The sequence below is a fragment of the Klebsiella sp. D-Nf1 genome, from assembly GCF_002810515.1.
Taxonomy (GTDB): Bacteria; Pseudomonadota; Gammaproteobacteria; order Enterobacterales; family Enterobacteriaceae; genus Klebsiella; species Klebsiella variicola.
Genome location: NZ_PIOK01000001.1, coordinates 973,452 through 1,086,033, shown reverse-complemented (window position 1 = coordinate 1,086,033; position 112,582 = coordinate 973,452). Strand labels below are relative to the sequence as shown.

Here is a 112,582-nt window from a genome sequence, read left to right as displayed (position 1 = left end):
CGAATCGGCCGGATTAGTAAACTGCTGCTGTTCACCGTCGATACGAATCGTGCCGCTGGAGGGGATCACCGCGCCAGAGAGCACTTTGGTCAGGGTGGATTTCCCCGCGCCGTTATCGCCCACTAAGCCCAGCACTTCGCCCGGGGCCAGCTCAAGGTTGACTCCGCGCAATGAGCGTATCGACCCGTAGGTCTTGGTGATATTGATCATCTCCACCCTTGGCGGGGTAGTTTGTGGCTGCTGCATCTGATAACTCCCATCGCTGTGGCCGGGAAAATGTTCGCCATCCTGCGGGAGAGACTCTATCCGACACGGTTTACAATCTAGTAAACCGGTTTACCTGCGGAATAGAGCACTCGCCAGTGCAGTCAGGACAAACGCTATGTAAGATATTTGTTCGCCAGTAAGAACATTGCAGCATCCGTGCCAGGGCAGGAACCACACAGCAGCCCTGTAACTTAACCTTATGTAATAAATAGACTTTATTGATTACAATCCGGTAAACCGGTTTACTTATTATAGTGAATAAATTGTTAATTGATCGTTTTTGCGCCAAAAGCGGGCGCTTTTGCGCCATTTTGGGACGGGCTTAACAGATCTTGATCGAGTCGCGGCCAATCCATTCAACCGGCAGGCGGGTTTCCGCGGGAATATCCCGATCGTCGTTTAGCAGGCGCATCATGATGTTCACCGCGGTGCGGCCCAGTTCGCGGGCAGGCTGACGGATAGTGGAGATCCGCGGCTGGGTAAAATCGGCGTAATTGGCGTCATCGAAGCCGACTAACGAAAGCGCTTCCGGCGCCTGGAGCCCGCTGGCGCGCAAGCCGTCGAGCAGACCGAGCACCAGATAGTCGCTGGCGGCGAAGACGGCGGTAGGGCGAACCGGTTGGCTGAACAGGTACCGCAGCGCCTGCTGGCCAAACTCGCGCTGGTAGTCGCCATACATCACCCATTCGGGCGGCCAGCTCAGGCCCGCTTGCTCCATCGCGGTGCAAAAGCCCTGATAGCGCTCGCGGACGCTCATCAGCTTGTCCGGGCCACCGACGAAAGCGATATGGCGATGCCCGGCGGCGATCAGTTTTTCGGTGGCGATCCGCCCGCCCTGGACGTTATCGGCAAACACTTTCGGTACCTTACTGCCGGGAATATCTTCATCCAGCAGGACAATGCGTTCGTGTCGCTGGACCTCCTTACGCAGCAGGCCATTATCGGGGCGGTTGGTGGTGAACAGCAGACCGTCGACCTGGCAGGTATCCAGCCAGCGAATGAACTGGCACTCTTTTTCCGGGTTGTTGCGGGTGATACACAGCACCAGGCTGTAGCCGCTGGCAGAAGCGGCCTCTTCGGCAGCGTCGGCCAGTTCGGCAAAGAAGGGGTTGGTAATATCGGGAAGCACCAGGCCAAGCGTTTCGCTGCCGCCTTTGCTAAGACGGCGTGCCAGGCTATTGCCGCGATAGTCCAGTTCGCGAATGGCGGTTTCGATGCGGTCGATGGTGTCCTGTGGCAGCACAATACTGTTGTTCATATAGCGCGACAGGGTCGCCTTCGACAGCCCGGCCAGCTTTGCCACATCGGATAACAATACGCGTTTTATACTCATTTCCTGCGCCATTTCTGCCAGAATCGGCTATCTGTAACATAGTTAAGCGCGGTGGATACAGCAATTTCTCTGCGAACAATCACCAAAAATAAATGCTTGACAAATTTTAATCAGCAGAGAATTGTATAGGCAGTTTACCGCATCATCCGGGAAGTCATTCCCAACCCCGTTTAATTTATTCCAGTCGCGCACCGACACGGACCGGTTGCCGGGATGACATTAAGCAGGTATCCGCCGAACGTTCAATGATTGTTCTGGCGATATAGACGATATTTGCCCGCCAAAAAAATAATCCTTCTGCGTTCGCATGCGGCGCGGAACTCTGCTGGCTATCAACTATTCCCGACGAGGATACTGATGATGTTATTTCACACCGGAAAACTGCGTTTACTTGCTGTCGCCACGACCATGCTGGCATCAATGAGTTTTATTTCTGCCGCCAGCGCTGCCGGTCCGACTTATGCGCTGGTACAAATCAACCAACAGGCGCTGTTCTTTAATCTGATGAATAAAGGCGCACAGGATGCGGCCAAAGCCAGTGGCAAGGATTTAGTTATTTTTAACTCTAACGATAATCCCGTGGCGCAAAACTACGCGATAGAAAACTATATTCAGCAAGGCGTTAAAGGCATTCTGGTTGCTGCTATCGACGTTAACGGGATCATGCCAGCGGTTAAAGAAGCTGCCGCCGCAAACATTCCGGTGATTGCGATTGATGCCGTATTACCGGCCGGGCCACAGGCAGCTCAGGTCGGCGTTGATAATATTGAAGGCGGCAGAATTATTGGTCAATACTTCGTGGACTACGTGCAGAAAGAGATGGGCGGCCAGGCGCGACTGGGTATTGTCGGTGCGCTGAATTCGGCCATTCAGAACCAGCGGCAGAAAGGGTTCGAAGAGACGCTGAAAAGCAATCCGAAGATTACCATCGCTAACGTGGTCGACGGGCAGAACGTGCAGGATAAAGCGATGACCGCGGCGGAAAACCTGATCACCGGTAACCCGGATCTGACAGCGATTTATGCCACCGGCGAACCCGCGCTGCTCGGCGCTATCGCCGCCGTAGAAAACCAGGGACGGCAGAAGGATATTAAAGTCTTTGGCTGGGATCTGACGGCGAAGGCGATTTCCGGTATTGACGGCGGCTACGTCACCGCCGTACTGCAGCAGGACCCGGAAAAGATGGGCGCCGAAGCCCTGAATGCGCTGAACAGCATCACGTCGGGTAAAACCGTGCCGAAAACCATTCTGGTTCCGGCGACGGTGGTGACCAAAGCGAACGTCGATTCATACCGTCCGCTGTTTAAGTAGGTCAGCGCGCCCCGTCCGTGGTTAACAGGGCGGCGAGCTCACGGCTGCCGGGAAACGCGCTGAGCGTCCCCCGGCGGCTAACGGTAATGGCGGCAGCGCGACTGGCGTGCGCCAGCGCCAGCGCATCCGGCGCGACGCCGCGCAGCAGGGCGGAGGCCAGCATGACGGCGAGGAACGTGTCGCCCGCGCCGGTAGTGTCAAGCGCCTCGGCGGGCACGGCGGGACAAAACTGACGCTGGCCCTCCTGGACCAGCCAGGCGCCTGCGGCGCCCTGGGTAATCACTAAGGTTTTCACCCCGTATGGCTGGAGCAGCTCGGCCTCGGATTCATTGACCACCGCGATGTCGATGAGCGGCCACAGATGGCAAAAGTCAGGATTGACAGGTGAGGGGTTGAATACCGTCGTCATGCCGCGGCTTCTGGCGTACTGGAACAGCGCCCGCGTTTTATCGAGGGAGAAATTGCCCTGCTGTAGCAGAATATCGCCAGCGACGGCATCCGCCATATGCGGAATAATTTCATCCAGGCTGAATGTATCGGCAGCCGCCGTAGTGGTAATAATGGCGTTGTCGCCATCAGCGCTATTTAAAATAATCGAGGTATCGCTATGTTGATTGAAATGGCCGTCGGGTAGTAGCGTCAGTGGTTCATTTTTTATCTGTTGGCGGATCCACGCGCCGTTGCTGTCATTTCCCGTGGCGGCAATTAAACGCGTCTCTATTCCGCAGCGGGATAATATAATCGCCTGGTTCGCGCCTTTACCGCCGATATCCTGCGAAACTTTAACGCCGTGAATGGAAGCCCCTTTTTTCGGTATATCCGGAATGGACCAGGTTTCATCTACGGTAATATTACCAGTAACGTAAACACGCATAGTGCTCCCTTAACAGGATGGATAAGATGGTTGCTATCTCAGCAGAAAAAACGAATGCAATACAAGCTATTTTTTCACGAAGCAAGGCTGTTATTGGCGTTATTCATTGTGACCCATTCCCTGGCGCGCCAAAATATCGAGGAAAATCAGTCTCTGATATTGTTGAACGTGCACTTCGCGATGCTGAAAATTATATTTCAGGTGGTGTTCATGGTCTGATTATTGAAAACCATGGCGATATTCCTTTCTCTAAACCTGAGGACATCGGCCATGAAACCTCAGCGCTGATGGCGGTCATTACCGAGAAAGTTCGTGAGCGTTTTGCTGTGCCGCTGGGTATTAACGTCCTCGCTAACGCGGCGATCCCGGCAATGGCGATCGCCCTGGCGGGAGGCGCCGATTTCGTCCGCGTAAACCAGTGGGCCAACGCCTATATCGCCAACGAAGGATTTATTGAAGGGGCGGCCGCTAAGGCGCTGCGCTACCGCAGTATGCTGCGCGCTGAACATATTCGCGTTTTTGCCGATAGCCACGTTAAGCACGGTAGCCATGCCATTGTCGCCGATCGTTCGATTCAGGAGCTGACGCGCGATGTCGATTTCTTCGAGGCTGACGCGGTGATCGCCACCGGTCAGCGTACGGGCGATAGCGCCACGATGGGGGAAATTGACGAGATACGCGCGGCGACGGAGCTACCACTCCTGGTGGGTTCCGGGGTGACGCCGGCTAACGTGAAGCAGATCCTCGGGCGGACTCAGGGGGTCATTGTGGCCAGTACAATGAAGGTCGATGGCGTCTGGTGGAACGATGTTGAGCTGGCCCGGGTGAAGCATTTTATGTCGGTCGCGCAGGCCGCGCTGGAGGAAGCTTAATGAAAACGTTTAGCGAACGCCTGCTGCGCGAACATCAACCGGCGTGGCAGGCGATGCAGCAGCACCCGTTTGTGACTGATATCGAACAGGATCGTCTGCCGACAGCCGTCTTCAACCGCTATCTGGTGTTTGAGGGCAACTTTGTCGCGACGGCAATCGCGATATTTGCCCTCGGGGTCAGCAAAGCGCCGGGTATTCATCAGCAGCGCTGGCTGATTGGCGTGCTGAATGCCCTGGTTGATATACAGATCGCGTGGTTTGAACAGGTGTTGTCAGCGCGGCAGATCGAACCCGCTGAGTACCCGGATGATTTGCCCGGGGTACGGCGCTTTCGCGATGGTATGCTGCGGACCGCCCGCGAGGGCAGCTATGAGCAGATCGTGACCCTGATGTTCGGTGCGGAGTGGATGTACTCTTGCTGGTGCCGACGGGCGAGCGAACATCATCAGAGCGATGCTGATTTACGACGCTGGGTGGAAATGCACGCGGAGGACGAATTTTATCAGCAGGCTCTCTGGCTAAAGAACGAACTCGACCGCTGCGCCATGGCGCTGAGTGAAGACGAAAAGCAGGCGTTATCGGCGCTTTACGGCGAGGTGCTGCAGTGGGAAATTGATTTCCATCACGCGGCGTACGAGGAGTAGCCGCGAGGTGAATCACAGGGGGCGCCGGAAGCGGCGCCTCCTGAACACGGGTTATATCTCGACGTTCTGCGTCTTGTTGGCGAAACTGACCATCACTGTTAATGCCTATTCTTATTTCACATTTTTATCTTAATAAAGTCGGAGGGTTAATTTAGCTGCCTTCTGACTCTTTTGAGATAAATAATGGCGGAAGAGAGTTTCCATTATTTTATTGGGAGCCTGTAGCTCGGGGTTCTCTTTTTTCTTTTCTTCCCCCTGAAGCAAAAGCTATTTTCAGAAATAGATATAAATTATCCATCGTTACTCGACGGCGGCTCTCCCCCTACAATGGACTTTAATTGCAAGATATTTAACAAAAACCAGGCCAAGGATAAGGGATGAAACGAAGCATTTATTCACAGAACAGTTTATTGCGCATCAGTCTGCTTTCCGCGCTAACGCTTACTGCCAGCTTCACCGCTCTCGCGCAGGATAAACCTGTCGCGGGGGGTGTGCTGACGGTCGCTCTGGGCAGCGATACCCCGATTATTGACCCCTCTATTACCGCTTATTCCGTCACCGCTCTGGTTACGCGTAACGTGGTGGATTCTCTGGTCGGCCAGGCGGAAGATAACAGCTTTACTCCATGGCTGGCGGAACGCTGGGAAATTAAAAACAATAACCGCGAATACACCTTCCATCTTCGTAAGGATGTGACTTTTAGTGATGGCACGAAACTGGATGCTGCGGCGGTAAAATATAACTTTGAACGCATACTCGATCCGAAAACCACCTCCAGTTACTCCAAATCGTTGTTGGGGCCGATTGACGCGATCACTACGCCAGATGAGTACACCGTGGTGATCCGCTATAAAACGCCTTTCGCACCGCTGTTGCAGGGGCTGAGCTTGCCGTATCTCGGTATTCAGTCACCGACTTATCTGCAGAAAACGGCGAATACCAGCAATACCGTGGTCGGTTCCGGTCCCTATATCCTCGAATCGTTTGTCAAAGGCAGCGGGAGTAAACTCAGCAAGCGCGCCGATTACAACTGGGGCCCGGGCTATGCCACCCACAAAGGTCCGGCATGGCTGGATAAGATCGAATTTAAGTACCTGCCGGAGTCAGCGGTGCGGCTTGGCGCGCTGAATAGCGGGCAGGTACAGGTGATCGATGCCATTCCGCCAGTGAATTATGCGCAGGTAAAAAATAACCCGAAGCTGGATGTGATCACCAGGGAAAACCCCGGCGTTCCACGCGTCCTTTATTTGAATAGCGACACAGGGATCTTCAGCGACCTGAAAGTGCGGCAGGCCTTCCAGAGCGCCATCGATCGCACCACTGCCGTTAAAGCCGCGTTCTTTGGCATCCTGAAACCTGCCGACAATATTCTTGGACCCGCTACGCTGGATTACGATCCGGCCATTGCCAGCCAGTGGGGGTTTGATCTGCAAAAAGCCCGCCGTCTTCTGGATGAAGCCGGCTGGCAACAAACCGATAGCGAAGGCTACCGGGTAAAGGAGGGTAAACGCCTTACTGTGCAATTTACCTACTCTTCAAACGATGTCGAAGCCGCTGACGTGACGCTGTTCCAGGCAATTCAATACCAGGTAAAACAAGCCGGTTTTGAACTGAAACTCGATCCGGTGGATTCAGGCATTCTCAGCAGCCGCACGGCGGCTAACCAGTACGACATTATATCGAACTATTTTGTTCGCCCGGAGCCGGATATCCTGCGTACCGTTTTCCACTCCAACTATATTCCGCCGAAGGGGAACAACTTCAGCCGCGTTAAAGCGCTGGATAGCCAACTGGAAACCGCTGTCGGTGCCAGCGAAGCCGAGCGTAAACGCATCTACTATGCCATCCAGCAGCAGATTATCGATCAGGCCTGGGCGGTGCCAATTTACATCCCGGCATATCAGTTAGGGAAAGCCAAACAGGTGCAGGGCATTAGCTGGGCCACGAACGCGAAGCCGAATTTCTATGATGTCTGGATCCAACGCTAAGCTGCTGGCAGCAGGCAAGCGCCTGCTGACCATTTTCGCCGTGCTGTGGGGCGCGGCAACGCTGACGTTTGTTGCGGTAAAACTGATCCCCGGCGATCCTGTGGCGATTCTGATAGGCAGCGCCAACAGCGTTGTGGATGATAGTTTTCGCGAGACGCTGACCCGCCAGTTCGGCCTGGATAAGCCACTGTGGTGGCAATATTTGCGCTACTGTGGCGAGGCGCTGACGGGCAACCTTGGCGTGAGTTACCAGTATCGCCAGCCTGTTGTGCAGGTGATTAGCGCAGCGTTGAAAGAGACGGTGCCGCTGGCCGTCAGCGCCCTGGCACTGGCGCTGGTACTGGCGGTATTTAACGCATTACTGACAGCCGGACGTCATCCGCGTCTGCGGTCTCTGCTTGCCGGGTTGGAGCTGATGCTGCTTAGCACACCGGTGTACTGGATCGGTATCGTGTTGTTGAGCATCTTCAGTTTCAAACTGCAATGGTTTCCGGTGACCGGTAACGATGGCTGGATCGCCCTTGTGCTGCCGGTGGTGACGCTCAGCCTGCCGCTGGCTGCGACACTCAGCCAGGTGCTGCGTGATGGGCTGGAGGAGGCGCTTTCGCAGCCGTTCGCCATGACCGTCCGTACGCGAGGGGTGAGTGAAACTGCGCTGCGCTTACGGCATGCGTTGCGCCATGCCTCGCTGGCGGTGTCGACGCTGACGGGGACGCTGCTGGCCAGCGTATTAGGCGGCTCAATTCTGACCGAAACGGTGTTTGGCCGGGCGGGACTGGGACAAATCACTCTCGGTGCGATTGAGAACCGCGACATGCCCCTGGTGCTGGGGGTGGTGATGTTCTCTGCGCTGTTGTTTGTGGTGATTAACCTGCTGATTGATGCCCTTTATTTACTGATCGATCCCCGTCTACGTCTGCGAGGGCATGCTGATGAGTGATCTTTTACTGCGGGTGGCCCGCCGCGACAGGGGGCGCTATCGTAACCCGTGGCTGGCGCCGGGTACCAGCATTCCGTTGTTACTGGTGCTACTGCTCGTGGTGGCGGTGTTTTTTCCATCGCTATTCACACCGTATACCCCCGAACAGATGGATTTCAGCGCGATTTTGCAACCGCCAGACCTCAGACACTGGTTCGGTACTGACCAGTTGGGGCGTGATGTGTTTACCCGCGTGGTGTATGGCACCTCGCTGTCGCTGAGCATTGGGGTCGGCGCGACCCTGATTGCCAGTGCGGGCGGTATTGTGCTGGGGACACTGGCAGGTCTTGCGCCCAGGGCGGTACGGCAGTTACTCGTGCGGCTACTGGACATTATGCTGGCGTTCCCCGATTTGCTCTTGGCGCTGCTGGCTATCACGGTGTTGGGGCGTGGGCCAGAGAATACCCTGCTGGCGGTCGGACTGGCCGGCATTGCTGGCTATGCCAGGCTGGTGCGCGCGCAAGTGTTGCAGGTCAGGTTATCGGGGTATGTGCAGCATGCGGTGGCGCTGGGTGAGCCGCCAATGGTGATTATTTTGCGCCATATTGTGCCCAATACGCTGCGCCCGCTGCTGGTACTGGCAACGGTGGGGATAGGCTATTCCATATTATCCGCCTCGGCCCTCAGTTTCCTTGGACTTGGGGTGACTCCGCCGACGGCGGAGTGGGGCGCATTGCTCTCTGAGGGACGTAATTTTCTCGATAGCGCCCCGTGGGTCAGCCTGCTGCCCGCCAGCGTTGTCGCGCTGTCGGTGATTGCCATTACGCTGCTGGGCCGACGTGTTCAAACCCTTATTGCCAAAGGCGGGATCGCATGACTACAGAGACCTTCCAGCAACCGCTGTTACAGGTGGCGCAACTGAGCGTCAGCTTCCCCTCGTCGCAGGGGGTGATTGAGGCGGTTAACGCCTTATCGTTTGACGTGCATGCCGGTGAAGTCCTGGCTTTGGTGGGCGAGTCCGGTTCGGGTAAATCCGTCACGGCCCGGACATTAGTCGGGCTGGCGGGGGCCGGAGCGGCTGTTCGCGCCGAGTCCCTGATATTGCAGGGGCACGATGGCCTGTCGCAGAATTTACTGGCGTGCGATGCCCGCCGTTGGCAGCAACTACGCGGGCGCGAAATTGGTTTTGTTTTGCAGGATGCACTGACCTCGCTTGACCCGCTGCGCCGGATTGGTCAGGAAGTCGCGGAGCCGTTGTTGACGCACCGCCTGGAACGGGGGGCGGCAGTTCGCGAACGCGTGGCGGAGCTGTTAACGCAAACCGGCATCCCCGATCCGCATAACCGGATGGCGCAGTACGCACATGAACTCTCCGGTGGCCTGCGCCAACGTGCGCTCATCGCATCGGCGCTGGCGGCGGGGCCGCGATTACTCATTGCCGATGAACCGACTACCGCACTGGATGCCACCGTACAAAAACAAGTTTTGAATGTATTCAGGGCCCTGGCGGATGCCGGGCATGGCGTGCTGCTGATCACCCATGATTTGTCGGTAGTGGCGGATATTGCCGACCGTGTGGTGGTGATGCGGCAGGGCAAAGCGGTGGAGAGCGGCAGCGTGCGGCAGGTGCTGCATGCGCCGCAACACCCTTATACCCGCCGTCTGCTGGCGGCCATTCCCTCTGCCGGTACGCGTGGGAAGTGGTTAACAGGAAACGATCCGTTGGGTCAAACGGTAGTGCGGGAGAACATCAGTACCGACAGCACCACACCCGTGCTGGCTGCCGATAACGTATCACTGGCGTATGTTCTGCCGGATGGCCGTCGCTTGCAGGCCGTCAATCAGGTGACGTTAGAGGTCGCGCAGGGCGAAACGCTGGGCATTGTGGGCGAATCCGGTAGCGGCAAGACCACGCTAGGCAAACTGGCGCTGGCGCTGCAGGCACCGCAACAGGGAGAGATCCTTCTCGCAGGGCAACCATGGAGCAGGCTGACAGAACGTCAGCGTCAGCCGTTGCGGGCACGAATCCAGACGATTGTGCAGGATCCGCTGGGTTCATTTAATCCGCAATATAACGTGGCGCAATTGCTGCAACAGCCTCTGCGCCTGCATACGACGCTCACAGCCGCGGACCGGTTGTCACGTGCGCAGGCGTTGCTGGCGCTGGTTGGTTTAAGTCCCGATCTGCTGACACGACGTCCGGCCACGCTTTCCGGTGGGCAGCTGCAACGTATCGCCATTGCCCAGGCCCTGGCCTGCGAGCCGGATATTCTGATTTGCGACGAGCCGGTGTCGGCGCTGGATGTCACCACCCAGGCGCAAGTATTGGATTTGCTGGTAGCGCTGCAACGCCGTTTGCATCTGTCAATGCTGTTTATCTCTCATGATCTGGGCGTGGTGCAGCATATGAGTCATCGTATTGCGGTGATGAAAGATGGCGAGGTAGTCGAAAGCGGCAGTGTGGATCAAATTTTTCGAGCGCCACGCCACCCGTGGACTCGACAATTGTTATCAGCTGTTGGGCAGACGCCGCTGCGAAATAACTGAGCAGTAAACGTCAAACACCGTTATCAGAAATGGGGTCAATGTTATTCAACACTCTTATCATCTCCAGAGCCCGTTCCAGGCGGTCTTACGTGATAAAGGGCAGGGAAGAGGCACTGGCCCGGCGCTCGATAGTGCCATCCGTACGCAGTGCTCGTTCAGCGAAGTTTGCCTGTGTGAATTTCAGTTTAGTGACCTGTTGCGGGGGCGCCTGGCATACCCGATTTCACGAACGGCGGGCGGGTGAACCAGATGATGATAATCAGCGCCATAAAGCCCCAGCCGAGCACCCAAAAATAGTCGATTGTCGACATCATGTAGGCCTGCTGGGTAACCACCTGGTCAATCATCGCAAGATGCTGCTGCGTCGGGCCACCCATCTTATTGACGTAATCCATAGCCGCCGGGTTGTACTGTGTCACGCTCTCGGTCAGATTCGCGTGGTGGAAAACTTCACGGCGCTGCCAGATCCATGTGGTTAACGATGAGGCAAAGGAGCCGCCGAGTACGCGAAAGAACGTGGCCAGTCCTGAACCTTCCGCCACTTCGTTACCGTGCAGATTCGACAGCACAATGGTGGTCAGCGGCATGAAGAAGAAGGCCACGCCAATCCCCATAAACATCTGCACGCTGGCGATGGTGCGGAAATCCACGTCAGTATTGAACTGCGCGCGCATCAGACAGGATGCCCCCATTGTCAGGAATGACACTGAGCATAAAATTCGCAAATCCACTTTGGTGGCGTAACGTCCGATGACCGGCGTCAGCACCAGTGGTAAGAAGCCCATCGGCGCAGCGGCGAGACCGGCCCAGATAGCCGTGTAGCCCATCTGGGTCTGCAACCACTGCGGCAGAATAATATTGATGGCAAAGAACGCGGCATAGCCCAGCATCAGCGCCAACGTGCCGATGGCGAAGTTGCGGTCTTTGAACAGACGCAGGTTCACAATCGGGTGACGTTCGTCCAGCTCCCACATCACAAAGCAAATCAGGCTGATCGCCGAGACAATAGACATCACGATAATGGGCGTAGAAGAGAACCAGTCTTCGTCGTTGCCCTTATCCAGCACCACCTGCAGCAGGCCCACACCAAGCACCAACAGCGCGATGCCAATATAGTCGACAGGCGATGACTGCGTTGTTTCTTCACGCATGCGCAGCTGCGACCAGACCACGATGGAGGCGAAAATCCCAATCGGCACGTTGATGTAGAAGATCCACGGCCAGGAGTAGTTATCGGTAAGCCAGCCGCCGGTGATAGGTCCCACGATAGGCGCCACCACGGTCACCATCGACAGCAGCGCCAGCGCCATGCTGCGTTTCATCGGCGGGAAGATAACCAGCAACAGCGTCTGACACATCGGGAACATCGGCCCGGCGAAAAAACCCTGCAGCGCACGGAAGATGATGAGCTCCGTCATGCTGTGGGCGAAGCCGCACAGAAACGACGTCAGGGTAAAGAACATCACCGAGGCGATAAACAACCGCAGCTGCCCGAATCGGCGGGTAAACCAGCCTGTCAACGGTAGAGCAATAGCGTTACACACCGCAAAAGAGGTGATAACCCATGTCCCCTGATCGGCGCTAACGCCCAGGTTGCCGGAGATAGTCGGCAGCGCCACGTTGGCGATGGTGGAGTCCAGTACCTGCATAAAGGTCGCCAGCGACAGGGCAAGCGTCGCCAGGAACAGGCTGGGGGGCGTAAAGGCTGCCTTCGGCTCTGACATAGATTCTCTCTTAGCGCTGGGCTACAGTGCTGGTGTTGTCATGAAGGATTTTCGCCACCAGTTTATCGGCTGCTTCCATTGGCGTTTCATACACATCGGTACGGAATCGCGGCTGTTCGACGGTTTTTTGTGGCAGAAGATGACCACCCTGATTGCGGATATCCACCTCAGCGTTCATCGACAGACCCACACGCAGCGGATGCTTCTGCATGTCATGTGGATCAAGCGTGATGCGTACCGGCAGGCGTTGGACGATTTTGATCCAGTTGCCGCTGGCGTTCTGGGCTGGCAACAGTGAGAATGCGCTACCGGTACCAATGCCGAGACTTTCGATGGTGCCGTGATATTTCACGTTATCGCCATAGAGATCCGCATTCAGCTCCACCTTTTGCCCAATGCGCATGTCCTGCATTTGGCTCTCTTTAAAGTTGGCATCCACCCACACTTCATTCAGCGGCACGATGGCAAGCAGCGTGGTGCCGGAGGTGACACGCATCCCGAGCTGCACAGCACGTTTAGCGACGTAACCACTGACGGGCGCAACAATGGTGCTGCGGGAGTTATCGAGATAGCGTTGGCGCAGCGTCGCAATGGCGGTTTTGACTTCAGGATGGTTATCCACCACGGTGTCATCAACCATCGCCTGATTGGTTTTGAGCGCTTGCTCGGCAGCCAGTAAATCGCTTTGCGCGCTGGTCACGGCATCACGGTAGTGCGCCAGATCTTCCACCGCAATGGCGCCGGAACTGACAATTTTTTCCCGGCGCACGTAGTCACTTTTCGCTGTTTGCAGGGCTACTTTTTTGGCAGCAACTTGTGCACGGTAGTTGTCGGCAGTGCTGTAGAGACCACGCACCTGACGCACTGTGCTGGCGAGATTGGCTTCAGCCTGCTGCAGGGCGATGGCGGTATCGCTTGGGTCCAGCAGAACCAGGGGCTGGCCTTTTTCGACATAATCGCCTTCATCCACGGTCACCTGAGTCACGGTACCGGTGATTTGCGGTGTCAGGGCGACCTGATTTCCGTTGACGTAAGCATCGTCGGTGCTCTCGTAATAGCGGGCGTAAAGCAAATACCAGGCCAGACAGCCTCCTGCCGCGAGGATCAGGATCAGTAATAAAATGGCGAAGTTTCTTGTACGCTTGCCTGGGCGCTTGTCCGAGGGAGGCGCGTTATTTTCCATAGACATAACCGGTGACCTTAATTAGCGATGGGGGGCCGTGAATTCATCGGGCAGCATTTTGATAAGAATATCTGCGAGCTGCCGGGATTCTTCGGGCGTCAGACGCGCCGTTAAGTCCGCGAGGATGGTATTCAGTGCTTCATTCTGAAACGTATTGCACAGCGTCTGACCTTTTGCCGTCAGGGCCAGGATCACCTGGCGCTTGTCGTGCGGATTCGGGCGGCGCTCGACCAGGTCGTTCTTCACCATACGTGCAACCATACGGCTCATTGCCCCGGTATCCATCTGCAGGCTCTTGCAGATTTCTGCCGGGCTGGTGTTACCTTTAAAGATATTAATCAATACCTTAAATTGCGGTGCGGTAATGCCGCTGTCGGCAAAGTAATGGCCGATAAGCAGGTCCTTAAACTGGTTTGCCAGATGGAACAGCAAACCCAGATGCAGGTTTTTATGGGAAGAGTCGATTGGGGTATTCATGATAGCTGCCTGGTCAGTAATTAACATGATAATTACTGCCTGGTCACCAATTGTCAAATTAGGTCAACAGAAAGCACACATATTGACAAATGGAGGAGGGCGATGAGCGTATTACGATCACTCGAACCCGTGATGCCCGCAGACATCAATCTGGATGCGCTCTGTGGTACAGGCCCGACGCAGGCGTGGTTGATGTACGCGCGGCCGTAACTTGCCAGGGATCCATAAACCAGTCTGCGTCATCAGCTGGCGTACTGTCGGACCAAAATCAGCGTAATTTTGGTCAGAGACGGACATCTCAATTTAACTACTACATGTCAAAGCTAAGTTCAGATGTCCGGGGCAGGGCAAAGTTAAAATGTCCGTGATATTTAAAATGATATCCTCAGCATTGTTTAACATTATGCAGTATTTGATTTTAATCCACAATTTCCCCAGACTGTGTTTGCAGAGTCTTCAACGCTTCCAGCATATCGTCGCCGTTTAGTGAACGCTGAGATTTTTTTCGGTAGGTTTTCTGCGCCGCCGTGAGGGGCCATCTCCGGCAGGGAGAGCCTGCGACCGGTTGTTGTCGCGTTTGTCCTGAACCAGTTTGATAAATTCAAGTGTGCGTCCGAGTCGTTTGTTGTCCACTATAGCCCCCTGGTCTATTTCCTGAAGTCGATCATAGGTGGAGTAGGGAAGAACAGCGCCATTAAAGCGAAGCTCTTTACGACCATCCGGGTAATGCCAGACCTCGATATATTTTCCGATAGCCCTGCGGCTTAACTCACTATCTTCACAGCGTCGGCCCGAAGTCGGTATAGCGTTCGCGGATAATACTGAGTGCGTACCTGGCAAGACCATCTGGGAGCTGATGGTTGCTGGGTTTTCCGCGACGACGGTTAGCCATACCAAGCGGGCCAGATTCACGGTAACGCGAAAGAAGGCGTCTGCACTGGCGATCGGAAATACCCAGGCGCTGCGCGGCCATCTGAGTGGTCAGACGCCGGTCGACAACGTCCTGAATGATTTTGAGTCGGTTAACTTCATCCAAAGTGAAAAACTCCGCTGCGTGTGCCGTCATGGGAATCTTCCTGTTGATTATACACGACACTTAGCCCAGAGCGGACATTACAACTTTGCTGCTACAATCTAAGTGCGCATAATGTATATTATGTTAAATTTAGTCCGTCGTTCATTTAGTTCATAACCGCCCACAGAATACGATTAATCATACATTTACCTATCACTCTATCTTCTTCTTGCAAAACGTTATAACGCATTGGGTAGAACCGCTGGCAGTACCGCTGGTCGAGAGTATATTCAGTACCGTTAAAATGTTGACCGCACCAATACGCAGCCATCTTACCTATCTACGGGCAAAATCTTTTGATGATTACCTGCCACAGGCCATCAGCAACATGCCCGGTGAACGAGTCGAACTGGATGATGTGGTGAAGTACATCACCCAAACTACCTCAAGTTTTCGGGGCCGGGCAGGACAACGGGACAAAACATCCAAAGCCCTTAGCAAAAGAGAAAGGTATGGTCGCATACCACGAAGGGGGAATCGCAATGGCTGAGGACGCGTTTGATGAGGGGAGTTTTACTGTTAGCTCATTAAGTTACCGTGGCAAGCAGCCAGCTCGCAGCTTTCATACACAGACAGGAGGCACTCAAATTCGCCCCTACACCCGGGACGTCACCGCCCTCCTCCTGCCCCCCCCCTCAATTTCCCGTGTCGCCAGCAGTCCCGGAAGTCTCGCCTCGAGGGCGGCCAGCAGCATCAGCCCCCCATATCCGCAGCGGTGAAGGGCAACGAAAGTTTTACTCAGTTACGCTCCGCCGACGTTAGATCTTATGAAACCAATGCTATGGTTCATAACCATACATGAGCTTCACCTCAGGAGATGCCGCCGCTCGCCCTAATAACTTCCCCTGTAACCCATCGAGCTTCTTCAGAAGCCAAAAAGGCAACGACTTCAGCTACATCATCGGGCTGACCGGGACGACCAAGTGGAGTTTGAGCAACAAAACTCGATTCAATCTCAGAGCCAGTGATCCCAGCCGTGCACGTTCCCTCCGTGACTATGTAGCCAGGGCTGACAGCATTCACCCTGATTCCCCGGGGAGCGAGTTCTCTGGCCAGAACGCCAGTGATGGCGTTCACCGCACCTTTTGTACCCGTATAGACAGCACTGTTTGGCCCGCGTACGTCTGTGGCCGTTGATGAGATGTTGATGATGCTTGCTCCAGCGCCAAGGTGTGGCACAGCGGCATTCGTCGATAATAGCGTACCCAGCACGTTAACGTCGAAGAGCCGGCGATAATGCTCCTCTGTGACGTCCTCGATTGCGGCAAAAGCATAGACTCCAGAGTTGTTAACGAGGATGTCGAGACGTCCGAATGCGGTAATTGCCGCATCGACAAGTTCCCGGGACTGATCAGAGCTGGTGACATCACTACGTACAGCAATGGCCTTACCCCCATGGGCGACGATGAGATTGACGATGGCTTCGGCGCCAGCTTTATCCGAGACGTAATTGACGACTACAGCAGCACCTTCCTCAGCCAGTTTCCTGGCGATACCGGCGCCAATACCTTTGGATGCGCCGGTCACGATGGCGACTTTGTTTGCTAGTTTCGGCATTTTAATTTTTCTCCTAATTCGAAAGAGAATCGAGGTGAGCACGACAGCCACAAAGAGCCTAAAATCGCGTCGCCCCGATTCTGCAAAAACCTGTATACTCTGGCGGCTAGTTATTTGGTGCTTATTGAAAATCAATATGGCACAGCTAAATAACACCAGTTCGACTGATTCAGTATGAACGATCCGCAGCAATAAACTGCTTTTTGGTTATTGTGACAGACAGAGGGTTTCTATCATGACCCGAAGCAATCAGTCAGATGTTTTTTGAATCGTATCATGTCATTTTCGATATCAGGACTTTTCACAACATCATTTGCAATAAATGTTGGCATAGCTTGCAGACCAATGAATTCATTCGCCTTATGAAAATGCAGATAAACACCATCTACGCCAACACCACCAAAGAACTGTTCTGGATCATTAAAAGCCTCCAGAGGTGCATTCCAGGTAAGTGAGAGCATATATTTTTTATTCTTCAACAACCCACCTGAGCCATATTTTTTAGAGAGGTCATGACGTGTTCGCCCGTCGTTTTCATAAAACACACCATGACCACCTGTAAAAACCTCATCCATGTAGCGTTTTACCGTCCACGGAGCACCCATCCACCATCCCGGCATTTGCCAAATGATAGTGTCGCTGCTGATAAATTTATCAATTTCGGTTTCGACGTTATATTCACTATCAGCCAGTGTGACTGATACATGGTGGCCCATTTTCGTGAGATGCTCCTTAGCGAGAGAAGTCATGGAATGGTTTAATTCCCCTCCTGAGTGCGAAAAACTCTTGCCACCATCTATAATTAATACGTTACACATAGAACTATTCTCATTTGATATAAAAACGATATGTTACCTCTTTTTTTTATCTTTATTTAACATCGCGTGCCATAAAATGAATAACCTAATCCTTGGTTGTTAACCTTAACTCACAGGCCTATCTGTATAATAACTTTATTTATCATGGAGTTAGGCGCATACTTATACTTAATTACAGTCGGGATTACATTCTTTATTAAAAGCTAAAAGAGTTTTAATAATTAATAAATTTCGTTTTGCATAATACCCCCTAACACAAAATGATATCTTTGCCTAAAATGTAGTCGATATTTTGTACTTACCAGAAAATCATTATCAGGATGGTTAACGTTGCATCCTGATATCCCGGAAAGAATAAAACTGACTATCTGAGATAATGCGCACAGTCATCTGCGCTTTTAGTTAAAAACTCTGTCAGTTCCTCAATACAGGCTTTCACCTTAAGAGGCATATTGTCGCGTGATGTGTGGAGTGCAAAAATTGACCTACTCTCTGTCCTGAAATCGCTGAACAGGACCTCAACGTTACCTTGAGCGATATCTTTTATGACCCAGATCATCGGCACGAAGGCGATTCCCCGACCAGCGCGCAGCCAGTCGATTAGTGCCAGCGAATCATTTGTTATGTAGCGACCTCTGGCACGGATGCGTATCTGACTGCCATCCCGCGAAGTCAGGTTACAGGTATTATCCGGCTGGATGTCATACTCAAGCCAGTCAAACTTCTCAATATCATCTGGATGAACAGGTCTGCCCATTTTATTCAGATAACTTACGGCCGCGCACACAACCATCGGCATACTGCCAACCTTGCGAGTATAAAGTCCTGAGTCCTCTATTTCTCCAAACCGGAGTATCAGGTCTAGCCCATGGGAAATAAGGTCGGGCGCGGGGCTCGCTGTTACCAGGTTTACACTAAGACCGGGAAACCTTTCCAGTAACTGAGCGCTGATGTGCGTAATGACATAGTGTGCCATGCTGGGTGAACACCCTATTCGCAGCACTCCCGAGGGACGTTCATTGAAGGCAAACATATTTTCATGAGTCTGCCTTGCCTCATCAAGCGTTCTACAGCATCCCCGGTAGAACACTTTCCCTGCTTCTGTGAGTGCGAGACTGCGAGTCGACCTGTTGAGTAACTTAACACGCAATTCCTCTTCCAGTTTGGATACAACCACACTTACTGAAGGCACGCTAAGGTCAAGCTGTTGGGCGGCCTTTGTAAACGAACCTGATTCGGCTACCTGTACAAATATCATCATGCTTCGGAGTGTCTGCATTGTTTACTCTTTTTTAAAACTCTATTAGGCGGAGCCCTGTGTGACTCATTCACTGCACAGGTTATTATTAATGTCTTCATTTATATGTCTAAATTACTTTCTGTACAACTTAGCGGAAGAACAGTCACTGTGCATTTCTGCTTGCTCTCGATGTTAGTCGTCTTGCAAGAAAAGAGCAGACGCCATCTATGAAGTCAACACCATGTTGGTCATTGTTGTAAAGTACTGAGTGCATTATCTTTCCAGGAAAAAGCATGTTTGAATATCTACGTTTCCCCGTGAAACTGGCATTTGCATTGGTTTCAGCGCTGGTCATTGGTTTTTATTTTAATCTCGAAATGCCTCGATGGGCGATCATGACCGCCGGCATCGTTGCCGGCGGCTCGGCGTTTTCAGCTGGCGGGGATCCTTATGCCGGAGCCCTTCGTCTCCGGGGAATTCTGCGTATCATTGGCACTTTTATAGGAAGCAGTGCAGCGCTAATATTGATCATCCTTTTTGCCCGCACACCATCCCTGCTTTTGCTTACGGCATGCGCCTGGGCCGGATTCTGTGTCTGGGTGTCCACGCTGGTGCGAATTGAAAATACCAGCGCAATGGCCACTGCAAGCTATACAGCGCTAACCGTACTCGTCACTGTTTATGCCAGTAATAACATGACACTGGCTCCGGTATACGCAATTGAAAGATGCAGTGAAATTGTGCTGGGAATTTTCTGTGCCCTTCTGGCTGACGTCATTTTTTCACCTAAATCTATTAAACATATTGTTGAACACGAGGCTGAGACCCTTATTACGCTTCAGTGCCAGCTTATGGCGCTTGCAGCAACATCTACGGATCAAAAAGCGCTCGACAAAAAAATGCTCGAGATCCTTCGCAGATCTGCAGCCCTAAAGTCAATGGTGGTTAACCTGAAAATGGAAGCCGGGCATTGGGAACTTGCCTCGCGGCGTCTAACCGCTATCCACATACGTTCTCTGACGTTGCTCACCCTTTCTCTGGATATTTTTCTGGCCCGCAAAATGAACACCGGTAATATCAATACAGATATTGACTCACTGCTTCAGGACGCACCTGGCGATGTTGAATCCTCTTTGCGCTACCTGCGAGATTTCCGCTACAGACTTGCCATGCTTTCGGTTAACAGTCGATTATCCTCCCAGGCTGAATGGAGCAGAAATGCTGGAGAGTTTTTTTTACTGCTGAAGTGTTTTAAGGGCAATTTAAGACCATCATCCATCGAAGAAAAAATCCTCTCAGCAGTCCAACCGTCGCCGGAACGTTCTCTGGAATCACATTCTGCCCGCGTGAACGGTCTGCGAACCTTCATTGCGACGGGGACAGCCGCATTTTTATGGCTGTATAGCGGCTGGACGTCAGGTAGCAGTTGCATGATTTTACTTGGGGTCGTGACGGCTCTTGCAATGCGTTCGCCTAACCCCATTGCCGTAGCCAAAGATTTTGTCTACGGCATGACGGTTGCCGCGCCAATATCTTTTCTACTTTATACGGTCGTTATCCCCTCGACGCAGCAGAGTCTGATTCTGCTTTGCATTATGCTTGGACTGGTTGCTTTCATAAGCGGAATTTTTCTTCAGCGCAGACAGCTAGGAACCATGGGAGCCTTTGCAGGCATTCTGAATGCGGTAACAATAGCGAATCCAATGGTTTTCAACATTAATACATTCACTGATAATGTGTTAGGACAGATAGTGGGTAGTCTCTTCGCGTTCGCGGTTATTCTGCTGATCCCCGATCGGTCTCAGTCCCGAACCACCCAAAAAATTATGAATACATTGATTTATTCAATAACCACATCACTAAACCCTGCAAACCGCAGGCAAAGTAAAACACACCTGCCTGCCCTTTATCAGCATTTGAGCCTGCTGCAGTCTCTTCATCCGGGAGATTTAGACAAGCTCAGAATGTCGCTTGGGTTGATTGTCGGCCACAATCACCTTGCCAATGCACAACTCCCGGATAATCCCGCTCTAAATATGCCTTATCGAGAGCTCCGAAGCGCAGCCGATGAGGTGAAATACGCCAGTAATAATGAAAAAAGAAAAGAGAAGCTTAATATGTATTTGGCGAGGCTTCGTACATATCAGCAAATGCTCGTGAAGGTTAAGGCTTCCCGGGAAGTATCCGAAAGCGTAGACAGACTCGTTTATCTTACAGAAACCTACCATCATGCTTTTGTGAAGCCGGGATCATAAAGCAGCCGAAAGAATCCCTACGTCGGGAAGTCACAACTAAGCATATGTAGATAGAGCATTAATGAAATAGTTTGGGTGGAAGATTATGGAAGAAACGGGCAAAACAGCCGCAGGGAAGTCGCCATTAAGCAGTAAAAATGAAATACTAAGTGGATGCCAGGCCCAGACTATTTTTAACCATATCACCAGTAAATGGGGGGTTAAAACAATTATTGTACTCATGCAAGGTGAACTACGGTTTTCTCAGTTAAAAAGGCATCTTCACAACATTACGGACCGGATGTTGATAAAGACGCTACATGAGCTCGAAGAAGATGGACTTATCTGTAGAGAATTTAATGAAACGGAACGTAATAAGGCTTTTTACAGCTTGTCTTCAGAGGGGAATGAGCTCGCGGTTATTCTAAAATCGGTAACAGAATGGGTACAAAGTTTCAGCACTCGCTCATCCTGAACAGAGTATTTTTTAATTACTATGCCACCATCAGAGGAGTTATGCAGGTGACAATATTTAATCATGTCAGGTTAGGTTAAAGCCCGCCTGAAACCCATCATTTCCAGCGATGTGTCTGGCGCACTGGCGCGGTTTGCCGATCTACGTAATGAACACACTGATAGACGTCGTCAGGGAAGCGCGTCTTTCGTTATCGTAGCCCACCAGGCGCCTGGTCCGCTCCGGCAGAAATGGCAGTGTGCCGGGCCAAAAACCAGGCCACCGAGCACGGGGCGGCGTGGCAACCGCTGGGATAACAGGGTGGCCAAATCGTTCTTTAGTACACTGAGAAATGAACGTACAAGGAAGATTACTGTCAGCTAAAGCTAACTACATAGTTTTAGTTCATGAAGTGAATTACTCATAGAAAATTAAAACTTTTGACAAAACAATAAAGTAGTCACAGAATTTTCCATGAACCAAGTTTTTACTCAACATAAGTTAAATCGTGTTGATTGTTAACTTACTTCATGGTCTTAGATATTACCCCGCGTCCGATCATGCTGGTTGCAGGTGAAAATGCGCACTCGCTTTATAATTCTCAGGACGTTTACGAAGCCGCCAGTAATCCTAAAGAGCTGCTCATTGTACCTGATGCCGAACATGTTGACCTGCACGATAATCCGGAAAAAATCCCGTTTGATAAACTGGAAGCTTTTTTCAAAGCTAACCTGTAATCCATCTACCGCCTCTGCAGGAGACATATGGTTGCAACCGGCCACATCCTGTATCAGGGAAAGGAATTTCTTGTTCAACACGCTCATTTCCTTATAGAGGTTCAGTACTCCGCTGAGCGAGCATGGACGCTTTGCATCGGGAGTACATATGCCCTCCCCTACAAATGATTCACATAGTTCGCCCGTAAACCTGTGTGCTGGGCCATGTCGACGTCGCCGGGCTCAGCACTCACGGTCAAAGCGTTGCAGATGGCCTGGGAGCTTCGGGGTAAGCCAACAGGAGTGTTGCTCCATAGCGTCAAAGACAGCCACTATACCAGTCTCCAGTATAAGAGCCGCCTTCTGTGAAGGCGGATTCCTACTTTGTCAGGCGTTCAATCAGCTGGCGCTGGTATTCAGGCAGTTGGCTGGTTCTCACCCCCTGAAAAACAAGTGGCGGGAGCCATGTCATGCCCGCATGTAATGCACTGGCTTTCATGGGGGTGAAAACATCGGCAAGCTCGGTACCTGTTCTGCCATTTTTTCCGTATGTTGAGTCATCACCGGCAGCAGTTGTAACAATAAGCATTTCCTTACCCTTCCATAAATCCGGGCCAACGCTACCCCATGTGTCATTCATATACGCTTTCATCATTGGGGTGATATTGAACCAGTGAGTGGGAAAGATAAACACTATCCTGTCATTCTGGCGTGTGATACGCCTCTCCTCATCACCGTTTATCTTGCGCGTATCGAAACCATAGAGCGTTTCAAGGTTACGAACAGTGACTCCATCTACGCTCTCAGCCGCCTGCTGTAGCCCTTTAATCATAACGGACCGCTCCGGATACGGATGAGAAACGATTACAAGCGTCCTTATATGGCTTTTCTCTTTACTGATGGCAGCTTTTAGGGGGATCACTAAGACCAGCAGAAAAAGCGCCAGCATTTTAACAGGCAGGCCCGGAAAGAGTGGTTTCATACTTGCCTCCAGTTTCAGGGAAATTAAAGTTAAACAGGCAGATTTTGCCTCACAGAACACGCAGTATCACTTTGACAGGAAATCACGAAGGTAAAATCTCAATCGTGGCCGCTCTGGCGCGTGTCCCTGTCATTGCGGAAACATAGCTGCTGCCGGAGTACTTTTTCTGGTAAGCCTGATCTATTTTACTTTCAAGCTCAGGGTCTGATGGTTTTGCGAACAGGACGTCGAACTCCTGTCCAATAGCCAGTATCTTACCCGCCTGCTGGGACAATGCAGCCTGATACCATTTTGAACGGGTACCACTATAGGCTCGGACGAAAAGTCGGTTATCCACCTTCACTTCCCAAATCCATGTCGGCGTACCGGTCGTATTCATATCGGGATGATACGGAGCGATTTTAAGGTCATCGGCCGCATCTATTCTTGTTAATACTTCAGAGTTCCAGAACATAAACCTCTCCTCTTTCATATCGGCTGTTTTTTCTCTTGCACCATTAACACGATAAATTAATGTTGCATGAGAAATTAGAGCCTGCTTCACCAGTAACAGCAGAGTGGCTGTTATTTGAATTAGGATTAATGCATCTCAGCGACGGTATTACCGGCTATCAACTGAATAATATATTGGCGGTCCATAATAAAACTGAGTTGGCATGCCTTTCCTGCGGTTGCCAGTCGACTCCAGAGTGCCAGCACTGCCCGTATTTTTGCCTGTTCGAGCGCAAAACCAATACCATCAAGACTGTCTGCGTTTATCTGAAGTTCTTTTATCATCTTCACGCATTCGCCGATCAGGTCATCATAGCTAAGTGAAAACGTTTGTTTAGTATCCATTCGGCACGCTCTTTAGGGGGAATACCCAACACCCCATGCTAAGAGAGCAGTGTCTGTCGTTTGTCGCACAGACACTGCATCTGAAAACACCGGACGATGCTATGGCTTACTTATTAAGATTTTTGTTGAAAAATGCAGTGATGTTATCGAATGGGATCTTATCCATACGATCATATAAATCGACATGTGTGGCATCTTTAACAATCAGAAGCTCTTTTGGTTGATTTGCCGCTTCATAAGCCGTTTTGGAGAAGTAAAGCGAATGCGCTTTTTCACCATGGATGAACAGGATCGGGCGCGGAGAAATTTCCTTAATATAGGTCATGAGCGGGAAATTCATGAAGGCCATCGGCGTTGTCACAGACCATGAGTTACCAGAGTTGACGGCTCGGGGATGATAGCCGCGTTTGGTCATGTAATAGTCCGCATAGTCCACGAGGAACTGTGCTTCACCGCCCTTCAGTTTATTATAGGCTGGCTGGTATGCAGGTTTACCGTTTGCTGCATCTTCCCAGCGCTGGAGGCTCATCTTCTCCAGCGCCTGCTCGCGTTGCTCCGGCGTTACGCTGTCATTGTATCCTTTCGACATCACGCGGCTCATATCATACATGGTGCTGGCAACGACCGCTTTTACGCGTTTATCCACGGCAACAGCGTTCAGGGCAATCCCACCCATGCCGCAGATACCGATGACACCGATACGTTCACGATCCACATAAGGTTGCAGTCCAATGAAATCGACTGCGGCCATAAAGTCTTCGGTATTGATATCAGGTGAAGCAATATTGCGGGGTTCACCACTGCTTTCACCGGTATAAGACGGATCAAATGCCAGCGTCACGAATCCGCGCTCTGCCAGGGTCTGAGCATAAAGACCTGAAGCCTGCTCTTTTACCGCGCCAAATGGCCCGGAAATCACAAGCGCAGCAAGCTTCTTGTTCCCGCGATCTTTAGGAAGATATACATCAGCGGCCAGCGTAATGCCGTAACGGTTCTTAAAAGTAACTTTTTGATGATCCACTTTTTCGCTCCTTGGGAAAGTTTTATCCCACGTCTGAACCAGACGGACTGAAGAATCTGCTGTGCCTGGTGCAGGCTGGGCGACTGCAGCTTCTGTTGAAATCAGAGCCATCGCCCCGGCAAGGAGTGCGCCATTAAAAAAGCGCGTTGAAGATTTTAGCGTCATGATATTAAAACCTTTCATTGGATATTGAGGGATATGTTTCAGACAGCATGCATGAGTATTTCAGTTACAACTTCCGGCGGGTAATCACTGGCGATACCAAACGCTTTGACATTGATCTGGACGTTCTCAACGATAGCGGGCAGATCTGCTTCCCTGATGTTCAGCTGTTCAAGACGTGTTGGCGTACCAATTTCTTCGAACCACTTCTCAAGCGCTGCGATGCCGTCGTCTGCCGAACTGAGTCCGAACACATATTTTGCGAAACGCTCAAACTGCGGTGTACTTCGGTTTTTGTACCACTTCATCCAGGCGGGCATAACAACGGACAACCCTGCCCCATGCGGAACGTTGAAAAGTGCGGATAAAGAGTGCTCGATTGCATGATTCGGATAACTAAATCCGGCACAGCCTGACAGGATCAAACCGTTTTGAGCAAGGGTTGCAGCCCAGGCAAATTCCCCACGCGCAGCCTCATCATCCGGACTGGCGATGAGCGTTTGTGTGGTTTCAATTACCGTATTTAGGAGTGCTTCAACCAGTCGCGACTGAATTGCAGGCTGAACGGTTGCGGTGAAGTACACTTCGATAAGGTGTGAAATGATATCAGCGGCAGAATAGACGAGGTAATCGCGGGAGACGCCCGCCATCAGTGCCGGACTCAGTACGGATACCACCGGACGCGTGTAGTCGTTACCGATCGATAATTTTTCATGTGTTTCTTCATTGGTGACAACGGCATACGGGTTCATTTCGCTTCCCGTTGCGGCCAGGGTCAGAATGGCAAACAAAGGTAAAGCAGAGGAAAGCTCGCCTTTACCAGCGAATAAATCCCAGACGTCACCATTATAATGTGCACCGGCCGCAATAGCCTTAGCACTGTCAAGTACGGAGCCGCCGCCAACGCTCAGGATAGCGTCCACGTTATGGTGTTTCGCCAGTTCCACCCCTTCACGGACTTTGGATATCACCGGGTTACTTACGATACCGCCAAGTTCTATATACTCGATGCCGTTATCGGCAAGATTCTGGCTGACCGTAGCGAACAGGCCCTCTCGTTTAATACGTTCGCTTCCGTAACACAGCAGGACTTTACGTGCGCCAGCACTGGCAATGTGTGCACCGATAGTATCTTCTTTTCCGGAACCGAATTCGATTCGGGTTGGGGTGTAGAAAGTAAACTCTTTCACGTATGTCTCCTCCGGATAACCTGTCTGGCAGTTAAAAATGGCTTTAACCTGAACGGTTTAAATTTGCTCGCGGTGAACCCTGACTTACAGGACACTGCCTCATTTCAGTGTTGTTATTTTGAGTGTCTTTAATGAAAGGTGTTATTAAAATACTCTGCATTATTTGCCTGATCCTCTGAACCTGATCTCAAAGCGTGTATTTCAATTTTCATAGCTGCTAAGTTGTTAACGTCAAAAGACGTAACAAATGTGAGGCATTACAGAATGATTTCTGACAAGTCGGTTGAAAAACTACTGGGTGAACTTTCGGTCGATATAGCTCAGCGCACACCCGGTACCGGTGATTTCCCTACAGCCGTAGAAGGTCTCGAATTGTTCCGCCGAAACGAACCCGCTCCTCCGGTAAGCTGCCTGGTCCCTCCCAGTATCGTTCTGGTAGCCGATGGCGCGAAGATCATGTGGGTTGGTGGTGAACCTTACGAATACAATGCGGAAAAATTCCTGATCACCTCTCTTGACCTGCCAGCCAGCTCGGAAGTATTACAGGCTTCGACATCCCGTCCCTGCGTGGGCGTAGCCTATAAACTTGACCAGCGCGTGCTGATGGAATTAATTGCACAGGGAAGCCTGCCGCCGGTTAAAAAACGAGACGCGGGAACGGGTGTCGGTATAGGAACTATTACTGATGTTTTGCTGGAGCCTTTCTGCCGTCTGCTTTCTTTGCTTGACGAGCCTGAAGCCATTCCTGTTCTCGGGCCGCTGATTCAAAGGGAGATACATTACCGGCTTTTGATGAGCGATCAGTCAGATCATCTCAGACAGATTGCAGCAGTAGACGGCCATGGCTACCGTATCGGTAAAGCTATTGACTGGTTAAAGACCAATATTGCATCACCTTTACGCGTAGAAGAACTGGCAAGTCGGGTGCAAATGAGCACACCCTCTTTCCACCAACACTTCAGGCAGCTTGCGGGAATGAGCCCACTACGGTATCAGAAATGGCTGCGCCTTAATGAAGCCAGGCGACTGATGCTGAATGAACATTACGATGTCACCACAGCAGCCTATGCTGTCGGTTACGAAAGCCTGTCCCATTTCAGCCGGGAATATACGCGGATGTTCGGGGAATCACCCAAGAGGGATATAACCGTGCTGAGAAAGTCAGCTGGTAAGCTTTAGTATTATCGTCATGTATTTTACCTTATCCTGTTATTGTACCGGTTGCGCAAAACTTGCAGGAAAGCCATAAAGGCGGGAGAATCCTGTCGGCGGTGAGGATAAAAGATGTGGTAGCCCTCAAACCAGGGGCACCACTCGGTCAGGACCGCCATCAACCTGCCGTTTCTGATATATTCATCCGCAACATATTCTGGAAGGCAGGCTACGCCCAGGCCATCAAGAGCGGCATCAAGCTGATGTACCGTGCTGTTCGCAATATATTGCCCCTTCACCTTCAGGCTGAACTTCTGGTCTTCCTTCTCGAATTCCCAGGCATACAAACCACTCGTGTCGGAATACCGGACATTGATGCAGTTGTGATTCAAAAGATCCTGCGGTTTTTTAGGCTTCCCATAGCGTTGAAAATAATCCGGTGCTGCAACAATCAATTGCCGCCAGTCCTGGCTGATTTTAACGGCAATCATATCATTATTCAGCGCATCTCCGGGGCGGATCCCCGCGTCAAAACGCTGATCAACGATGTCGGTAAATCCATAATCAATTCCGATTTCAATCTGAATGTCAGGGTAGCGGCTCAGGAAGTCAGGCAGCACCGGGCGGATCAGGTACTGGATAACATCATCTGAACCCGTAAGGCGAATGATGCCAGTGGGCTTTTCACGAAGCTCACTCAGCCGACTAATTGCGTCATCAACCTGCTCCATCAAGGGGCCAATTTCGTTGCTCAGCCTTTCACCCGCTTCTGTGGTGGAGATACTGCGGGTGGTTCTGGCCAGCAACCTGATCCCAAGCCTTTCTTCCAGGGATTTTACTGTATGGCTGACAGCTGAGGGCGTCACACCGATCTCTGCTGCCGCTTTAGTAAAGCTCTTGAGTCTGGCCACGCTTAAAAAAACTTTCAGTTCATCCACACTCGCCTCCTCCAAGGGAGAAGCCAGCGTACCAGCCAATGATTAATTATCAAATATTTTTCACAAGTAAGTGAAATAAATGCTGATTAATAAATTTTATATCAAATGTTACCTTCACATCATCAATAGTGAGCGTGTCATCACACTGATAACGCGTTTGTGGCTCTGATCCTGAGGTAACAGTTATGCAAGATTTCATCTATCACAACCCGGTAAAAATTCTGTTTGGGCATGACCAAATCCCTGCACTTGCGCAGGAAGTCCCGCAGGATAAAAAGGTCATGATCGTCTATGGCGGAGGCAGCGTAATAAAACACGGCATTCTGCAACGCGTAAAAGGATCCCTTAAAAACACCCTTGTTTTTGAATTTGGTGGGGTTGAACCCAATCCACATTACGAAACCCTGATGAAAGCGGTCGAGATTGTCAAAGTGGAAAAAATTGATTTTCTCCTGGCCGTTGGCGGTGGTTCAGTCATCGATGGTACAAAATTCATCGCCGCGGCCGCTCTTTATGAAAATGATCCGTGGGAAATTATCACCAGCTATGGCAGCGTAGTGAAACAGGCTTTGCCTTTTGGATGCGTACTGACGCTTGCAGCGACGGGGTCCGAGATGAATAACACGGCTGTGATTAATCGTGCCACCACGCAGGATAAACTTTTTTTTGCATCTCCGTGCGTTATGCCGCAGTTCTCCGTGCTTGAACCGGAAATTACCTACACTCTGCCTGAGAGACAAACCGCAAACGGGGTTGTGGATGCCTTTGTCCATATACTTGAACAATATATCACTTACCCGGTAAACGCGAAGGTGCAGGACCGCCTGGCGGAAGGATTGCTCAATACGCTGAAAGAAGAAGGCCCGACAGCCCTTAAAAATCCTCAAGACTACGACGCCAGAGCGAATATCATGTGGGCGGCTACAATGGCCCTGAATGGGATGTTAAGTGCCGGTGTACCGACAGACTGGGCTTCTCACTTGATTGGTCAGGAAATTACAGCCTTGTATGGCATTGACCACGCCCGCACTCTGGCGATTGTGATGCCTGCCCTGTGGCGCTACTGCAAAAATGAAAAATCTGAGAAGCTGGCTCAGTACGGTGCTCGGGTCTGGAATATTCCCGCATCTGATACCGAAAAAATGGCCGATGAGGCTATCAATGCCACGGTCGCTTTTTTTGAACAACTGGGGGTTAAAACCAGACTCTCTGATTATGATTTAGGGGATGAAGCCATTGCAGAAGTTATTCGTAAGTTAAAAGAACATGGTCACATTGCCTTGGGTGAGCATGGAAAAATTACGGCCAGAGAGGCTGAGGCCTTATTGAATATGGCGCTTTAATAAGTATAGCCTGCGATTTTCGCAGGCTAAATCTATGACGGTGGTGAGCTGGAATACCGCAATATCATAATAATCAATTTATTATCTGCATTGAGAAGAGAAGTAGTGTCAGATGCCGGACTCATTTCCGTATTAGCGAAAGACTGTACCTTCATTGTCACCGCACCACAGACTTGATCTACCAATGCAACCCTCAGAGGATCAGGCAAGTAATTTGAAGTATTTGTGTATTTTATGTTACCTCAAGCCTGTAAATTGTTATCTGCTCACTTAACAGATGAATTTATCTGAAAGTACGCTGGCGTTTTCCTGGCCTCCAGGAAAATTTAACTTGCCGGGATTAACCATTATTAGCATACATTCGGCTTCCTTTCAGAAGCGGAAAGCAAACCCGGTCAAAAATATGAGCAGGAGTGTAATGATGGATGAAGAAAAAAATCTGACTCGTCGCGAATTTGTTGTTCGTTCTGGGGTTGTCATAGGAGCCGGTGTGTTGCTGAGCAGTCCAATTGGTTCACTTGCCGCTGATGTAAATGGTTCCAGAGTGAGAACTCGCGGTTATGCAGCGTTTGACACTTCCGGAAAACTCTCGCCCTGGTCCTTTGAACGCAGAGCAGTTGGTGACAACGATATTTTGATTGAGACTAAATATGCAAGTATTTGCCACTCTGATATCCATCAGATGAAAGGACACTGGGGGGTCCAAAAATATCCTCAGGTTCCAGGGCATGAAATCGTAGGCATTGTGGCGGCGGTTGGAAAGAATGTCACCCGGTTCAAGATCGGTGATCGAGCAGGCGTTGGATGTATGGTCAACAGCACTCTTCCAGACTCAGAGCTGATGCAGCTTGAGAACACGGAGCAATACAGTCCAGCTACTGTCTTCACTTATGGTTTCCCTGAAAGCGATTCTCCCACGGGAATTTCACAGGGAGGGTATTCCACAAACATCGTGGTGCGCGATCATTTTGCTGTTCATATTCCTGAAAACATTACCTTCCAGGAAGCTGCACCCTTGCTTTGTGCAGGCATTACCACTTATTCACCGCTCATGAAGGCTGGTATCGTCAAGGGAATGAAAGTTGGAGTGGCCGGAATTGGTGGTCTGGGCCATATGGCCATAAAGCTTGCCGTGTCTAAAGGAGCGGAGGTATATGCATTCACAACTACGCCATCGAAAGTTGACGATATTCTTTCCTTCGGGGCCAAAGAAGTAATTGTGGTCGATAGTTCTGACAAATTGAAGGCTTATCAGGGAAGTCTGGATTATATGATTTCCACGATCCCTTATCAGTTCGACGTCGCAGCCTACGCATCAGTTGTGAAGCCATACGGAACTTTCACCCAGATCGGCATGCCAGAAGGTTTTCAGATTACACTCAATGCGCTTGGTCTTGCAGCATCAAGAGTTAATTTCAATGCGTCAATGATTGGCGGCATGAAAGAAACTCAGGAAGTTGTAAATTACTGTTCTGAAAATAAAATATTACCCACCATCCAGATAATCAAGGCAGAGCAAATTAATGAAGCATGGGATAACGTGTTTAATAAGAAAGCCCGATATCGCTATGTTATAGATGCGTCGACGATGTGATATCAGGAATATGTAACACTTTCCAGATTCATAAGTCCATTGACGTTGTGATGTTCATATTAATCCTCTCTTTTTAATTTTAACCCTCTTTTTGGGGCCGGTGGCCCCGTTTTTTTCAATGCCCGTTTTAAAGGTACTGACGATGACAAAAAAGCATTCAAAAATAGAACAAACATCTTTGAATGATACTTCAGATAATTCTAACTGGAATGGTGTATTCGCTATTTCACTCTGCGTGTTTGCTCTGATCGCTTCAGAGTTCATGCCTGTCAGTCTGTTAACTCCACTTGCCCATGATTTAGGGATAACGGAAGGTACAGCTGGTCAGGGAATGACAATCTCAGGTGTTTTTGCCGTATTTACAAGTCTTAGCATACGCAGACTAGCCGGAACACTGAACAGAAAGTTTCTTTTACTGGCGTTGACAGCTCTGATGGGATTATCTGCCGTGTTAGTCGCACTCGCCCCCAATTATCTTATCTATATGCTGGGGAGAGCTATGATTGGTGTTGTCATTGGAGGATTCTGGTCAATGTCAGTCGCTACAGCAGTAAGACTGGTGCACATTAGTAAGGTACCGCGTGCCCTAGCCGTGTTCAATGGAGGAAACGCCCTGGCAACCGTAGTGGCAGCCCCACTTGGAAGTTATCTTACGGCTGCCATAAGCTGGCGTGGAGCTTTTCTGTGTTTAGTACCTGTCGCAATAATTACGTTTGTATGGCAATGGATAAGCCTTCCTTCTATGGAGCCCGGCAAATCTGGTAAAACCGGGTCATCTGCTACCTCGCTTTTACGAAAAAAGAATGTCGCGGTTGGTATGTGTGCCGCCGGTATCTTTTTCATGGGGCAGTTTACTCTGTTTACCTACATCCGACCGTTTCTGGAGAATGTCACGAAAGTTAATTCTGATGCAGTAACGCTAATATTGTTACTGATTGGGGTAGCTGGACTTGCCGGAACGACAGCGATTGGTTTTGTGATCAAAAATCGCCTTTATCAGACACTGGTTGGGATACCACTTGTCATGGCTTCAGTCGCTGTAATCCTGATCCCTATGGGTAACAATATTCCTACCGTCTGTGTTTTGTTGGGACTTTGGGGCGTGTTATCAACAGCTGCACCGGTAGGATGGTGGAGCTGGGTTGCCAGTGCCACTGCGTCAGATACAGAATCAGGGGGCGGTCTTATGGTAGCAACAGTTCAGTTTTCAATCGCACTGGGGTCTACAGTGGGCGGGATTTTGTTTGATCAGTTTGGTTTTCAAAGTACATTTGCGTTGAGTGCAGGAATACTTATTTTCTCAGCGATATTGACTCTGTGGACCTCAAAGCTAAGAACAGTACCTGTATGAATCGTCGCTTAGCCTCCTAGGGAGCACCTGGCCACAACATATCGCAACTCCGTTCTTCACCGAAAGCATAAATGCTCTCTCGGGCATTTATGCTTTTATATCGCGGTCAAATAGATTTGTTATGTTTAATCTATGAATATTAGCTTTCACGCTTTGCCATCATCAATGCCAGGTCAACGAGACGATTAGAGAATCCCCATTCATTGTCGTACCACGCCAGAATTTTGACCATATTACCGCCAATCACCAGCGTTGATAGGCCGTCGATAATCGACGAGCGTGGGTCTCCCTGGTAATCGCTGGAGACGAGCGGTTCATCGCTATAACCCAGGATCCCTTTCAAAGGTCCCGTTGCGGCAGCTTCGCGAAAAGCATTGTTCACCTCTTCGACCGTCACATCTCGCTCAAGCGTGACGGTCAGGTCAACAATGGACACCACCGGCACAGGGACGCGTAGCGAGTAGCCCGTTAAACGGCCATCCAGCTCAGGAATAACTTTACCCAGAGCCTTCGCTGCGCCGCTGGAGTAAGGAACAATCGACAATGCTGCGGCGCGAGCCCCGCGCAGATCTTTTTCCGGCTGATCGTGCAGCGCCTGGCTGTTGGTGTAGGCATGGGTGGTGTTCATCAGACCATGTTTAATACCGAAATGCTGGTGCAGGACCTGCGCAGCAGGTGCAAGACCATTGGTGGTGCAGCTTCCGTTGCTTATCACGTAGTGTTTATCCGGGGAGTAGAGACTCTCATTAACGCCCATCACAATGGTTAAATCATCGTTTTTACCAGGGGCAGAGATAATCACGCGCTTCGCACCACCGCTGTGGATATGTACAGCCGCCTTTTCACGGTCAGTGAATAATCCTGTAGCCTCAATAACAATGTCGACTTCACGCTGACGCCACGGAATACTCGCCGGGTTGCGTTCACTGAATACGGTAATGGGTTTACCATCAACAACAAGCCCCCCTTCACCAGCGGTGACCTCTGCATCCAGCTTACCGAGCAGCGAGTCATATTTCAGCAGATGCGCCAGCGTTTTGCTGTCCGTCAAATCGTTGATTGCCACAATTTGAATATCCGGATTATCCAGTGCTGCGCGCAGTACATTGCGTCCGATACGGCCAAAACCGTTAATACCGACCTTTACCATAATTGACTCCTTATCTATATCTCTGGAGTCAGATTAGGACGGATAGGTTGTGGCGTAAATGACAAAAAAGGATCACTTTACGCCATTTTACGGCAGTGAAATCGTTGACGATATTCACCTGGAGTGAGGTTAAGCTGTTTTTCAAACAATCGTCGCAGGTTAATGCTGCTGCCAAATCCCGTTTGCTCGGCGATACGATCCAGCGTCTCGTTAGTCTGCTCCAAACGCTGCCGTGCGGCGGCCAGGCGGGCTTCCGCGACGTAGCGCGCCGGGGAAGCGCCGGTTTCCCGGGTAAAGACGCGGGTGAAATTTCGCGGACTCATGGCGACTTTTTCCGCCAGCTTATCTACGCTGAGGTCGGCGGTGAGGTTTTCGAGCAACCACGCCAGCAGATCGTTAATCGGGCCCTGTGAGGTGGTCTGCTGCAGGTTATAGCGGCTAAACTGTAGCTGGCCTCCGGGGCGACGCAGATACATGACGAAGTCCTGGGCAATATCGCGCGCCAGGCTGAAGCCGTAATCTTCTTCAACCAGCGCCAGCGTAAGATCAAAGCCGGAACTGACCCCGCCAGAGGTCCAGATATGTTCGTCCTGAATATAGAGCGGCCCGCCCTCGACGCGGACCTGCGGGAATTCCGCCTGCATGGTTTCCAGCAGTTTCCAGTGGGTAGTGGCCCGTCTGCCGTCCAGCAGTCCGGTTTGCGCCAGCAGCATCGCACCGCCGCAAATGGAGGCTATGCGGCGGGCATGGGGAGCGGCAAGGCGCAGCCAGTCAACCACCGCCATCCCTTCCTGCGGGTTTTGACCTCTGCCGGTAATCATGATGGTATCGCGGGGTTCACGCGGGTCAATCTCATGCAGGCGATGATCGGCCAGAAGATTTAAACCGGACTGACCATGGATAACCTGATGCGGTTGAGTTGTCGCTAGCTTGACCTGGTAGCAGATTTCCCGGGCACCTTCCGGGTGCAGGCGGTTGGCCTGCATCAAAATGTCAGCAATACCGGCGGATTCAAACAGCATGCCGCCATCGGGTACAATAATAAGTATCTTTTTCATGTCATGAAAAGTAATCTTTTTACAGAATAAGTCAACACGACAAACTCAAAGAATAAATTTTACTGTCGAAAGCACTGGGTTCTGATGGATGTAAAAATCTGAAGGCTCGGAAAGAGTGGTTTGGATATGGCTCCTTCCATCACCTGCCGCTCTCAATGTGATCCTTTCCCGACAAACCGCACGCCGCGCTTTCTCCGCCCTAAAATGTCCAGATGACAGCTGCTGTCAGTGCCGCCTCGTTACGTCGTAACACGATCGGGCTCTCATTTGCATGCTCCCCAAGCCAGGTATAGTCAGCGCTCAGGAGCGTGCCCCAGTGGGCATCAAACTGGTGACTCCAGGTCAGACTGTTGTCTATGCCATAAAATCCCCCCGGTGCTGAATAGCGGCTATAACCTGAGTGCTGGCTCTGCTGCGGATCCACCCCATACCAGGTATTCAGGTAACGGTTGTCGCCAAACAGGGCCGCCGTCTGAAAGGCGACCGTGTCATGGTCAGTTTGTACAGGGAGCAACGTCAAGGATGCCCGGTAGCTTACCCCCTGGCTGTCCGTTAAAGGCAGCGTCGCTTTACCTTCAACGCTGAGCCACGAAAGCGCCTGCCAGCCGACGGCAAGGGCCGTGTTCAGGGAGACGTCAATGTCTCCCATCCCTTTCAGATTATTTGCCCCTGCCCGCCAGCTGGCGTTTTTATCCGCCCTTCCCAGATCGTATCCCAGCGTATGTTCGAAGTACCAGCCGCTGGCGTTCTGCAGGTCATATCCCACCCCTTTCTGCGTATCAATAAAAAATGCGCCGTTACGCCCCTGAAGTACAGGAACCACCTGCCATACCTGCTTGTCTGAACCTGAATATCGCGGAGTGTAGTGGCCTCCCAGCCCAATGGTGAAGGTGCCGGAGAAAGTGTCATCATTTGCTTGTACGCAGGATGTCATGGCCGTCAAAAGCGGTACGGTCATATACAGGGCTTTTTTTATCGCTATCATACTGTTCTCCTCACAGACGCCGGCTTCTCCTGAGGCAGGAGCCGCCACAAAATGTTGGCGCAGTATGATTTGGCAAAATCAATGAATCGTCGGGATAGTGTTAAGAAACGGTCAAGGTGAATGGATGTTGTCCAGAAGAGTGCTGATTATTGAAGATGACGCCGATGCGGCTGGCGTGCTCGAAGCCTACTTACGCCGTGAAAATTACGATGTCGTCATTACCGGAGACGGTCTTTCCGGGCTGGATATGGCGCACCGGTGGAAACCCGATCTGATCCTGCTGGATGTGATGCTTCCGGGGCTTAACGGCACCGAAGTCCTGGCTGGCCTGCGCCGTAAAAATGATGTTCCGGTGATCATGGTCACCGCCATGGGAGATACACCCGATCGTATTGGCGCCTTGCGCTATGGCGCTGATGATTATGTTGTTAAGCCTTACCATCCGGGAGAAGTTGTGGCTCGGGTGCAGGCGGTACTGCGCCGCAGCAATCAAACAGAAACAAAGGAAGAGATCCTTCGCTGGCAATCGCTTGAAGTGAATGTTACGGCCATCGTGGCGAGCATTGTCGACGGGGACACCACACCGCGCACGTTGGATCTGACCCCAACCGAATTTTCACTACTGACCACGCTTATGCGCTCTCCTTCACGTCCTTTTTCCCGCCAGCATTTACTTGAGCACTGTTTGCCGGAAAGTGAAGCCCTGGAGCGCGTGGTGGATACCCATATTTATAACCTGCGTAAAAAACTCGAGGCGGCGGGTATTTCCGGCGTGCTGGTTAACGTTCGCGGCGTAGGCTACAGGTTCAGACAACCATGACAAAAACCCGCTACTCCTCCCTGTGGCGCTGGATTTGCGCACGTATATTAGCGCTGGCCATCGGAAGCGTAATTGTCATTGCGACCTGTATGTGGCTACGTTATGCGGTGCAGAATTACTGGAACATAGGCAGAATGCCGGCATCGGTCCGACAAGAGTTTCTTGCGCTCAGCCAGAACCCGCAGGCGAACCCGGCGCGCTTCCATCAAATCGTCGATACCTGGTGGGGGTTGAGTTATTCAACCCCATCCATCGCCTCGGCGGACTGGGTCACCGTGGCGTTACTGGTCCTGGTCATGATCCCTTTTATTGTGGTGATGGGATTGCGATATGCCAGGCCACTGGCGCTGCAATTCAGCCGACTGCGTGATGCGGCAAAGGACGTCGCCGAAGGGCAATTTGGCCGCCAGGCTGAGCTCATCAGGAATGCGCCGGCTGAAATGGTCAGCTTTGCGAGTGACTTTAATACCATGACGGGGAAACTGGCCCGCTATGAAAAAGAGTTACGTACCTCTCATGTGGCCATGGCGCATGAGCTTCGCTCCCCCCTGACTGCCGCTATCGGACGTTTGCAGGGCATGCTGGATGGTGTGTTTGATGCCAGCCCGGAACAACTGGCAATGGTAATGAAACAGCTTCAGCACCTGAATCGCCTGACCGATGAACTTCATCTGCTCTCGCTGTCTGATGCCGGGAATTTGGTGCTGGAAAACGAACCCTTTCGTCTGGATGAGCTGCTTAAGGAACGGGCGACATGGATCATGCCCCAGGCTGATGCACATCGTTTTACAATCAGGCTTCATCATTCTCAGGCGTGTCCCTTCAAAGGCGATACGTTCCGTATGGGCCAGGTTTTCACCATTCTTATGGAAAATGCCCTCCGTTACGGGCGTGATGGCGGCCATCTTGATGTCACGCTGCACTACGCCAGCGGGCAATATTGCCTCGAATTTCGCGATGACGGCCCGGGGGTATCCTCCCAGTTCCTGCCGGAAATGTTCAACCGTTTTAGCCGGGAGGAGCAGTCGCGTGCCCGCCACTCCGGCGGCAGCGGTCTCGGTTTGTCGATCGCTCGCGCGATTTGTCAGGCCCATGGTGGCAGTATCAGCGCGTCGTTACCTGAAACCGGCGGACTCGCAGTCACCCTTTTGTTACCCTGGACGTCGTCTGAGATGGAAAATAGCGGCTCTTGATAATACCTTGACGAAACGTCGAATCTTTCTCGACTAAGCGCGCATTTAATAACGCCATCACCTTTATGGAGCGGCGTTATGTCAGATGAATTTTTACTCTCCCTCCGCCACAGTCTGCACCATTTGTACGACGTGGCGCGCACCCTTTCCTGGCTGCACTTTCTCCCCCTGACCATTCTTTCGGTAGTGATTTTTCTGCTGCCTGGATGCGGGGACAACCAGGGTAATACGACTGATCCTGTGCGAACGGTGCGCTACGTTGTTGTTGGCTCAGCGCAAACCCTTCCCGCGCTGGAAAGAACCGGAGAGATCCATGCGCACGATGAAACGATTCTGAGCTTTCGTACCGGCGGCCGGATAGTGACGCGTAGCGTCGATATTGGCGATCGGGTCAATGCAGGGCAACTGCTGGCCACGCTTGAAAATACAACCAGTCAGAATCAGCTCGATGGCGCACAGGCTGATTATGAAGGAGCCAAAGCCTCTGCTCAGGTTGCTGCACTTAACGTCAACCGAATGCAAAAGCTCATGCCAACAGGCGCGATTGCCCGCACGCAGCTCGATACCGCCCGCGCAGACTGGCTTGTCGCCCGCGCGCGTTTAAAAAACAGCGAGTCCGCGTTGCGTAATGCCCGGGAAAGCCTTGGCTGGACGCGTCTGATTGCGCCGCAAAGCGGCGTGATCACCGAAGTAAGCGCCTCTGCGGGTCAGGTGGTCAATGGTGGTCAGTCGGTGTTGACGCTGGCGACCGGTGAAGCCCGCGATGTGGTGTTTGATATCGCTAAACCCGAGGCGATCCCGCCACAGGAACAGGCTGGCTTGCGAGTTTCCCTGCTCAGCGACCCGTCGGTGCAAGCGTCCGCCGCGGTAAGAGATATTAGCCCGCAGGCCGATCCTCAGACCCGCACATGGCGCGTCAGGGCTACCCTGCAAAACCCACCGCTGGCAATGGCGCTGGGCGCCAGCGTCACCGTCACGTTACCCGCAACGGGTCCGCATGGATACGCCCTTCCCGCTTCAGCGCTGAGCCGCGTCGACGACAAACCGGCGGTTTATGTGATTAACCCACAGTCGCAGGCGCAGCTTCGCGTGGTGGTACCAGCATACTATACCGCCACCACGGTCATTATCTCCGGCGGACTTGAACCAGGCGACCGGGTGATTACCGCCGGCGTGAGTAAATTACGCTCCGGCGAGCCGGTGATTGCCGGGGAGTGCGAATCATGAAACCCGTATTGAATGAGAAATTTAACCTGTCCTCCTGGGCGCTAAATCATCAGCAGATGGTCAGTTTCTTCATGCTGCTGATCATTGCTATGGGCGCGTTCTGTTATGAGAACCTGCCACGTAACGAAGATCCGGCGTTTACGATTAAAACGGCCGTTGTTTCTGCGCAATGGCCCGGGGCATCCGTAACGGATACCACCCGACTGCTGACCGATACGCTGGAAAAAAAGCTGCAGGAAACTCCCTGGCTTGATTATCTCGAAAGTGAAACCCGTGCCGGGAGCTCCGTTATTAATGTCAATCTTCGTGACGATACCCCGCCGCAAAAGGTGCCGGATATCTGGTATCAGGTACGTAAGAAAATGCAGGATATTGCCCCCTCTTTGCCAGAAGGCGTTCAGGGCCCCGCCGTCGACGATGAGTTTGATGACACGTACGGTACGATCTATGGCTTTATACCTGAGGGCTATACCCTGCGGGAGGTCCGGGACCGTGTTGAGACAATCCGCCGGGAGCTCATGTCGTTACCGGATATCGGAAAAACCAGCCTGCTGGGTGAGCAGCAGGAACAGATAGTTCTCTCTTTTTCTCCAGCGCGTCTGGCAGGTATGGGGTTGAACATCCAGCAGGTAGCGGATGCCCTCAGAGTACAAAATGCGGTTGTCCCGGCAGGTATGATCCGCACCGGACAGGAAAATATGGTGATAAAGGTCAGCGGGGAACTGACTTCTGAAGCGAGCTTACGTGCCGTCACGCTGCATATTAACGATCGTTACCTTCCTCTGACGGATATTGCCACCGTTAGTCGGGAAAACGCCGAGCCTCCCCAGCCGGTTTACCGGGTCAACGGCAAACCCGCCATCGGGCTGGCTATCTCGATGGCGCCGACCGGTAATATGCTGCGTTTCGGCGCCGCGCTGAATGCAAAAATGCATGCCATCAGCGTCACGCTGCCGCACGGTATTGAGATGGTCAAGGTTGCCGATCAATCAGCGGTGGTCAGCGACGCCGTAAGCGGGTTTATCCGGGTGCTTATCGAAGCCGTGGCGATCGTCCTGGCCGTTTCGTTTGTCTCGCTGGGTTTACGAGCCGGACTGGTAGTGGCTGCGGCCATTCCACTGGTTCTGGCCATGACCTTTACGGGAATGATGCTGGCAGGAATAGGTCTGCAGCGTATTTCTCTCGGCGCATTGATTATCGCGCTGGGTCTGCTGGTCGATGACGCCATGATCACCGTGGAAACCATGGTCTCTGGTCTGGAAGCCGGGGATTCCCGCCGGCAGGCGGCGACCCGGGCTTTTAAAACGACCGCATTTCCGATGCTGACGGGCACCCTTGTGATGATTGCCGGGTTTATTCCTGTGGGATTTGCTGCGTCCAGCGCCGGTGAATATTGCTTTTCCCTGTTTGCCGTGGTGCTCATCGCCCTGCTGTGCTCATGGGTTGTCGCGATCCTGTTTTCACCGTTAACCGGGACGTGGCTGTTATCTGACAACATCAGACAGAAGGCGAAAGGTCCTGGACGGATGGCCCGCGGATACCAGTGGCTACTGCGCAAGGCGTTGCGTCACCGCTTCGCCACCGTGTGTCTTGCTCTCATTGCGCTTGGTCTGTCCGTTTACGGAACAACCTTTATGCAGGGGGAGTTTTTCCCCGCCTCCGACAGGCCAGAATTGCTGGTAAGCCTGACGCTACCGGCAAATGCCTCGCAGTCGGAAACGCAAAATACGGCTGAAAAGCTGGAGAAGGCCCTGGCAGGCAACCGCAACGTTGAGCGCTTTTCGACATACGTTGGGTCGGGAGCGATCCGTTTTTACCTGCCTATGGATGTGCTTCTGGCAAATGAAAATATCGCCCAGATAGTGGTGGTGGCTAAAGATCTTAAAGCGCGGGATCGTCTTCATCGACAGTTAAACAGGATACTGGCTATGGGCTTTAGCGACATCATCACGCGCGTATCGCCCCTGGAACTTGGGCCCCCCGTCGGCTGGCCAGTGAAATACCGGGTGAGTGGGCCAGATTATCTGAAAGTCAGGTCGATCGCGAACCGCCTGAGCGATGTCATTGGCCGGTCCCCCTCCTCTCGCGAGGTTAATCAGACGGCAGGCGAACCGGAGAGAGTCATTACCCTCAAGGTCAATCAGACCGCAGCCCGGGCTGCGGGCGTGTCGTCAGAAAGTCTGGCCCGGATGCTCAATACCGTCTGGTCCGGCAGTATAGTCACGTCGGTTCGCGATAATGACCGCCTTGTCGATGTGGTGCTCCGGGCCAGGGACAATGAGCGTCTTAACCTTGCCACCTTCTCTTCGCTGACTATTCAGGGGAATGACGGTAAACAAATCCCCCTCAGCGCCTTTGCCACGCCAGTCTGGGGCGTGGATGATCCGGTTATCTGGCGTCGACAGCGTTTGCCTTTCATTACCGTGCAAACTGACCTCGCCCCGGGACTTCGCGCCGAAGCAGTATCCGCAGCGATGCGACCTGCGGTAGACAGGTTGCGCGCGGAACTGCCTGAAGGCTACAGCATTGAAGAAGGGGGCGCGGTTGCTGAGTCTGAAAAAGGTAATAGTTCGGTCTATGCGATTCTGCCGGTGACACTGGTCATCATGCTCTTGCTGTTGATGCTCCAGTTGCGCAACTATTCCCGTATGGCGTTGGCTATACTGATGGCCCCGTTTGGTTTACCGGGTATCGTGCTGGCTATGTTACCTGGCGGAACACCAATGGGATTTGTCGCTCTGCTTGGCGTGATTGCGCTCGCTGGCATGATCATTCGTAACGCCGTCATACTGATTAGCGAGGTTGACAGCAACCTTGCTCAGGGGATGGCAAGCGATGCCGCCATTATTGCGGCCGCAGAGCATCGTGCGCGCCCCATCTGCCTGACTGCCTGTGCCGCCATTCTGGGAATGATCCCCATCTCTCATCAGGTATTCTGGGGACCGATGGCCTATGCGATTATCGGGGGACTACTGGTTGCCACGCTGGTTACACTGACCGTTTTACCGGCATCGTTTAGCCTGTTGTTACACCTGAGAATGACGTCCTCAGGCGAGACTCGTGAAAAATGAGTAGCGTGCCGTCGTATCCTCGCCTCAGGGGTCTGCCAGGTTATTCGCTGCAAGACAAAGAACTTGCTCCATCGTGTCATCCACCTGCTGGCGCAACGCGTGGATAACAGGAGACCTAATTTTACTGCTTCTTCGGCAGCAGAGAACGAGGAGAAATGCCGAAGGCTTTGCGGAAGGCATGGCTGAAATGAGAGAAATCAGAGAAGCCGAAATCCAGCGCCGCCTGGGACACGCTACTGACTCGTCCGCGTTCGATAGCCTCTCGGCTCGCCTGCAGCCTCTCCTGCCAAATCACTGCCATCGGCGTTTTTTTATGGCGGGCGAAAGCACGCGTGACGGTGCGAACGGAAACGTGGTGCGCCCGTGCCAGGCTTTCGATGTTCAAATCGGGATCGACAAGTTGCCGCCGGATGTAGTTCATCATCCGGGAATACAGATCGCGCTCAACACCAACGTTGTTCAGGTCCTGTAGCTCCAGGCTCAGTACCAGTAGATCCAGCAACGTCTGGGAGAAGCGGCCGGAGATATCCGCTGTGTTCAGACAGGCGGGCATCGCTGCCGCCTGACGCAGCATTTCGCGCAATGGGATCACGCCCGGGCGGCGGTCGTCGAGCACCATCGCGGTGAGGTGTTCGACCCCAGGTAAATGACAGCTCAGCAAATGGCGGGGGATCCGCACCAGATGATTATCGCGCCCGCCAAGACTGAAGCGGAATGTCTGGGCGGCATCGTAGAGCACCAGACTGTCCGCTGCCAGCGTCGCCTTGCGTCCCCCCTGTTCAAGCTGACCGTATCCATCCTGCATATACCCCAACCACAGATCGTCGTCGGGGCCCTGGCGCAAATAACGGGCCGTGCGATCCCAACTGTGTAGCGGCGCGGACAGTGAACACATATCCACCAGACCCACTCCACGTACCGTCAGCCGTGCATCAAAGTCGACCCCAGCCAGAGGGGCGCTGGCCGCTGGAATACAGTGGCGTAACACTACGTCGTTCCAGTACTCGAAGCGGCGCGACTCGGTAACGCCAACGGTTGAATAGTGGAGACTGCCCGCAGACTGCATGCTATTCATCATCATTCACCTCGCGCCGGGAATTCCGCCAAAACGACAGAAACGTTTCCGCAGACAGCAACTATCATGCCAACGAGCTAATACACCCTCTTTCAGTTACGCCGATCGGCGCTAAGTTACCGGGAACTATCACTGAAAATCCGCGCCCCCCCTTTTCTGCTGGCATATAGGGCGTCGAATAGCGGAACGACAAAACGTGGAACCGCACCCTAAACGTGCGGCGTCTGCACTATGGCGGACCATCACACGACGAGGGGTAGGCCCGCAACCGAATGTCCCTTCCAGCCAAACGACTGTCCTGCTGAAGCAAGTACGCCGCAAATTTCTCCCTAGTATCAGTAAGCGTAAGGTCTTCCGGCCACACCGTGCTCCGGACATAACACGACATCAGACAAGAGGGGGAACGTCATGACTTTCAGTAACGCTACGTTTCGCATCAGCCTGGCCGCCTGCACACTGTGGCTGGCAACCGGCCCGGCCCATGCGGTCGATCTCAATTCGCAGGACCTCATTCCCGCCCCCGCCGGCACCGATGCCGTTCTGGGATATTTCACCTACGCGACGAGAGATAGCTTCACCCCCACCGGGGGCGGTGAACTTAAGCAAGAGACCGGGCTCGACTCCTTCGTCAGCATCTTTCGTTACGTTCACTACATGGACGTCGGTGGCTTTACGGTTGCGCCGCAAGTGCTGCTGCCTTACGGACGCCTTTACAATGGCTCACTAAACGGCGTTCGACTTGATTCAGCCAGCGGCCTGGGCGATCCCATCCTTGCCGCGCCGGTCTGGCTGGTCAACAACCCCAGCACAACCTTTGCCATTGTGCCTTACCTGTACCTCCCCGCGGGCTCCTACGACGCCGGACGCACGCTAAACGTCGGTGAAAATCGCTGGAAGTTCGACCTTCAGCTCGGCGGCGTGCAGCAGCTGGGTAACGGTTTCGCCACCCAACTTTCCACGGACGTGATGTGGTATGGCGTCAACGACGACGCCTCTGGCATCGGCACCGGTCGACTCAAGCAGGACAACACCTATCAGTTTCAGGGCTGGGTGACCTGGACGCCGCCCGCCGATAAGAGCTGGACCCTGGCCGCCGGTTATTCCCAATACTGGGGCGGCAAACAGCAGCTTGACGGTATCGAGAACGGACAGGCGACGCGCGTCGATCAGGTCCGGCTGGAATTATCGAAATTCGTCACCCCCACGGTGCAGGTACAGGGTCTGCTCCAGCGCGACCTCAACGTCGATGGCGGTTTTAAGGAAGATCTACATACCACCCTGCGCGTGATGAAACTGTTCTGATGCGAATCGGCACAGAGACATCCCCAGACTCACTACTCACCCGCAACGGAGAAATCCATCATGACCGATCAGCAGCAAAAACCCACACTTTATGAACGTCTCGGTGGTTATGACGCCGTTTACGCTTTCGCAGGAGAGGTGTTGAAGACCTGTATGAAGCATCCCGATATCGGCCATATCTGGGCGCACGTATCCGAATCGTCGTTCCAGAAAGAGCATATCAACTTTGTCGATTTTCTGTGCAAGCACTGGGGCGGCAACACGGTCTACCGGGGACGAGATATGGTGACCGCGCACCGCGGAATGGGGCTGACCGAAGTGCACTGGAAAGCCGTATTCGAGGCTATTGATGAATGCTACGAGAACTTCAACGTTCCGCAGGATATCCGTGAAGAGGTTACCGCATTCCTGACCCAGTTCAAACCCGCCGTCATCGGCAGCCCTTCATACCGGGATGTGGTACTCGCGCACCCTGACATGGACGTCACCAAAGGGATGAAAAGCGTCGGCATTCACTGGCCGAAAACAGATAAACCGTCTTAACCGAGGAAGGACATCCGCGCAACAGGCGGGTGTCCGTCTCAGCCAAATGACTGACCTGCACAACCATGTAGTGATGACATTTCGGGCTTATGTTGAAGGCAGGTTGCATTGGCAAACACCATACAAAGGGAACTCCATGGCTATTGAACGTCCTACCATTGAACAGCTGCAAGCGCTCGCCAGTCGGCTAAACATACGATTGACGCCTGCACAAGCCGAAGAATATCTGGCGCTGATGCAGGCCAATTTCGACGCCTATGATCTCATTGACGCCCTGCCCGACGAGATCCCCGCGGTGCACTACCCACGCGCCGCCGGCTATCGTCCTGAAGGCGACGAAAACCAGCTTAATGCCTGGTATTACAAGACCGAGGTGACAGGTGCAGCAACCGGTAAACTGGCCGGCCGCACCGTGGTGCTCAAGGACAACATCGCGCTGGCTGGCGTACCGATGATGAACGGCGCCTCGACGCTGGAAGGTTTCGTCCCCCTCTACGACGCCACCGTTGCCACCCGACTGCTGGATGCCGGCGCGACTATTCTCGGCAAAGCCACCTGCGAGCACTTCTGCTTGTCGGGAGGCAGCCATACCTCCGATCCGGCGCCCGTGCATAACCCGTTGCGCCGCGGCTACTCGGCCGGTGGCTCATCTTCTGGCAGCGCCGCTTTGGTCGCTTCCGGGGAAGTCGATTTGGCCATGGGTGGCGATCAAGGGGGCTCTGCGCGTATTCCCGCCGCATGGTGTGGCCTCTATGGCCTGAAACCGACCCACGGTCTGGTGCCTTATACCGGCATCATGCCGATCGAAGCCACTTTCGACCATACCGGGCCGATGACCCGCAGCGTAAAAGACAATGCCTTAGTCCTTGAGGTCATTGCCGGCGCGGACGGATTGGACCCACGTCAGTATGCTCCCAAAGTGGAAGCCTATACCGAGGCGCTCGGTAAGGGAGTCCGTGGCTTAAAGATCGGCATTATGGCCGAAGGTTTTCAGTTGCCGAACCTGGATGCGCGAGTCGCGGAGAAAGTTCGCGCTGCCGTCGCCCGTCTGCAGGAATTGGGCGCGACGGTCGGCGAGATTTCGGTACCGGAGCATAGCCTGGCGGGGGCGCTCTGGTCCCCTATCGGCTGCGAGGGGCTGACCGCGCAGATGATGCATGGCAACGGCATGGGCTTTAACTGGAAAGGACAATATGACGTAGCGCTGCTGGACAAGCACGCCCAGTGGCGTGACAACGCCGATGCGCTTTCCCCATCGCTGAAGATATGCATGTTCGTCGGCCAGTACGGGCTGGAACGCTACCATGGCCGCTACTATGCCAAGGCGCAGAATATCGCGCGTCGCGCGCGTGCGGGCTATGACCGGGCGCTGGCGGACTTCGACCTGCTGGTGATGCCCACTGTACCGCTTGTCGCTCAGCCATTACCGGAACCTGACTGCTCCATTACCGAATACATCTCCCGCGCATTTGAAATGATCGGCAATACCGCGCCGCAGGATATTACCGGCCATCCGGCAATGACTCTCCCTTGTGGGCTGGTCGACGGCTTACCGGTAGGAATGATGTTGGTAGGACGCCACTTCGCCGAAAGCACCCTTTATCAGGCCGCCGCCGCATTTGAAGCTTCCGGCGACTGGCGGATGTTTTAACCCTTAACCATCGGGAACCATAAAATGAGCCATCAACACGACCACGACCATACTGAACCGCCGGCGGACATCGAGCTACGCGTCCGGGCGCTGGAATCCCTGCTACAGGAGAAAGGACTGATTGACCCGGCGGCACTGGATGAACTGATTGACACTTATGAACACAAGGTCGGCCCCCGTAACGGCGCGCAGGTGGTCGCTAAAGCGTGGAGTGATCCGGAGTATAAACGTCGGCTACTGGAGGACGCCACAGCCGCCATCGCCGAGCTGGGTTTCTCCGGTGTACAGGGTGAAGACATGCAGGTAGTGGAGAACACGCCGGACGTGCACAACGTGACCGTCTGTACATTATGTTCCTGCTACCCCTGGCCGGTGCTGGGTCTTCCGCCGGTGTGGTACAAATCGGCCCCCTATCGCTCGCGTATCGTTATCGACCCGCGCGGCGTTCTGGCCGAATTCGGGGTAAACATTCCAGAAAGTAAAGAGGTGCGCGTCTGGGACAGCAGCGCGGAACTGCGCTATCTGGTCCTGCCAGAACGTCCGGCGGGTACCGACGGCTGGAGCGAAGCGCAGCTGATCGAACTGGTCACCCGTGATTCCATGATCGGCACCGGCCTGGTCGCCGCGCCATAATAAGAGGAGAAAACCATGAACGGGATACATGATCTGGGCGGTATGCACGGCCTCGGCCCGATCCTCAATGAGGAAAATGAGCCGTATTTCCACCATGAATGGGAGCGCCGGGTATTTCCGCTGTTCGCCTCGCTGTTCGTCGGCGGACATTTCAATGTGGATGAATTCCGCCACGCCATTGAACGCATGGATCCAGCCCACTACCTGGAGGCGAGCTACTACGAGCACTGGTTGCACGCATTTGAAACGCTGCTGCTGGAAAAAGGCGTGATCACCGCCGAAGAACTCTGGGGTGGCTCGACCCCTGCCCCCTGCGCGCCGGGCACGCCGGTGCTGACGCAGGACATCGTGGCGATGGTTGTCAGTACCGGCGCCTCCGCGCGCGTCAGTCACGATATTGCTCCCCGCTTTAAGGCCGGAGACCGGGTTCGGGCAAAAAACATCAACCCAACCACCCACACCCGCCTGCCGCGTTACGTGCGCGGGAAAATCGGCCGTATTGAGACCGATCACGGCGTGTTCATCACGCCGGACACTGCCGCGCACGGTCTGGGCGAACATCCTCAGCACGTCTACAGCGTCAGCTTCACCGCGCTGGAACTGTGGGGCACGCCGCGCCCGGACAACGTGTACATCGATCTGTGGGACGACTATCTGGAGGAAGCATGAGCATTGCGACACAGCATGATTACGCCGCCGTCGGGTTACCCCGCGACGAGGAGGGGCCGGTTTTTGATAAGCCCTGGCAGGCGAAAGCCTTCTCCCTGATCGTCCATCTGCACCGGGCGGGGCTGTTCCCGTGGGCAGAATGGGTACGGACGTTCAGCGAAGCGATCAAGGCGGCTCCGGCGCAGCCCGGCGAAAGCGTGAACGATGCCTACTATCGCCAGTGGGCGACAGCAATGGAGAACATGATCACCGCCCTCCACCTGACCGCACCGGATGACATTGCCCGACGGACCCAGGAATGGCGACTGGCGTATATCAACACGCCGCATGGTCAGCCGATCGTCCTGGCCAATGCCAGCTGTCCGCCGGCGCATAACCACCACTCGCTTCCACTCGGCGTTCCGGTCACGGTGAGCCCGGCACAATCTTCCATCAGCCAAATTAACAACGGAGTCACATCATGAGCGATATCACCCTTACCACCAACACCCCGGCCACTCCGATACCGGTCGCGGCGCTGTTGCCCTGGGCACTGTTTACCACCCTGCTGGCACTGTTAGCGATCTATTTCGTCGGTGCGGAACAAGGTGCGACGTCGATGTTTTCCGGCACCCAGGTGCATGAATTCTTCCACGACGCACGCCATCTACTGGGTTTTCCCTGCCACTGAGGAGGCGGACATGATTGGGAAACTATTATTCAAGGGGATGATAGCAGGCATTCTGGCTGGACTGGTGGCATTTGCCTTTGCACACCATTTCGGCGAGCCGCAGGTCGATCGCGCTATCGGGATTGAAGAAAGTCTGGCCGCTCATTCACACCAACACAGCGCGTCGGCTGACGGCGGTGAAGAAGAGGTGTTTAGCCGTCAAACCCAGTCCGGGATCGGGCTAATGGCCGGCATGGTGCTGTTCGGCGCAGCGCTGGGCGGCGGTCTGGCGCTGAGTTGGGCCTTTAGCTATCAGCGCTTCGGACCATCGAACCCGCGTCTGTTAGCGTTAGGCCTGGCGCTGGTCGGCTTTCTGGTCATGAGCCTGATGCCTGGTCTGAAATACCCACCCAATCCGCCCGCGGTTGGTAACCCGGAGACCATCGGCTATCGTACCGAACTGTACTTCGTCATGATGTTGCTTTCCATCGGCATCGTCATCGCGGCCGCGTGGTTATCACATCAGCTAATACCGCGCCTCGGTAGAGGAAATGCGATGATGTGGGCAACGCTGTTCGCGGTGGCGCTGATGCTCGTGGTTTGTGCCCTGATGCCGACAGTGAACGAAGTGCCCGAACACTTCCCGGCGGACCTGCTATGGCGTTTCCGTATCAGCTCCTTCGGCACGCACCTGGTGCTCTGGAGCGTCATCGGTGTGGCGTTCGGTGCCTTAGCCGAACGCACGCCGGCGACAGGTGTGCAGCGCCCAGCCTTCCGCCGCGGTTAACACATTATGAGAGCGTCGCTAACGTTGATTTGTCAGGGAGAAACGGCAGCGTCCCGAGGTTCACATTTCCCCTGTGATGACCCTCTGGAGGCGCGGGAATGGCAGCGGGCGCGTCAGTTACAAAGCCGTGTCGCCCGTTGTCACCGCGTCTGGATCTCCCCGGAGACCGCCGCCCGACAAACTGCCGCAGCGCTCTCTTTACAGGGTACCCCGGTGATGGAGCTGGCGGAACCCGACTACGGCATCTGGGCCGGTCGGCCAGTACGTGAGGTGATGACGCAAGACGCCGACGCTTTCCTGGCCTGGCTGGAGGGCGATCCGCCGCCGGGCGGAGAGTCACGTGCTCAGTTGCTGGCGCGCTGTGGCCGTTGGCTGGCAAAACACGTCGATATTCCAGGCCGACACGGTGTAATTGCGTCTGCCTCCACTATCCGTGCCATGATCCTCAACGTTCTCGGCGCCCCACTTCACTCATTTGCACGTATCGACGTCCACCCGCTCAGCATCACCGAGTTGCGCAGTGACGGACGGCGCTGGAATTTTTGTTTATTAAGAGATGACATAAAGGGCGAATGTTCGACGGTGTCCCGCTGAAGCCGTCAGCCAGTAAGCGCTTGGCCATTGATGGATCCGTCCACTGGTCTTGCGTCGCTAACCCCAATGCCATAGGACCGCTCAGCGCGCTTCACGACCGGTCCTGCGTAAAAAAGTAAATATCCCTGACCATGTTTATTTATACTCAGAAAACATGTCATTAAGAAAGGAAGCAACGCGTTGAAATGGGTAACGTGGTTAAAACGTATCGGGTTATCCCTGCTGCTGTTGATCGTTGGCGCTCTGGGACTACGCCTTTATGACATTCAGCGCGGACCCGAGCTGCAGCTCTGGCATACCTGGGTTCCGCATGAGATGGACGCGGATGAAATCGACAATGCTGACTGGAACGATTACATCAACAAAGAGAATGCGCTCTTCAGTGAGGTAAAACGCCAGGTTACCGATAAGCTGGACGCTGAGCAGCAAACCGAACTGAATCGTTACTATCGTCACAGCCCCATCTATCCGGACTCGTTTCCAACCAACTGGAATCGGTCATATATCATGATGCCGGATGGCAAACCGAAAGGCGCCGTGGTGTTGCTGCATGGTCTGACAGATACCCCCTACAGCCTGCGGCATATCGCTGAAAATTACCGGCAACAGGGGTATGTCGCCATCGGTATCAGATTACCAGGCCATGGGACGGTTCCCGCCGGGCTGACCGATGTGGACTGGCAGGACTGGCTTGCCGCCACGCGCCTTGCGGTGAGAGAAGCGAAACGACTGACGGGTAATGATGCGCCCCTGCATATCGTCGGATTTTCCAACGGCGGCGCGCTGGCAATGAAATATTCGCTGGACGCGCTGGATAATGCCGAACTGGCAAAACCCCAGCGGGTGATCCTGATTTCTCCGATGATCGGTATTACCAGCTTCGCGCGGTTTTCCGGCCTCGCCGGCTGGCCCGCGTTTCTTCCCGCCTTCTCGAAAGCCGCATGGTTAAACATCATGCCCGAGTTTAATCCGTTCAAATATAACTCCTTCCCGACGAACGCCGCCCGGCAGTCCTTCCTGCTGACCAAAGCGCTGCAAAAGCAGATAGTGACTGACTCGAGAAATCACAGACTTAACAGCTTACCGCCGGTATTGACCTTTCAGTCCGTTGTGGATTCAACGGTCAGTACGCGGGCGATCGTGACGGCGCTTTATAACCGTTTGCCGGAAAATGGCAGTGAAATTGTCCTCTTCGATTTGAATCATGCCGTCAGGTTTAATTCATTATTACGCCGGACGTCTTACACCGCGCTGGCGCGGTTGCTGCCCGCGCCGCCACGCGCTTATCAGACCACGATCATCACTAACGCGAATTCGGCCAGTACCGATATGGAAATCCGCACAACACCTGCCGGGAAAACAGACACCACAGTGGAAAAGCTGCAGGGAATGCGCTACCTGCCGGACGTATACTCCCTTTCTCATGTCGCGCTCCCCTTCCCGTTAAGCGATTCGCTGTACGGGCGCTATCCCCATCCGCTGAATCAATATGGGATCAGCCTCGGCACGTTTGCAGCTCGCGGCGAGCGTTCGGTGCTGGTTGTGGGTCTGGACTCGCTGATGCGTCAGTCTTCCAATCCGTTCTTTCCCTATATGATTAAACGAATTGACGAAGGGATCGACACTCGCACGGATGTCTCCGGGAAGTAGCACCTCAGGATAAGTGGCCGTAATGGCCACTTTTTTGCCAACACGAGTGCGTAAAAACTACGCTTTTGACGACGTCGACAGCCACTGATACACCGCTGACAAATCCTGTCCGGCATATCCCGCGTCCGCCGCCTGCTGCCACAGTTCGGCAATGTTATCCAGCCCCGGCATGGTGTGCGGCTCGGCCAGGGATAGCGCCAGCCGGGCATCTTTCAGCGCATGCGCCAGCTGCATTTGCGGCGCGAATTGCTCGCTGGCGATGGCATCCAGTTTCACTTTGACATACGGCGCGGCCAGCGGGCCGCCTTCCAGGGCGCTCCATAGCTGGTCGGGGGTAAAGCCCAGCGTCTTCGCCAGCTGGGCGCTTTCCGCGATGCCCTGCATCATCGAAATCAGCCAGGCATTGAGGACCAGCTTCATTTTCTGGCTGTTGCCCGCCTCGCCAAACCACTGCGTCCCACGGGAGATAGCCGCAAACACCTGTTCGGCAGCAGCACACTTTTCACGATCTCCGCTGGCGAGCACCAGGATCTGCGCCTTCTCCGCCGGGGCTTTGGTCCCTGAAACCGGGGCATCGACGAAGGTCATCGCCGGCTGAAGCGCCCGCAGCAAGGCGATAGCCTCCTGCGTCTCCGGCAGGCCGATGGTGCCCATCTGGCAATAGATCGCCTGCGGCTGACAGGCAGGCGCTATTTGCGACAGTACCTCAAGGGTGGCCTGCCCATCAGCGAGCATACTGATGATCACCTCGGCATCAGCGACCGCCTGCTGCGGTGTGGTATGTATGATCAATCCCTGCGCCTGTAAATCTTCACCGCGCGCTGGCGAACGGTTCCAGCCAGCGACGGTAAAACCTTTCTTCAGCAGATTGCTGGCAAAAGCATGTCCCATGGCGCCGAGTCCCAGCACCGCGACCTTTGGTAATGTACTCATCTTGTCTGTCCTGATTAGCGTCTGAATAAAAGCGGACCTCTACTATCGCATCTCTGACACGAATGTCAGTAGCCATAGCGGGCATGAAAAGTGACACTGTCACCCATGTTCTCACGGCTGTCGGAGCCACGCCAGCAAACGGCGCATCGCTGGCGTCAGCCGGGCATCATCCTGATAACACAGACACAGGCGGCGCTGTGCCCAGCGATCCTGCAGTGCGATGACGGCAAACCGGTAGCGCTGCTGGTAGCGTTCGGCAATGACGCGGGGCAGGATCGCCCCGCCGGCGCCGTGAGCCACCATCTCGCAAAGCCCTTCAAAATGGCTCATCCGGACCCGGACGTTTAGCGCCTGGCCGAGCCCGGCGGCATGTTGTTCAATATGCTGCTGCAGCGCACTGGTCTGGTAGAGGGCGACCAGCGGCTCATTGATGACCGCCGCAAACGCCACTTCATTCGCTCCGACCAGAGCGTGAATCGGCGGCACAATCAGCACCAGGGGATCATCGGCGACAGGATCCAGATGCAGCGGCCCGGGGTCGACGGCATCAGAGACCACTCCAGCCTGCGCCACACCCGCCAGAATGCTGCTGACGATATCCGCGCTGGTGCGCTCTTCGGTGTCGATCTGCACCGCCGGATGCGCTGCCATCCAGGCGGCGAGCTTGCCCGGCAGAAAGGCCGACATCGCCGAGGTGTTGGCGAACAGCCGCAGCGTCCCCTGCTGACCGCGGGCGAAGGCGCTCATCGCCTGGCGCAGACGCTGCTGCTGCGCAAGAAGCGGACGTGCATGGCGCGCCAGTACCTCCCCGGCCTCAGTCAGCGTTACGCCGCGGGCATGACGCTGCAACAGGGGAACACCGACCTCTGCCTCCAGCTTGCGCACTCTTTCGCTGGCGGAGGCCAGGGCCAGATGAGCCATGGCTGCCCCACCGGTAATACTGCCGGTATCCACGATGGCGATAAACAGTCGCAGATCGGCCAGATCCATCCGCATCACACCCTCCCCACCCTTCGGTTTTCCCGTAGTCTTAGGGCAACATACCGCATTGTGGCTTCAGCGACCAGTGGTTTCAATGTCCCTTTCTACCCTGAAAAGTGAGCCATGATGTTCGATCTCCACATCTTTTATTTACTGCTGATCTTTATCGCCGCCGGACTGGTCAAAGGGGTGACCGGCATGGGATTACCCACCGTGGCGATGGGCCTGCTTGGTCTGCTGATGCCGCCGCAGGCCGCAGTGGCGTTGCTGGTGCTTCCCTCGCTGTTAACCAATCTCTGGCAGTTGCTGGCTGGCCCCGCACTGGTGCAGATTGTGCGCCGCCTTTGGCTTATGATGACCGGGATTATTATGGGAACGCTGGCGGGGTCGTCACTGCTGATCAGCCTCAACCCTCGGTGCTCAGCGCTGGCGCTTGGCACCGTATTGATAGCCTATGCCGGGTATGCGCTCTGTGGCCCGGCGTTGCAGGTTTCCGCCCGCGTGGAGAAGTGGCTGTCGCCGCTCATGGGTGGGCTAACCGGCGTTATTACCGGGGCGACCGGGGTATTTGTTATTCCGGCCGTTCCCTGGCTGCAGACGCTGGGTTTTCGTCGAGACGAGCTGGTGCAGGCCCTGGGGTTGTCGTTCACCCTCTCCACCCTGGCGATGGCGACCGGCCTCTCCCTGCACGATGGCTGGCATGCTGATTCGCTGCTGCTGTCGGGGCTGGCGCTGTTGCCCGCGCTACTCGGCATGTGGCTGGGACAGTGGATCCGCTCGCGTCTCAGCCCGCGACGCTTTCGTCAGGGCTTTCTGCTGTTCCTGCTGGCGCTGGGAATGGAGCTGATCGCCAGGGGATGGCTGACCTGAATCCGCTAGCGGCGGGTAATGTGCTTCACGTTGTACTTACTGGTGTTCTGGTAGATCTCTGAGAAATCGACGATCGCCCGGTTTTGCGCATAACTCACCGACTGCACCCGCAGCAGGAGGCTGTTTGGCGCCACCTGCAGCAGCTCGGCCTGCTCGCGGGTCGCCAGCACCGGCGTATAGCTGCGGTGGCTCTCGATGATGGTGATATGACACTCTTTTTTGAAATAGTTGAATTTAGACTGCTCAAGGTTACCCACGCTGAGCCAGGGAAAGGTGGCGAATGGAATATAGCTGTTTTCCACGAGGATCGGGACCTCATCAATCAGCCGCAGCCGCCTGACGTAGTAGACTTTTTCCCCCGGCTGGATCTTTAACTGCTGGGCGATGGCCGGAGGAGCATCAAGCAGCGTGAATTCAATGACCTTGTTACGGTAGTTGGTGACGCCTACCACCTGCATCTGGTAGTTAAAGCCCTCCAGTTCTCCGCCGTGATAGTTACTTTTACGCACAATGCAGGTTCCGCTGCCGTGCCGCCGCGCGATCAGCTTTTCCTCCTCCAGTTGCGCCAGCGCTTTGCGCAGCGTCATCACCGAGACCTGCAGCTCCGCAGCGAGCGCTTTTTCGCTGGGCAGCATATCGCCCACGGCATAGTCGTCGCTGTTGATGCGGGCCTTCAGTTCAGTGGCAATCTTTTTATAAATCACTTTTAGATGTCTCGCTAAGGTGGCGCTCGTCAAACAGATAAGTGAATAACTTAATGTAAATAAAAGATTATTTTTACATTTCAGCGAAAATTTCAACACTAACTCATCTATAAATTTCGCCATATTTATATATCTGTCCGACAACAATATATATGACTTTCATCACAGATGGCCCTTTTCCTGCTCGGGATCCCGGTGGTCTGCTCCTAGTCTGATAAGCCTATTCATCAGGTCTGCGAAGACGAGAGGACAACCATGATTGGCGTGAAAAAGCTTCAGGACTTTTCCAGGGCAATGATCGGGCCGGTGCTATATCTGCCGGCTATCGGCCTGTTGATCGCCCTGTTCAGCATGACCACCAACCGGCTGTGGGTGGATGAAAGCAGCGCGCTCTACCTGTTGGGGAAATTCGTCTCCAGCATGCTCTGGGCGCTGATGAACCATCTCGGCTTTCTGTTCTGCCTTGGGCTGGCCAGCGGCCTGGCGAAAACCCGCAAAGCCGAAGCGGCCTTCGTGGCGGCGATGACCTGGCTGGTGTATCTGGCGGCGAACAATAGCTGGCTGACCCTGACCCATCGCCTGGCGTCCGGGGCCACCAACGCGCAACTGTACGGCAGTGGACAAACCTTTATCTTTGGCTTTCAGGTCATTGATATGGGCGTGTTCCTTGGGATCATCCTTGGCTGCGCCGTCGCCTTTGTCCACAACCGCGTGGTCGGCATTGAGTTTCGCGGCGCGCTGTCGATCTACGGCAACAGTAAGCTGGTGCTGATCGTGATGCTACCGCTGGTTGGCCTGTTTGCTATCGCCACCGTCTATCTCTGGCCGGTGGTTGAGCTGGGCATTTCGGCGCTGACCGGCTTTATGAAATCCTTTGGCGCCATCGGGGTCTTCCTGTACGGTTTTCTCAACCGGTTCCTGATCCCGACCGGGCTGCATCATCTTATCTGGTCGCCGTTTGTCTTTACCTCCATCGGCGGACAGCTGCTGATTGATGGTCAAACGGTTATTGGCGCCAAGCCTATTTTCCTTGCCGAAATCGCCCGTCATCCCATCGGGGCGCTGAGTGATTCCGCCCGGTTTTTAACCTACGGGATGGTGAAGATTTTTGGCACCGCCGGTATGGCGCTCGCCTTCTACCGTACGGCGAAACCGGAGAATAAGCAGCGGCTTAAAGTCACGCTGATCCCCTTAATTGTGACCTCCGTTCTGGTGGGGATCACCGAACCTTTTGAGTTCCTCTTTATCTTCACCGCTCCGCTGCTGTGGCTTATCTACTCCCTGTTGGACGGCGTTTTCCAGATGCTGGCCTGGCTGCTGAACGTCCGGGTCTGCGCCACCAATGGTCTTATCGATTTTGTCGTCTATAACCTCCCTGCCGGCGCCAGCGTGACGCGCTGGCCGGTGTTTGTCGCCCTCGGCCTGCTGGAAACCGCCACCATGTACCTGGTCGGCACCTTCTGTATTACCCGTCTGCGGATGCTCACCCCGGGCCGTGAAGCGGCTGCCGATGCGGAGCCTTCCGAGCAGACGGGCCAGGCAAGCGAGAGTGCCGATAAAGGTACGCTGGTGATTGCGGGACTGGGCGGAAAAGAGAATGTCTGCGTAGTGGAAAACTGTTTTACCCGTCTGCGGGTCAATGTGCGGGACCCCGCCCTCATCCAGCCGTCGCTGTTGAAAGAGAGCGGCGGGAGCAGCGTGCTGATCAAAGGCAACCATGTGCAGGTGATCTATGGCCTGGGGGTTAACAAAATTCGAACGGCGGTCAACGCCAGTCTGGGTGTTACTGAATAACGAGGTGGTAAATGAAAGATAATTTTGTGGTCACGATTGCCGGCGGCGGCAGCACTTATACTCCTGGGATTGTGATGATGTTGCTGGAAAATATGTCGCGCTTTCCCCTGCGGGAGATCCGCCTGTACGATAACCATCACCAGCGTCAGAAAACGATCGGCGACGCCTGCGCTATTCTGGTGGCAGAACGCTTCCCGCAGGTGACGTTCAGCTATACCACCGATCCGCAGGCGGCCTTCACTGACGTCGATTTTGTGATGGCGCATATTCGTGTCGGCCTGTATGAGATGCGGGAAAAGGATGAAAAGATCCCGTTAAAATATGGCGTGCCGGGCCAGGAGACCTGCGGTCCGGGTGGGATTGCCTACGGCATGCGCTCCATTGCCGGGGTGCTGGAGCTGGTCGATTATATGCAGCAATACGCCCCGAACGCCTGGATGCTCAACTATTCCAATCCGGCGGCTATTGTGGCGGAAGCCACCCGTCGCCTGCGACCCGACGCGCGCATCATCAACATCTGCGATATGCCGGTGGCTATCGAGGGGCTGTTTGCCGACATCCTCGGCCTGCCGTCGCGCAAGGCGCTGAACGTCCGCTACTATGGCCTGAACCATTTCGGCTGGTGGACCCGCATCACCGATGAAGCCGGTAACGATCTGATGCCGGCGCTGAAGCGTCACGTGGCGGACCAGGGATACAGCAGTCCAAAAGAAGATTTTCAGCATAAAGCGCCAAGCTGGATCGAAACCTTTAAAAAGGTGAAGGATGTGTTTGCCCTCGATCCGTCGACGCTGCCTAACACCTATCTGAAATACTATCTCTATCCTGACTATGAGGTGGCGCACGCCGATCCAGACTTTACGCGGGCGAACGAGGTGATGGCCGGGCGTGAAAAAGAGGTCTTCGATATGGCCCGGGAGATTACCCGTCGCGGCACGGCGGAAGGCGCGCATTTTCATGCCGGGGCCCATGCCACCTTTATCGTCGACCTCGCCTGCGCCATCGCCTTTAACACCCAGGAGCGGATGCTGTTGATCGTGGAGAACAACGGGGCGATCGCCAACTTTGATGAGACGGCGATGGTGGAAGTCCCCTGCCTGGTGGGCGTCAATGGCCCGGAACCGCTGGCGATGGGGAAAATCCCGTCGTTCCAGAAAGGGTTGATGGAGCAGCAGGTGGCGGTCGAAAAACTGGTGGTTGACGCCTGGGTTGAAGGCAGTTACCAGAAACTGTGGCAGGCCATCACGCTGTCGAAAACGGTGCCCAGCGCCGCGGTGGCGAAAGCCATCCTCGATGAACTGATCGTCGCCAACGAAGGCTACTGGCCCGCACTGCACTGATCTTTTTCGTGATGGGTAAAATGCAGAGGATCCCCCTTCTCTGCATTTTTACCCAGCGTTCCCGCCGGCCACACATTCATCCTATAACCTCCCCCACGGGCTTTCTTCCCCTCCAGACCGATGCCAGAAGGCCGCCCATCCTCGTTTTACCCTGATCACAGTAATGAAATATAAATTCTATTCTAAGATATTATGGCGTAAAAATGTGATCTGCGTTGTATTCTTTGATTTACATTAACCCACTGAAAACAACATCATTATTACCAGGATGTAAATTTAACCTGGTTTTCATGGGGATATGCGCCCTGTATCCTTTGTGATTGGCTTCATGCATTTACCATTCTGCAACACCAATTTGAAATTAAATTTTCATAATGTGATCTTGTTGCATGTTCATTCCATTTCTTTGTGCCATATTCATGTCACGCTAAAACACCGGAATGACAGCAACGAGCCACACCAGGGCGCTGTCCACCGGCAGACGTCGGTGCATCCGGCGCAATTAAGACCGCTAATAACCCGAAAGGAGAACGGATATCGACTACATCCATGTCAACACCAAGCCGTAAACCTCTTTGACCGCCATTGCTGAGCGTACCCTGCCATGTGCTGAGCAATTACACAAAGAAGAAAAATCATTTAGTTCAGTTAGATACGACAACACAGGTGTAATAAATCCTGACTGGGGAGATGTATTTTTATCTTGTGTCGTTCAATAAAATAAAGGGACTACCATGTCATTTATAACAAACCTGAACCAGCAACAGAGAAAACGACTTCATCAGATTACCTTAGTGGCCACCTTCGGCGGCCTGCTTTTCGGTTACGACACCGGCGTAATTAACGGCGCCTTTTCCTCACTGAAGCAGTACATGGCGCTGACCCCGACTACCGAAGGGCTGGTGATGAGCGTCCTGCTGATCGGCGCCGCGCTGGGCAGCGTGTTTGGCGGCAAGTTTGCCGACTTCTTCGGCCGGCGCAAATATTTACTCTTCCTCTCTTTTATTTTTCTTATCGGCGCCCTGCTTTCCGCCGCAGCTCCCGATATCACCACCCTGCTGATTGCCCGCGCCCTGCTGGGCTACGCCGTCGGCGGCGCGTCGGTCACTGCCCCCACTTTTATTTCGGAAGTGGCGCCTACCGAGATGCGCGGTAAGCTGACCGGCCTGAATGAAGTCGCCATCGTCATTGGCCAGTTGGCGGCGTTTGCCATCAACGCGATCATTGGCATCATCTGGGGCCATCTGCCGGACGTCTGGCGCTATATGCTGCTGGTACAGGCCATTCCCGCTGTCTGCCTCTTTGTTGGCATGTGCCGCGCGCCGGAAAGCCCGCGCTGGCTGATCAGCAAAAATCGCCACGAGGAAGCGCTGCATATTCTCAAACAGATCCGCCCGGCGGAACGCGCGCAGAAGGAGTATGATGACATCTCCACCCTGATCAAAATTGAAGCCGGCAATAAGTACAGCGCTCAGGGCACCTTCACGACTATCCTCAAAACGCCATGGATCCTCAAAATTTTGCTGGTCGGTATTACCTGGGCCGCGTTGCAGCAAACTACTGGGGTTAACGTCATTATGTACTACGGCACGGAAATTCTGAATGCTGCCGGCTTCTCAGAGCGTACCTCGCTGATCTGTAACGTGCTGAACGGTGTCTTCTCCGTCGGCGGTATGCTGATTGGCGTGCTGTTCCTTGTCGACCGTTTCAAACGTAAGACGATCATTATCTACGGCTTTGCCATTATGGCCACGCTGCACCTGATTATCGCCGCTGTCGATTACACCCTGGTGGGCGATCTGAAAGCCACCGCCATCTGGCTGCTGGGCGCGCTATTCGTCGGTGTGATGCAGGGTTCCATGGGCTTTATTACCTGGGTAGTATTAGCCGAGCTGTTCCCGTTGAAATTCCGCGGGCTGTCGATGGGGATCTCGGTATTTTTCATGTGGATCATGAACGCGGTGGTCAGCTACCTGTTCCCGCTGCTGCAGGCGAAACTGGGCCTTGGGCCGGTCTTCTTCATCTTCGCAGCCATCAACTACTTAGCGATTCTGTTCGTGGTTTTCGCCCTACCGGAGACCTCCAATAAATCGCTCGAGCAGTTAGAAGAAGAGCTGTCAGCGAATCATGAGGGTAAAAAATCTACGCGTCTCACCAGGGAGGTTGGCTATGATCGATAACATCACGCTGGATAATCTGCACATCGGCTGCAAGGCCAGTAATAAAGCGGAAGTGATCGCCATGATTGGCGCGGAGTGTAAAGCCAAAGGGTATGTGAATCAGGAGTGCGTTCACTTTCTGCTGGAGCGTGAACATCAGGTCTCCACTTTTTTGGGGAATGGCATCACCCTGCCGCATCTGCCGAAATCCGCGACGGATATCATTCTCAAAACCGGCATTGAGATCTTTCAGTTTCCTGATGGCGTAATCTGGGATCGCAGCAACGTCATGTTTATTGCCATCGGCGTCATCGCGAAAGAAAAAGAGCATATTGATGTGCTCAAAGAAATTGCCTCTATATTTAGCGATGAGTTGATCGCTAACGCGCTGTCATTAATTTCAGACAAAAATGACTTCCTGAAAATTCTGCAACATAACGCCTTGCCTCATTAGGTATGACGCCAGCCGGAGCTGAGGCTCCGGCTGGCGTCATACCACTCCCGCAAGCGGCCAGCGGTTAATAGTGAATAGGTTTTAATTTAGCTGGTGATAGAGCCAGATAAAATAATAACAATGGAAATTAATGCCATTTTCTTAAATTGATTGATGAGGATATTTCACCGCATCAGGAAATTAAAAAATACAATAAAAACAGCTAGTTTTGTGTTTTTATTCGCTTATTCTCTCTCCTTTCTATTGCCATCCCGCGATCGCTGCATACCAGTGATTAGTGCGCTATCCCATTAATATTGATTTATATCAATACCTCATCGGGCGTTAAACTGCATTTTACAGCGCGATTATTTTGGCAAGGTGTATACGACATTGGTTTTACGACTTGGATATTTCTTTAGCCGTCCCTCAAGCCTGTGGGGATGGTTGATGTGTAACGCGCTTAACGGTATCGCGATTGTGCTCTGCTTTCGTGCGATAAGCATCGTGACGGGCTTTAGCGAAGTGGTCTGGCAGGTCATCATCACGCTGGCTATTATTATATCAACCTGGTACAGCGCTAATTATTTCGCTGCGCTGGAAGCTCGACGCGATAAACGACGCTTTCTGCTGCTGGCCTGGGTGGTCATCACCATTCTGTTAAATTTCATTCACCTCGGCGGTGGTTAACGCTGTTAATGCAAGGATCATCTCATGACGCTGGCGATGCTGTTGGTGCTTATCAGTCATCATAAAGGGCTGACGCTGTTACTGATCGTGGTTATTGCGCTGGTGCTTATTGCGCTCATCCCACTGGTAAAAAGGCTGTTGCGTAGCATCAACGGCGATCCCTGACCGTGCTCTGATGGCCGCCGGCAGGCGGCCATGTATTCTCCGTTTTGACGTCTTCCGCCACCAGCCCTGCCCGGCATTCCACACTGACCCAAATCCACAAAAGAAATGAGAACCATTATCAAACAAGCTGTGTTACCGTGTCTGCCCAACAACAATGACAGCTCAAAGAATACAGGGGGTTAGACAAGGTGAAGCGGAATTCAGGGAGCATCCGGGCACGCGGGCTGCTGACGCTGGCGGTTGGCATGCTCTTCTACAGTAGCAGTAGCGCCGCCCGGCCGGACCTTCAGCCGCTGGGGCCAAACATCGCCGATAAAGGGTCAGCGTTCTATCATTTTACGCAACGTCAGTATGACTCCGCCGATGGCGAACGCCACTATCGGGTGTGGACTGCCGTGCCGGACAAAGCCCCGCCCGCCGCCGGCTATCCTGTGCTGTATATGCTGGATGGTAACGCGGTGATGGATAAGCTTAACGACGCCCTTTTGCAGCAGCTCTCCGCCGGCTCCCCGCCGGTGATCGTCGCTATCGGTTACCAGACAACGCTGCCCTTCGATACCGCCGCCCGGGCCTGGGATTACACTCCTCCGCTAAAGGCCTTCAAACCGCAAGTCGGGAAACCCGCGCTGCCGCCGCGAAAAACCGGAGGTAATGACCTGTTTCGTCAGTTGCTGACCGAAACAATGGTGCCGCAAACGGAAGCTCACCTGAAAATAGATCCCCACCAGCGCGCGATCTGGGGCCACTCCTACGGCGGGCTGTTTGTGCTCGACGCGTGGCGGAAGACCTCGCTGTTTCATCTCTATTATTCGGCCAGCCCGTCACTGGGCCAGACGCAGGAATCTCCGCTGAAGGGCAGCGAAGCCTTAAGCGCCACCGCCTTCTCCGGGAAATCGCTGTATCTGCTGGAAGGTGATGGCAAAGCTGCCCGAGAACCGACCGGCCACGTGGCTTCCCTGAGTGTTTTGCGACAAACCCAGCAGCAGCTGGCCGACAAAGGCCTGACGGTGGCTTTCTGGCGCTACCCTGGCATGACGCACGGTCAGATGTTTGACGTCTCGCTGCAGTCGGCTCTGCTGCATCTTTCCGGGCAGGCTCCGCTGGCGCATCAGTAATGACGCTGCGCCCACCCGCAGCCGGTGGGCGTATCAGGACGACGGAGGCAGGTGTTTAATATCCACCGGCTCGCCGAACAGAAAGCCTTGCATCTCGTCACACCCCTCCTCTTCGAGGATCTGCAGTTGCCCGGCGGTTTCCACACCCTCGGCGATAAGCGGCGTATTAATTGAATTTCCCAGCGAAATGATGGCCCGCACGAATGAGCGGACCTGGGGATTACTCTCCACATCAAGCATAAAACTGCGGTCGAGTTTAATCACGTCGAAATGGAAATCGCGCAGCATGCTCAGGGAGGAGTAGCCGGTACCGAAGTCATCGAGTGCGATACTGATCCCCATTTTTTGCAGATGATGCAGGACGCTAAAAGCCAGCTGCTTATTGATGATGAACGCCGTCTCCGTCACTTCAAACTCAAGGAGGCTGACCGGATAGGCGGTACGCATCAGGATCTCGCGGACTTTTTCAATAAAACTGCGGTGGCGCAGTTGCACCGGCGAGATATTGACCGAAATTTTTTTATTCAGCCGATTTTCCAGCGATTCGCTACATACCTGCTCCAGCACCCAGTAGCCTAAGGGCACAATAGCGCCGCTCTCTTCGGCAACAGGAATAAACACATCGGGCGGGATCGACCCCTGCTGGGGATGCTGCCAGCGCAACAGCGCTTCGTAACCCGTGATCCGGCGATCTTTAATATTGCGGATCGCCTGATAGTGAAGCGAAAATTCTCCTGCATGAATACCGCGCCGGATGTCGGCGGCCATCATATTGCGCTGCCGCGTCTTGTCATCCATCTCGCGCTCGTACCAGCAAATCTTGGTGTCGAGACTGCTTTTCGCCCGGTACATGGCCAGGTCGGAATTGCTCAGTACCGTATTAATATCCGTGCCGTCCTCCGGGTAGACCGAGATGCCAATGCTGGCGGAGAGAACCACTTCCGTTGCGGCAAACGTCTGCTTACCGCTGAAGCAGTGCCAGAGTCGGGTGGCAAAGGCATCTACCTCACTCTCATCGGCGAAAGGTATAACGGCCACAAACTCATCGCCGCCAAAGCGCGCGACCATCTCCTCCTTCTGCAGCGTTTTCAGCACTGCGCCTGCCACACGCTGCAGCAGCTGGTCGCCAATAAGGTGTCCTTCAAGATCGTTAATCTCTTTAAACTTGTCTAAATCGATGGTGAAAATGGCAAAGCGGCGGGCATCATTACCGGTGATCAGCTTTTCCACCCGCTCAAAGAACTCCACCCGGTTAGGTAAACCAGTCAGCGCATCGTAGCGCGCCATCCACGCGATGCGGTCGTTAATCGCTTTTTGTTCACTGATGTCACGAGTGATTTTGGCAAAACCCAGCAGGGTGTTCTGCTCATCGCGGATGGTGTCGATCATGACATGCGCCCAGAATCGGGAGCCGTCTTTGCGGTAACGCCAGCCTTCCCCTTCGAACTGCCCGCTACGCAGGGCGATTTCCAGGTTTTTCGCGGGTACACCGGAGAGTTGCTCAGCTTCGCTATAGAAGAGACCGAAGTAGCAACCGATGATCTCGTCGCTCAGGTACCCTTTTGCCCGGCGAGCGCCCTCATTCCAGCTGATGACCGTACCGTCGGTGCTCAACATGTATATGGCATAATCTTTAACACTTTCAATAAAGTGACGATAGGCAATGTCCGTCAGGTGTTCATTACTCATGGTACAGCGCTCTCTGTGGCTCGGTCGTGGCAAAACGCACTAGATATAGCAGAACAACGTCCATGATGAATACAAGGTGAAGCGTTTTGTTGCCGCCTTTCTGGCCCTGGCAATCGCAGATAGCGCGGCGGACAGCTCTGTTAAGCGTAGTGGAATCCACTGCGCCGGGTGATGACAATCTGACGATTTTTGCACTTAGGTCGCCCACTAATAGTTACTATTATTGATTAAAAAGTTTGATTGAAAGAATAAATAAAAGGAGTAATGTTAATAATACTTTCTATGGAGGTTAAATATGTTGCGTGATTATTTAAAAGTGGAAAAAGAAGATCAGCTTGTTGAACAACAGAGCCGTCATGACAATAGCCAGCATTATTCTGCGGTGACTGAATGGGTTATTTTGAGTAAAGATGGTCAGCGTAAAGGTCGGGTATCCCTGTTCGACCGTTTCACCACCCGCCGCTCCTGGAGCGACAGCTTTCGCATTACGCAGTTCGATAATGCGGGTAAAGTGGTAGTGGATAAACTCACTGACGCGCTATAAATCCCCCGGATTCCCGGTCTGACGGGAGAATATTCATACGCAAAATTAACACCTGCATAAAATATAGTGATGCGCCGCGCTTCGCCGCCGTCATGTTATTTTCATTCTGCATACCGATAATCTAATGGGTATTTTCGCCATGGTGAATGGCGCGAATGATTAACCCAAAAAAATGCTGAAAATAAGCCCGCTGGTCGGGCTTTTTTGCGTGGGCCTCTCGCCTCCTGCCCAGTCTCGACACAAAATGCCCATGACATCCCGTGCCGGTCTGTATACGATACATATACGAATCATATATGGACTGTCTCTATGGGAATCGTCAAAATCTCCGATCTGCTGCACGATGATATTCGTGATGCCAGCAAAGCTATGTCCCGTTCCGTCAATGCCCAGGCGGAATACTGGATCCGTCTGGGCATGATGAGCGAGCTCTACCCCGAGCTTAACCACCAGCAGATCAAACTGCTGATGCTGAAATCCGGCTCTGACCGTCTGCTGGAGGTAATCAATGCCATCAATAATCATTAAAACCGCAGATGAACTCGCGCGTCAGCGCCATGCCGGCCAGCTGCTGGCGTCGGTGTTTGATATGCTGGATACCTTTATCGTTCCCGGCGTAACGACGATGGCGATTAACGATCGAGTGGAAGATTTTATCGTCAACCAGCTGCAGGCCCGCCCGGCCAGCAAGGGGCAATACGATTTTCCCTATGTGTTGAACACCTCCATTAACGATGTGGTGTGCCACGGGATCCCCAAAGCGACCGAACATCTGCGCTCCGGGATGATTGTTAACGTCGATATCACCCTGGAGAAAGCGGGCATGATTGCCGACTCCAGCAAGATGTACCTGATAGGCGACGTCTCCCCGCTGGCCCGCCGGCTGGTAAAGACCACCTATGAAGCGATGTGGAAAGGCATTGAGGTGGTAAAACCTGGCGCGACGCTGGGCGATATTGGCCACGCTATTCAGCGCTGGGTCGAGGACCATGGCTACAGCGTGGTCAGGGAATACTGCGGTCACGGCGTCGGTCAGGAAATGCATGAGGAACCGCAGGTGCTGCATTACGGCCGCCCCGGGGAAGGCGCCGTGTTGCGCGAAGGAATGGTGTTCACCATTGAGCCGATGGTGAACCAGGGCGACAGCCGCATCAAAACCAAAAAAGATGGCTGGACGGTCGTCACCCGCGATAAAAAACTCTCCGCGCAATGGGAGCACACCGTGGCCGTCACCGCCAACGGTTTTGAGGTGCTGACGCTACGCGACGACGAGCAGTCGCGGATCCGCTGAGTTTTCTTCTCCCGGTATACCGGCATAGCCGATATTTCTCGCTGGCGAGTACCGCCCTTCGCCAGCGCATTTTTTATTTATGCTCGCCCTGATCGTGCCGCAGTGGATCGTCTTTACCGGCGAACGTTAAACAGAACCTGTCGCTGCTCAAGTCGGGAAAGGTCAAAGGCATCCGCTTTGATACTCTGTCCCGCCTCTGCGAGGCGCTGGAATGTCAGCCCGGTGATATCCTCGCTGGGAACCCGACTAAGGAATTGCTCTGACCAGCGAATCGTAAGAGAATAGCGGCTCTACGCGACGATCTGAGTACACGGGAGTTCATCATCAGCCATTCTCGTCGATTCCCCTTAGCCAGCAAAGTGGCGCTGGCCGGTGCGGCCGTCATTGCCGCGGGCATGCTGTTCAGCTGCACCAGTAAGGCCCCGAAATCCCTTGTCACGGCGCCGAACACTACCGCCGTCAAAGCCAGCCAGACGCACCGGGAGCCGGTACGCGGCGTGTGGCTCACCACCGTGTCGCGCCTTGACTGGCCGCCGGTCGGATCGATTATCGCCAGCACGCCGGAAAGCCGCATCACGCAGCAGAAGCTGGCGCTGATCGCCAAACTCGATAACCTGCAGCGCCTCGGTATCAACACCGTCTTTTTCCAGGTGAAACCCGACGGCACGGCGCTCTGGCGGTCGGACATTCTGCCGTGGTCCGATATGCTGACCGGCAAAATCGGCGAATACCCCGGCTACGATCCGCTGCAGTTTATGCTGGATGAAGCGCACAAGCGCGGTATGAAGGTTCACGCGTGGTTTAACCCCTATCGTGTCTCGGTCAACACCAAACCGTCGACCATTGCCGAGCTGAATAACACCCTCACGCAGGTGCCGGCCAGCGTGTTCGTCCTGCACCGTAACTGGATCCGCACCGCCAGCGATCGCTTTGTCCTCGACCCGGGGATTCCCGAAGCACGGGACTGGATCACCAGCATCGTCGCTGAAGTGGTGCAGAACTACCCGATTGACGGCGTGCAGTTCGACGACTATTTCTACACCGAAACCGCCTCTTCACCGCTTAACGACAATGAAACCTTCCGCCGTTACGGGCAGGGTTACGCCTCGAAGGGAGACTGGCGTCGGCATAACACCCAGCAGCTCATTGCCCAGGTTTCCACCACCATCAAAAAGCTCAATCCGAACGTCGAGTTTGGCGTGAGCCCGGCCGGGGTGTGGCGCAACCGCTCGCACGATCCGGCGGGGTCGGATACCCGTGGCGCGGCCGCGTATGATGAGTCCTATGCCGATACCCGCAGCTGGGTGCAGCAGGGACTGCTCGACTACATCGCGCCGCAGATCTACTGGCCGTTTGCTCGCGATGCCGCGCGCTATGATGTGCTGGCCAACTGGTGGGCCGAGGTGGTTAAGCCGACGCATACCCGGCTGTATATCGGCGTGGCGCTGTACAAAGTGGGTGAGCCGTCCAAAAATGAGCCTGACTGGACGGTGGATGGCGGCGTGCCGGAGCTGAAAAAGCAGCTCGACCTCAATGAAACTCTACCGCAGATCCAGGGCACGATCCTGTTCCGCGAAAACAATCTCAATCAGCCGCAAACCCGACAGGCGGTCAACTATCTGCGCAGCCGCTGGGGGCAGCCGCAGAGCTAACCGCCTGCCGGCTTCGCTATAACGCCTGCAGCCCTTGCTGCAGTCGGGCATGCAGCTTCAGCATATTTTCCGTAATGGCCCGCCAGACGTGGGCGGAAAAGTCCGCCGGCAGCGTCCGGCGAGCGCTTTCGATAGCCTGCGGCACGCGCTCGGCAAACTCATGAAGGATCGCCAGCATCTGCTCCCGGGGAAAGTTCACCGCTTTGGCGGTTGCCAGAAAATGACGCGGATAGATAGCGTTAATCTCCGTTTTCCGCCCTTTTGTGGCATTGAGCCCCATCGACAGCTTCAGATCGCGCAGATGCAGTCCCGTGCCGCCCAGCACCGGAAACGCCGAAATGATGTCGTAGAACGGCGTTAGCCGGTAGCTGCCGCCGGGCAGCAAAAAGAGCGAGAAGTTCTTCGCATGCCCGTCAGTTGCCCCAACCAGCCACTGAAAGACCATGAATTTCATAAAAGCATCGCGGTCTTTCAGGGCTTCACTGGAGCCCAGCAGAAAGGCCATGATTGCCGCAATACCCGGCCCGCCGTCAGATTCATATTTCATCGACGACGGTATGCCAAAGGCCTGACACAGATCCTCCTGCGGCAGACGCAGCAGCACCCGTCCCTCCTGCGCCCAGCGCCGGTCAAAGCGGGTCACCGCCAGCGCGCGGATCCGCGGCGTGGTGATAATCTCTGCCTCCGGCACCGCCAGGCCCAGTTCCCTGGCCAGCGCCAGGCACAGAAACTCGTTATCCACGCTTTCACGCAGATCCAGCGTCGCATTAGGCTGCTTTATCTCGCCGATGGGCAGTTTAATAATATGCGTGGTCGGCGTGGTGCCCTGCGGAATACACCAGTGCTCGCCCATCCGCAGCAGCGCCGTTTTCTCCTGGGCGCCGGCCACCGAGATACGAAAATCATCCTGGCCGGTAATCATCCCGAGGGGGATATCCGACTGGTAGGCGGTCAGCAAAGCGGTCAGCTGGGCCTCGTCCAGCGTCTGCCAGCGCAACCCCTCGAGGTGTGCCTCTTCCCCTGGCGGTAGCAGGGTCACCGCCCCTACGCTATCCCGTCCCACTTCGGCCAGCAGATCGAACGGCTGCTTCGAGCGCGCCTGATAGCGCCTGACGATCCGATCGCGAACCTGCGGGCTGTCGGGCAGCAGATTATCAAAATAGTGATACACCGCGTCGGCGGTGATATTGCCATACTGCAGCGGCAGCGAGAGGGAGAGCGGTCTGGCGCGCGGGCTGCGCAGCCACTCTTCGTCATAGCGAAAACTGTGCGCCCCGTTAGCCTGGCGGGTTAAGGTTCCCACGCGCACATTGTTCATCCAGGAGGTAAGCGTCGCCATTACCAGTCAAGGTCCGTGTTGTTATCGGGAGCCGGCGCCGTCTCTGTGGCTTTGGCGTTCAGCGTCATCACCACCCCAAGCGACTGGAGGATCTTAAACAGCGTGGTTAAGGTGGTTTTGTCGGGGTGATTTTCAAAATTGGACAGCGTCGCCTGCTTAATACCGATCCGCCTGGCCAGCGCATCCTGGGTCCAGTGGTTCTGCTGGCGCAGTAGCTTCAGATAATTGGCCAGCTGCACGGGACTGTATATCTGCGGGGAAGTCATCGCCTTGTTCCTCACTATCATTTATCCCCCTATCGGGATAAGTCTGGTTTTATACCCGATAGGGGATAATGTCAAGCTTATCCCCTGGTGGGGATAGCAGGATGATTATCCTTGTGTGGGGATAAAACAGGAAGGATGATAGCCGGAGACAGCTGTACATGCCCGGTGGCGGCTACGCCTTACCGGGCCTACGAGCTGTCTCTGCCCGCGCCGTAACGATCCAGGCCGGGCAAGCGCAGCGCCGCCCGGCAACGGGCATCCGGGTTTAGCTGCCGCGGTAGGTCGACCACCCGCCCGGGGCGATGAGAAACGGCAGATGGAAATGGTCATCTGCCGCCTCGCCAATGACAAAATCAATCTGCGCCCGGGTAAAGACGCTCTCGCGCCCGGCGCGGGCAAACCACGCCCCGGTTTCCGCCGTTAAGCAATAGCTCCCCGCCGGCAGCGGTGCGGCGCTAAAGGTGGCGATACGTCCCTGGGCGTTGGTCAACAGGGTCACCAGCGTCTCGCCCTCCCGGCTCAGGCTGACCGTCACGCCTTCCGCCGGCCTGCCGGTGGAAATATCCAGAATATGGGTGCTCAGGGTACTCATTCGCCAATCACTCCTTCCAGTCTTAACATCGTAATCTCTCGCAGCTGGGCAAGCGCCTCAGCCACTTCTTCGTCGGCGGTATGCTGCAGCCGGCGCGTCAGCGCCTGTAAAATCGCTTCGCCGCTGCGCCCTTTGGCGCGGATTAAAAACACCCGGCCAAAACGGGCCTCGTAGCGGGCATTGCCCTCCTGCAGGGCCTGCGCGAGCCGCTCATTGTCGCTGTCCACCGCCGACTGTTCCTGGCGCGACAGCGCCGCGTGCGCCTGGCCGCCGGTCGGCTTTTCACCGATCCGCGGATGGGCGCTGAGCGCCGCGTTCAGCTCGTCCTCTCCCCAGTAATCCATCGCCTCACGGGCGGTCTGCAGTAGCGCATGGCGGCTGGGGAAAGGTCGCAAGCTCACCAGCGTCTCGCCCCAGGCCGGGATCGCCACGCAGGGGGCCAGCAGCCCCACTGCCTCATCTATACTCAGGCCGTTAAACTGACTCAGCGCGATCATCCTGACTCCTTATCGTTTTCGTCGCCGCCTGCTCCTTCGGCAGAATAAGGTTCAGCGCTATCGCTACCAGCCCACCGCTGGTGGCCGCCGAACCGAACAGATCGCCAACCATCGGCGGAAAATGGCTGAGAAACGCCGGTACTGACTCGACGCCAAGGCCAGCACCAAACGCCAGCCCCACAATCAGCACATCGCGACGGCTCAGCGGGGTCTGGGTAATAATCCGGATCCCGGCCGCCACCACACAGCCAAACATCACCATCGTGGCGCCCCCCAGTACCGGCGCCGGGATCTGCCGCAGCAGTTCGCCCACCGGGGGAAACAGTCCAAGCAGGATCAGAATCACGCCAATGTAGCGTCCGACATAGCGGCTGGCCACCCCGGTCATCTGGATCACGCCGTTGTTCTGTGCGAAGGTGGTGTTGGGAAAAGCACAGAGCATGGCGGCCACCATACAGCTGACGCCGTCCGCCAGGATACCGCCCTTCAGCCGATTACGAAAAGCGTGATCGTCAATAGACTGTTGCGAAATCAGCGAGTTGGCCGTCAGATCGCCGACCGCCTCCAGAATACAGACCAGCGACACCAGGGCGACCGGCAGAAATATCGCGCTGTTAAACTGAAAGCCGAACGGAAACAGCGTCGGCAGGCGAAACAGAGTGTCGCCCAGGGAGTGAAGATGGAACTGACCGCTCAGCCCTGCCGCGACGCAGCCCACGGCAATGCCCACCACCACCGAGGAGAGCCGCAGCCAGCGGTTTTTGGCGCAGCTCAGCAGGACGATAACCCCGAGGGTGCCCGCCCCGAGCGCGATATTGCTCATGCTGGCGAAATCCTCTGCCTTTTCCCCACCGCACCAGTTGATGACGCTGACCTTGATCAGGCTGATGCCGATCAGCGCAATCACGCTGCCGGTAATAATGGGGGTAAAGATTTTCTTCAGCGGTTCGATAAAGCGGCTGACAATCACCGGCACCAGAGCGGCGACAAAGTTAACGCCAAACAGCATCGCCATCATATCCTGCGGCCCGCCGCCCTGCGCTTTTACCCACATCCCTCCGGCCACCGTCACGCCGAGGAAGGCGAAGCTGGTGCCCTGCATGCAGATCATCCCGGCGCCAACGCCCCATACCCGACTGGACTGCAGAAAGGTGCCTATGCCCGAGGCCAGCAGCGACATACTGATGAGATACGGCAGCCAGTCGCCAAGCCCGAGGGTAGCGCCGATGATCAGCGGCGGCGTGATGATCCCCACCAGGCCCGCCAGCACATGCTGGAGAGCACTGAAAAAGGCCGGAAGCGGTGGGATCCGCTGTTCAAGGCCGTAAAGCAAGCCACTGTGATGTTCGTCAGACATGGTGTAATCCCATAGCAAAGAGAAGTGCATGGGCTAGTGCACAAAGCAGGCCAGAGACGACAAAAGCAACCAGAAAATTTCATTAATTCTTCAAAATCATTAACTTAAATTACTCTGTTTACGTATACCTCCCCACCGTTGCTGAACCAGAGTGATGAAACGATAGATTCTCAATGCGACATTGAGAAACTTTTGATTCATAAAAAGGCAACCAATATGTCACATTGCACCGATGCGGTGCGTCATGACCTATCTCTGTGCCTCTGGCAGGCGGTTTTCCTCCCTCCGGCGAACTGGTACGCAAATTGCTGTAGTCAGTCACAACATCGGGAGAAGGAGAAAAAAATGAAAGCAATCGTGATTGGCGCCGGCATCGGCGGTTTAAGTGCGGCAGTGGCGCTCAAACAGTCGGGGATCGACTGCGACGTCTATGAAGCGGTGAAAGAGATCAAACCGGTCGGCGCGGCGATTTCCGTGTGGCCCAACGGCGTGAAGTGCATGGCCCACCTCGGCATGGGCGACATCATGGAGACCTTCGGCGGGCCGCTGCGCCGGATGGCGTATCGCGATTTCCGCAGCGGCGAGAACATGACCCAGTTCAGTCTCGCGCCGCTGATCGAACGCACCGGCAGCCGGCCCTGCCCGGTCTCCCGGGCAGAGTTGCAGCGGGAAATGCTGGATTTCTGGGGACGGGAAAGCGTGCAGTTCGGCAAACGCGTCACCCGCTGTGAGGAAGACGCCGACGGCGTGACGGTGTGGTTTACCGATGGCAGCAGCGCCAGCGGCGATCTGCTGATTGCCGCCGACGGCAGCCATTCCGCACTGCGTCCGTGGGTGCTGGGCTTTACCCCGCAGCGCCGCTACGCCGGCTACGTCAACTGGAACGGTCTGGTGGAGATAGATGAAGCGCTGGCGCCCGGCGACCAGTGGACCACCTTTGTCGGCGAAGGTAAGCGCGTCTCGCTGATGCCGGTCTCCGACGGCCGGTTCTATTTTTTCTTTGATGTGCCGCTGCCGGCGGGGCTGGCGGAGGATCGCGACACTCTGCGCGCCGACCTCAGCCGCTACTTTGCCGGTTGGGCGTCGCCGGTGCAGCAGCTTATCGCCACCCTCGATCCGCAGACCACCAACCGTATTGAAATCCATGATATCGAGCCGTTCAGCCGCCTGGTGCGCGGCCGCGTCGCGCTGCTCGGCGACGCCGGACACAGCACCACCCCGGATATTGGCCAGGGGGGCTGCGCGGCGATGGAAGATGCGGTGGTGCTGGGCGCCGTTTTCCGCCAGACCCACGATATTGCGGCCGCCCTGCGCGAGTACGAGGCCCAGCGCTGCGACCGGGTTCGTGACCTGGTGCTGAAGGCGCGCAAGCGCTGCGATATTACCCACGGGAAGGATATGCAGCTCACCGAAGCCTGGTACCAGGAGCTGCGCGAGGAGACCGGGGAGCGCATTATCAACGGCATGTGCGACACTATCCTCAGCGGGCCGCTGGGCTGACCGTCGCCATGGATTCAATCACCGCACTCAGCGTCTGAATGGCCATTTGCGCGGGCCGCGAAAGCTGACGCGAGGGCGCGGTGCACAGCGCCAGAGTCAGCGGTCGCAGCAGCGTACTGCGCAGCGGGATAAAGGCCAGCTGTCCGCGCTGGACTTCGTCCAGCACGTCGAGCAGGCTGAGGAGCGTCACGCCGCTGCCGCGCAGCACCAGCGACTTGATGAGCCGGATATCATTGCAGCTGATGGTATTCTCCGGCGCAAAGTCATGGTGGCGATAGAGGAGCGCCACCCGCTCATGGACGATCAGCGGCGCGCCGGGCACGATATGCCGCTCCAGGCTGAGCTCGCCCAAAGACAGCGCTTTCGCCCCGGCCAGAGGATGGTCCGGACGCATCACAATCCCCACCTCCAGTTCGGCAAAGGCCAGCACGCTGAGTCCGGCCTGCCCCTGCGGATCGAGGATCAGGCCGACGTCCAGGTCCGCCTGACGCACTTTCTGGCTGACGGTGTGGCTGTCGGCCACCTGCAGATCCAGTTCCAGCCACGGCCAGCTGGCGATGATCTCCGCCAGCGCGGCGGCGAAGCCCCCTTCCGCCAGCGCCTGCACCATCCCAACGCTGACGCTCCCGCGCTTCATCCCCTGCAGCTCATCAAATTTCTGCCGGGTCTGGCGAAACTCCTTTTGCCAGCGCAGCAGATTGTCATACAGCAGTTCACCGGCGGTGGTCATCCGCAGCCCCTCCGGCAGGCGCTCGAACAGCGGGGTGCCGAAGGCCTCTTCGGCCTGCAGGATCTGGCGGTTAATTGCCGAGGCGGAGATATGCAGCTGCTCGGCGGCCCGGCGCAAGCTGCCGCAGCGGGCCACGGCGATAAAATAGTGCGCGAAACGGGAAAATGGACTCATGGCACTCCTGTACTCTTTTTTGCAACAGCAGAGTGAATTAATGGTGATGGATGTGAACACCCTAATATGACAACAATAATCTCACAACAATAAAACAATCACCGATGTGAGCAGGAAGAGAAATCATGAAGACAATCACCCCCACGCCCCCCGCCCATTGCACCTTTGATCCAGAGGACTGGCTGCGGCTGGCCCGCTGCTGGCACCCGGTGGCCCGCGCCTGCGATATTACCGGCGCCCCGGTGAAAGCCACCCTGTTGGACGAACAGCTGGTTATTTATCGTATTAAAGGCCAGGTGGTGGTCGCCCGCGACGTCTGCCCGCACCGCGGGGTGCCGCTGACCCTGGGGTTTCATGAAGAGGAAGGCATCGTCTGCCCCTATCATGGCCTGCGCTTTGGCGAGGATGGCCGCTGCAACCGTATCCCCTCCAGTCCGGGGCAACCCATTCCGGGCAAACTGCATCTCACCAGCTTCGCTGTGGAGGAGCGCTACGGGCTGATCTGGACCTGCCTGGCCTGCGATCCGGACAATCCGCCGCCGTTACCGACCATGCCGCACTGGGACGACGCGGGATTTCAGCAAATCAACTGCCCGGCCTTCGAGGTGAAGGGGTTTGCCGGCCGCCAGGTCGAAGGCTTTCTCGATGTCGCCCACTTCGCGTGGATCCACACCGACACCTTCGCCGATCCGGACAACCAGCAGGTGCCGGACTACACCCCACAGGAGACGCCGTTCGGCTTTGTTGCCGACTACTGGAGCTCGGTGGGCAATTACCCGGCCAGCTCCGATTTCCGCGCGCCGGAAGGGTTCCAGTGGCTGCGTCACTTTGAAATGCATCTGCCGTTCACCGCTACGCTGACCATCCATTTTCCCGCCGACGCCAGGCTGGTGATCATGAACGCCGCCTCGCCGGTGTCGTCACGGGTGACGCGGATGTTTGCCCCTATTGCCCGCAATTTCGACCTGCACGTGCCGGTGGAAGACGTACATGCGTTCAATCTGCGGGTGTTCGAGGAGGACCGCCTGATGGTAGAGACCCAGCGTCCGGAGCGGCTGCCGCTGGATCTGACCCTTGAGGCGCATATTCCGGCAGACCGCAGCTCCATCGCCTACCGGCGCGGGCTGAAGAAGATGGGTTTTGGCGATTTCTTTCTGGTATGAGTGGAGGTCATATGCGCGACATATTCCCCGTGGTGGTCGATGGCCTGTGGCGCCAGGGCGCGAAAAATCTGGCCGTTCGTCTGGTGAGCGCCGAGGGGCAACCGCTGCCGGCGTGGACGCCCGGCGCCCATATCGATCTCCATCTTCCCTGCGGGTTGATCCGTCAGTACTCCCTGACCGGCAGCCCGGCCGAACGGGATCACTATCTGCTTTGCATCGCCCGCGAGGCGCAGTCCCGCGGTGGCTCAGGCTATGTCCACGACACCCTGCGCCCGGGACAGCCGCTGATGATCTCTGCCCCGCGCAACCACTTTCCGCTGCACGAGGGCGGCCATGTGGTGCTTCTCGCCGCCGGGATCGGCATTACGCCCCTGCTGGCGATGGCCCACGCCCGGGCGGCGTCCGGCGCCAGCTTTACGCTGCACTATTACGTTAGCCGTGCGCAGGAGGCTGCCTTCACCACTGAGATCGCCCGCCAGCTAACCGGTGGAATCTGCCAGATCCACTGCTCAGACGAGGGGCAGAGTCCGCGCCAGCGGCTGGCACAGGATCTGGGGGCTCCGGACGCCGACACCCGGGTCTACTTCTGCGGTCCGGCCGGATTTATGGCCCGGGTTCGCGATACCGCGCTGGCGACCGGATGGGGAGAGGCGCAATTGCACAGCGAAGCGTTCCAGCCACCCGCCACGACGGCACCATCGGCGGCGGACGGAACCTTCACCATCACCCTCGCCTCCACCGGGGAGCGCTGGCCGGTCCCGGGGGACAAAACCATCGCCCAGGTGCTACAGGAGCATGGCGTCGCGGTGCCGCTCTCCTGTGAGATGGGGATCTGCGGCGCCTGCCTGACGCCGGTGCGGGAGGGAACCGTCGACCACCGGGATACCGTGCAGTCGGAGGCGGAAAAACAGGCCGCAGAGCAGCATATTGCGCTGTGCTGCTCCCGCAGTCTGTCGGCCAATTTAGTTATCGATCTCGCGGGATAGGCGGCCCGTCTCCGGCTGGTCAGCGCTGGCGACCGGTTTCACCCGCACGGCGGCGAAGACAATCACCATCGCGCTCAACAGCAGCAGACCGCTGCCGGTGAAGACGCCGCTGGCGCCGTGCAAATCAAACACCGCCCCGCCGGCGGCGGCCCCGGCGCTGATGGCCAGTTGAATAGAGGCGACCAGCAGACCGCCCGCGCTTTCTGCTTCATCCGGCACGGTGGTGGCAAGCCAGGTGGACCAGGCCACCGGCACCAGACCGAAGGCAAATCCCCACAGGGCGACCAGCAGCCCGTCCAGCACGGTCAGATGGCCAAACGTCACCATCAGCAGCGCCAGAACGCTCATCATCAACGGCACCAGCGCCAGGGTCAGACGCAGACTACGGCTCAGCAGATAGCTCGCTACCGAGGTGCCGATAAAGTTAGCGATACCGAAGCCGAGCAATATCAGCGAGACGCCTTCGACACTGGCCTGCGCCACGGTCTCAAGGAACGGCCGCAGGTAGGTAAAGAAGGCGAAATGGCCGCTAAAAATCAGGATCGTCGCCAGCATGCCGCCCAGCATACCGGGACGGCGCAGCACCCTGAACAGCGTGGAGAAGGTCCCGACGCTCTCCGGGCGCATGGAGGGCAGCACCCACAGTTGCCAGAGCAGCGCCAGCAGGCTGGGTATCGCACAGAGAATAAACACGTTGCGCCAGCCGATCAGCTCGCCAAGATAGCTGCCGAGCGGCGCGGCCACCACCGTGGCGACAGACACCGCGGAAAAGATGATCGCCAGCGCCTTCGGCACATGGGCCGCCGGCACCAGACGCATCGCCGTAGCCGTGGACATCGCCCAGAAGCCGCCGATGGCGACCCCCAGCAGCAGACGGCCCAGCAGAAGAAACGCCAGCGAATCGGCAAAAGCGACCATCAGGCTGGAGACTATCTGCAGCACGGAAAAAAACATCAGCACCCAGCGGCGATCGATATTGCGGGTAGCGGTGGCGATCAGCAGGCCGGTGACTAACGCCACCAGCGCCGTCGCGGTGACCGCCTGTCCGGCCATCCCTTCACTGACGCCAAGGCTGCTGGCCATCGGCGTTAACAGGCTGGCGGGCAGAAACTCGGCCACGATCAGGCCGAATACCCCGAGGGCCAGGGCATAGACGGCACGCCAGGCAGGCTTGGCGGGAGACAGGCTCGCGTCAGCAGCTATGCAGGAACTCATATACAACTCTCCAGTTTTATTAACATCCTGGTCATCTTAGGGACTTACCTTTGGACGATATATGATGCATACTCTCCAGTTATTGATTATTCGTCCGGAATTGCCATGAGCCAGCCTGGCATCGACCTGACCAGCGAACTGTTGCGCGGGATGCGCCTCTCCGGCGTTAACTACCGGCGCATCGAAACCGCACGCCCGTTCGGTGTCGGCTTTAGCGCCGTGGCGGGCAAAGCCCAGTTCCATTTCATCAGCCGCGGGCCGGTGCTGCTGCGCATGGCCAGAGGAGAACAGTTCACCCTCGAGAGCGGCGATGCGCTGTTTATTCCCAACGGCGACGGGCACGCCCTGCTCTCTGATCCGCAGGCCACGGTGGTCAATGTGGCCCAGTTGCCCAGCGAAACCGTGTGCAGCACAGTGAGCTGTATCAACGCCGGCGGCCGCCCTGACTGCCCGGAGCGCGCCGTTATTTTCAGCGGTTGTATGGATTTTGAGCTCGGCGGTATGCAGCCGCTGGTAAAGGCCATGCCCGAGGTGATGCGGGTCAGCAGCCTGCTTAACACCTGGCCGGAGATCCAGCCGCTGCTGGTGGCGATGGAGCGGGAATCCCTCACCCGCCAGGTAGGCTATGCCGGGATCCTCGCCCGGCTGGCGGACGTGGTGGCCGCGCTGATTGTCCGTGGCTGGGTAGAGTGCGGATGTGGCAACGCCACCGGTTGGGTACAGGTCCTGCGCGATCCCCGGCTGGCAAAAGCGATCTATGCCATGCATCAGCGCCCGGGGGTCAACTGGAAAGTGGAAGATCTGGCGCGGGAGGCGGGGCTTTCACGCTCGCTGTTCGCGGAACGTTTTCTCGCCGCGACAGACACCACCCCCGCCCGCTATCTGACCGAGCTGCGTATGCGGCTGGCGGTGCAGTACATCACCCACGAAGGCCAGGCGCTGGAAACGGTCGCCTTCAGCCTCGGGTATCAATCGCTGGCGGCCTTCAGCCGGGCCTTCAAACGCATCACCGGCCAGCCGCCGGGGGCCCTGCGCGCCACGGCACGCTAGATTCAGCTTTTATGTAAAGCGATACACGCCGTTGCCGACGCGAAAGCGCTGCCCCTTAAGCGCCGGGTTGGCGACGCGAAACACCAGTTCGGTCAGCTGGTTAGCGGGTCCTTCGCGGAAAGTAAACCACTGGCCGCCCACGTCCAGTCCCTGCTCCCCCTGTGGCGGGAAGCCCAGCAGCGCCTGCCAGCGATCGCGTACCGCCTGCGGATTGACCACCTCGAACACCGCCTGCTCAAGCGCAATGTCGCCCAGCGGGTGCGGCACGTCCAGTTCCTGAGCGCGCAGCCGCGCCAGCCGGGTGGTATCGTCTTCTCCCCACTGCAGCACAAATGGATAGACCAGCCCGTCAGTGTCGCCATCGATGGTGAAGATCCGCCAGCGGATGACATTGCCCTGCGGATCGTTGCGCTGACCATCGACAATCGGTGATACCGCCAACCCCTTGCGACGCAACTGGTCATGGGTGGCGTCGATGTCGTCGCTGCGCAGCGCTACCCGAAACAGCGCTTCGTTCTCCGGCAGCAACCGCTCGGCATCCCGCGAAAGCAAGAACCTGTCCGTCGCGGCGCGCAGTTCGTCCGGGTCGGAAATGGCGAGGAATTCGATATAGGTCAGGCCAAAATAGCTCAGCGCATTGCGGGTTCCCCACCCCGGATGTCGCCCTCCGGCCACCGCCCGCAGCTGCTGGTCGGCAAAGGTCTGAATGGCCGCTTCCGGCTGATTCACAAACTGTACTGCGTGGTCCCACTGCAAGGTTGCCATGATCTCTCCCGCGATTGTGCCTGTTCAGGCGCCTGCGGCAAAAGATAGTGCTGGGGTGAAGGGAATGGCAAACAAGAATTAAATATATCGAAAGCTGGATAAGTGATTTATATCAACGCGGTATGTTGAGTCTAACCGGTGATGAAACGGCGGGCTAAGAACCGCCCGCCGGAGGGATCAGACCGACCCTTCTTTCTCGATCACCAGAATACGCGCCGCCCCCTGCGGATGGGCGACATGCTCGCATCCCACCCCAGCGTAGAAGATATCGCCGGCGTTCAGCATGATGACCTGCTCCTCGCCGTCGACTTTCACATGCATCGCCACCTGACCATCCATCACGGCAAACACCTCCTGACCATCGTTGATATGCCAGATATAGGGTTGGTCGGTCCAGTGCAGACGCACGGTGGTCCCGGAAAAATTGGCGATATCCAGCGCGCCCCACGCGCGGTCGGCGGTGAAATCTTTACTGCTCCAGCTCTGCATGATGGTGTCCTGTGGTAAGGGTTATTTTTTCTGCCAGTTTGCCCAGGGATCCGCTTTCTCCACCGGCGCGTCATCATCAAGGGAGGCGAGATACATGGCCTCCACCTCTTTGCGCGCCCACGGCGTCCGGCGGAGAAATTTGAGGCTGGACTTAATGCTGGGATCGCTTTTAAAGCAGTTAATGTTGACCTGGCGGGCCATTTCCGCCCAGCCATAGCGCGCCACCAGGGCATTGAGCAGCGCTTCCAGCGTCACGCCGTGCAGGGGATCTTTCGAGCTGTGCATTACGATACGTCCGTTCCGCATTAAAAAAGTGCGCCTACCTTACTGGCTCTGACCGACGGGCGCAACCGGCTTCATTACGCGCTTCGCGCCTATATCTATTTAACGCAAAAGCACTGAACCCCGCGCGGTCATAAATTAGAAAATAACGTTATTGGTTGCTTATTTGGCCTTGAGGCAAGCTGTGTTCAGCCCCGGACAGAGGAAATCACCATGCGCTGCTGTTGTGCCCGAACCCTGAACCTGAATCAACCCATAACTTATTACCCCGTTTTCGGAGAACACAATGAACGCGACCACCCTGCCGATTCTCGACCTGGCCCGCTACTCGGACCCCGCGGATAAAGCGGCCTTCCTGGCCGACCTGCGTCACGCCGCCCGCGACATCGGCTTCTTCTATTTGATCAACCACGGTGTGGACGACGCGCTTCAATATGAAGTTCAGCGCCAGTCCCAACGCTTTTTTGCTCTCGATGAGGCGCAAAAGCAGCAGGTGGCGATGATCCACTCCCCCCATTTTCGCGGCTATAACCGCGCGGCCTCGGAGCTAACGCGCGGCCAGCCTGACTGGCGAGAGCAGTTTGATATCGGCGCCGAACGTCCGGCGCTGACCCTCAGCGACGACGCCCCGCGCTGGCAGCGCCTGCAGGGTCCGAATCTGTGGCCTGCCGCCCTGCCGTCGCTTAAACCAGTATTACTTCACTGGCAACAGCAGATGACCCAGGTGGGCATCCGCCTACTGCGCGCTTTTGCCGAAGCCCTGCAGCTCCCGGAGAATGCCTTTGACCGGCTCTACGGCGAGAAACCCAACGAGCATATCAAACTGATCCGCTATCCCGGCCAGCAGGAGACCCAAAGCAGCCAGGGCGTCGGCGCCCATAAAGATTCGGGTTTTCTCAGCTTCCTGCTGCAGGACAAGCAAAAAGGACTGCAGGTAGAGGTCGCGCCTGGACAATGGATCGACGCCGTGCCGCTGGCCGGCAGCTTTGTGGTCAATATTGGCGAACTGCTGGAGCTGGCGACCAACGGGTATTTGCGCGCCACCGTCCATCGCGTGGTGTCGCCACCGGCGCAGCAGCAGCGCCTCTCCATCGCTTTCTTCCTCGGCGCCCAGCTTGACGCGGTGGTGCCGGTTTACACCCTGCCGCCCGAGCTGGCGCGTGAAGCGCGAGGTCCGGACAGCGACCCGCACAATCCGCTGCTGCGCGATGTCGGCTGGAATTATCTCAAGGGCCGTCTGCGTTCCCATCCGGACGTGGCGGAACGCTACTATCAGGACGTGTTTCGCGAACGCGCCGAGCAATTGATCGTTTAACCATAACTAAAAAGGAAAACACCATGAAATATGCCGCTTTTAAACTGGCAGGGGTCGCACTGTCTCTTTCTCTGGCATGGACGTCTGCCCAGGCTGCCGCGCTGCGCGTCGCCGCGGACCCGGTTCCCCACGCCGAGATCCTCAACTACATCAAAAAAATCGATCCCAGCCTCGATCTGAAGGTGGTGGAGCTGACCAGCGGGGTCAACGCCAATGAACTGCTGGCCAGTGGTGATGTGGATGCCAACTACTTCCAGCATGTCCCCTATCTGAAGGATCAGGAAAAAGCACTGGGTAAAACCTTTGCCGTCGCGGCCACCGTTCATATTGAGCCGCTGGGGATCTACTCGCACAAGCATAAAGATTTCTCATCACTGCCGGAAAACGCCACGGTGGCGGTGCCGAATAACACCACTAACCTGAGCCGGGCGCTGTTCCTGCTGCAGGCGCAGAAGCTTATCAAGCTGGATCCCAAATTTACCGACCCGGCCACCACCCTGGCGACGCCGAAGGATATTGTCGAGAACCCGAAACACCTGAAGATTCTGGAGATTGAATCGCCGCAGATCCCGCGTTCCCTCGACGATGTCGACCTGGCGGTGATTAACGGCAACTACGCCCTGGAAGCCGGCCTGGTGCCAGCAAAAGATGCCCTGGGGCTGGAAAGCGCCGAGCATAACCCGTACGCCAATATTCTGGTGACCACCCCAGCCCTGGCGAATGACCCGCGCATTAAGGCGCTGGCGAAAGATCTGACGTCACCGCAGGTGGCGGAGTTTATCCGTAAAACCTACAACGGCTCGGTGATCCCGGTGGCCCCTCAGTCATGATAACCATCGAAGGGCTGAGCAAAACCTACGCCGGAACCGGCCGACCGGCGCTGAACGATATCGCGTTGCAGATACCGAAAGGGGCAATATACGGCATTCTCGGGCGCAGTGGCGCCGGCAAAAGTACGCTCATCCGCTGTCTCAATTTACTGGAGCGGCCCACCTCGGGCCGCATTCTGGTGAACGGACAGGATATTACCCAGTTGAACAAGGCGGCGCTGCGGGATTATCGTCTGCGTACCGGGATGATTTTCCAGCACTTCAATCTGCTGCATGCCCGCACCGTCGCCGACAACGTCGCGGTGCCGCTGGAGATTGCCGGGATGCCGAGGGCCGCTCGCGAGGCTCGGGTGCGTGAACTGCTGGAACTGGTGGATCTCAGCGAAAAGGCCGCCGCCTTCCCGTCGCAGCTTTCCGGCGGGCAAAAACAGCGCGTCGGCATCGCCCGGGCCCTGGCCGCCCGGCCAGAAGTGCTGCTGTGCGATGAGGCGACCAGTGCGCTGGATCCCGAGACCACCGCCTCGGTGCTGGCCCTGCTGGCGGATATTAACCAGCGCCTCAATCTGACCATCGTGCTGATTACGCATCAGCTGGAGGTGGTGAAAACCATCTGTGACCACGCGGCACTTCTGGAACAGGGCGAGATTGTCGAGAGCGGTAAACTCGCCGACCTGCTGGTGACCCCATGGTCGCGGCTGCGCCAGTCGCTGCTGCACGACCCGCAGGCTGAACAAGATTTTCTTACCCGTCACGGCGTTCAGGGGAGGCCATTATGCGGAGTAGCATGAGCTGGGAAGATTTGTGGCCGTTATTACTCGACGGCACGCTGGATACGCTTTATATGGTGGGCCTGGCGGCCCTGTTTACCGTGCTGATCGGGCTGCCCACCGGCGTGCTGTTATTTATTTCCCGCGCCAACGGACTGGCGCCGATGCCGAAACTGAACGCGCTGTTAGGCGCGGTGATCAACATCGGCAGGTCGCTGCCGTTTATCGTGCTGCTGATCGCCCTGATCCCCTTTACCCGCCTGATCGTCGGCACCACGCTGGGCAGCACCGCCGCCATCGTGCCGGTGACCATCGGCGCCTTTCCGTTCTTTGCCCGTCTGACGGAAAACGCGCTCGACGAGGTGGACTACGGGAGAATCGAAGCCATTCTGTCGATGGGCGGCAACGTCTGGCACGTGATTTTTAAATCTCTGCTGCCGGAAGCCCTGCCAACGCTGCTGGCCGGGATCACACTGACCATCGTGATGCTGATTGGTTTCTCCTCCATGGCCGGCGTGATCGGCGGCGGTGGACTTGGCGACCTCGCCATCCGCTACGGCTATCAGCGGTTTAATAATGAAGTCATGTTTGGCACGGTGCTGATCCTGGTGGCGATGGTCCAGGGCGTGCAAATGGCCGGCGATCGGCTGGTGCGCAGCCTGGCCCACCGACGCTAAGTTTCAAACCTCAACGCCAGCCGCACTCTTCAGCCAGCTGGCGCACCAGACCGGCGGCGTCACCCTCGCGGATCAACCCCACACCCTGCCCGGCCCAGTGGGCGCCATACTCATGGACGCCCTGGGCTTTCGCGGCAGCGGCCAGCGCTTTGCCGATATCATACGCCAGCGGATAATCCGGCACGGCGCTCGCCGGACAGGCTTCCCCCAGCGCACAGAAGGCATTCGCCAGACAGCGTGCCGGACGCCCGGATATCGCGGAGGTCAGCACCGTACGTCCGTCAATGCTGTTGTTGATCGCCGCGCGATAACCGGCGTCGGCGGCCGATTCCGGACACAGTAAAAACGCCGTACCGAGCTGAACGCCCTGCGCCCCCAACTGCATTACGCTGGTGATCCCCGCCCCGTCCATGATGCCCCCGGCGGCTACCACCGGGATGGTTAGCCGACGCCGCAGAAGTTGCACCAGGGTGAAGGTGCTCAGCTGAGCATCAGGCTCCTGCGGAGCGAAGATCCCCCGGTGCCCGCCCGCCTCATAGCCCTGAGCGACCACCACGTCGATCCCCTGCTGCTCAATCAGCAGCGCCTCCTGGAGCGAGGTTGCCGTCGCCAGGGTGACAATCCCCTGCTGTCGCAGACGCTGGATCGTCTCACGTTCAGGAAGACCAAAATGAAAACTCACCACCGCCGGCGACAGGTCGAGAAGCAGCTCCAGCATCGGCGCATGACCGATAAATGTCTGGTAGATCTCGCTTAACGAATCCGGTGGCGTACTGCCATAGCGGGCAAAATGGGGGCGCAACGTCTCTGCCCAGTCGGCTTCCCGCCGGGCGTCGCGCCGGGGCGGCGCATGGCAGAACAGATTGACATTGAACGGACGGTCCGTCAGCTGGCGGGTGGCGACTATCATCGCTTCCGCCTGGGCAACGGTTGAAGCGCCCAGCCCCAGCGAGCCCAGCGCGCCGGCATGACTTACCGCGGCAGCCAGCGCGGGGGTGGAGACGCCCGCCATCGGGGCCTGAATCAGGGGATAATCAATATCAAGAAGCGAAAGCAGTGGGTTGCTCATGGTGTCCTCATGCATTAGCGATACCGGAGGCTTACCATCTCCTTTAAAGATGATAAGATCAATATCATTTTCATATTGAGAATAAAAATATGAACCACAGCACACTGCAGATCTTTATCCAGGTGGCAGAAACGCAAAGCGTGACGCAGGCAGCGAAACGGCTCGGCCGCGCGCAGTCCAATATCACCACCCGTATTCAGCAGCTGGAAGAGGAACTTGGCGTGGAACTCTTCGTCCGTAGCAACAAAAAGATGGTGCCATCCCCGGCAGGCGTGCAGTTTCTCAGCTATGCCCGGCGGATCCTGAGTCTCGCGGAGGAAGCAAAGCAGGCTCTGCATCCAGCGACGCCCGGCGGTACCCTGCGGCTGGGCGCGATGGAGGCAACCGCCGCCAGCCGTCTGCCGCCGCTGCTGACTCGCTTTCAACAGCGGTGCCCGCAGGTAGAGGTGTTGCTGATCACCCAGCCTACCTGCCAGCTAATCGAGCAGGTGGTCAACGCCAGCCTCGATGCCGCGCTGGTCTGCCTGCCGCCGGGGGCCGATGGTCAACCCGCGTGTCCGCCCGAACTGGAATCAGCCCCGGTGTTTTATGAAACTCTGATGGTGGTCCGTCCGCAGACCCCGGGCCCGCTGCGGTTCGCGGCATTTGCCAGCGGCTGCAGCTACCGCGCGCTGGGCGAACGCTGGCTGGCGGCGCAGCAGATGACCGTCGAGGTACATGAGGTGAACTCCTATCACAGCATGCTCGCCTGCGTGGCTTCCGGACGCTACGCCTGCCTGCTGCCGCAGAGCGTGCTGGCGCTGATGACGCTTCCAGAAAACTGCCTTAGCGAACCGCTGTGCGAGGCGACCACCCAGCTTATCTGGCGCACCGGGTTCAGCGTCCCCGCCCTTAGCGAGTGGCGCAAGCTGTTGCAAAGCGTGGCGAACGACTAAGCTGAAAAAGGAAACCGCGATGCACTCGTATGAGGTGCACAAGGGCTCTTCCAGACAAACGCAGGGGCGTTTTGCCGGTACAGTATCAACTCGCGAAAGAATCGCTTTTTTGCCGGGTGGCGGCTGCGCCTGACCCGGCCTACAGGGCTGCGCTTTCAGGCTAAAGCGGTTCTTCGGTCCGTAGGCCCGCGCAAGCGCAGCGCCGCCGGGCGCCAGGTCGCGGCTATGATGCCGCTTTTTTGCCGGGTGGCGGCTGCGCCTGACCCGGCCTACAGGGCTACGCTGTCAGGCTAAAGCGATTCTTCGGTCCGTAGGCCCGCGCAAGCGCAGCGCCACCGGGCGCCAGGTCGCGGCTACGATGCCGCTTTTTTGCCGGGTGGCGGCTACGCCTGACCCGGCCTACGCCTTACGGGAGTCATTATGTCGTTCTGTCATATGCGCATCGCCAGACCGGTCAGTGAACTGGACGCCGCCGCCAGCATGTATTGCGCCGGGCTGGGGCTTCAGCAGCTCGGCAGTTTTACCGATCATGAAGGATTCAGCGGGATAATGCTCGGCGCGCCCGCCGCGGACTGGCATCTGGAATTCACCCACTGTCGCCACCATCCCGTCACTCCCTCGCCAGGAGATGAAGATTTGCTGGTGCTGTATTACCCACTGCAGGCGGAATGGGAAGCACAGTGCGCCGCCATGGATGCCGCCGGATTTCTGCGCGTCACGGCGTTTAACCCTTACTGGGAGGTCAATGGCGTCACTTTCGTCGACCGGGACGGCTATCGCACCGTATTGCAAAACCGCGCCTGGGGAGAAGTGCGAAGCGCTTCCGATCACGAGGAGAGTCAATAACCTCTCCTGTGTGTCCTGCGCAGTGCCCGGCGTAGGCGTTAAGGCTCTTCCGCCCGCAGCCACGGCGTCACCGTGAGCCCGGCCAGCAGCCCTTCCGGACTGAGCAATCGGGTGACCGTCTGTCCCCACGGTTCGTCGCGCGCAGCGACGAGCAGGCGGTATCCTTGCTGCTGTAGCCGCGCCGTCGCCGCAGCAAGGTCGCGGACCTCAAACTCAATCCATGCCTGCGGCACCGGCTCCGTCTCCGGCCACTGGTCCTGACCAAAGCAGGACTGCGCCGCCTGCGCCAGCGGCCACAGCGCGAAATGTTTCACCCCACCGATGGCATCCTGCTCGCTGAGCAGATACGCCTCGTTACCCGGCATCGGCTTTAGCGGCAACCCCAACGCCTGACAATAGAAGTCACGGCTTTGCGACGTGCTGCGGGTGATGGGACCGAAGCCCGCAATGAACAAAACGTCAATATCAGCGAAATCGTGGGACATGTTCTCTCCTGAATGCGGCGGTAAGATAACGCCATCATGCCCGTACGCAGGCGCCAGCGGCAAACCCGATTAATGGCGGGCGCATGCACAACATCATCGACGGTACAGACCGTTGCGCCCCTTCGGACAGACGGCGACTTCATCGGTGACAGATAAAACGCCCTCGCGACTCGCCAGCGTCCTCGCGGCGCGCTATGCTAAACATCCCTTGTATTAAACACTTATCCCTATGAGCACTTCCGTCAGCACCACGCAACTCAATTTGCGCATCATTTCGATCGTTGTCTTCACCTGTATCTGCTATCTCTCCATCGGCCTGCCGCTGGCCGTACTGCCGGGGTACATTCACTATCAGCTGGGCTACAGCACCTTTGTCGCCGGGATTGTGATCAGCCTGCAATACATTTCAACGCTGATCAGTCGACCGCACGCCGGGCGCTATACCGATATCTGGGGCCCGAAAAAAGTGGTCAGTCTCGGGATCATCTGCTGTCTGCTGAGCGGCGCATTTACCCTGCTGGCGGTGCTGCTGCAGGCGACGCCAATGCTGGCCATCGCCGCGCTGCTGGCGGGCCGGGTGTTTCTTGGCGTCGGGGAGAGCTTTACCGCGACCGGCGCCACGCTCTGGGGGATCAAAACCGTCGGCGCGATCCATACCTCGCGGGTGATCTCCTGGAATGGCGTGGCAACCTATGTCGCCATGGCGATCGGGGCGCCGCTGGGGGTCACCCTTAACCACTATTTCGGCATTAGCGGATTTGCCACGGTGGTGGTGCTGGTGGCCGCCATCGGCCTGCTGTTCGCCCGCACCCGCCAGGATGTCAGCGTGACCGCCGGCGTCAGAGCGCCCTTTCACGCGGTGGTACGAAAAATTTGGCCTTATGGCCTGGGACTGGCCTTTGGTACCGTTGGCTTCGGCGTTATCGCCACCTTCATCACCCTCTATTTTGCGGCGCACAGCTGGCAGGGCGCGGCGTTTACCCTCTCCCTGTTCAGCGTCGGTTTTATCTGCGTCCGCCTGGTGCTGGGAAATACCATTACCCGCTATGGCGGGGTCCCGGTCTCGCTGGTCTGCTTTGTGATCGAGTGTCTTGGCCTGCTGCTGATCTGGCTGGCGCCGTCAGCCTGGGTGGCCGGCGTCGGCGCCTTTCTCACCGGTTCGGGTTTTTCCCTGGTCTTCCCGGCGTTAGGGGTCGAGGCAGTCAAACAGGTGGAAGAGCAAAACCAGGGAACCGCCCTCGGCACCTACTCGGCGTTTCTTGACCTGGCGCTGGGACTCACCGGGCCGCTGGCCGGATGGGTCGCCGGGTTCTACGACCTCGCCACGCTATATCTGTTGGCGGCGATCGTCGTGGTGTTCGCTTTCCTGCTCATTTTACGCGTCCAGCGACAACAGCGAGCCGTCTCAAGGACGTAGTCAGGCCTGGCCCGCGGGTCGTCGCGGGCAAAAAACGAATCGGCAATTGACGACGATTCGGCTTCCATGCCAACATCCTCCTCAGCATCTGACAACAGATGCAAGGACGGTAGCGGAGAACAACAGAGATCGCACAACGATCCAGCCCGGCGCCGTAGTCCAATCCGAATCACTGACCCACACGGTGAATTCCTGATTCTGGCGGGAAACACAGACATGCACCAAAGTTTTAATCAGCGCGTTCATTTCTATTACTGCGTCCTGGTCGCGCTGAAGATGCACGGAAAGTCGAAAAAATCGGGCGGTATCAGAGGAAAGAATAACTTTCTGCTGAAATGGCTACGCCGGGCGCAGGATAACAACATTTTCCCGCCCGATATCACCAGCGAAATCGAATGGCTGCGGGGAAAAATCATTCAGGCCGGTTACGACACCGATCTCGAACCGATGCTGGATTTTGTTTACGCCACCGCCAGCCGCGCTGAAGCGCTCAAGAACGCCGAATAAGACACTGCGCCCGTAGCGGGCGCAGTGTCTGTCCATCCCACCGCTTCCCTGAGCGTACCGACCAGACGCGAAAACCCCACTGATGTTTATTCTTTTTGTGACACTGTCACGAAGTGGGTTACCGCTGGTAACATTCGGCGGCTGACAGGCTGCCTGTGGCGTTCTATGCTTTGCCCAGTCTTCCCTCACACAGGACCGCGCTATGGCTGACTGGAACCCTTCTTTGTATTTGCAATTTGACGCTGAACGTACCCGCCCCGCGGCCGATCTGCTCTCGCGTATTGCCCATCTGCAGGTTGAGAATGTCGTCGACCTTGGCTGCGGGCCGGGAAACAGCACCCGCCTGCTGCGCGCCGCCTGGCCGCTGGCGGCAATCACCGGTATCGATAACTCCCCGGCCATGCTGGCTCAGGCGGCACAGGCCTTACCAGACTGTGAGTTCATCGACGCCGATATTGCCCGCTGGCGGCCTGCGCAACCGGTAGACGTGATCTATGCGAACGCCTCTCTACAGTGGCTGGCGGATCATGAGACGCTGTTTCCGCATCTGGTGGCGCAGCTGGCAGACAACGGGACGCTGGCCGTACAAATGCCGGATAACTGGCAGGAGCCCTCGCATACCCTGATGCGCCAGGTCGCCAACGAACAAGGATTACCGGACCGCGGACGCCAGCCCTTACTCCCGCCGGACGCCTGGTACGATATGCTGACCCGCCAGGGTTGCGAAGTTGATATCTGGCGCACCACCTATTTTCATCCCCTCGCTTCCCATCAGGCGATAAGCGACTGGCTGCAGGGGACCGGATTGCGTCCCTATCTGGCCGGCCTGGACGAGCAGTCCAGAAACGCATTTCTGACACGCTATGTCGAATTGCTGACCGCCCACTATCCGTTACGGTGTAACGGAAAGGTACTCCTGCGATTCCCCAGACTGTTTATCGTGGCGCGAAAAATCGACGTCTAACCGGAATGAGCGCGTAAGCGTGGTAATGGGTATGGAAAACAGGGCGAAAAATCGTCCTGCTTATCAGGATGAAACATCCTGAACATTGCGATATTCAACCTCTTTCCCGGCATGCGACAGTGATTGCCATCTCAACACCCAATAACGGGAGTCACTGTGGAAAATAACGCTGTTAATCGCAACACCCTGGCCGCCATTGCGCCAAAACTGGCCGAACTGACCGAAACGGTACTGTTTGGTGATATCTGGGCACGCCGCGATCTGTCGCCCCGCGAACGGAGCCTGATCACCCTTTCTGCCCTGACGGCGTTGGGTAAAACCCAGCAGCTGCCGTGGCATATCGCTCTCGGCTATCAAAATGGCCTGAGCCAGGCCGAAATCGTCGAGCTGTTTACCCATCTGGCGTTCTATGCCGGCTGGCCGGCGGCGGCCAGCGCCCTGACCTGTCTGAATGAGCAGGAGACATCATGCCCCTGACTCGCATATCGCTTGGCACGGCCTGGCGTCCCACGGAGTTTGCTCAATTGTCGGCGCTCTTTCATGAGTGTCTGGTGGCGGAGTTCGACGTGCCGTCAGCAGATAAATTTCAATTTATCGAACAGGCCGCCGACGAGCAGCGCATTTATGACCGGTACTACCTCAGCGACGGACGCAGCGCCCGCTTCGTGCTGTTTCATATTTTCGCCGGGAAACCGCGCAGCCGGGCGCAGAAACAGGGGCTTTATCGTCGGCTCTGTGCGCGGTTAGACGATGAGATGGCGGTCAGCCCGCAGGACGTGATGGTGGTTATCCAGTTTAACCAGCAGGAGGACTGGAGTTTTAGCGCAGGGAAGATGGCGGATGAATAATGCCAGCGGCGCCGCAAGAGGCGCCGCGTTTCAGCACTATATCATTTGCTACCAGGCACAACAGCGATCGTTCCATGAATCACAATACATGATGTTCCCTTCTGTGTATCTCCAGGTGATCGTATCATAACGGAAATCAATGTCTTCAAGGTGAGAACTTGTCATTCCGGCCGGATGTAAATTTGGTGTGATTGCCGTAATCTTAATATTCGCCATTGCTATGTTAAAATATTCAATTTCCAGTCCCGCCTCATTTATTCTGTACATTTTTAGCGTTGCCGATTTTAATGTTCGACCTTCACAAAGAGCCCTAAATAACAAAGGTGTTGTTCTGTCAAACTCTTTTTGAATTTTAACCGGTGTATGAAGACGGGTTCCCGTCAGCTTTCCTGTATTATTATCGGTAGGTAACCAAACATGATGATTCACTGCACGCAATTCGATGGAACCCGTGCGCGTGGGCATCAGGCAAGAACCTATAATAGGCGAATCATTCTCATCAGTTAACCATAAATATGCTGGATTTGACATTACCCCTCCTCTTTCATATCAGTTTTTAACTTTAAACCAAACAACAACGTGAAACCCAATGATTAATAAAACAAAAAGTCCTATTAAGTTAATGGCAATGTCAGGAAAAAGAGAGACTGCAATCATGCTAAATACAATGATTAATAATACAATGCCCCATCCCCATAAAAAAAGAATGAATTCTTCCTTTAACCATCTTTTCAAGAAATCCATCCATTCACCTCATTAATTTAATAAGTAATTCAGCAAGTTCATCATCAGAAATAATCATCGGATTTAAATAAGGAACTCCTGCGATGACAGGTTCGATGAGAAAGTACATCATCTCCAGATGGCTGGCATATAAGCTATTGTAATAAAATGGATTGGTGGTTATCCAGTTTAACCAGCGGAAGGACTGGAGTTTTAGCGCAGGGAAGATGACGGATGAATAATGCCAGCGGCGCCGCAAGAGGCGCCGCGTTTCAGGCTACCAGGCGAGATGATGCACCAGTGAGAGATCCCAGGCCGTAGCCAATAGTGAAAGAAACATAATCAGATTGACCACTGTGTCGAGACGTTTTTCCATCGTTGCTTCTCCTGAGCCGGTTTCCCCTGTTATAGCGGGAAAAGCTTAACAACCTCTTACCGCTTCAGGACCCAAGCGTGATCCTGTAGCGCACATAATCGTCAGCCGGGGTAAACTCATCATACAGATGACGGGCTGGATTATCATGGCGCGTATGCCAGTACAACCGCGACCAGCCTTTGTCTGCCCCTTCGGTTTGCAGCGACTTAATGATTGTTCTGGCAATGCCTTGTCCACGGAAGACAGGATCGACAAACAAATCCTCCAGATAGCAGATTGGCGTGGTGACCCAGGTTCCCTCGTGAAGAATGCAGATGGCGAACCCCACTACCGTATCATCGACCACAGCCACCCTGCCCAGCACCGGGGAGTTCATGTCCAGCATTCGCTGCCAGGTGTATTCGGTCACCTCTTCCGGCTGCAGACTGCCGTAGAAGCGGGTATAGCCTTCCCAGAGATTAAGCCATTCGGCTTTGTCGTGCGGCCGTATTTCCCGGATATCGATGACCATGCGAGTTTCCTTACAGATGAATGAATTAGCCTGCGAACATTGGCAGGGAAAATGGGTTCAAACCATTATTTTCCTGTGTAGCCACATGTTCAAGCGGCATAGCGGCAATTCTCTCCTTGAAGGGGGCTATTTGGCACTAAAAGGCTTTTTTGCAGCGGAGTGACCGACCGGCTTGATAACTGCAATAAAATGTATGTTGTAACTAATCAAGGGGCTTTAAAACCCGGCCGCAGCCGGGTCAATGACGTCCGCTATCAGCACAAAGGCTGTACAGCATCGCGCATACCGCGGGACAGGATAGCATCGAGGTCGGCAGTCACCTGCTCCACCAGTCCCGGGATCTGGCTCAAGTCCTGTTCCCAGTGAGCCTCTACGCTGAGTACCGCAGTCACCAGCTCGCGGGTGCTCATCTGGCGATCCCGATGCCGGGCCCACAGCGTCTGATATCGCGTCAACCATTCGGCATCATCCTGTACCGGATAGCGTTCACCCTCCCGCTCTCCCCGGTAAAAGGCGATCAGCGCTGCCAGGGCAAAAGTCAGCCGCGGCGGCAGTTGCCCACTCTTTTGCTGCCCTGCCAGCAGCTGCGGCAGAATGCGGGTGCGGTATTTGGTCATGCCGTTGAGCGCAATCGAGAGCAGCTGATGTTTAATATACGGGTTACGGAAGCGCCCGGTCACGGCGCTGGCAAATGATTCAAACTCATCGCGCGACAGATCCAGCACCGGAATAATCTCGTCATAAATCGCTTTTTCGACAAACGCACAAATCTCCGCATCGTTCATCGCCTCACCCACGGTGTCGATCCCTGCCTGGAAGGCCACCGGCACCAGCGCGGTGTGCGCCCCGTTGAGGATCGCCACTTTGCGCTCTTTATACGGCTTGATATCGTCCACAATGCGCACATTCAGCGGCAGTTTATCGAGACGCAGCTCGGCCGCCAGCGAGGCAGGCCCCTGGATCACAAACAGGTAGAAATGCTCGGCGGTATCAAGGAAGGCATCTTTATAGCCAGTCTGTGCCTCAAGGGCCGCCACTTCATCACGCGGATAGCCGGTTACGATGCGATCCACCAGCGTCGAACAGAAGGTGTTCGCTGAGGTCAGCCAGCGGATAAACGCCTGCGGCAGCTGCCACTCGGCAGCATAGCGCAGCACCAGCGCCTGCAGCGCCTCGCCGTTATAATCGATCAGTTCGCAGGGAATAATCACCCATCCCTTGTCGGCCGCACCGGCGAAATGCTGGTAGCGCTCAAACAACAGGCGCGTCAGTTTCGCCGGATAGCTGACCGGCGGCGCGTCGTCAAAACGATCCCCGGCATGGTAGCTGATGCCCGCCTCAGTGGTATTGGAGAAGACAAACCGCATCTCCGGGTTATGCGCCAGACGTAAGAAAGCGTCGAAGTCAGCGTAAGCGCTGATCTCCCGGTTGACCGAGCGGATCAGGCGCGCGTCGCTCACCGCCTCACCCTTCTCGTTCAGACCGCGAATAATAGTGGTGTAAAGGCCGTCCTGGGTGCTCAGTGAAGGCGGGAAATCCGTCGCAATAGGACGGACGACCACGATGCCCGCATTCAGGTCGGTATGCTCGTTGAGGAGATCTATCTGCCAGTCAACGAATGCGCGCAGGAAGTTGCCTTCACCAAACTGGATGATACGGTCAGGGTACTGCGCGCCGGGGAAATCACGACGGTTTAATGTTTTCACAATGGGTTCCCTCTAATAGTAGTCATACAACCTGAGTAATTGGTCCAATAAGTTATCAGGTTTTTCTACCAGTGAAACCCCGTTTTGATCAAAGCATTCTGCAATAGCGGCCGTCAGGGCAGAAACTTATAGAACAGTGAGGTGGCGGTCATCTCCCCGTCAGGCATCAGCGCATAGCGCGGAATTTCCCCCACTTTTTCCCAGCCACAGCGGACATAGAACTGTTCCGCCCCACTACCGGTCGCCGTGTCCAGCACCAGCACCGTCTTCCCTTGCCGCCGGGCGGTTTGCTCCAGCTCGGCCATCAGCGCGTTGGCAATCCCCTGGCGGCGGGCATTTTGGTGAACCAAAAGTTTGGCGACATCCGCACGATGGGGCTGGTTTTCCGGTTGGCGGGTAATAAGTTGCACGGTACCGATGGGTTGCTCGCTGGCGTCGAGGGCCACCAGTACGATGCGCTCCCCGGCCGCCACGCTGTCGGCGGTGTGTTGCCAGAAAGTGGTCGCCGTCTGCGCGCTAAAGGGCAGCATAAAACTTACCGAGGCGCCGCCGTTGACGCAGCTTGCCAGGATATCGCTTAATGCCGGGAGGTGGTGCAGAATATCGTCACGCGACAGCGTGCGCAGTGAAAAGGATGTGGTCATGGAAGCTCCCTGTAATTGACCACATCACTATGTTTTTAACCAAAAATTAACACAAGTGGATTCCGTATAGGATTTTCTTATGGTGCGCTTTCGGTTAGCGCTGGCATACAGATGCGATTGCGACCGGTCTGTTTGGCTTTGACCATCTCCTCGTCTGCCGCCATCAGTAATTGGTTAAACAGCTCGGTGATCCGAGCGGGCCCCACCTCGCGCGTCTCCAGCCCCATACTGATGGTCAGATGGATTGGATTCTGCCCCAGGCCGAAGGGTTGCGACTCCACCCCGTGGCGGATTTTTTCCGCCAGTAAATAGCCCTGCTGGGTACTGTCGACGACCGCCGCCACCGCAAACTCTTCACCGCCAATGCGGGCAACCATCCCCTGCTCTCCCACCAGCTGCCGAACCTGCTGGGCAAACTGAGTCAATACGCAATCGCCACCTTCATGGCCCAGAGCATCATTCACCCGTTTGAAGCCATCGATATCCAGCACCATCACCGTCAGCAGCTTATCGGCGGGCAACGCCTGACGCTTCAGCGCCTCGCTCAGTCCGGAACGGGAATACACCCGGGTCTGAAAATCAAAATCAGCGCGCAGGGCCAGCTGTTTCACCAGCGTGTTAATCGCTTCGACACTGGAAGCGACAATCACCGGGCTAATCAGCATAGCGGCAATGCCGAGGCGGGTGGAGAACAGCTGCCACGGCTGCATTCGCGCATCCGGCGAAAAGTGAATTAACGAGTTGGCGACCAGCAATATCTCGCTGATGCCGGTGAGAAAGGTTAACAGGCAGGTCAGCGGCAGCGGATAACGAACGGCGCACCAGATCAGGGCCGGCAACGGGAAGGTAATGCTGCCGGCGCCGCCCACCGCCACGCCGAGGGCTATCGACAGCACCAGCGCCAGCGCGGGCAGCAGCTGGCGAAAACGAAAACCGCTTAATGCCGAAGGCAACGTCAGGGTCAGAATAAACGGCAGGATCAGCACCGCTGTCGAGAACTGTTCGCTAAACCAGTCTGCCAGTTGGGGAATAAAGGTGGCGCGTTCAACATCCACCGACCCCAGGGCGCCGACGGCGGCGCACAGTAAGGCGGCAAACAGGCAAAAACAGAATAAATTAAGCGCATTAATCGGGCCGGGCATGGAGTCGGCGCGTCGTTTATCCCACAGCACCAGCTGCGCCAGCACCACAATAAAGACAATATTGGAGAAATTAATCAGCAATGAGGCAAAGCCCATTCCCCAGCGCGAGGTGAGTCCGTCATAAACCAGCATTGCCGCAAAACAGACGGCATAAAAATAGCTGCGATTAAGCCAGACATAGCGCGCAAAGATCCCGGCCATGACGGCATTGAGCGGCCAGAAGAATGAGAGCTCCTGCACCAGGCGCAGCATGGCCCCCAGAAAATGCAGTAGTAGCGTTAACGTGAATAATACCAGTGCGTCGCGCACGGGCTGCTCTTCACGAAACAGCGTAAATGACCGAATCGACAGTGAAGACATTCAGTAATTATCCGTCTAATTGTTTCAGGCAATTATTATGTTAATAATTAGTTAGCGGATTATCATAACATGAGAATATTTATCAGGCATACTCCGGCGCCGATCAAATGCAGATTACCGCACAGACGGGCCATTCATCTGCAGCACCAGCCAGTGATGGATCACCTGCACCACATAGCGCTGCTCCTGCTCGCTCAACGCGCGGCCGTGGGGAATGGCGTGCCATTTTTCCAGACAGCCGCGACAGCAGGTGGCGGTCGCATGCTGGGCGATAAATACCGGATGGCCGCGCATCGGCGTCTGCTTGCCGTCGTTCACCGGTTCGGCGGGCGCCAGCCGCTGGCGGATAAAATCCGCAGCGTGCTGGTCGATGATCTCCGGCCCCTTATCGAGACAGTATTGCCGCTCTTTGACCCCGAGTCGAAAGCGTGAACGAAACGTCGAGCGCGCCAGACGGGCAAACAACCGATCCTGCTCAACCATCAGAACACCGACCTCCCCATCCGCTGAGTGAGTTTTTCCAGCAGCGCCACGCCGGCCAGCGAGTTCCCGGCGTCGTCAAGCTCCGGGCTCCACACGGCGATCGCCATCTCCTGCGGCACAATCGCCACAATTCCGCCGCCGACGCCCGATTTCGCCGGCAGACCAACGCGCCAGGCGAATTCGCCGGCGTTCTGGTACATGCCGCTGGTCATCATCAGGGCATTCACCTGACGGGACTGAATGGGCGCGATAACCGGTGCCTCCAGGTGCGGGGCGATACCGCGATCGGCGAGGAACAGGAAGGTCCGCGCCAGCTCAACGCAGCTCATCTCCAGCGAACAGTAGTGGAAATAGTTCTGCAACACAGTGGCGACGTCGTTATGGAAGTTACCGAAGGATTTCATCAGCCAGGCGATGGCGGCGTTGCGCGCCGAATGCTCGAACTCAGAACGGGCCACCACCGGATCGTAGGCGATATCGGGCACGCCGCTCAGGCGGCGGACAATCTCCAGCATCCGCTGACGCGGGGCGCTAAGCCGGCTCTGCAGCATGTCGCAGACCACCAGCGCCCCGGCGTTGATAAACGGGTTACGCGGTTTGCCCTGCTCGATCTCCAGCTGCAGAAGGGAGTTAAAGGGCTGGCCAGAGGGATCTTTCCCCACCCGCTGCCAGATCTCCTCTTCCTGATAGTGGTTCATGGCCACCACCAGGCTCAAAACCTTGGAGATAGACTGGATGGAAAAACGTTCATGCGCATCGCCGGCGGCAAAATGCTGCCCGTCCACCGTGCTGATCGCGATGCCAAGCTTATCGCCGCTGACGCTGGCCAGCGCCGGAATGTAATCCGCCACTTTACCGCGGCCAATCAGCGGCCTGATTTCTGCCAGAATGGCTTCCAGCATTGCGTTATTGATCACCGCCGCCACATGCAGCTCCTTGCCCACCATCGAAATTTGGTGGGCGAGTATAGCAGAGGTGGGCGACGGTCGTCAGGGGCTAACGTTGATTAGCGACGGTCTTTCCAGACAGTCTGCGCATTACAGAACTCGTGCAGACCAAAATGCGACAGCTCGCGACCAAAACCGCTCTTCTTCACGCCGCCGAAGGCCACGCGGGCGTCGCTGGCGCAGTAGCCGTTGAGGAAGACGCCGCCGCACTCCAGCTCGCGGGCGAAGCGCTGGGCCTGCGCCTCGTCGGTGGTATAGACCGTTGCCGACAGGCCAAACTCGCTGTCGTTGGCGAGGGCCAGCGCATGGTCAGCGTCGCGAGCGGTGGTGAGGGTCGCTACCGGACCAAACAGCTCCTGACGAAAACCAGTCATCCCGGCGGTGACGTTGCCCAGCACCGTTGGCGCATAGTAGTTGCCCGCCCCTTCGATTTTTTCCGCGCCCAGCAGCAGAGTCGCCCCTTCATCAAGGGTCGCCGTTACCTGCTGGTGCAGTTCATCGCGCAGGTCGAAACGCGCCATCGGCCCGACGTAGTTTTGCTCATCGCGCGGGTCGCCCATCTTCAGCGCCGCGACGGCGTCGACGAATTTGCGGGTGAACGCGTCGGCAATACCGGCTTCGAGGATAAAGCGTTTCGACGCGGCGCACACCTGGCCGCTGTTCTGATAGCGGCCGGTGACGGCGGCCTTCACCGCCTCATCCAGGTCGGCATCGTTGAGTACGATAAAGGGATCGGAGCCACCCAGCTCAAGCACGCATTTCTTCAGCGCCGCGCCCGCCTGGGCGCCAATCGCCTTCCCGGCACGGACGCTGCCGGTGACGGTCACCGCCGCGATGCGGTCGTCATTGATGATCTGCGAAACGCCGTCATTGGTGGCGTTCACCCAACCGAACACGCCATCAGGCAGGCCGGCGGCGGCAAAAATCTCGCCCAGCAGGCGGGCGCTGCCCATCACGTTCGGGGCATGCTTAAGCAGGTAGCTGTTGCCGGCCAGCAGGATCGGCACCGCGCCGCGCAGCACCTGCCAGACCGGGAAGTTCCACGGCATGACCGCCAGAATGGCGCCCAGGGGACGATACTCAATCACCGCCTGATTATTTTCCACCTGGGTGGCTTCCGTCGCCAGCATCGCCGGGCCGTGCTCGGCGTACCAGTCGCAGAGATTGGCGGATTTCGTCACCTCGCCGCGCGCCTGAGCAATCGGTTTGCCCATCTCGAGGGTGATCATCTGGGCCACCTGTTCACCGCGGGCGCGCAGCGCGGCCCCGATGCGGCGCAGCGCATCAGCGCGCTCGGCGAGCGGCGTTTGACGCCACTGGCGATAGCCTGCCGCGGCGAGAGCGATAGCCGCATCAACCTCACGTTCGCTGGCCCAGGGCAGCGAGGAGACCACCTCACCGGTAGTCGGGTTGACGGAAACCGCGTGCGTTGCAGATAAATTCATCGTTATTCTCTCTCTCGTTGCTTGCGAAGTAACCGTATTCTGGCTTACCTTTCCATTCATTGAAAATGAATAATATTAAGCAACGCATTCACAAAAGAAGAATAGAATGGACCTGACTCAGCTAGAGATGTTTAACGCTGTCGCCACCACCGGCAGCATTACCCAGGCGGCGCAGAAAGTGCATCGCGTGCCGTCCAACCTCACCACCCGCATCCGCCAGCTGGAAGCAGACCTCGGCGTAGAGCTGTTTATCCGCGAGAACCAGCGCCTGCGCCTCTCGCCTGCGGGACACAGCTTTTTGCGCTACAGCCAGCAGATCCTCGCCCTGGTGGACGAGGCGCGGATGGTGGTGGCAGGCGATGAACCCCAGGGACTGTTTTCTCTTGGTTCGCTGGAGAGCACCGCGGCGGTACGGATTCCCACCACCCTGGCCCACTTTAATCAGCGCTACCCGAAAATTCACCTGGCGCTCTCCACCGGCCCTTCCGGAACGATGATCGACGGCGTGCTGGAGGGCGCCCTGAGCGCCGCGTTCGTTGACGGCCCGCTGGTGCATCCGGGTCTGGAGGGGCTGCCGGTGTTCCCGGAAGAGATGATGATCGTCGCCCCGTACGGCCACGCGCCCATCGCCCGCGCCAGCGAAGTGAACGGGGCCAACGTTTACGCCTTTCGCGCCAACTGCTCCTACCGCCGGCATTTTGAGAGCTGGTTCCATGCCGACAGAGCAACCCCGGGCAGGATCCACGAGATGGAGTCTTACCATGGGATGCTGGCCTGCGTGATCGCCGGCGCGGGCCTGGCGTTGATCCCGCGCAGTATGCTGGAGAGTATGCCCGGTCATCAGCAGGTTTCCGCCTGGCCGCTGGCCGAAGAGTGGCGCTGGTTAACCACCTGGCTGGTGTGGCGCCGGGGCGCCAAAACCCGCCAGCTGGAGGCGTTTATAGCGCTGCTGAACGAAGATCGGCAAACAGCGGTTTCTCCATAAACACGCTGAGCGGATCGGGCTGATACGGCGCAAACGCGCAGCGAGTCTGGTAGCCGTTGCGCGTGTAGAGGGTGATGGCCGCATGCTGATGGATACCGGTTTCAAGCCGCAGCGTATGACAGTCGCGCTGGCGCGCTTTCGCTTCCAGCGCCGCCAGCAGCTTTTCTCCCAGCTGCTGTCCGCGGTGCTGCGGATCGATATAGACCCGCTTCATCTCGCCAAAACCTTCCTCACTGAGGACGATAGCCCCGCAGCCAACGGCCTCGCCCTGCGGGCTGCGGATGACCAGGGCGATCACCGTCTGCGGCGGCAGCTGGCTGAGGTCCAGCAAATGGTTGCTCTCTGCCGGATAGAGTGTCTCCTGCCAGGCATCTAGAGCGGCAATCAGGGCGGTAAATTCAGCGTCGGTGGGGGCGATGTCGGTAACGGTATACATAGGTGAACTCCTTTTTTTACGCCACTGTAGCGCGCCCTCGGCCCGTTTCCGCCATAGCATTAACTTATATTGCTGCCCACCTCTTGCGCTAACTCGCTGAAACACAGTAATTTTATCCCCTGCCGTTCGTACTTGAGATCTGAATATGCACACCAAAGCCCGTAAAGTGATGATTATTGGCGCCGGCAATGTCGGCGCGTCGGCGGCCTACGCCCTGCTCAACCAGAGCATTTGCGAGGAGCTGATCCTCGTCGACCTTAACCAACAGCGTGCCGAGGCCCATGCCCAGGATCTCAGCGATGCCGCGGCCTATCTGCCGGGGATGATGACCATCGCCACCCGGGAAGCCAGCGACTGCGCTGATGTCGATATCGCGGTGATCACCGTTTCCGGCGGTGCGCTGCGCCCCGGTCAGAGTCGGCTGGATGAACTGACCACGACGGCGAAGATTGTGAAAAGTATTGTGCCGACGATGATGGCCAACGGGTTTAACGGCATCTTTCTGGTGGCCACCAACCCCTGCGACATCATCACCTGGCAGGTATGGCAGCTCTCTGGCCTGCCGCGCAGTCAGGTGCTGGGCACCGGCGTCTGGCTGGATACCACCCGCCTGCGTCGCCTGCTGGCGCAGGAGCTGGATATTGGCGCCCAGAGCATCGACGCCTTTATCCTCGGCGAGCATGGCGATACCCAGTTTCCGGTATGGTCACACTCCTCGGTGTATGGCTCGCCGATCGCCGACCTTTACCAGCAGCGCACTGGCCACCCGCTCGACCGCGAGGCAATGGCCGAAAAAGTGCGCAAGCTGGGGTTTGAGATCTACGCGGGTAAAGGCTGCACCGAATATGGCGTGGCAGGCACCATCGCCGAGATTTGCCGCAATATCTTCACCGGCAGCCACCGTGCGCTGGCGGTCTCCTGCATTCTTGACGGTGAATACGGGGTCAGCGGCGCGGCGGCTGGGGTGCCGGCGGTGCTGGCCCAGGGTGGCGTGGAGCAGATTATTGAACTGCAGCTGGCCGCCGAGGAGCAGGCGAAGTTCAGTCAGTCGATAGCGGTGATCAAGGCCAATATCGCCCGTCTGCCCTGACGGCAGCCTGCAAGTCAGTCGGCAATGATCAGCTGCGGGGAAAGGGTCACCAGCGCCTCGCGGGTCGCCTCCGGCAGATGGGCGTCGGTGACGATATCGGTCAACGACTCCAGCGGGGCAATATTGAACAGTGACCAGGCGCCGTATTTGGAGCTGTCCGCCAGCAGGATGCGCCGCCGGGCATTAGCCATCAGATCACGTTTCAGGGCAGCCTTCTCCTCCGTCGGGGCGGTGATCCCCTTCTCGAGGTCCCAGCCGTTGCAACTGACGAAGGCAAGGTCCGGCCAGATGGTCTGCAGAAGGCGGCGGCCGTGATCGCCGATGCACGACTGGCTGCTGTCATCGATGCGCCCACCGATAATCGTCACTTCTATCTGCTTAAATTCCGACAAAAACAGCGCGATATGTAAATCGCTGGTGATCACCCGCAGCGGCAGATGGGTGATCTGCCGCGCCAGCTCAATCATGGTGGTGCCGGCGTCAAGCACAATCGCGTCGCCGGCTTTCACCAGCGCGGCCGCCGCGCTGGCGATAGCCTGCTTTTCCAGCGGACTGCGCTGGGCTTTCTCCAGCGTCGTCGGCTGGGAAGGAATAAACCGGTTCAGCGTCACCCCGCCGTGCGTGCGGCTGATCACCCCTTCCTGATCGAGTTTGATCAGGTCGCGACGAATGGTGGCCGGCGAGGCGTTGGTCGCCGCCACCAGCTGGTCGACTGTCACCAGATTATGGCTTTTCAGGAAGTCCATAATCTGCTCTAACCGGTTATATCCCTTCATGTTATTCCTGCGCGATGTGCATGGCGAGCTCAATGGAGGTTGCCATGCTCTCAGACTTCGCTTTACCTGTCCAGGCAATATCAAACGCGGTGCCATGATCCGCTGAGGTGCGGATAAACGGCAGCCCGGCGGTAATATTCACCCCATCATAGAACCCGAGCAGCTTCAGCGGAATATGCCCCTGATCGTGGTACATCGCCACCACCATGTCGTACATGCCTTCATGACACTGCATAAACACCGTGTCCGGTGGACAGGGGCCGGTGACCTCTATCCCCTGCGCCTGCATGGCGGCGACCGCCGGGGCGACGATGCGGATCTCTTCATCGCCAAACAGGCCGTTCTCCCCGGCGTGCGGGTTAACGCCGGCAACCGCTATGCGCGGACGCTGATAGCCAACCCGGCGCAAAAACCGATCCGCCACGCCAATCACCGTCTCGATCCTAGGCTGGTTGAGGGTATCGAGGAACTGGCGCAGGGCGATATGGGTGGTGATATGGATAACCTTGAGCTTCTCGGTATAGAGCACCATGGCGTAATCGGTGGTCTGCGTCAGGTGGGCCAGCAGTTCGGTATGGCCGGGGAAAGCGTGCCCGGCGAGATGCAGCGCCTCTTTATTTAGCGGCGCGGTCGCGATGGCCGCGACCGCGCCGTCCAGCGCCAGCGCGGTCGCCCGCCTGATGCAGCGAAACGCGAGGTCCCCTGCCTGGGCCTGGACTTCGCCAGGGCGCAGCCCCTGCGGGTCGCTGAGCGGTTCATCAATGACGTTGATGGTCGCTGGGGAAAAACGCGCCTCGGCGGGATGGTCAATGATGCGCAGCTCCACCCGCGGCGTAATATTCAGCGACAGGATCCGCCGCAGCGTCTGCGCGCAGCCCACCACCACCACCGGCGCGCCGCTCAGCGCCCCTTCGGCGAGGGATTTGATAATAATCTCCGGACCAATCCCTGCCGGGTCGCCCATTGTCACTGCAATCATGTTAGACACTCAGTTTCTCCTCAATAAAATTCACAACATTTAACAGCGTAGTGTCGGTGCCGAATCCCCCTGCTTTGGTCATCACCGGCCGCGACCAGCGACCGCCGAGAAAGTGCCCGTAAGGCACACACTGCGCCACCCGCCCACGGATCTGAAATCCGGTGGCGCCGAGCGCGTGCGCGACGGCGATGGCCACATCGCCGCCAGAGAGGTACAGGGCGCCCGGTGGGCACAGCGCCACCGCCTGCGCCGTGACGTCAGCAAGCCAGGCGCAGATGTGCTCCCCGTAGGCCGCGCGGCTGAGGCCATGTTCGCGACACTGGGCTTCAATCCCGTGCCGGGCGGCGTTATTCGGACGGGTGGTCACCACGCAGTGATGACCCTCACGCAGCACCTCGGCGATCCGCGAGGCTTCCTCCTTCGGCGATCCGCTAAAGGCCTGTTCGACATCAATTTCAATCTTCCTCACCCGGGAATGAGCCTGCAGCGCAGCGACCTGGCGCTGCGCCATCTCGCTCATCGACCCGACCAGCGCCAGCAGAGGCCCCTGCTCGCTGCGGCGAAGGCGGCGCGCCAGCGCCTCGCAAAGTCCCGCCGAGCCGACCAGCAGCGTCTCCCGCGCATGGGGCGCGACGGCGTCGATCACCTGGCCCAGATGGCGGTCTTCCCAGGCGTCGACAATCAACACTCGCTTCTCCTCGCCCGCCGTCGCTAATGTCGCCGGAAGCTGGGTAGCGTTCAGGGTCAGACAGGGAAGACGGCTCTGCATGGCGATAATTTCGCTAATCTCCGCCCGGCTCACGGGCGTTTTCGGATCGCTGGCAAATTCGGTCTGATCGAGGGCCACCCCATGCACATAGCAGCGCCCGTCCCGGGTATGCCTTCCTGCCGCCGGATACGCCGGGGCCACCACCGCCAGCCGGCAACCTTGCGCCGCCATCATTGCCTCCAGTTCGCCGCCGGGGTTGCCGCGCAGCGTGGAGTCAATCTTCTTTACCTGCCAGTGCGGGACGAATCTTGCCGCGCCGCGCAGCAGAGTGGTGACCTTGTCCGCGGCGGCGGCGGCGCTCATTGCCCGGCTGTCGCTATTGAGAATTAACGCCCGGGCGGTTGATGGTTGCCCGGCGCTGAAGGCCACTTCCACCGACATGCCCGCCTCAGCGAGGCTGACACCGGCGTCATTGGCTCCCGTAAAGTCATCTGCCAGCACCAGCACCTGGTCATTACCGTCGTTCATTGTTCTGCCTTGTGGTCGATGAAAATCTGAAATTGATTATATTCAATCATATTTGATTAAATGTGAGCAAGCTCAAGTTATTAAACTGCCGTATAAATTATAACTTTTCCCCACCAGACGAGTGACAAGATTCATGAATGATTGAATTCAATCAATTACTACCAAGGAGAAACGTGTGGCGACGATACACAGCACAATCATCAGCGGAGCGGGCGCCTCAACGGCCCTGCTCCCGCTGTTGTCAGGTAAAACCCGCATCCTGCTGGTGACCGACCAGAACGTTGGCGCGCTGGAAGCGACCCAGGCGATCCATCGCCTGCTGGCAGCCGAAGGGCGTAAGGTTGAGGTCATTGACACGGTACCGGCAGAGCCCAGCCATCACGATGTGGCACAGATTGTCAGCCAGCTGGGTGCCAGCCAGCCCCAGATGATCGTGGGCATCGGCGGGGGAAGCGTGCTGGATGTGGCGAAACTGCTCTCGGTGCTCCTGCATCCTGAGGCGCCCTCTCTGACGGCCCTGCTGGCAGGCGAGTTGCCGCAACGACGGATTAGCTCATTGTTGATCCCGGCCACCGCCGGCACCGGCTCCGAAGCAACGCCAAACGCCATTCTGGCGATCCCCGAGCAGCAGACCAAAGTAGGGATCATCTCCCCGGTGCTGCTGCCGGACTATGTCGCCCTGCTGCCGGAGCTGACCACCAGCATGCCGGCCAGCATCGCGGCGTCGACCGGCATCGATGCCCTGTGTCATTTGCTGGAGTGCTTTACCTCCACCGTCGCCAACCCGGTAAGCGACAACGCCGCGTTAATCGGTTTACACAAGCTGGTGCGGCATATCGAACGTTCGGTGGATCAGCCGCAGGATCTGACGGCGAAGCTGGAGATGCTCTGGGCCTCGTGGTACGGCGGCGCGGCGATCAACCATGCCGGCACCCATCTGGTGCATGCGCTCTCCTATCCGCTTGGCGGTACCTGGCACCTGCCGCACGGGGTGGCTAACGCCATTCTGCTGGCGCCCTGCATGCGGGTGGTCCGCCCCCACGCGGTGGCAAAATTCGCTCAGGTCTGGGATCTGATCCCCGATGCAGATCGCACGCTCGGCGAGGAAGAGAAATCCCATGCGCTGGTCGCGTGGCTGGCGGCGCTGGTGAAACGACTGCCCCTGCCGGACAACCTTGCCGCGCTCGGCGTGCCCAGGGAGAGCATTCCTGCTCTCAGCGCAGCGGCGCAAAACGTCAAGCGCCTGATGAACAACGCCCCCTGCAGCGTCAGCCGCGAAGAGATTGCGGCTATCTATCAAACGCTGTTTCCAGAACATGCCTAACAGGAGAAAGAAAATGAGGAGAGCTATTAGCGGCGTACTCACCGCCATCGTCACCCCCTTTACCGCCGAGGGAGCCCTTGACCTGCCAGCGCTACGCCAACAGGTACAGCGCCAGCTCGCCGCGGGCAACGGTATTTTCTGCGGCGGCACCAACGGCGAGTTTTTTGTCCTCAATGAGGAGGAGAAGATCGCCGTCGCCAGAACCTGCGTGGAAGAAGCCGCCGGACGCGCGCCGGTGGTGGCGCATATCGGGGAGATTTCCACCCGCGAGACTCGCCGGCTGGGCCAGCAGATCGCCCGCCTCGGGGTTGACGCAGTATCGGCCATTACCCCGTGGTTCGTGCCCTTGAAGCAGGAGGAGTTGATAAACCACTATACGGCGATCGCCGACGCGCTGAGCGTCCCGCTCTTTCTTTACAACATTCCCGCCCGCACCGGGAACACCATTTCCCCGGAGACGGCGCGCCAGCTGGCCCGGCACGACAATATCATCGGCATTAAGGACAGCGCCGGCAGCTACGACAGCCTGAAAGGCTTTCTTGACGCGGTGCGCGACATTGACGGTTTCGACGTTCTGAACGGGCCGGACTCGCTTATCCATCAGGGGTATGTCGACGGCTGCTCGGCCTGCATTTCAGGGCTTGCCAACGTCGCCCCCGCGGAAATCAACGCGATCTGGTCGCTGTTTCACGCCGGGGATATCACCGGATCGAGCCAGGCGCAGGAGCGCGTGACGGGCCTGCGCACCGATCTGTATAAGGTGGCGTTCTCACCCGCGGCAGTGAAAAAAGCCCTGCAGCTGATGGGCCATGAGGTGGGCGACAGCCGCTACGCGGTGCAGTTTAGCGACGAACAGCTGCAGCAGATTAAAAATATCATTAATACCTACCTTAACTAATTTACGTATCCGCCCCGGCCATCACTGGCTGGGGCAAGGTCTTGTATTTGCGACGCTCATTGTCGCCAGTAAACAGGAAACGGTTATGAAAGTAATTTGCACCTCGCCCTCATTCGCCAAATACGACGACGCGCCCATTTCGGCACTGAAAGAGGCCGATCTGGAACTGGTCATGTTGCCTGCCGATGCCTCTATAGAGATGCTGGCTCAGCATCTGCCTGATGCCATAGCGATGATTGTCGCCTTCACCGACATCAATGAATCGCTGCTGGCAAAGGCCCCGAGGCTAAAAATTGTCTGCAAACACGGTGTTGGTGTGGATAACATCGATCTTAACGCTACACGTCAGCGCAAAATTTTTGTCACTAACGTTCCTGATGCCAACAAGCATGCGGTGGCCGATTTTGCTTTTGGCTTAATTCTCAATACTGCCCGCCAGATTTCTCAGGCAATCTGTGAAACGAAAGCAGGCAACTGGCCTCGTATTTTTGCCACTGATGTTTATGGCAAAACCCTCGGGATCGTCGGTTTAGGCCATATCGGCAAGGAAGTGGCGCGACGTGCGCGCGGATTCAATATGCGAGTGCTCGCCACCGACGCCTGGCCAGACCGAGAATTTGCACAGAAGCATCAGGTTGAATATGTCTCGCTGGATACCCTGACAGCGCAAAGTGATTTTATTAGTCTGCATACCCCTTTAACCCCGGAAACTGAAAATATGTTTAATGCCGTCCGACTACAGCAGATGAAATCAGGGACATTCCTGATTAATGTTTCCAGAGGCGGTATTGTTGATGAACAAGCTTTGTATGAAGCACTGAAATCAGGACATCTCGCCGGAGCCGCAGCTGACGTTTTTCTCGAAGAGCCTTGTGCTAAGCACCCTTTGTTTACCCTGGCGAATTTTGCGCCAACATCTCACATTGCTGGATATACGGATGGTGCAATAAGCAATATCAGCGCGCGCTGCGTCAACAATATAATCACCTGCGTCTGTCGCGGTGAACGTCCTGAAAACATTATGAATTCGCTGTAAATAACGAGGTGGGAAGCATGTCATTCCCACCAAAATGACGAACATCTACTCAGAGCCGAATATATGAACACGACAGCTAGCAATACTCGTATTCGCTGGTGGATAGCCGGATTAATGTGGTTGGCTATTGCCATTAACTATATCGACCGAACGGTATTATCTGCCTCAGCCCCTCATTTAATTGATGAACTGAAACTCGATCCCGAAATGATGGGCTTTATCATGGCGGCCTTCTTTTGGTCATATTCATTATTGCAGATCCCCGCGGGATGGTTTGCAGACCGCTTTGGTCAAAAGAAAGGACTCGGTATAGCAGTCGCCTGGTGGTCTATTGCCACCTCAATGATGGGCGTGGCAACCGGATTTAAATCACTTCTGGCATTGCGTCTGGCTTTGGGTGTTGGCGAGGCCGCAGCCTACCCCAGCAACGCAGGGATCGCCGCACGCTGGTTTCCGGATAAAGAACGTGCCACCGTATCCGGACTCTTCGATAGTGCGTCAAAATTTGGCGGGGCGATTGCCATGCCGCTTATCGTCTGGATGATCTACACCTTTGACTGGCGACTGACCTTTTTGATAATCGGTAGTGTGGGCATTTTGTGGGTTATCGCCTGGTATTTTATCTATGCTGAAAACCCTGAAGAACATAAACGCATTAGCGCTTCAGAAGTACGTTTGATTCGTGATGGACAAAAACAACATCACGGCGACAAAACGGTATTACCCATGAAATGGTATAAGCTCTTGCGTTATCGTAACATTTGGGCAATGTGCATCGGCTTTTTTACCATCAATTATACCTCCTATTTTTTCATTACCTGGCTTCCTACTTACCTGGTAAAAGAAAAAGGGATGGATTTTATAAAAATGGGAATGGTAGCCGCTCTGCCTTTATTATGCGGAATGGTTATCGAAATTTTTGCTGGCTGGGCCTCGGATCGCCTGGTACATAAAAAAGTGTTGTCTCTTACGGCCACCCGTAAACTGTTTTTGACCATCGGCTTGCTCATGGCTCTTTGCATCGGTTTTGCGCCATTTACCGACTCGGTTTTCATGACCGTCTTTCTCTTGTGTGTCGCCAAATCAGGCACTACGGTAGCCGCATCACAGGTTTGGGCCTTACCGGGTGATGTTGCACCCAAAAACAGTGTCTCCATTGTCGCTGGGCTGCAGAATACGGTGTCAAATATGGGGGGCGCGGTAGGTCCTATTATTACGGGTGCGATCGTCGCCGCAACAGGATCATTCAACTGGGCACTGATTTTCTCGGCCATTCTGGTCGTGGTCGGGATAATCAACTACCTGTTCCTGATGGGAAAAATCGAACCTATCAATGATCAAGGTGAAAAATCACCGGTCCTGAATACTGCAGAACAACATTAAGCACAATCCGCCCGGTAGACGAAGCCACCGGGCGTAAACACATTGTTACCCTCGCAGGTAAACCGTTCCGCGCAGATAGGTGGTGGCCTGGCCGCCAATCAGCACCCTGTCGCCCTGCCACTGGCAGCGCAGGTCGCCGCCGCGGGCGGAAACCTGGCGCGCTGTCATGGTGGTTTTTCCCAGCTTTTCGCCCCACCAGGGGATCAGCATGCTGTGGGCGGAGCCGGTCACCGGATCTTCCGGCACCCCTTCTCCCGGGCAGAAGAAGCGGCTGACAAAGTCATACTCCTCATCCGGCGCGCTGACGCAGATCATTTTGCCGAGCTTCTGCAGACGTGCCATATCGGTCTGCACCGCTTCAACCTGCTGGCGATCCGCCAGCACGACCAGATAATCACGCCCTTCCCGCACCTCGACGGCAGACTCAAGCCCCAGTCCGGCCAGCAGGTCCGCCGGCGGGTTGTCCACCGGGGTAGTCGACCACGCCGGGAAGTCGAGCGTCAGCCAGTCGCCGCTGCGGGTCACCCGCAGTTCACCGACAAAACGGGTGCTGAAGGTAATCGTCGCCGAGGGATGGTCAAGATACTCGAAAATAACATGCGCCGTCGCCAGGGTGGCGTGGCCGCAGAGGTTGATCTCGCCCAGCGTGGTAAACCAGCGCAGCTCATAGCCTTCGTCGGTGTGGACGAAAAACGCCGTTTCGGACTGATTATGCTGTTGGGCCATTTTCAGCAATACATCGTCCGCTAACCACTCGCTGAGCGGGCAAACGGCCGCGGCATTACCGCCAAAGTTTTTATCGCTGAAGGCATCGACCAGATAAAATTGAATTTCCTGCATACACTGTCCTTACTTTTTTTACTTTCCTTCAACATGACATAAAAGCGCTCCCCTGACACTATCCATAGCAAAATTAATTGTTTAACCGCGGCCAGCCACTTGCAGCGAAATGAGATACAGATCACAAAATGATTGTCTTTTCGCCAGTAATCGTTTTAAGATCACCGTCACATCTTCCCTTGAATCACCCATCCAGAGCTTATGACTACGAATACGGTCTCACGCAAGGTAGCGTGGCTACGTGTCGTGACGTTGGCCATCGCCGCGTTTATTTTCAACACCACAGAATTCGCCCCTGTCGGTCTGCTGTCCGATATTGCCGGCAGCTTCGGCATGGAAACCGCCCAGGTGGGCATGATGCTCACCATTTATGCATGGGTGGTCGCACTGATGTCGCTGCCGTTTATGCTGCTCACCAGCAAAATGGAGCGCCGGCGTCTGCTCATCGGCCTGTTTATTCTGTTTATCGCCAGCCACGTTCTGTCGTTTTTTGCGTGGAGTTTTGACGTCCTGGTGATTAGCCGCATTGGCATCGCTTTTGCGCATGCGGTTTTCTGGTCGATTACCTCAGCGCTGGCCATCCGCATGGCGCCTCCCGGCAAACGGGCGCAGGCGCTGAGCCTGATCGCCACCGGTACAGCCCTGGCGATGGTGTTCGGTATTCCGATTGGCCGCATCATCGGCCAGTATTTTGGCTGGCGAATGACCTTCCTGGCGATTGGCCTGGGCGCGTTAGCCACCCTTGCCTGTCTGGTAAAACTGCTGCCGACGCTACCGAGCGAACATTCTGGCTCGCTGAAAAGCCTGCCGGTGCTGTTCCGCCGTCCGGCGCTGGTCAGCGTTTATATTCTGACCGTGGTGGTGGTGACCGCCCACTATACCGCCTACAGCTATATCGAGCCCTTTGTCCAGACGGTGGCGGGCCTGAGCGGCAACTTTGCTACCGTGCTGCTGTTGATCCTCGGCGGGGCCGGTATTATCGGCAGCATTCTGTTCGGTAAGCTCGGCAACCAGCATGCTTCCGGGCTGATTAGCATCGCTATCGGCCTGCTGCTGGCCTGCCTGCTGTTGCTCCTGCCTGCCTCGGACAATGCACATCATCTGATGCTGCTCAGTATCTTCTGGGGCGTGGCGATCATGATTATTGGTCTCGGTATGCAGGTTAAAGTGCTGGCTTCCGCGCCGGATGCCACCGACGTCGCCATGTCCCTGTTCTCGGGCATCTTTAATATTGGTATTGGCGCTGGCGCGCTGGTGGGCAGCCAGGTGAGTCTGCATCTGTCGATGGCTTCCATCGGCTACATCGGTGCCATCCCGGCGCTGGCCGCGCTGGTATGGTCTCTGATGATCTTCCGCCGCTGGCCGGTATCGCTGGAAGACCATCAACCGCACCACTCCTGAGTTACAGCGATAAAAAAGCCTGCCGGCATTGCTACCGGCAGGCTGTTGTCTCTCATCCCATCCGGGGCGATCAGGGGTGCCAGGTCGAAATGATCTCCAGCACGCCATTAATAATAAACTGCACGCCCATACAGACCAGCAGGAAGCCCATCAGTCGCGAAATGGCCTCGATGCCGCCTTTGCCTACCAGACGCATAATCGCGCCGGAACTGCGCAGACAAGCCCACAGAATCACCCCTAACAGCAAAAAGATGATCGGCGGCGCCGCCAGTACCACCCACTCCGGGAAGTCCACGCCGTGCTTAACGGTCGAGGCGGAGCTAATAATCATCGCGATGGTGCCCGGACCGGCGGTGCTTGGCATCGCCAGCGGCACAAAGGCGATATTGGCGGTCGGTTCATCCTGCAGTTCTTCCGATTTGATCTTCGCTTCCATCGAATCGTGGGCTTTTTGCTGGGGGAACAGCATGCGGAAACCGATAAAAGCTACAATCAATCCCCCGGCGATACGCAGCCCAGGTATTGATATGCCGAATGTATTCATCACCACCTGACCGGCATACCACGACACCATC

110 protein-coding genes and 9 pseudogenes (2 of these 119 only partly in view) are annotated in these 112,582 nt (G+C 56.0%); 67 read left to right on the top strand and 52 right to left on the bottom strand.

Annotated elements, in window-relative coordinates:
* Together CWM54_RS05350 and CWM54_RS05345 are read right to left on the bottom strand one after the other, a co-directional pair.
* Positions 1 to 210: the start of an ATP-binding cassette domain-containing protein gene (locus CWM54_RS05350; RefSeq protein WP_165784150.1), read on the bottom strand. The gene continues 537 nt to the left of window position 1, outside the view; only the first 210 of its 747 coding nucleotides appear in the window; it begins with the start codon at positions 208 to 210; its stop codon lies off the left edge, out of view.
* A gap of 379 nt (positions 211 to 589) precedes the next feature.
* Positions 590 to 1,612 (bottom strand): LacI family DNA-binding transcriptional regulator, encoded by a 1,023-nt coding sequence (locus tag CWM54_RS05345; protein WP_061154579.1) that lies wholly within the window; start codon positions 1,610 to 1,612, stop codon positions 590 to 592.
* 345 nt (positions 1,613 to 1,957) lie between these two features.
* Between CWM54_RS05345 and CWM54_RS05340 the strand changes: the two genes are divergently transcribed.
* Complete coding sequence (locus CWM54_RS05340; RefSeq protein ID WP_100696290.1) at positions 1,958 to 2,911, top strand: substrate-binding domain-containing protein; 954 nt, start codon at positions 1,958 to 1,960, stop codon at positions 2,909 to 2,911.
* Between the two features lies 1 nt (position 2,912).
* On the opposite strand, the gene CWM54_RS05335 is transcribed toward CWM54_RS05340, so the two are convergent.
* The gene (locus CWM54_RS05335) at positions 2,913 to 3,785 is read right to left on the bottom strand and encodes a PfkB family carbohydrate kinase (protein WP_023297625.1); all 873 of its coding nucleotides are present in this window, start codon (positions 3,783 to 3,785) and stop codon (positions 2,913 to 2,915) included.
* A 26-nt stretch (positions 3,786 to 3,811) separates the two neighbouring features.
* Between CWM54_RS05335 and CWM54_RS05330 the strand changes: the two genes are divergently transcribed.
* The 6 genes from CWM54_RS05330 to CWM54_RS05305 all read left to right on the top strand — a co-directional run bounded on the left by CWM54_RS05330 (position 3,812) and on the right by CWM54_RS05305 (position 10,755).
* Positions 3,812 to 4,657, top strand: coding sequence for a BtpA/SgcQ family protein (locus CWM54_RS05330; RefSeq protein WP_061154581.1), 846 nt, complete (start codon positions 3,812 to 3,814; stop codon positions 4,655 to 4,657).
* Positions 4,657 to 5,301 carry a TenA family protein gene (locus CWM54_RS05325; protein WP_100680240.1) on the top strand — a complete coding sequence of 215 codons (645 nt, stop codon included), beginning with the start codon at positions 4,657 to 4,659 and terminating at the stop codon, positions 5,299 to 5,301. The genes CWM54_RS05330 and CWM54_RS05325 overlap by 1 nt, the downstream gene beginning before the upstream one ends.
* 377 nt (positions 5,302 to 5,678) lie before the next feature.
* Positions 5,679 to 7,289, top strand: coding sequence for an ABC transporter substrate-binding protein (locus tag CWM54_RS05320; RefSeq protein WP_100680239.1), 1,611 nt, complete (start codon positions 5,679 to 5,681; stop codon positions 7,287 to 7,289).
* Positions 7,267 to 8,229 (top strand): ABC transporter permease, encoded by a 963-nt coding sequence (locus CWM54_RS05315; RefSeq protein ID WP_087731645.1) that lies wholly within the window; start codon positions 7,267 to 7,269, stop codon positions 8,227 to 8,229. Before CWM54_RS05320 ends, CWM54_RS05315 begins: the two co-directional genes overlap by 23 nt.
* Positions 8,222 to 9,085, top strand: coding sequence for an ABC transporter permease (locus tag CWM54_RS05310; RefSeq protein WP_077264152.1), 864 nt, complete (start codon positions 8,222 to 8,224; stop codon positions 9,083 to 9,085). Before CWM54_RS05315 ends, CWM54_RS05310 begins: the two co-directional genes overlap by 8 nt.
* Positions 9,082 to 10,755 carry a dipeptide ABC transporter ATP-binding protein gene (locus CWM54_RS05305; RefSeq protein ID WP_100696288.1) on the top strand — a complete coding sequence of 558 codons (1,674 nt, stop codon included), beginning with the start codon at positions 9,082 to 9,084 and terminating at the stop codon, positions 10,753 to 10,755. Before CWM54_RS05310 ends, CWM54_RS05305 begins: the two co-directional genes overlap by 4 nt.
* 185 nt (positions 10,756 to 10,940) lie before the next feature.
* Here CWM54_RS05305 and CWM54_RS05300 read toward each other — a convergent pair whose 3' ends face one another.
* The 4 genes and pseudogenes from CWM54_RS05300 to CWM54_RS05280 all read right to left on the bottom strand — a co-directional run bounded on the left by CWM54_RS05300 (position 10,941) and on the right by CWM54_RS05280 (position 15,124).
* Positions 10,941 to 12,479: a DHA2 family efflux MFS transporter permease subunit gene (locus CWM54_RS05300; RefSeq protein ID WP_061154586.1), complete on the bottom strand. Its 1,539-nt coding sequence runs from the start codon at positions 12,477 to 12,479 to the stop codon at positions 10,941 to 10,943.
* A gap of 10 nt (positions 12,480 to 12,489) precedes the next feature.
* Complete coding sequence (locus CWM54_RS05295) at positions 12,490 to 13,668, bottom strand: efflux RND transporter periplasmic adaptor subunit (protein ID WP_206053110.1); 1,179 nt, start codon at positions 13,666 to 13,668, stop codon at positions 12,490 to 12,492.
* A gap of 15 nt (positions 13,669 to 13,683) precedes the next feature.
* On the bottom strand, positions 13,684 to 14,139 hold the full coding sequence (locus tag CWM54_RS05290) for a MarR family winged helix-turn-helix transcriptional regulator (protein WP_008804876.1): 456 nt from the start codon (positions 14,137 to 14,139) through the stop codon (positions 13,684 to 13,686).
* 418 nt (positions 14,140 to 14,557) lie between these two features.
* A pseudogene (locus tag CWM54_RS05280) lies at positions 14,558 to 15,124 on the bottom strand (helix-turn-helix domain-containing protein).
* Between CWM54_RS05280 and CWM54_RS29175 the strand changes: the two are divergent.
* Together CWM54_RS29175 and CWM54_RS05270 are read left to right on the top strand one after the other, a co-directional pair.
* Positions 15,077 to 15,181: pseudogene (locus tag CWM54_RS29175) on the top strand (hypothetical protein); the annotation flags it as partial. The pseudogenes CWM54_RS05280 and CWM54_RS29175 sit on opposite strands and share 48 nt — an antisense overlap.
* A gap of 217 nt (positions 15,182 to 15,398) precedes the next feature.
* Positions 15,399 to 15,659: pseudogene (locus CWM54_RS05270) on the top strand (hypothetical protein); the annotation flags it as partial.
* Between the two features lie 365 nt (positions 15,660 to 16,024).
* On the opposite strand, the gene CWM54_RS05265 reads toward CWM54_RS05270, so the two are convergent.
* The 3 genes from CWM54_RS05265 to CWM54_RS05255 form a co-directional block, all read right to left on the bottom strand.
* Positions 16,025 to 16,771 (bottom strand): glucose 1-dehydrogenase, encoded by a 747-nt coding sequence (locus CWM54_RS05265; protein WP_100680572.1) that lies wholly within the window; start codon positions 16,769 to 16,771, stop codon positions 16,025 to 16,027.
* Positions 16,772 to 17,004: 233 nt separating this feature from the next.
* Positions 17,005 to 17,589, bottom strand: coding sequence for an NAD(P)H-dependent oxidoreductase (locus tag CWM54_RS05260; protein WP_100680234.1), 585 nt, complete (start codon positions 17,587 to 17,589; stop codon positions 17,005 to 17,007).
* 364 nt (positions 17,590 to 17,953) lie between these two features.
* Positions 17,954 to 18,868, bottom strand: a complete 915-nt coding sequence (locus CWM54_RS05255; RefSeq protein ID WP_100680233.1) for a LysR substrate-binding domain-containing protein — start codon at positions 18,866 to 18,868, stop codon at positions 17,954 to 17,956.
* 254 nt (positions 18,869 to 19,122) lie between these two features.
* Here CWM54_RS05255 and CWM54_RS05250 point away from each other — a divergent pair, with 254 nt between their 5' ends.
* From CWM54_RS05250 to CWM54_RS29170, 4 genes and pseudogenes are all read left to right on the top strand, one after another.
* Entirely contained in the window at positions 19,123 to 21,084 is a 1,962-nt protein-coding gene (locus tag CWM54_RS05250) for an FUSC family protein (protein WP_100680232.1), read from the top strand.
* Between the two features lie 85 nt (positions 21,085 to 21,169).
* Complete coding sequence (locus CWM54_RS05245; protein ID WP_100680231.1) at positions 21,170 to 21,538, top strand: winged helix-turn-helix transcriptional regulator; 369 nt, start codon at positions 21,170 to 21,172, stop codon at positions 21,536 to 21,538.
* A gap of 494 nt (positions 21,539 to 22,032) precedes the next feature.
* Positions 22,033 to 22,254, top strand: a pseudogene (locus CWM54_RS05235) (alpha/beta hydrolase); the annotation flags it as partial.
* A gap of 177 nt (positions 22,255 to 22,431) precedes the next feature.
* A pseudogene (locus CWM54_RS29170) lies at positions 22,432 to 22,596 on the top strand (IS3 family transposase); the annotation flags it as partial.
* Between the two features lie 16 nt (positions 22,597 to 22,612).
* On the opposite strand, the gene CWM54_RS05230 reads toward CWM54_RS29170, so the two are convergent.
* The 4 genes from CWM54_RS05230 to CWM54_RS05215 form a co-directional block, all read right to left on the bottom strand.
* Complete coding sequence (locus tag CWM54_RS05230; RefSeq protein ID WP_046619800.1) at positions 22,613 to 23,215, bottom strand: NAD(P)H-dependent oxidoreductase; 603 nt, start codon at positions 23,213 to 23,215, stop codon at positions 22,613 to 22,615.
* An 82-nt stretch (positions 23,216 to 23,297) separates the two neighbouring features.
* The gene (locus CWM54_RS05225; protein ID WP_016161036.1) at positions 23,298 to 23,669 is read right to left on the bottom strand and encodes a DUF2255 family protein; all 372 of its coding nucleotides are present in this window, start codon (positions 23,667 to 23,669) and stop codon (positions 23,298 to 23,300) included.
* A gap of 125 nt (positions 23,670 to 23,794) precedes the next feature.
* Positions 23,795 to 24,052: a hypothetical protein gene (locus tag CWM54_RS05220; RefSeq protein ID WP_100696280.1), complete on the bottom strand. Its 258-nt coding sequence runs from the start codon at positions 24,050 to 24,052 to the stop codon at positions 23,795 to 23,797.
* A gap of 106 nt (positions 24,053 to 24,158) precedes the next feature.
* Positions 24,159 to 25,256, bottom strand: a complete 1,098-nt coding sequence (locus CWM54_RS05215) for an alpha/beta hydrolase (RefSeq protein ID WP_032691186.1) — start codon at positions 25,254 to 25,256, stop codon at positions 24,159 to 24,161.
* A gap of 29 nt (positions 25,257 to 25,285) precedes the next feature.
* On the opposite strand from CWM54_RS05215, the pseudogene CWM54_RS29165 reads away from it, so the two are divergent.
* Positions 25,286 to 25,468 (top strand): annotated as a pseudogene (locus tag CWM54_RS29165) (hypothetical protein); the annotation flags it as partial.
* Here the strand turns inward: CWM54_RS29165 and CWM54_RS05210 are convergent.
* Positions 25,418 to 26,425, bottom strand: a pseudogene (locus tag CWM54_RS05210) (iron-containing alcohol dehydrogenase); the annotation flags it as partial. The pseudogenes CWM54_RS29165 and CWM54_RS05210 sit on opposite strands and share 51 nt — an antisense overlap.
* A gap of 264 nt (positions 26,426 to 26,689) precedes the next feature.
* Between CWM54_RS05210 and CWM54_RS05205 the strand changes: the two are divergent.
* The gene (locus CWM54_RS05205) at positions 26,690 to 27,604 is read left to right on the top strand and encodes an AraC family transcriptional regulator (protein WP_016161032.1); all 915 of its coding nucleotides are present in this window, start codon (positions 26,690 to 26,692) and stop codon (positions 27,602 to 27,604) included.
* A gap of 17 nt (positions 27,605 to 27,621) precedes the next feature.
* On the opposite strand, the gene CWM54_RS05200 is transcribed toward CWM54_RS05205, so the two are convergent.
* On the bottom strand, positions 27,622 to 28,515 hold the full coding sequence (locus CWM54_RS05200) for a LysR family transcriptional regulator (protein WP_100680226.1): 894 nt from the start codon (positions 28,513 to 28,515) through the stop codon (positions 27,622 to 27,624).
* A gap of 185 nt (positions 28,516 to 28,700) precedes the next feature.
* Here CWM54_RS05200 and CWM54_RS05195 point away from each other — a divergent pair, with 185 nt between their 5' ends.
* From CWM54_RS05195 to CWM54_RS05185, 3 genes are all read left to right on the top strand, one after another.
* Positions 28,701 to 29,858: an iron-containing alcohol dehydrogenase gene (locus tag CWM54_RS05195; protein WP_100696276.1), complete on the top strand. Its 1,158-nt coding sequence runs from the start codon at positions 28,701 to 28,703 to the stop codon at positions 29,856 to 29,858.
* 418 nt (positions 29,859 to 30,276) lie between these two features.
* Entirely contained in the window at positions 30,277 to 31,452 is a 1,176-nt protein-coding gene (locus tag CWM54_RS05190; protein WP_223172851.1) for an NAD(P)-dependent alcohol dehydrogenase, read from the top strand.
* 142 nt (positions 31,453 to 31,594) lie between these two features.
* Entirely contained in the window at positions 31,595 to 32,803 is a 1,209-nt protein-coding gene (locus CWM54_RS05185) for an MFS transporter (RefSeq protein ID WP_052145540.1), read from the top strand.
* 139 nt (positions 32,804 to 32,942) lie between these two features.
* Here CWM54_RS05185 and gap read toward each other — a convergent pair whose 3' ends face one another.
* The 3 genes from gap to CWM54_RS05170 all read right to left on the bottom strand — a co-directional run bounded on the left by gap (position 32,943) and on the right by CWM54_RS05170 (position 35,996).
* Positions 32,943 to 33,953 carry a type I glyceraldehyde-3-phosphate dehydrogenase gene (gap, locus tag CWM54_RS05180; protein ID WP_046881457.1) on the bottom strand — a complete coding sequence of 337 codons (1,011 nt, stop codon included), beginning with the start codon at positions 33,951 to 33,953 and terminating at the stop codon, positions 32,943 to 32,945.
* A gap of 77 nt (positions 33,954 to 34,030) precedes the next feature.
* Positions 34,031 to 35,011, bottom strand: coding sequence for a GlxA family transcriptional regulator (locus tag CWM54_RS05175; protein ID WP_012541721.1), 981 nt, complete (start codon positions 35,009 to 35,011; stop codon positions 34,031 to 34,033).
* Positions 35,012 to 35,210: 199 nt separating this feature from the next.
* The gene (locus tag CWM54_RS05170; protein ID WP_100696274.1) at positions 35,211 to 35,996 is read right to left on the bottom strand and encodes a MipA/OmpV family protein; all 786 of its coding nucleotides are present in this window, start codon (positions 35,994 to 35,996) and stop codon (positions 35,211 to 35,213) included.
* Between the two features lie 124 nt (positions 35,997 to 36,120).
* Here CWM54_RS05170 and CWM54_RS05165 point away from each other — a divergent pair, with 124 nt between their 5' ends.
* The 4 genes from CWM54_RS05165 to CWM54_RS05150 all read left to right on the top strand — a co-directional run bounded on the left by CWM54_RS05165 (position 36,121) and on the right by CWM54_RS05150 (position 42,307).
* The gene (locus CWM54_RS05165) at positions 36,121 to 36,816 is read left to right on the top strand and encodes a response regulator (RefSeq protein ID WP_012968226.1); all 696 of its coding nucleotides are present in this window, start codon (positions 36,121 to 36,123) and stop codon (positions 36,814 to 36,816) included.
* Positions 36,813 to 38,009, top strand: a complete 1,197-nt coding sequence (locus CWM54_RS05160; RefSeq protein WP_100696272.1) for a sensor histidine kinase — start codon at positions 36,813 to 36,815, stop codon at positions 38,007 to 38,009. Before CWM54_RS05165 ends, CWM54_RS05160 begins: the two co-directional genes overlap by 4 nt.
* A gap of 78 nt (positions 38,010 to 38,087) precedes the next feature.
* Positions 38,088 to 39,236, top strand: coding sequence for an efflux RND transporter periplasmic adaptor subunit (locus CWM54_RS05155; RefSeq protein WP_100696270.1), 1,149 nt, complete (start codon positions 38,088 to 38,090; stop codon positions 39,234 to 39,236).
* Positions 39,233 to 42,307 (top strand): efflux RND transporter permease subunit, encoded by a 3,075-nt coding sequence (locus CWM54_RS05150; RefSeq protein WP_100696268.1) that lies wholly within the window; start codon positions 39,233 to 39,235, stop codon positions 42,305 to 42,307. The genes CWM54_RS05155 and CWM54_RS05150 overlap by 4 nt, the downstream gene beginning before the upstream one ends.
* Positions 42,308 to 42,428: 121 nt before the next feature.
* Here CWM54_RS05150 and CWM54_RS05145 read toward each other — a convergent pair whose 3' ends face one another.
* Complete coding sequence (locus CWM54_RS05145) at positions 42,429 to 43,382, bottom strand: helix-turn-helix domain-containing protein (RefSeq protein ID WP_032730996.1); 954 nt, start codon at positions 43,380 to 43,382, stop codon at positions 42,429 to 42,431.
* A gap of 408 nt (positions 43,383 to 43,790) precedes the next feature.
* Between CWM54_RS05145 and CWM54_RS05140 the strand changes: the two genes are divergently transcribed.
* The 10 genes from CWM54_RS05140 to CWM54_RS05095 all read left to right on the top strand — a co-directional run bounded on the left by CWM54_RS05140 (position 43,791) and on the right by CWM54_RS05095 (position 51,860).
* Positions 43,791 to 44,684: a transporter gene (locus tag CWM54_RS05140; protein WP_050887159.1), complete on the top strand. Its 894-nt coding sequence runs from the start codon at positions 43,791 to 43,793 to the stop codon at positions 44,682 to 44,684.
* A 60-nt stretch (positions 44,685 to 44,744) separates the two neighbouring features.
* Positions 44,745 to 45,227, top strand: a complete 483-nt coding sequence (locus tag CWM54_RS05135) for a group I truncated hemoglobin (protein ID WP_008804888.1) — start codon at positions 44,745 to 44,747, stop codon at positions 45,225 to 45,227.
* A 136-nt stretch (positions 45,228 to 45,363) separates the two neighbouring features.
* Positions 45,364 to 46,878 carry an amidase gene (locus CWM54_RS05130; protein ID WP_048268422.1) on the top strand — a complete coding sequence of 505 codons (1,515 nt, stop codon included), beginning with the start codon at positions 45,364 to 45,366 and terminating at the stop codon, positions 46,876 to 46,878.
* Between the two features lie 24 nt (positions 46,879 to 46,902).
* Complete coding sequence (gene nthA / locus CWM54_RS05125; protein ID WP_061154603.1) at positions 46,903 to 47,511, top strand: nitrile hydratase subunit alpha; 609 nt, start codon at positions 46,903 to 46,905, stop codon at positions 47,509 to 47,511.
* Between the two features lie 15 nt (positions 47,512 to 47,526).
* Positions 47,527 to 48,180, top strand: a complete 654-nt coding sequence (nthB, locus tag CWM54_RS05120) for a nitrile hydratase subunit beta (protein ID WP_100696266.1) — start codon at positions 47,527 to 47,529, stop codon at positions 48,178 to 48,180.
* Entirely contained in the window at positions 48,177 to 48,644 is a 468-nt protein-coding gene (locus tag CWM54_RS05115; protein ID WP_008804892.1) for a nitrile hydratase accessory protein, read from the top strand. Before nthB ends, CWM54_RS05115 begins: the two co-directional genes overlap by 4 nt.
* Positions 48,641 to 48,850: a CbtB domain-containing protein gene (locus tag CWM54_RS05110; RefSeq protein ID WP_008804893.1), complete on the top strand. Its 210-nt coding sequence runs from the start codon at positions 48,641 to 48,643 to the stop codon at positions 48,848 to 48,850. Before CWM54_RS05115 ends, CWM54_RS05110 begins: the two co-directional genes overlap by 4 nt.
* 10 nt (positions 48,851 to 48,860) lie before the next feature.
* On the top strand, positions 48,861 to 49,616 hold the full coding sequence (locus CWM54_RS05105) for a CbtA family protein (protein ID WP_016161021.1): 756 nt from the start codon (positions 48,861 to 48,863) through the stop codon (positions 49,614 to 49,616).
* A 6-nt stretch (positions 49,617 to 49,622) separates the two neighbouring features.
* Positions 49,623 to 50,210, top strand: a complete 588-nt coding sequence (locus tag CWM54_RS05100) for a histidine phosphatase family protein (RefSeq protein WP_008804895.1) — start codon at positions 49,623 to 49,625, stop codon at positions 50,208 to 50,210.
* A 180-nt stretch (positions 50,211 to 50,390) separates the two neighbouring features.
* Positions 50,391 to 51,860, top strand: a complete 1,470-nt coding sequence (locus tag CWM54_RS05095) for an alpha/beta hydrolase (protein ID WP_100696264.1) — start codon at positions 50,391 to 50,393, stop codon at positions 51,858 to 51,860.
* A gap of 57 nt (positions 51,861 to 51,917) precedes the next feature.
* Here the strand turns inward: CWM54_RS05095 and CWM54_RS05090 are convergent, their stop codons facing one another.
* Both CWM54_RS05090 and CWM54_RS05085 read right to left on the bottom strand, forming a co-directional pair.
* Positions 51,918 to 52,793 carry an NAD(P)-dependent oxidoreductase gene (locus tag CWM54_RS05090; protein ID WP_100696262.1) on the bottom strand — a complete coding sequence of 292 codons (876 nt, stop codon included), beginning with the start codon at positions 52,791 to 52,793 and terminating at the stop codon, positions 51,918 to 51,920.
* 111 nt (positions 52,794 to 52,904) lie between these two features.
* A complete protein-coding gene (locus CWM54_RS05085) occupies positions 52,905 to 53,789 on the bottom strand; it encodes a LysR family transcriptional regulator (protein WP_100696260.1) in 885 nt (294 codons plus the stop codon).
* 111 nt (positions 53,790 to 53,900) lie between these two features.
* Between CWM54_RS05085 and CWM54_RS05080 the strand changes: the two genes are divergently transcribed.
* Positions 53,901 to 54,644: a sulfite exporter TauE/SafE family protein gene (locus tag CWM54_RS05080; RefSeq protein ID WP_100696905.1), complete on the top strand. Its 744-nt coding sequence runs from the start codon at positions 53,901 to 53,903 to the stop codon at positions 54,642 to 54,644.
* 5 nt (positions 54,645 to 54,649) lie between these two features.
* Here CWM54_RS05080 and CWM54_RS05075 read toward each other — a convergent pair whose 3' ends face one another.
* Positions 54,650 to 55,348, bottom strand: coding sequence for a GntR family transcriptional regulator (locus CWM54_RS05075; RefSeq protein ID WP_100696258.1), 699 nt, complete (start codon positions 55,346 to 55,348; stop codon positions 54,650 to 54,652).
* A gap of 255 nt (positions 55,349 to 55,603) precedes the next feature.
* Here CWM54_RS05075 and CWM54_RS05070 point away from each other — a divergent pair, with 255 nt between their 5' ends.
* The 7 genes from CWM54_RS05070 (at position 55,604) to CWM54_RS05040 (ending at position 63,044) form a co-directional block, all read left to right on the top strand.
* Positions 55,604 to 57,142 (top strand): PTS transporter subunit EIIC, encoded by a 1,539-nt coding sequence (locus tag CWM54_RS05070; RefSeq protein ID WP_100696256.1) that lies wholly within the window; start codon positions 55,604 to 55,606, stop codon positions 57,140 to 57,142.
* Positions 57,143 to 57,153: 11 nt separating this feature from the next.
* Complete coding sequence (locus tag CWM54_RS05065) at positions 57,154 to 58,482, top strand: 6-phospho-alpha-glucosidase (protein WP_100696254.1); 1,329 nt, start codon at positions 57,154 to 57,156, stop codon at positions 58,480 to 58,482.
* A 734-nt stretch (positions 58,483 to 59,216) separates the two neighbouring features.
* A complete protein-coding gene (locus CWM54_RS05060) occupies positions 59,217 to 60,662 on the top strand; it encodes a sugar porter family MFS transporter (RefSeq protein WP_100696252.1) in 1,446 nt (481 codons plus the stop codon).
* Positions 60,652 to 61,095, top strand: a complete 444-nt coding sequence (locus CWM54_RS05055; protein ID WP_008804904.1) for a PTS sugar transporter subunit IIA — start codon at positions 60,652 to 60,654, stop codon at positions 61,093 to 61,095. The genes CWM54_RS05060 and CWM54_RS05055 overlap by 11 nt, the downstream gene beginning before the upstream one ends.
* Positions 61,096 to 61,524: 429 nt before the next feature.
* Positions 61,525 to 61,764 (top strand): hypothetical protein, encoded by a 240-nt coding sequence (locus CWM54_RS05045; RefSeq protein WP_008804905.1) that lies wholly within the window; start codon positions 61,525 to 61,527, stop codon positions 61,762 to 61,764.
* A 24-nt stretch (positions 61,765 to 61,788) separates the two neighbouring features.
* Positions 61,789 to 61,929, top strand: a complete 141-nt coding sequence (locus CWM54_RS28385; RefSeq protein WP_165784128.1) for a hypothetical protein — start codon at positions 61,789 to 61,791, stop codon at positions 61,927 to 61,929.
* Positions 61,930 to 62,117: 188 nt separating this feature from the next.
* Positions 62,118 to 63,044 (top strand): alpha/beta hydrolase, encoded by a 927-nt coding sequence (locus CWM54_RS05040; protein ID WP_100696250.1) that lies wholly within the window; start codon positions 62,118 to 62,120, stop codon positions 63,042 to 63,044.
* Between the two features lie 33 nt (positions 63,045 to 63,077).
* On the opposite strand, the gene CWM54_RS05035 is transcribed toward CWM54_RS05040, so the two are convergent.
* Positions 63,078 to 64,733 (bottom strand): putative bifunctional diguanylate cyclase/phosphodiesterase, encoded by a 1,656-nt coding sequence (locus tag CWM54_RS05035; protein ID WP_100696248.1) that lies wholly within the window; start codon positions 64,731 to 64,733, stop codon positions 63,078 to 63,080.
* 295 nt (positions 64,734 to 65,028) lie between these two features.
* Between CWM54_RS05035 and CWM54_RS05030 the strand changes: the two genes are divergently transcribed.
* From CWM54_RS05030 to CWM54_RS05005, 5 genes and pseudogenes are all read left to right on the top strand, one after another.
* Positions 65,029 to 65,277 carry a hypothetical protein gene (locus CWM54_RS05030; RefSeq protein ID WP_008804908.1) on the top strand — a complete coding sequence of 83 codons (249 nt, stop codon included), beginning with the start codon at positions 65,029 to 65,031 and terminating at the stop codon, positions 65,275 to 65,277.
* A 309-nt stretch (positions 65,278 to 65,586) separates the two neighbouring features.
* Positions 65,587 to 65,805 carry a ParD-like family protein gene (locus CWM54_RS05025; protein WP_002904808.1) on the top strand — a complete coding sequence of 73 codons (219 nt, stop codon included), beginning with the start codon at positions 65,587 to 65,589 and terminating at the stop codon, positions 65,803 to 65,805.
* Complete coding sequence (map, locus tag CWM54_RS05020) at positions 65,786 to 66,568, top strand: type I methionyl aminopeptidase (RefSeq protein ID WP_061154619.1); 783 nt, start codon at positions 65,786 to 65,788, stop codon at positions 66,566 to 66,568. The genes CWM54_RS05025 and map overlap by 20 nt, the downstream gene beginning before the upstream one ends.
* Before the next feature lie 128 nt (positions 66,569 to 66,696).
* Positions 66,697 to 66,831 (top strand): annotated as a pseudogene (locus CWM54_RS05015) (helix-turn-helix domain-containing protein); the annotation flags it as partial.
* 96 nt (positions 66,832 to 66,927) lie between these two features.
* On the top strand, positions 66,928 to 68,220 hold the full coding sequence (locus CWM54_RS05005; protein WP_061154620.1) for a glycoside hydrolase family 10 protein: 1,293 nt from the start codon (positions 66,928 to 66,930) through the stop codon (positions 68,218 to 68,220).
* Between the two features lie 16 nt (positions 68,221 to 68,236).
* On the opposite strand, the gene CWM54_RS05000 is transcribed toward CWM54_RS05005, so the two are convergent.
* The 5 genes from CWM54_RS05000 to CWM54_RS04980 form a co-directional block, all read right to left on the bottom strand.
* Positions 68,237 to 69,559 (bottom strand): type II toxin-antitoxin system HipA family toxin, encoded by a 1,323-nt coding sequence (locus tag CWM54_RS05000; protein WP_100696246.1) that lies wholly within the window; start codon positions 69,557 to 69,559, stop codon positions 68,237 to 68,239.
* A complete protein-coding gene (gene hipB / locus CWM54_RS04995; protein ID WP_038422544.1) occupies positions 69,559 to 69,825 on the bottom strand; it encodes a type II toxin-antitoxin system antitoxin HipB in 267 nt (88 codons plus the stop codon). Before hipB ends, CWM54_RS05000 begins: the two co-directional genes overlap by 1 nt.
* Before the next feature lie 265 nt (positions 69,826 to 70,090).
* Entirely contained in the window at positions 70,091 to 70,417 is a 327-nt protein-coding gene (uraH, locus tag CWM54_RS04990; protein ID WP_064142320.1) for a hydroxyisourate hydrolase, read from the bottom strand.
* Positions 70,414 to 70,914: a 2-oxo-4-hydroxy-4-carboxy-5-ureidoimidazoline decarboxylase gene (gene uraD / locus CWM54_RS04985; protein WP_100696244.1), complete on the bottom strand. Its 501-nt coding sequence runs from the start codon at positions 70,912 to 70,914 to the stop codon at positions 70,414 to 70,416. Before uraD ends, uraH begins: the two co-directional genes overlap by 4 nt.
* Positions 70,892 to 72,271 carry a nucleobase:cation symporter-2 family protein gene (locus tag CWM54_RS04980; RefSeq protein WP_100696242.1) on the bottom strand — a complete coding sequence of 460 codons (1,380 nt, stop codon included), beginning with the start codon at positions 72,269 to 72,271 and terminating at the stop codon, positions 70,892 to 70,894. The genes uraD and CWM54_RS04980 overlap by 23 nt, the downstream gene beginning before the upstream one ends.
* Positions 72,272 to 72,616: 345 nt before the next feature.
* Here CWM54_RS04980 and hpxO point away from each other — a divergent pair, with 345 nt between their 5' ends.
* Positions 72,617 to 73,771 (top strand): FAD-dependent urate hydroxylase HpxO, encoded by a 1,155-nt coding sequence (hpxO, locus tag CWM54_RS04975; RefSeq protein WP_061154625.1) that lies wholly within the window; start codon positions 72,617 to 72,619, stop codon positions 73,769 to 73,771.
* Here the strand turns inward: hpxO and hpxR are convergent.
* Positions 73,752 to 74,675, bottom strand: a complete 924-nt coding sequence (gene hpxR, locus CWM54_RS04970) for a LysR family hpxDE operon transcriptional regulator HpxR (RefSeq protein ID WP_008804925.1) — start codon at positions 74,673 to 74,675, stop codon at positions 73,752 to 73,754. The genes hpxO and hpxR overlap by 20 nt on opposite strands.
* A gap of 125 nt (positions 74,676 to 74,800) precedes the next feature.
* Here hpxR and hpxD point away from each other — a divergent pair, with 125 nt between their 5' ends.
* Together hpxD and hpxE are read left to right on the top strand one after the other, a co-directional pair.
* On the top strand, positions 74,801 to 75,838 hold the full coding sequence (gene hpxD, locus CWM54_RS04965; protein WP_100696240.1) for a molybdenum cofactor-independent xanthine hydroxylase subunit HpxD: 1,038 nt from the start codon (positions 74,801 to 74,803) through the stop codon (positions 75,836 to 75,838).
* A gap of 11 nt (positions 75,839 to 75,849) precedes the next feature.
* Positions 75,850 to 76,824: a molybdenum cofactor-independent xanthine hydroxylase subunit HpxE gene (gene hpxE / locus CWM54_RS04960; protein WP_100696238.1), complete on the top strand. Its 975-nt coding sequence runs from the start codon at positions 75,850 to 75,852 to the stop codon at positions 76,822 to 76,824.
* Here the strand turns inward: hpxE and CWM54_RS04955 are convergent.
* Positions 76,801 to 78,039, bottom strand: coding sequence for an MFS transporter (locus tag CWM54_RS04955; RefSeq protein ID WP_100696236.1), 1,239 nt, complete (start codon positions 78,037 to 78,039; stop codon positions 76,801 to 76,803). The two genes, hpxE and CWM54_RS04955, sit on opposite strands and share 24 nt — an antisense overlap.
* A gap of 105 nt (positions 78,040 to 78,144) precedes the next feature.
* Between CWM54_RS04955 and CWM54_RS04950 the strand changes: the two genes are divergently transcribed.
* Positions 78,145 to 79,089 (top strand): AraC family transcriptional regulator, encoded by a 945-nt coding sequence (locus tag CWM54_RS04950; RefSeq protein ID WP_100696234.1) that lies wholly within the window; start codon positions 78,145 to 78,147, stop codon positions 79,087 to 79,089.
* A 9-nt stretch (positions 79,090 to 79,098) separates the two neighbouring features.
* Here CWM54_RS04950 and CWM54_RS04945 read toward each other — a convergent pair whose 3' ends face one another.
* The 3 genes from CWM54_RS04945 to CWM54_RS04935 all read right to left on the bottom strand — a co-directional run bounded on the left by CWM54_RS04945 (position 79,099) and on the right by CWM54_RS04935 (position 80,628).
* Complete coding sequence (locus CWM54_RS04945; RefSeq protein WP_100680210.1) at positions 79,099 to 79,854, bottom strand: VOC family protein; 756 nt, start codon at positions 79,852 to 79,854, stop codon at positions 79,099 to 79,101.
* A 177-nt stretch (positions 79,855 to 80,031) separates the two neighbouring features.
* On the bottom strand, positions 80,032 to 80,343 hold the full coding sequence (locus CWM54_RS04940; protein ID WP_004143501.1) for a cupin domain-containing protein: 312 nt from the start codon (positions 80,341 to 80,343) through the stop codon (positions 80,032 to 80,034).
* Between the two features lie 21 nt (positions 80,344 to 80,364).
* The gene (locus tag CWM54_RS04935) at positions 80,365 to 80,628 is read right to left on the bottom strand and encodes a VF530 family DNA-binding protein (protein WP_002904643.1); all 264 of its coding nucleotides are present in this window, start codon (positions 80,626 to 80,628) and stop codon (positions 80,365 to 80,367) included.
* Between the two features lie 283 nt (positions 80,629 to 80,911).
* On the opposite strand from CWM54_RS04935, the gene CWM54_RS04930 reads away from it, so the two are divergent.
* The 4 genes from CWM54_RS04930 to CWM54_RS04915 are packed head-to-tail and all read left to right on the top strand — an operon-like array spanning position 80,912 to position 84,214.
* Positions 80,912 to 81,940: an isopenicillin N synthase family dioxygenase gene (locus CWM54_RS04930; protein ID WP_100696232.1), complete on the top strand. Its 1,029-nt coding sequence runs from the start codon at positions 80,912 to 80,914 to the stop codon at positions 81,938 to 81,940.
* Positions 81,941 to 81,963: 23 nt separating this feature from the next.
* The gene (locus CWM54_RS04925) at positions 81,964 to 82,770 is read left to right on the top strand and encodes a MetQ/NlpA family ABC transporter substrate-binding protein (protein WP_002904638.1); all 807 of its coding nucleotides are present in this window, start codon (positions 81,964 to 81,966) and stop codon (positions 82,768 to 82,770) included.
* Positions 82,767 to 83,558, top strand: a complete 792-nt coding sequence (locus tag CWM54_RS04920; RefSeq protein ID WP_100680209.1) for a methionine ABC transporter ATP-binding protein — start codon at positions 82,767 to 82,769, stop codon at positions 83,556 to 83,558. Before CWM54_RS04925 ends, CWM54_RS04920 begins: the two co-directional genes overlap by 4 nt.
* Positions 83,555 to 84,214, top strand: a complete 660-nt coding sequence (locus tag CWM54_RS04915) for a methionine ABC transporter permease (RefSeq protein ID WP_004217626.1) — start codon at positions 83,555 to 83,557, stop codon at positions 84,212 to 84,214. Before CWM54_RS04920 ends, CWM54_RS04915 begins: the two co-directional genes overlap by 4 nt.
* Before the next feature lie 10 nt (positions 84,215 to 84,224).
* Here the strand turns inward: CWM54_RS04915 and CWM54_RS04910 are convergent, their stop codons facing one another.
* Positions 84,225 to 85,283: a nitronate monooxygenase gene (locus tag CWM54_RS04910; protein WP_227520696.1), complete on the bottom strand. Its 1,059-nt coding sequence runs from the start codon at positions 85,281 to 85,283 to the stop codon at positions 84,225 to 84,227.
* An 89-nt stretch (positions 85,284 to 85,372) separates the two neighbouring features.
* Between CWM54_RS04910 and CWM54_RS04905 the strand changes: the two genes are divergently transcribed.
* The gene (locus CWM54_RS04905; RefSeq protein WP_100696228.1) at positions 85,373 to 86,218 is read left to right on the top strand and encodes a LysR family transcriptional regulator; all 846 of its coding nucleotides are present in this window, start codon (positions 85,373 to 85,375) and stop codon (positions 86,216 to 86,218) included.
* 420 nt (positions 86,219 to 86,638) lie between these two features.
* The gene (locus CWM54_RS04900; RefSeq protein ID WP_100696226.1) at positions 86,639 to 87,064 is read left to right on the top strand and encodes a VOC family protein; all 426 of its coding nucleotides are present in this window, start codon (positions 86,639 to 86,641) and stop codon (positions 87,062 to 87,064) included.
* Positions 87,065 to 87,102: 38 nt separating this feature from the next.
* On the opposite strand, the gene CWM54_RS04895 is transcribed toward CWM54_RS04900, so the two are convergent.
* Entirely contained in the window at positions 87,103 to 87,549 is a 447-nt protein-coding gene (locus CWM54_RS04895; RefSeq protein WP_008804938.1) for a VOC family protein, read from the bottom strand.
* A gap of 229 nt (positions 87,550 to 87,778) precedes the next feature.
* On the opposite strand from CWM54_RS04895, the gene CWM54_RS04890 reads away from it, so the two are divergent.
* The 5 genes from CWM54_RS04890 to CWM54_RS04870 all read left to right on the top strand — a co-directional run bounded on the left by CWM54_RS04890 (position 87,779) and on the right by CWM54_RS04870 (position 91,285).
* Entirely contained in the window at positions 87,779 to 88,966 is a 1,188-nt protein-coding gene (locus tag CWM54_RS04890) for an MFS transporter (RefSeq protein ID WP_100680204.1), read from the top strand.
* Positions 88,967 to 89,182: 216 nt separating this feature from the next.
* Positions 89,183 to 89,473 (top strand): hypothetical protein, encoded by a 291-nt coding sequence (locus CWM54_RS04885; protein ID WP_008804940.1) that lies wholly within the window; start codon positions 89,183 to 89,185, stop codon positions 89,471 to 89,473.
* Positions 89,474 to 89,675: 202 nt separating this feature from the next.
* Positions 89,676 to 90,437, top strand: a complete 762-nt coding sequence (gene tam, locus CWM54_RS04880) for a trans-aconitate 2-methyltransferase (RefSeq protein WP_100680203.1) — start codon at positions 89,676 to 89,678, stop codon at positions 90,435 to 90,437.
* Between the two features lie 156 nt (positions 90,438 to 90,593).
* A complete protein-coding gene (locus tag CWM54_RS04875) occupies positions 90,594 to 90,914 on the top strand; it encodes a carboxymuconolactone decarboxylase family protein (protein WP_100680202.1) in 321 nt (106 codons plus the stop codon).
* Complete coding sequence (locus CWM54_RS04870; RefSeq protein WP_100696224.1) at positions 90,905 to 91,285, top strand: tautomerase family protein; 381 nt, start codon at positions 90,905 to 90,907, stop codon at positions 91,283 to 91,285. The genes CWM54_RS04875 and CWM54_RS04870 overlap by 10 nt, the downstream gene beginning before the upstream one ends.
* 48 nt (positions 91,286 to 91,333) lie before the next feature.
* On the opposite strand, the gene CWM54_RS04865 is transcribed toward CWM54_RS04870, so the two are convergent.
* The 10 genes and pseudogenes from CWM54_RS04865 to sad form a co-directional block, all read right to left on the bottom strand.
* Positions 91,334 to 91,816 carry an Hcp family type VI secretion system effector gene (locus CWM54_RS04865; protein WP_100696222.1) on the bottom strand — a complete coding sequence of 161 codons (483 nt, stop codon included), beginning with the start codon at positions 91,814 to 91,816 and terminating at the stop codon, positions 91,334 to 91,336.
* Between the two features lie 18 nt (positions 91,817 to 91,834).
* Positions 91,835 to 92,029: a hypothetical protein gene (locus CWM54_RS04860; protein WP_023328596.1), complete on the bottom strand. Its 195-nt coding sequence runs from the start codon at positions 92,027 to 92,029 to the stop codon at positions 91,835 to 91,837.
* 4 nt (positions 92,030 to 92,033) lie between these two features.
* A pseudogene (locus CWM54_RS04855) lies at positions 92,034 to 92,183 on the bottom strand (hypothetical protein); the annotation flags it as partial.
* Between the two features lie 265 nt (positions 92,184 to 92,448).
* Complete coding sequence (locus CWM54_RS04845; protein ID WP_100680200.1) at positions 92,449 to 92,895, bottom strand: GNAT family N-acetyltransferase; 447 nt, start codon at positions 92,893 to 92,895, stop codon at positions 92,449 to 92,451.
* Positions 92,896 to 93,149: 254 nt separating this feature from the next.
* On the bottom strand, positions 93,150 to 94,601 hold the full coding sequence (locus CWM54_RS04840) for a tagaturonate reductase (RefSeq protein WP_100696220.1): 1,452 nt from the start codon (positions 94,599 to 94,601) through the stop codon (positions 93,150 to 93,152).
* A 113-nt stretch (positions 94,602 to 94,714) separates the two neighbouring features.
* Positions 94,715 to 95,245 (bottom strand): GNAT family N-acetyltransferase, encoded by a 531-nt coding sequence (locus CWM54_RS04835; protein WP_100696218.1) that lies wholly within the window; start codon positions 95,243 to 95,245, stop codon positions 94,715 to 94,717.
* Between the two features lie 77 nt (positions 95,246 to 95,322).
* Positions 95,323 to 96,747, bottom strand: a complete 1,425-nt coding sequence (locus tag CWM54_RS04830; protein ID WP_165785883.1) for a GGDEF domain-containing protein — start codon at positions 96,745 to 96,747, stop codon at positions 95,323 to 95,325.
* A 114-nt stretch (positions 96,748 to 96,861) separates the two neighbouring features.
* Positions 96,862 to 97,230, bottom strand: coding sequence for a DUF4186 domain-containing protein (locus tag CWM54_RS04825; protein WP_061154643.1), 369 nt, complete (start codon positions 97,228 to 97,230; stop codon positions 96,862 to 96,864).
* Positions 97,230 to 98,156: a glutaminase B gene (glsB, locus tag CWM54_RS04820; protein WP_061154644.1), complete on the bottom strand. Its 927-nt coding sequence runs from the start codon at positions 98,154 to 98,156 to the stop codon at positions 97,230 to 97,232. Before glsB ends, CWM54_RS04825 begins: the two co-directional genes overlap by 1 nt.
* Positions 98,157 to 98,236: 80 nt before the next feature.
* Complete coding sequence (gene sad / locus CWM54_RS04815) at positions 98,237 to 99,622, bottom strand: succinate-semialdehyde dehydrogenase (RefSeq protein ID WP_100680197.1); 1,386 nt, start codon at positions 99,620 to 99,622, stop codon at positions 98,237 to 98,239.
* A 106-nt stretch (positions 99,623 to 99,728) separates the two neighbouring features.
* On the opposite strand from sad, the gene ptrR reads away from it, so the two are divergent.
* Positions 99,729 to 100,607, top strand: a complete 879-nt coding sequence (ptrR, locus tag CWM54_RS04810; RefSeq protein WP_012968263.1) for a putrescine utilization regulator PtrR — start codon at positions 99,729 to 99,731, stop codon at positions 100,605 to 100,607.
* Here the strand turns inward: ptrR and CWM54_RS04805 are convergent.
* Positions 100,561 to 101,043 (bottom strand): GNAT family N-acetyltransferase, encoded by a 483-nt coding sequence (locus tag CWM54_RS04805; RefSeq protein ID WP_100675614.1) that lies wholly within the window; start codon positions 101,041 to 101,043, stop codon positions 100,561 to 100,563. The genes ptrR and CWM54_RS04805 overlap by 47 nt on opposite strands.
* Positions 101,044 to 101,188: 145 nt before the next feature.
* On the opposite strand from CWM54_RS04805, the gene CWM54_RS04800 reads away from it, so the two are divergent.
* On the top strand, positions 101,189 to 102,133 hold the full coding sequence (locus CWM54_RS04800) for an L-lactate dehydrogenase (protein WP_100696216.1): 945 nt from the start codon (positions 101,189 to 101,191) through the stop codon (positions 102,131 to 102,133).
* 14 nt (positions 102,134 to 102,147) lie between these two features.
* Here the strand turns inward: CWM54_RS04800 and CWM54_RS04795 are convergent, their stop codons facing one another.
* Genes CWM54_RS04795 through dtnK form a run of 3 tightly spaced genes read right to left on the bottom strand, consistent with a single transcriptional unit; the run spans position 102,148 to position 105,125 of the window.
* The gene (locus tag CWM54_RS04795; protein ID WP_012968265.1) at positions 102,148 to 102,909 is read right to left on the bottom strand and encodes a DeoR/GlpR family DNA-binding transcription regulator; all 762 of its coding nucleotides are present in this window, start codon (positions 102,907 to 102,909) and stop codon (positions 102,148 to 102,150) included.
* 1 nt (position 102,910) lies between these two features.
* The gene (locus tag CWM54_RS04790; RefSeq protein ID WP_100696214.1) at positions 102,911 to 103,897 is read right to left on the bottom strand and encodes a D-threonate 4-phosphate dehydrogenase; all 987 of its coding nucleotides are present in this window, start codon (positions 103,895 to 103,897) and stop codon (positions 102,911 to 102,913) included.
* A complete protein-coding gene (dtnK, locus tag CWM54_RS04785; protein ID WP_100696212.1) occupies positions 103,890 to 105,125 on the bottom strand; it encodes a D-threonate kinase in 1,236 nt (411 codons plus the stop codon). Before dtnK ends, CWM54_RS04790 begins: the two co-directional genes overlap by 8 nt.
* Before the next feature lie 175 nt (positions 105,126 to 105,300).
* Between dtnK and CWM54_RS04780 the strand changes: the two genes are divergently transcribed.
* From CWM54_RS04780 to CWM54_RS04765, 4 genes are all read left to right on the top strand, one after another.
* A complete protein-coding gene (locus tag CWM54_RS04780; protein ID WP_100696210.1) occupies positions 105,301 to 106,449 on the top strand; it encodes an iron-containing alcohol dehydrogenase in 1,149 nt (382 codons plus the stop codon).
* A gap of 13 nt (positions 106,450 to 106,462) precedes the next feature.
* Positions 106,463 to 107,347, top strand: a complete 885-nt coding sequence (locus CWM54_RS04775; protein ID WP_100696208.1) for a dihydrodipicolinate synthase family protein — start codon at positions 106,463 to 106,465, stop codon at positions 107,345 to 107,347.
* A gap of 85 nt (positions 107,348 to 107,432) precedes the next feature.
* Positions 107,433 to 108,383 (top strand): phosphoglycerate dehydrogenase, encoded by a 951-nt coding sequence (locus CWM54_RS04770; protein WP_100696206.1) that lies wholly within the window; start codon positions 107,433 to 107,435, stop codon positions 108,381 to 108,383.
* A 63-nt stretch (positions 108,384 to 108,446) separates the two neighbouring features.
* A complete protein-coding gene (locus CWM54_RS04765) occupies positions 108,447 to 109,766 on the top strand; it encodes an MFS transporter (protein ID WP_100696204.1) in 1,320 nt (439 codons plus the stop codon).
* A 45-nt stretch (positions 109,767 to 109,811) separates the two neighbouring features.
* On the opposite strand, the gene CWM54_RS04760 is transcribed toward CWM54_RS04765, so the two are convergent.
* Complete coding sequence (locus tag CWM54_RS04760; protein ID WP_100680193.1) at positions 109,812 to 110,606, bottom strand: PhzF family phenazine biosynthesis protein; 795 nt, start codon at positions 110,604 to 110,606, stop codon at positions 109,812 to 109,814.
* Between the two features lie 201 nt (positions 110,607 to 110,807).
* Here CWM54_RS04760 and CWM54_RS04755 point away from each other — a divergent pair, with 201 nt between their 5' ends.
* The gene (locus CWM54_RS04755; RefSeq protein WP_008804962.1) at positions 110,808 to 112,007 is read left to right on the top strand and encodes a sugar transporter; all 1,200 of its coding nucleotides are present in this window, start codon (positions 110,808 to 110,810) and stop codon (positions 112,005 to 112,007) included.
* Positions 112,008 to 112,077: 70 nt separating this feature from the next.
* Here CWM54_RS04755 and CWM54_RS04750 read toward each other — a convergent pair whose 3' ends face one another.
* Positions 112,078 to 112,582: the 3' portion of a MarC family NAAT transporter gene (locus CWM54_RS04750; protein WP_002904403.1), read on the bottom strand. Its footprint extends 164 nt past the window's final position; 505 of the gene's 669 nt are visible here — the last part of the coding sequence; its start codon lies beyond the right edge, outside the window; its stop codon occupies positions 112,078 to 112,080.

Bases quoted from the DNA above. Each gene is read 5' to 3' on its own strand.
- CWM54_RS05345 (WP_061154579.1), bottom strand. From the start codon at position 1,612: ATGGCGCAGGAAATGAGTATAAAACGCGTATTGTTATCCGATGTGGCA.
- CWM54_RS05340 (WP_100696290.1), top strand. From the start codon at position 1,958: ATGATGTTATTTCACACCGGAAAACTGCGTTTACTTGCTGTCGCCACG.
- CWM54_RS05335 (WP_023297625.1), bottom strand. From the start codon at position 3,785: ATGCGTGTTTACGTTACTGGTAATATTACCGTAGATGAAACCTGGTCC.
- CWM54_RS05330 (WP_061154581.1), top strand. From the start codon at position 3,812: ATGGTTGCTATCTCAGCAGAAAAAACGAATGCAATACAAGCTATTTTT.
- CWM54_RS05325 (WP_100680240.1), top strand. From the start codon at position 4,657: ATGAAAACGTTTAGCGAACGCCTGCTGCGCGAACATCAACCGGCGTGG.
- CWM54_RS05320 (WP_100680239.1), top strand. From the start codon at position 5,679: ATGAAACGAAGCATTTATTCACAGAACAGTTTATTGCGCATCAGTCTG.
- CWM54_RS05315 (WP_087731645.1), top strand. From the start codon at position 7,267: ATGATGTCTGGATCCAACGCTAAGCTGCTGGCAGCAGGCAAGCGCCTG.
- CWM54_RS05310 (WP_077264152.1), top strand. From the start codon at position 8,222: ATGAGTGATCTTTTACTGCGGGTGGCCCGCCGCGACAGGGGGCGCTAT.
- CWM54_RS05305 (WP_100696288.1), top strand. From the start codon at position 9,082: ATGACTACAGAGACCTTCCAGCAACCGCTGTTACAGGTGGCGCAACTG.
- CWM54_RS05300 (WP_061154586.1), bottom strand. From the start codon at position 12,479: ATGTCAGAGCCGAAGGCAGCCTTTACGCCCCCCAGCCTGTTCCTGGCG.
- CWM54_RS05295 (WP_206053110.1), bottom strand. From the start codon at position 13,668: ATGTCTATGGAAAATAACGCGCCTCCCTCGGACAAGCGCCCAGGCAAG.
- CWM54_RS05290 (WP_008804876.1), bottom strand. From the start codon at position 14,139: ATGAATACCCCAATCGACTCTTCCCATAAAAACCTGCATCTGGGTTTG.
- CWM54_RS05265 (WP_100680572.1), bottom strand. From the start codon at position 16,771: ATGCCGAAACTAGCAAACAAAGTCGCCATCGTGACCGGCGCATCCAAA.
- CWM54_RS05260 (WP_100680234.1), bottom strand. From the start codon at position 17,589: ATGTGTAACGTATTAATTATAGATGGTGGCAAGAGTTTTTCGCACTCA.
- CWM54_RS05255 (WP_100680233.1), bottom strand. From the start codon at position 18,868: ATGCAGACACTCCGAAGCATGATGATATTTGTACAGGTAGCCGAATCA.
- CWM54_RS05250 (WP_100680232.1), top strand. From the start codon at position 19,123: ATGTTTGAATATCTACGTTTCCCCGTGAAACTGGCATTTGCATTGGTT.
- CWM54_RS05245 (WP_100680231.1), top strand. From the start codon at position 21,170: ATGGAAGAAACGGGCAAAACAGCCGCAGGGAAGTCGCCATTAAGCAGT.
- CWM54_RS05230 (WP_046619800.1), bottom strand. From the start codon at position 23,215: ATGAAACCACTCTTTCCGGGCCTGCCTGTTAAAATGCTGGCGCTTTTT.
- CWM54_RS05225 (WP_016161036.1), bottom strand. From the start codon at position 23,669: ATGTTCTGGAACTCTGAAGTATTAACAAGAATAGATGCGGCCGATGAC.
- CWM54_RS05220 (WP_100696280.1), bottom strand. From the start codon at position 24,052: ATGGATACTAAACAAACGTTTTCACTTAGCTATGATGACCTGATCGGC.
- CWM54_RS05215 (WP_032691186.1), bottom strand. From the start codon at position 25,256: ATGAAAGGTTTTAATATCATGACGCTAAAATCTTCAACGCGCTTTTTT.
- CWM54_RS05205 (WP_016161032.1), top strand. From the start codon at position 26,690: ATGATTTCTGACAAGTCGGTTGAAAAACTACTGGGTGAACTTTCGGTC.
- CWM54_RS05195 (WP_100696276.1), top strand. From the start codon at position 28,701: ATGCAAGATTTCATCTATCACAACCCGGTAAAAATTCTGTTTGGGCAT.
- CWM54_RS05190 (WP_223172851.1), top strand. From the start codon at position 30,277: ATGATGGATGAAGAAAAAAATCTGACTCGTCGCGAATTTGTTGTTCGT.
- CWM54_RS05185 (WP_052145540.1), top strand. From the start codon at position 31,595: ATGACAAAAAAGCATTCAAAAATAGAACAAACATCTTTGAATGATACT.
- gap (WP_046881457.1), bottom strand. From the start codon at position 33,953: ATGGTAAAGGTCGGTATTAACGGTTTTGGCCGTATCGGACGCAATGTA.
- CWM54_RS05175 (WP_012541721.1), bottom strand. From the start codon at position 35,011: ATGAAAAAGATACTTATTATTGTACCCGATGGCGGCATGCTGTTTGAA.
- CWM54_RS05170 (WP_100696274.1), bottom strand. From the start codon at position 35,996: ATGATAGCGATAAAAAAAGCCCTGTATATGACCGTACCGCTTTTGACG.
- CWM54_RS05165 (WP_012968226.1), top strand. From the start codon at position 36,121: ATGTTGTCCAGAAGAGTGCTGATTATTGAAGATGACGCCGATGCGGCT.
- CWM54_RS05160 (WP_100696272.1), top strand. From the start codon at position 36,813: ATGACAAAAACCCGCTACTCCTCCCTGTGGCGCTGGATTTGCGCACGT.
- CWM54_RS05155 (WP_100696270.1), top strand. From the start codon at position 38,088: ATGTCAGATGAATTTTTACTCTCCCTCCGCCACAGTCTGCACCATTTG.
- CWM54_RS05150 (WP_100696268.1), top strand. From the start codon at position 39,233: ATGAAACCCGTATTGAATGAGAAATTTAACCTGTCCTCCTGGGCGCTA.
- CWM54_RS05145 (WP_032730996.1), bottom strand. From the start codon at position 43,382: ATGAATAGCATGCAGTCTGCGGGCAGTCTCCACTATTCAACCGTTGGC.
- CWM54_RS05140 (WP_050887159.1), top strand. From the start codon at position 43,791: ATGACTTTCAGTAACGCTACGTTTCGCATCAGCCTGGCCGCCTGCACA.
- CWM54_RS05135 (WP_008804888.1), top strand. From the start codon at position 44,745: ATGACCGATCAGCAGCAAAAACCCACACTTTATGAACGTCTCGGTGGT.
- CWM54_RS05130 (WP_048268422.1), top strand. From the start codon at position 45,364: ATGGCTATTGAACGTCCTACCATTGAACAGCTGCAAGCGCTCGCCAGT.
- nthA (WP_061154603.1), top strand. From the start codon at position 46,903: ATGAGCCATCAACACGACCACGACCATACTGAACCGCCGGCGGACATC.
- nthB (WP_100696266.1), top strand. From the start codon at position 47,527: ATGAACGGGATACATGATCTGGGCGGTATGCACGGCCTCGGCCCGATC.
- CWM54_RS05115 (WP_008804892.1), top strand. From the start codon at position 48,177: ATGAGCATTGCGACACAGCATGATTACGCCGCCGTCGGGTTACCCCGC.
- CWM54_RS05110 (WP_008804893.1), top strand. From the start codon at position 48,641: ATGAGCGATATCACCCTTACCACCAACACCCCGGCCACTCCGATACCG.
- CWM54_RS05105 (WP_016161021.1), top strand. From the start codon at position 48,861: ATGATTGGGAAACTATTATTCAAGGGGATGATAGCAGGCATTCTGGCT.
- CWM54_RS05100 (WP_008804895.1), top strand. From the start codon at position 49,623: ATGAGAGCGTCGCTAACGTTGATTTGTCAGGGAGAAACGGCAGCGTCC.
- CWM54_RS05090 (WP_100696262.1), bottom strand. From the start codon at position 52,793: ATGAGTACATTACCAAAGGTCGCGGTGCTGGGACTCGGCGCCATGGGA.
- CWM54_RS05085 (WP_100696260.1), bottom strand. From the start codon at position 53,789: ATGCGGATGGATCTGGCCGATCTGCGACTGTTTATCGCCATCGTGGAT.
- CWM54_RS05080 (WP_100696905.1), top strand. From the start codon at position 53,901: ATGTTCGATCTCCACATCTTTTATTTACTGCTGATCTTTATCGCCGCC.
- CWM54_RS05070 (WP_100696256.1), top strand. From the start codon at position 55,604: ATGATTGGCGTGAAAAAGCTTCAGGACTTTTCCAGGGCAATGATCGGG.
- CWM54_RS05065 (WP_100696254.1), top strand. From the start codon at position 57,154: ATGAAAGATAATTTTGTGGTCACGATTGCCGGCGGCGGCAGCACTTAT.
- CWM54_RS05060 (WP_100696252.1), top strand. From the start codon at position 59,217: ATGTCATTTATAACAAACCTGAACCAGCAACAGAGAAAACGACTTCAT.
- CWM54_RS05055 (WP_008804904.1), top strand. From the start codon at position 60,652: ATGATCGATAACATCACGCTGGATAATCTGCACATCGGCTGCAAGGCC.
- CWM54_RS05045 (WP_008804905.1), top strand. From the start codon at position 61,525: ATGTGTAACGCGCTTAACGGTATCGCGATTGTGCTCTGCTTTCGTGCG.
- CWM54_RS28385 (WP_165784128.1), top strand. From the start codon at position 61,789: ATGACGCTGGCGATGCTGTTGGTGCTTATCAGTCATCATAAAGGGCTG.
- CWM54_RS05035 (WP_100696248.1), bottom strand. From the start codon at position 64,733: ATGAGTAATGAACACCTGACGGACATTGCCTATCGTCACTTTATTGAA.
- CWM54_RS05030 (WP_008804908.1), top strand. From the start codon at position 65,029: ATGTTGCGTGATTATTTAAAAGTGGAAAAAGAAGATCAGCTTGTTGAA.
- CWM54_RS05025 (WP_002904808.1), top strand. From the start codon at position 65,587: ATGGGAATCGTCAAAATCTCCGATCTGCTGCACGATGATATTCGTGAT.
- map (WP_061154619.1), top strand. From the start codon at position 65,786: ATGCCATCAATAATCATTAAAACCGCAGATGAACTCGCGCGTCAGCGC.
- CWM54_RS05000 (WP_100696246.1), bottom strand. From the start codon at position 69,559: ATGGCGACGCTTACCTCCTGGATGAACAATGTGCGCGTGGGAACCTTA.
- hipB (WP_038422544.1), bottom strand. From the start codon at position 69,825: ATGACTTCCCCGCAGATATACAGTCCCGTGCAGCTGGCCAATTATCTG.
- uraH (WP_064142320.1), bottom strand. From the start codon at position 70,417: ATGAGTACCCTGAGCACCCATATTCTGGATATTTCCACCGGCAGGCCG.
- uraD (WP_100696244.1), bottom strand. From the start codon at position 70,914: ATGATCGCGCTGAGTCAGTTTAACGGCCTGAGTATAGATGAGGCAGTG.
- CWM54_RS04980 (WP_100696242.1), bottom strand. From the start codon at position 72,271: ATGTCTGACGAACATCACAGTGGCTTGCTTTACGGCCTTGAACAGCGG.
- hpxO (WP_061154625.1), top strand. From the start codon at position 72,617: ATGAAAGCAATCGTGATTGGCGCCGGCATCGGCGGTTTAAGTGCGGCA.
- hpxR (WP_008804925.1), bottom strand. From the start codon at position 74,675: ATGAGTCCATTTTCCCGTTTCGCGCACTATTTTATCGCCGTGGCCCGC.
- hpxD (WP_100696240.1), top strand. From the start codon at position 74,801: ATGAAGACAATCACCCCCACGCCCCCCGCCCATTGCACCTTTGATCCA.
- hpxE (WP_100696238.1), top strand. From the start codon at position 75,850: ATGCGCGACATATTCCCCGTGGTGGTCGATGGCCTGTGGCGCCAGGGC.
- CWM54_RS04955 (WP_100696236.1), bottom strand. From the start codon at position 78,039: ATGAGTTCCTGCATAGCTGCTGACGCGAGCCTGTCTCCCGCCAAGCCT.
- CWM54_RS04950 (WP_100696234.1), top strand. From the start codon at position 78,145: ATGAGCCAGCCTGGCATCGACCTGACCAGCGAACTGTTGCGCGGGATG.
- CWM54_RS04945 (WP_100680210.1), bottom strand. From the start codon at position 79,854: ATGGCAACCTTGCAGTGGGACCACGCAGTACAGTTTGTGAATCAGCCG.
- CWM54_RS04940 (WP_004143501.1), bottom strand. From the start codon at position 80,343: ATGCAGAGCTGGAGCAGTAAAGATTTCACCGCCGACCGCGCGTGGGGC.
- CWM54_RS04935 (WP_002904643.1), bottom strand. From the start codon at position 80,628: ATGCACAGCTCGAAAGATCCCCTGCACGGCGTGACGCTGGAAGCGCTG.
- CWM54_RS04930 (WP_100696232.1), top strand. From the start codon at position 80,912: ATGAACGCGACCACCCTGCCGATTCTCGACCTGGCCCGCTACTCGGAC.
- CWM54_RS04925 (WP_002904638.1), top strand. From the start codon at position 81,964: ATGAAATATGCCGCTTTTAAACTGGCAGGGGTCGCACTGTCTCTTTCT.
- CWM54_RS04920 (WP_100680209.1), top strand. From the start codon at position 82,767: ATGATAACCATCGAAGGGCTGAGCAAAACCTACGCCGGAACCGGCCGA.
- CWM54_RS04915 (WP_004217626.1), top strand. From the start codon at position 83,555: ATGAGCTGGGAAGATTTGTGGCCGTTATTACTCGACGGCACGCTGGAT.
- CWM54_RS04910 (WP_227520696.1), bottom strand. From the start codon at position 85,283: ATGAGCAACCCACTGCTTTCGCTTCTTGATATTGATTATCCCCTGATT.
- CWM54_RS04905 (WP_100696228.1), top strand. From the start codon at position 85,373: ATGAACCACAGCACACTGCAGATCTTTATCCAGGTGGCAGAAACGCAA.
- CWM54_RS04900 (WP_100696226.1), top strand. From the start codon at position 86,639: ATGTCGTTCTGTCATATGCGCATCGCCAGACCGGTCAGTGAACTGGAC.
- CWM54_RS04895 (WP_008804938.1), bottom strand. From the start codon at position 87,549: ATGTCCCACGATTTCGCTGATATTGACGTTTTGTTCATTGCGGGCTTC.
- CWM54_RS04890 (WP_100680204.1), top strand. From the start codon at position 87,779: ATGAGCACTTCCGTCAGCACCACGCAACTCAATTTGCGCATCATTTCG.
- CWM54_RS04885 (WP_008804940.1), top strand. From the start codon at position 89,183: ATGCACCAAAGTTTTAATCAGCGCGTTCATTTCTATTACTGCGTCCTG.
- tam (WP_100680203.1), top strand. From the start codon at position 89,676: ATGGCTGACTGGAACCCTTCTTTGTATTTGCAATTTGACGCTGAACGT.
- CWM54_RS04870 (WP_100696224.1), top strand. From the start codon at position 90,905: ATGCCCCTGACTCGCATATCGCTTGGCACGGCCTGGCGTCCCACGGAG.
- CWM54_RS04865 (WP_100696222.1), bottom strand. From the start codon at position 91,816: ATGTCAAATCCAGCATATTTATGGTTAACTGATGAGAATGATTCGCCT.
- CWM54_RS04860 (WP_023328596.1), bottom strand. From the start codon at position 92,029: ATGGATTTCTTGAAAAGATGGTTAAAGGAAGAATTCATTCTTTTTTTA.
- CWM54_RS04845 (WP_100680200.1), bottom strand. From the start codon at position 92,895: ATGGTCATCGATATCCGGGAAATACGGCCGCACGACAAAGCCGAATGG.
- CWM54_RS04835 (WP_100696218.1), bottom strand. From the start codon at position 95,245: ATGACCACATCCTTTTCACTGCGCACGCTGTCGCGTGACGATATTCTG.
- CWM54_RS04830 (WP_165785883.1), bottom strand. From the start codon at position 96,747: ATGTCTTCACTGTCGATTCGGTCATTTACGCTGTTTCGTGAAGAGCAG.
- CWM54_RS04825 (WP_061154643.1), bottom strand. From the start codon at position 97,230: ATGGTTGAGCAGGATCGGTTGTTTGCCCGTCTGGCGCGCTCGACGTTT.
- sad (WP_100680197.1), bottom strand. From the start codon at position 99,622: ATGAATTTATCTGCAACGCACGCGGTTTCCGTCAACCCGACTACCGGT.
- ptrR (WP_012968263.1), top strand. From the start codon at position 99,729: ATGGACCTGACTCAGCTAGAGATGTTTAACGCTGTCGCCACCACCGGC.
- CWM54_RS04805 (WP_100675614.1), bottom strand. From the start codon at position 101,043: ATGTATACCGTTACCGACATCGCCCCCACCGACGCTGAATTTACCGCC.
- CWM54_RS04800 (WP_100696216.1), top strand. From the start codon at position 101,189: ATGCACACCAAAGCCCGTAAAGTGATGATTATTGGCGCCGGCAATGTC.
- CWM54_RS04795 (WP_012968265.1), bottom strand. From the start codon at position 102,909: ATGAAGGGATATAACCGGTTAGAGCAGATTATGGACTTCCTGAAAAGC.
- dtnK (WP_100696212.1), bottom strand. From the start codon at position 105,125: ATGAACGACGGTAATGACCAGGTGCTGGTGCTGGCAGATGACTTTACG.
- CWM54_RS04775 (WP_100696208.1), top strand. From the start codon at position 106,463: ATGAGGAGAGCTATTAGCGGCGTACTCACCGCCATCGTCACCCCCTTT.
- CWM54_RS04770 (WP_100696206.1), top strand. From the start codon at position 107,433: ATGAAAGTAATTTGCACCTCGCCCTCATTCGCCAAATACGACGACGCG.
- CWM54_RS04765 (WP_100696204.1), top strand. From the start codon at position 108,447: ATGAACACGACAGCTAGCAATACTCGTATTCGCTGGTGGATAGCCGGA.
- CWM54_RS04760 (WP_100680193.1), bottom strand. From the start codon at position 110,606: ATGCAGGAAATTCAATTTTATCTGGTCGATGCCTTCAGCGATAAAAAC.
- CWM54_RS04755 (WP_008804962.1), top strand. From the start codon at position 110,808: ATGACTACGAATACGGTCTCACGCAAGGTAGCGTGGCTACGTGTCGTG.